107 protein-coding genes and 2 tRNA genes (1 of these 109 only partly in view) are annotated in these 114,501 nt (G+C 57.2%); 53 read left to right on the top strand and 56 right to left on the bottom strand.

The features are described from left to right. The 6 genes from ACFPM8_RS21215 to lpxC all read left to right on the top strand — a co-directional run. Nucleotides 1-773: the 3' portion of a D-alanine--D-alanine ligase gene (locus ACFPM8_RS21215; RefSeq protein ID WP_379000741.1), read on the top strand. Its footprint begins 199 nt before the window's first position; the window shows 773 of its 972 coding nt (coding positions 200-972); the start codon falls outside the window, past its left edge; the stop codon is at nt 771-773. An 88-nt stretch (nt 774-861) separates the two neighbouring features. Continuing rightward, nucleotides 862-1,629, top strand: a complete 768-nt coding sequence (locus ACFPM8_RS21210) for a cell division protein FtsQ/DivIB (protein WP_379000739.1) — start codon at nt 862-864, stop codon at nt 1,627-1,629. Nucleotides 1,630-1,639: 10 nt separating this feature from the next. Then, nucleotides 1,640-2,872, top strand: coding sequence for a cell division protein FtsA (gene ftsA / locus ACFPM8_RS21205; RefSeq protein ID WP_379000737.1), 1,233 nt, complete (start codon nt 1,640-1,642; stop codon nt 2,870-2,872). A 133-nt stretch (nt 2,873-3,005) separates the two neighbouring features. Further along, complete coding sequence (gene ftsZ / locus ACFPM8_RS21200; RefSeq protein ID WP_379000735.1) at nt 3,006-4,190, top strand: cell division protein FtsZ; 1,185 nt, start codon at nt 3,006-3,008, stop codon at nt 4,188-4,190. A 129-nt stretch (nt 4,191-4,319) separates the two neighbouring features. Beyond that, nucleotides 4,320-4,826 carry a peroxiredoxin gene (locus ACFPM8_RS21195; RefSeq protein WP_379000733.1) on the top strand — a complete coding sequence of 169 codons (507 nt, stop codon included), beginning with the start codon at nt 4,320-4,322 and terminating at the stop codon, nt 4,824-4,826. Between the two features lie 140 nt (nt 4,827-4,966). After that, the gene (lpxC, locus tag ACFPM8_RS21190) at nt 4,967-5,902 is read left to right on the top strand and encodes a UDP-3-O-acyl-N-acetylglucosamine deacetylase (RefSeq protein ID WP_379000731.1); all 936 of its coding nucleotides are present in this window, start codon (nt 4,967-4,969) and stop codon (nt 5,900-5,902) included. Here lpxC and ACFPM8_RS21185 read toward each other — a convergent pair. Further along, on the bottom strand, nt 5,899-6,300 hold the full coding sequence (locus tag ACFPM8_RS21185) for a DciA family protein (RefSeq protein ID WP_379000729.1): 402 nt from the start codon (nt 6,298-6,300) through the stop codon (nt 5,899-5,901). The genes lpxC and ACFPM8_RS21185 overlap by 4 nt on opposite strands. Before the next feature lie 159 nt (nt 6,301-6,459). On the opposite strand from ACFPM8_RS21185, the gene ACFPM8_RS21180 reads away from it, so the two are divergent. From ACFPM8_RS21180 to mutT, 5 genes are all read left to right on the top strand, one after another. Next, nucleotides 6,460-7,425 carry a M23 family metallopeptidase gene (locus tag ACFPM8_RS21180; protein WP_379000727.1) on the top strand — a complete coding sequence of 322 codons (966 nt, stop codon included), beginning with the start codon at nt 6,460-6,462 and terminating at the stop codon, nt 7,423-7,425. Between the two features lie 193 nt (nt 7,426-7,618). Next, a complete protein-coding gene (gene secA, locus ACFPM8_RS21175; protein WP_379000725.1) occupies nt 7,619-10,384 on the top strand; it encodes a preprotein translocase subunit SecA in 2,766 nt (921 codons plus the stop codon). 198 nt (nt 10,385-10,582) lie between these two features. Continuing rightward, nucleotides 10,583-11,821: a bifunctional glutamate N-acetyltransferase/amino-acid acetyltransferase ArgJ gene (gene argJ, locus ACFPM8_RS21170; protein WP_379000723.1), complete on the top strand. Its 1,239-nt coding sequence runs from the start codon at nt 10,583-10,585 to the stop codon at nt 11,819-11,821. A gap of 10 nt (nt 11,822-11,831) precedes the next feature. Further along, a complete protein-coding gene (locus tag ACFPM8_RS21165) occupies nt 11,832-12,713 on the top strand; it encodes an ATP-binding protein (RefSeq protein WP_379000721.1) in 882 nt (293 codons plus the stop codon). Nucleotides 12,714-12,765: 52 nt separating this feature from the next. Then, entirely contained in the window at nt 12,766-13,200 is a 435-nt protein-coding gene (mutT, locus tag ACFPM8_RS21160) for an 8-oxo-dGTP diphosphatase MutT (RefSeq protein WP_379000719.1), read from the top strand. 53 nt (nt 13,201-13,253) lie between these two features. Here mutT and yacG read toward each other — a convergent pair whose 3' ends face one another. The 21 genes from yacG to ACFPM8_RS21055 form a co-directional block, all read right to left on the bottom strand. Further along, entirely contained in the window at nt 13,254-13,439 is a 186-nt protein-coding gene (yacG, locus tag ACFPM8_RS21155) for a DNA gyrase inhibitor YacG (RefSeq protein ID WP_379000717.1), read from the bottom strand. Nucleotides 13,440-13,462: 23 nt separating this feature from the next. Beyond that, a complete protein-coding gene (gene zapD, locus ACFPM8_RS21150; RefSeq protein WP_379000715.1) occupies nt 13,463-14,218 on the bottom strand; it encodes a cell division protein ZapD in 756 nt (251 codons plus the stop codon). Between the two features lie 147 nt (nt 14,219-14,365). Beyond that, complete coding sequence (gene coaE / locus ACFPM8_RS21145; protein ID WP_379000713.1) at nt 14,366-15,007, bottom strand: dephospho-CoA kinase; 642 nt, start codon at nt 15,005-15,007, stop codon at nt 14,366-14,368. A gap of 6 nt (nt 15,008-15,013) precedes the next feature. Beyond that, a complete protein-coding gene (locus ACFPM8_RS21140) occupies nt 15,014-15,880 on the bottom strand; it encodes a prepilin peptidase (protein WP_379000711.1) in 867 nt (288 codons plus the stop codon). Continuing rightward, entirely contained in the window at nt 15,880-17,112 is a 1,233-nt protein-coding gene (locus tag ACFPM8_RS21135; RefSeq protein WP_379000709.1) for a type II secretion system F family protein, read from the bottom strand. Before ACFPM8_RS21135 ends, ACFPM8_RS21140 begins: the two co-directional genes overlap by 1 nt. Before the next feature lie 17 nt (nt 17,113-17,129). Continuing rightward, nucleotides 17,130-18,815, bottom strand: coding sequence for a type IV-A pilus assembly ATPase PilB (gene pilB / locus ACFPM8_RS21130; protein WP_379000706.1), 1,686 nt, complete (start codon nt 18,813-18,815; stop codon nt 17,130-17,132). Between the two features lie 163 nt (nt 18,816-18,978). Further along, on the bottom strand, nt 18,979-20,262 hold the full coding sequence (locus tag ACFPM8_RS21125) for an HlyC/CorC family transporter (RefSeq protein ID WP_379000704.1): 1,284 nt from the start codon (nt 20,260-20,262) through the stop codon (nt 18,979-18,981). A 59-nt stretch (nt 20,263-20,321) separates the two neighbouring features. Beyond that, nucleotides 20,322-20,398, bottom strand: a tRNA-Pro gene (locus tag ACFPM8_RS21120). 77 nt (nt 20,399-20,475) lie between these two features. Further along, nucleotides 20,476-21,426, bottom strand: coding sequence for an octaprenyl diphosphate synthase (gene ispB, locus ACFPM8_RS21115; protein WP_379000853.1), 951 nt, complete (start codon nt 21,424-21,426; stop codon nt 20,476-20,478). Nucleotides 21,427-21,841: 415 nt separating this feature from the next. Further along, a complete protein-coding gene (locus ACFPM8_RS21110) occupies nt 21,842-24,196 on the bottom strand; it encodes a Tex family protein (protein ID WP_379000702.1) in 2,355 nt (784 codons plus the stop codon). A gap of 158 nt (nt 24,197-24,354) precedes the next feature. Then, a complete protein-coding gene (gene prmC, locus ACFPM8_RS21105) occupies nt 24,355-25,230 on the bottom strand; it encodes a peptide chain release factor N(5)-glutamine methyltransferase (protein WP_379000700.1) in 876 nt (291 codons plus the stop codon). Continuing rightward, a complete protein-coding gene (locus tag ACFPM8_RS21100; protein ID WP_379000698.1) occupies nt 25,231-25,731 on the bottom strand; it encodes a disulfide bond formation protein B in 501 nt (166 codons plus the stop codon). A gap of 202 nt (nt 25,732-25,933) precedes the next feature. Beyond that, on the bottom strand, nt 25,934-27,016 hold the full coding sequence (gene prfA / locus ACFPM8_RS21095) for a peptide chain release factor 1 (RefSeq protein WP_379000696.1): 1,083 nt from the start codon (nt 27,014-27,016) through the stop codon (nt 25,934-25,936). 110 nt (nt 27,017-27,126) lie between these two features. Continuing rightward, nucleotides 27,127-28,416, bottom strand: coding sequence for a glutamyl-tRNA reductase (gene hemA / locus ACFPM8_RS21090; RefSeq protein ID WP_379000694.1), 1,290 nt, complete (start codon nt 28,414-28,416; stop codon nt 27,127-27,129). Between the two features lie 100 nt (nt 28,417-28,516). Beyond that, nucleotides 28,517-30,913, bottom strand: a complete 2,397-nt coding sequence (locus ACFPM8_RS21085) for a CHASE2 domain-containing protein (RefSeq protein WP_379000692.1) — start codon at nt 30,911-30,913, stop codon at nt 28,517-28,519. A gap of 151 nt (nt 30,914-31,064) precedes the next feature. Continuing rightward, entirely contained in the window at nt 31,065-32,738 is a 1,674-nt protein-coding gene (locus ACFPM8_RS21080) for a FecR domain-containing protein (RefSeq protein ID WP_379000690.1), read from the bottom strand. Nucleotides 32,739-32,764: 26 nt separating this feature from the next. After that, the gene (locus ACFPM8_RS21075; protein ID WP_379000688.1) at nt 32,765-33,454 is read right to left on the bottom strand and encodes a response regulator transcription factor; all 690 of its coding nucleotides are present in this window, start codon (nt 33,452-33,454) and stop codon (nt 32,765-32,767) included. A 542-nt stretch (nt 33,455-33,996) separates the two neighbouring features. Further along, nucleotides 33,997-34,260, bottom strand: a complete 264-nt coding sequence (minE, locus tag ACFPM8_RS21070; protein WP_379000686.1) for a cell division topological specificity factor MinE — start codon at nt 34,258-34,260, stop codon at nt 33,997-33,999. Between the two features lies 1 nt (nt 34,261). Further along, nucleotides 34,262-35,077, bottom strand: coding sequence for a septum site-determining protein MinD (gene minD, locus ACFPM8_RS21065; protein ID WP_379000684.1), 816 nt, complete (start codon nt 35,075-35,077; stop codon nt 34,262-34,264). Between the two features lie 39 nt (nt 35,078-35,116). After that, a complete protein-coding gene (minC, locus tag ACFPM8_RS21060; protein WP_379000682.1) occupies nt 35,117-35,869 on the bottom strand; it encodes a septum site-determining protein MinC in 753 nt (250 codons plus the stop codon). Nucleotides 35,870-36,117: 248 nt separating this feature from the next. Further along, nucleotides 36,118-36,193, bottom strand: a tRNA-Phe gene (locus tag ACFPM8_RS21055). 140 nt (nt 36,194-36,333) lie between these two features. Between ACFPM8_RS21055 and ACFPM8_RS21050 the strand changes: the two genes are divergently transcribed. The 6 genes from ACFPM8_RS21050 (at nt 36,334) to ACFPM8_RS21025 (ending at nt 41,992) form a co-directional block, all read left to right on the top strand. Continuing rightward, complete coding sequence (locus tag ACFPM8_RS21050; RefSeq protein ID WP_379000680.1) at nt 36,334-37,542, top strand: FAD-dependent monooxygenase; 1,209 nt, start codon at nt 36,334-36,336, stop codon at nt 37,540-37,542. A 12-nt stretch (nt 37,543-37,554) separates the two neighbouring features. Beyond that, nucleotides 37,555-38,277: a DsbC family protein gene (locus tag ACFPM8_RS21045; RefSeq protein ID WP_379000679.1), complete on the top strand. Its 723-nt coding sequence runs from the start codon at nt 37,555-37,557 to the stop codon at nt 38,275-38,277. Between the two features lie 213 nt (nt 38,278-38,490). Further along, complete coding sequence (locus ACFPM8_RS21040; protein ID WP_379000677.1) at nt 38,491-38,949, top strand: (2Fe-2S)-binding protein; 459 nt, start codon at nt 38,491-38,493, stop codon at nt 38,947-38,949. A gap of 38 nt (nt 38,950-38,987) precedes the next feature. Continuing rightward, complete coding sequence (locus ACFPM8_RS21035) at nt 38,988-39,581, top strand: nucleotidyltransferase family protein (protein WP_379000675.1); 594 nt, start codon at nt 38,988-38,990, stop codon at nt 39,579-39,581. Between the two features lie 49 nt (nt 39,582-39,630). Continuing rightward, nucleotides 39,631-40,137 (top strand): DUF3429 domain-containing protein, encoded by a 507-nt coding sequence (locus tag ACFPM8_RS21030; RefSeq protein ID WP_379000673.1) that lies wholly within the window; start codon nt 39,631-39,633, stop codon nt 40,135-40,137. A gap of 1 nt (nt 40,138) precedes the next feature. Then, nucleotides 40,139-41,992, top strand: a complete 1,854-nt coding sequence (locus ACFPM8_RS21025; RefSeq protein ID WP_379000671.1) for a M61 family metallopeptidase — start codon at nt 40,139-40,141, stop codon at nt 41,990-41,992. Between the two features lie 25 nt (nt 41,993-42,017). Here ACFPM8_RS21025 and ACFPM8_RS21020 read toward each other — a convergent pair whose 3' ends face one another. Next, nucleotides 42,018-42,635, bottom strand: a complete 618-nt coding sequence (locus ACFPM8_RS21020) for a UbiX family flavin prenyltransferase (protein WP_379000669.1) — start codon at nt 42,633-42,635, stop codon at nt 42,018-42,020. 8 nt (nt 42,636-42,643) lie between these two features. Beyond that, on the bottom strand, nt 42,644-42,955 hold the full coding sequence (gene grxD, locus ACFPM8_RS21015) for a Grx4 family monothiol glutaredoxin (RefSeq protein WP_379000667.1): 312 nt from the start codon (nt 42,953-42,955) through the stop codon (nt 42,644-42,646). A gap of 258 nt (nt 42,956-43,213) precedes the next feature. On the opposite strand from grxD, the gene rplU reads away from it, so the two are divergent. The 4 genes from rplU to proB all read left to right on the top strand — a co-directional run bounded on the left by rplU (nt 43,214) and on the right by proB (nt 46,340). Then, nucleotides 43,214-43,525 (top strand): 50S ribosomal protein L21, encoded by a 312-nt coding sequence (gene rplU / locus ACFPM8_RS21010; protein WP_379000665.1) that lies wholly within the window; start codon nt 43,214-43,216, stop codon nt 43,523-43,525. Nucleotides 43,526-43,576: 51 nt separating this feature from the next. Further along, nucleotides 43,577-43,834 carry a 50S ribosomal protein L27 gene (gene rpmA / locus ACFPM8_RS21005; protein ID WP_379000663.1) on the top strand — a complete coding sequence of 86 codons (258 nt, stop codon included), beginning with the start codon at nt 43,577-43,579 and terminating at the stop codon, nt 43,832-43,834. Between the two features lie 160 nt (nt 43,835-43,994). Continuing rightward, nucleotides 43,995-45,104, top strand: coding sequence for a GTPase ObgE (obgE, locus tag ACFPM8_RS21000; RefSeq protein ID WP_379000662.1), 1,110 nt, complete (start codon nt 43,995-43,997; stop codon nt 45,102-45,104). 117 nt (nt 45,105-45,221) lie between these two features. Then, nucleotides 45,222-46,340 (top strand): glutamate 5-kinase, encoded by a 1,119-nt coding sequence (gene proB, locus ACFPM8_RS20995; RefSeq protein ID WP_379000660.1) that lies wholly within the window; start codon nt 45,222-45,224, stop codon nt 46,338-46,340. Nucleotides 46,341-46,391: 51 nt separating this feature from the next. Here the strand turns inward: proB and ACFPM8_RS20990 are convergent, their stop codons facing one another. Continuing rightward, a complete protein-coding gene (locus tag ACFPM8_RS20990) occupies nt 46,392-46,970 on the bottom strand; it encodes a CNP1-like family protein (RefSeq protein WP_379000658.1) in 579 nt (192 codons plus the stop codon). Between the two features lie 8 nt (nt 46,971-46,978). Further along, nucleotides 46,979-47,548, bottom strand: a complete 570-nt coding sequence (locus ACFPM8_RS20985; protein WP_379000656.1) for an RNA pyrophosphohydrolase — start codon at nt 47,546-47,548, stop codon at nt 46,979-46,981. A gap of 201 nt (nt 47,549-47,749) precedes the next feature. Here ACFPM8_RS20985 and ACFPM8_RS20980 point away from each other — a divergent pair, with 201 nt between their 5' ends. Both ACFPM8_RS20980 and ACFPM8_RS20975 read left to right on the top strand, forming a co-directional pair. Then, nucleotides 47,750-49,489: a proline--tRNA ligase gene (locus ACFPM8_RS20980; protein ID WP_379000654.1), complete on the top strand. Its 1,740-nt coding sequence runs from the start codon at nt 47,750-47,752 to the stop codon at nt 49,487-49,489. Nucleotides 49,490-49,566: 77 nt separating this feature from the next. Further along, nucleotides 49,567-50,205: a lytic transglycosylase domain-containing protein gene (locus ACFPM8_RS20975; protein WP_379000652.1), complete on the top strand. Its 639-nt coding sequence runs from the start codon at nt 49,567-49,569 to the stop codon at nt 50,203-50,205. 136 nt (nt 50,206-50,341) lie between these two features. Here the strand turns inward: ACFPM8_RS20975 and ACFPM8_RS20970 are convergent, their stop codons facing one another. Further along, on the bottom strand, nt 50,342-50,707 hold the full coding sequence (locus tag ACFPM8_RS20970) for an SWIB/MDM2 domain-containing protein (RefSeq protein WP_379000650.1): 366 nt from the start codon (nt 50,705-50,707) through the stop codon (nt 50,342-50,344). 276 nt (nt 50,708-50,983) lie between these two features. After that, nucleotides 50,984-52,351 (bottom strand): signal recognition particle protein, encoded by a 1,368-nt coding sequence (ffh, locus tag ACFPM8_RS20965; RefSeq protein ID WP_379000649.1) that lies wholly within the window; start codon nt 52,349-52,351, stop codon nt 50,984-50,986. Between the two features lie 268 nt (nt 52,352-52,619). On the opposite strand from ffh, the gene ACFPM8_RS20960 reads away from it, so the two are divergent. The 10 genes from ACFPM8_RS20960 to ACFPM8_RS20915 all read left to right on the top strand — a co-directional run bounded on the left by ACFPM8_RS20960 (nt 52,620) and on the right by ACFPM8_RS20915 (nt 64,711). After that, nucleotides 52,620-53,429: a cytochrome C assembly family protein gene (locus ACFPM8_RS20960; protein WP_379000647.1), complete on the top strand. Its 810-nt coding sequence runs from the start codon at nt 52,620-52,622 to the stop codon at nt 53,427-53,429. Beyond that, nucleotides 53,426-53,695: a PP0621 family protein gene (locus ACFPM8_RS20955; RefSeq protein WP_379000645.1), complete on the top strand. Its 270-nt coding sequence runs from the start codon at nt 53,426-53,428 to the stop codon at nt 53,693-53,695. The genes ACFPM8_RS20960 and ACFPM8_RS20955 overlap by 4 nt, the downstream gene beginning before the upstream one ends. A 158-nt stretch (nt 53,696-53,853) precedes the next feature. Next, nucleotides 53,854-55,563, top strand: coding sequence for a sensor histidine kinase (locus ACFPM8_RS20950; RefSeq protein WP_379000643.1), 1,710 nt, complete (start codon nt 53,854-53,856; stop codon nt 55,561-55,563). Nucleotides 55,564-55,609: 46 nt separating this feature from the next. After that, complete coding sequence (locus ACFPM8_RS20945) at nt 55,610-57,076, top strand: sigma-54-dependent transcriptional regulator (protein ID WP_379000641.1); 1,467 nt, start codon at nt 55,610-55,612, stop codon at nt 57,074-57,076. A gap of 12 nt (nt 57,077-57,088) precedes the next feature. Beyond that, complete coding sequence (ampD, locus tag ACFPM8_RS20940) at nt 57,089-57,751, top strand: 1,6-anhydro-N-acetylmuramyl-L-alanine amidase AmpD (RefSeq protein WP_379000851.1); 663 nt, start codon at nt 57,089-57,091, stop codon at nt 57,749-57,751. A gap of 408 nt (nt 57,752-58,159) precedes the next feature. Then, entirely contained in the window at nt 58,160-61,078 is a 2,919-nt protein-coding gene (locus ACFPM8_RS20935) for a ribonucleoside-diphosphate reductase subunit alpha (protein ID WP_379000639.1), read from the top strand. Between the two features lie 115 nt (nt 61,079-61,193). Then, a complete protein-coding gene (locus tag ACFPM8_RS20930) occupies nt 61,194-62,351 on the top strand; it encodes a ribonucleotide-diphosphate reductase subunit beta (RefSeq protein WP_379000637.1) in 1,158 nt (385 codons plus the stop codon). Between the two features lie 493 nt (nt 62,352-62,844). After that, on the top strand, nt 62,845-63,612 hold the full coding sequence (locus tag ACFPM8_RS20925) for a histone (RefSeq protein ID WP_379000635.1): 768 nt from the start codon (nt 62,845-62,847) through the stop codon (nt 63,610-63,612). Nucleotides 63,613-63,830: 218 nt separating this feature from the next. Beyond that, a complete protein-coding gene (locus ACFPM8_RS20920; protein WP_379000633.1) occupies nt 63,831-64,373 on the top strand; it encodes a YggT family protein in 543 nt (180 codons plus the stop codon). Next, a complete protein-coding gene (locus ACFPM8_RS20915; protein WP_379000631.1) occupies nt 64,370-64,711 on the top strand; it encodes a DUF167 domain-containing protein in 342 nt (113 codons plus the stop codon). Before ACFPM8_RS20920 ends, ACFPM8_RS20915 begins: the two co-directional genes overlap by 4 nt. Nucleotides 64,712-64,918: 207 nt before the next feature. Here ACFPM8_RS20915 and bfr read toward each other — a convergent pair whose 3' ends face one another. From bfr to hemP, 6 genes are all read right to left on the bottom strand, one after another. Further along, on the bottom strand, nt 64,919-65,389 hold the full coding sequence (bfr, locus tag ACFPM8_RS20910; protein ID WP_379000629.1) for a bacterioferritin: 471 nt from the start codon (nt 65,387-65,389) through the stop codon (nt 64,919-64,921). Nucleotides 65,390-65,600: 211 nt separating this feature from the next. Continuing rightward, a complete protein-coding gene (locus ACFPM8_RS20905) occupies nt 65,601-66,284 on the bottom strand; it encodes a Fe2+-dependent dioxygenase (RefSeq protein WP_379000628.1) in 684 nt (227 codons plus the stop codon). A gap of 202 nt (nt 66,285-66,486) precedes the next feature. Beyond that, the gene (locus ACFPM8_RS20900; protein WP_379000626.1) at nt 66,487-67,185 is read right to left on the bottom strand and encodes an energy transducer TonB; all 699 of its coding nucleotides are present in this window, start codon (nt 67,183-67,185) and stop codon (nt 66,487-66,489) included. Nucleotides 67,186-67,205: 20 nt separating this feature from the next. After that, nucleotides 67,206-67,436: a (2Fe-2S)-binding protein gene (locus ACFPM8_RS20895; RefSeq protein ID WP_379000624.1), complete on the bottom strand. Its 231-nt coding sequence runs from the start codon at nt 67,434-67,436 to the stop codon at nt 67,206-67,208. Nucleotides 67,437-67,557: 121 nt separating this feature from the next. Further along, nucleotides 67,558-67,878 carry a hypothetical protein gene (locus ACFPM8_RS20890; RefSeq protein WP_379000622.1) on the bottom strand — a complete coding sequence of 107 codons (321 nt, stop codon included), beginning with the start codon at nt 67,876-67,878 and terminating at the stop codon, nt 67,558-67,560. Nucleotides 67,879-67,934: 56 nt separating this feature from the next. Continuing rightward, nucleotides 67,935-68,132: a hemin uptake protein HemP gene (hemP, locus tag ACFPM8_RS20885; RefSeq protein WP_379000620.1), complete on the bottom strand. Its 198-nt coding sequence runs from the start codon at nt 68,130-68,132 to the stop codon at nt 67,935-67,937. Nucleotides 68,133-68,667: 535 nt separating this feature from the next. On the opposite strand from hemP, the gene ACFPM8_RS20880 reads away from it, so the two are divergent. Further along, nucleotides 68,668-70,932, top strand: a complete 2,265-nt coding sequence (locus ACFPM8_RS20880) for a TonB-dependent receptor (RefSeq protein ID WP_379000618.1) — start codon at nt 68,668-68,670, stop codon at nt 70,930-70,932. Nucleotides 70,933-71,022: 90 nt separating this feature from the next. On the opposite strand, the gene ACFPM8_RS20875 is transcribed toward ACFPM8_RS20880, so the two are convergent. The 12 genes from ACFPM8_RS20875 to ACFPM8_RS20820 all read right to left on the bottom strand — a co-directional run bounded on the left by ACFPM8_RS20875 (nt 71,023) and on the right by ACFPM8_RS20820 (nt 84,087). After that, entirely contained in the window at nt 71,023-72,267 is a 1,245-nt protein-coding gene (locus ACFPM8_RS20875) for a THUMP domain-containing class I SAM-dependent RNA methyltransferase (protein WP_379000615.1), read from the bottom strand. A gap of 225 nt (nt 72,268-72,492) precedes the next feature. Next, nucleotides 72,493-73,095, bottom strand: coding sequence for a 2-hydroxychromene-2-carboxylate isomerase (locus tag ACFPM8_RS20870; RefSeq protein ID WP_379000613.1), 603 nt, complete (start codon nt 73,093-73,095; stop codon nt 72,493-72,495). Nucleotides 73,096-73,259: 164 nt separating this feature from the next. After that, nucleotides 73,260-73,682: a CopD family protein gene (locus ACFPM8_RS20865; RefSeq protein WP_379000611.1), complete on the bottom strand. Its 423-nt coding sequence runs from the start codon at nt 73,680-73,682 to the stop codon at nt 73,260-73,262. 50 nt (nt 73,683-73,732) lie between these two features. Further along, a complete protein-coding gene (locus ACFPM8_RS20860; protein ID WP_379000608.1) occupies nt 73,733-74,998 on the bottom strand; it encodes a glutamate-5-semialdehyde dehydrogenase in 1,266 nt (421 codons plus the stop codon). 8 nt (nt 74,999-75,006) lie between these two features. Then, nucleotides 75,007-76,023, bottom strand: a complete 1,017-nt coding sequence (gene holA, locus ACFPM8_RS20855) for a DNA polymerase III subunit delta (protein WP_379000606.1) — start codon at nt 76,021-76,023, stop codon at nt 75,007-75,009. 11 nt (nt 76,024-76,034) lie between these two features. Further along, complete coding sequence (locus tag ACFPM8_RS20850) at nt 76,035-76,595, bottom strand: LPS-assembly lipoprotein LptE (protein WP_379000605.1); 561 nt, start codon at nt 76,593-76,595, stop codon at nt 76,035-76,037. Between the two features lie 64 nt (nt 76,596-76,659). Continuing rightward, nucleotides 76,660-79,305, bottom strand: a complete 2,646-nt coding sequence (gene leuS, locus ACFPM8_RS20845) for a leucine--tRNA ligase (RefSeq protein ID WP_379000603.1) — start codon at nt 79,303-79,305, stop codon at nt 76,660-76,662. A gap of 147 nt (nt 79,306-79,452) precedes the next feature. Beyond that, nucleotides 79,453-80,958, bottom strand: a complete 1,506-nt coding sequence (locus tag ACFPM8_RS20840) for a DUF535 family protein (protein WP_379000601.1) — start codon at nt 80,956-80,958, stop codon at nt 79,453-79,455. Nucleotides 80,959-81,323: 365 nt separating this feature from the next. Further along, the gene (locus tag ACFPM8_RS20835) at nt 81,324-81,755 is read right to left on the bottom strand and encodes an ExbD/TolR family protein (RefSeq protein WP_379000599.1); all 432 of its coding nucleotides are present in this window, start codon (nt 81,753-81,755) and stop codon (nt 81,324-81,326) included. Nucleotides 81,756-81,860: 105 nt separating this feature from the next. Beyond that, the gene (locus tag ACFPM8_RS20830) at nt 81,861-82,553 is read right to left on the bottom strand and encodes a MotA/TolQ/ExbB proton channel family protein (protein ID WP_379000598.1); all 693 of its coding nucleotides are present in this window, start codon (nt 82,551-82,553) and stop codon (nt 81,861-81,863) included. 208 nt (nt 82,554-82,761) lie between these two features. Then, nucleotides 82,762-83,568, bottom strand: coding sequence for a 4-hydroxy-tetrahydrodipicolinate reductase (gene dapB / locus ACFPM8_RS20825; protein WP_379000597.1), 807 nt, complete (start codon nt 83,566-83,568; stop codon nt 82,762-82,764). Nucleotides 83,569-83,601: 33 nt separating this feature from the next. Beyond that, nucleotides 83,602-84,087 carry an outer membrane protein assembly factor BamE gene (locus tag ACFPM8_RS20820; protein ID WP_379000595.1) on the bottom strand — a complete coding sequence of 162 codons (486 nt, stop codon included), beginning with the start codon at nt 84,085-84,087 and terminating at the stop codon, nt 83,602-83,604. A 161-nt stretch (nt 84,088-84,248) separates the two neighbouring features. Here ACFPM8_RS20820 and fur point away from each other — a divergent pair, with 161 nt between their 5' ends. Beyond that, nucleotides 84,249-84,677, top strand: coding sequence for a ferric iron uptake transcriptional regulator (fur, locus tag ACFPM8_RS20815; RefSeq protein ID WP_379000593.1), 429 nt, complete (start codon nt 84,249-84,251; stop codon nt 84,675-84,677). A gap of 87 nt (nt 84,678-84,764) precedes the next feature. On the opposite strand, the gene hrcA is transcribed toward fur, so the two are convergent. Together hrcA and ACFPM8_RS20805 are read right to left on the bottom strand one after the other, a co-directional pair. After that, the gene (gene hrcA, locus ACFPM8_RS20810; protein WP_379000591.1) at nt 84,765-85,787 is read right to left on the bottom strand and encodes a heat-inducible transcriptional repressor HrcA; all 1,023 of its coding nucleotides are present in this window, start codon (nt 85,785-85,787) and stop codon (nt 84,765-84,767) included. Between the two features lie 52 nt (nt 85,788-85,839). Continuing rightward, complete coding sequence (locus ACFPM8_RS20805) at nt 85,840-86,613, bottom strand: HAD family hydrolase (protein ID WP_379000588.1); 774 nt, start codon at nt 86,611-86,613, stop codon at nt 85,840-85,842. Nucleotides 86,614-86,658: 45 nt separating this feature from the next. On the opposite strand from ACFPM8_RS20805, the gene ACFPM8_RS20800 reads away from it, so the two are divergent. The 3 genes from ACFPM8_RS20800 to hemH all read left to right on the top strand — a co-directional run bounded on the left by ACFPM8_RS20800 (nt 86,659) and on the right by hemH (nt 90,489). After that, nucleotides 86,659-87,588, top strand: coding sequence for an NAD kinase (locus ACFPM8_RS20800; protein WP_379000586.1), 930 nt, complete (start codon nt 86,659-86,661; stop codon nt 87,586-87,588). A gap of 100 nt (nt 87,589-87,688) precedes the next feature. After that, nucleotides 87,689-89,347 carry a DNA repair protein RecN gene (gene recN / locus ACFPM8_RS20795; protein WP_379000584.1) on the top strand — a complete coding sequence of 553 codons (1,659 nt, stop codon included), beginning with the start codon at nt 87,689-87,691 and terminating at the stop codon, nt 89,345-89,347. A gap of 35 nt (nt 89,348-89,382) precedes the next feature. Then, nucleotides 89,383-90,489, top strand: a complete 1,107-nt coding sequence (gene hemH, locus ACFPM8_RS20790; RefSeq protein ID WP_379000581.1) for a ferrochelatase — start codon at nt 89,383-89,385, stop codon at nt 90,487-90,489. A 135-nt stretch (nt 90,490-90,624) separates the two neighbouring features. Here the strand turns inward: hemH and ACFPM8_RS20785 are convergent, their stop codons facing one another. Continuing rightward, on the bottom strand, nt 90,625-90,843 hold the full coding sequence (locus ACFPM8_RS20785) for a hypothetical protein (RefSeq protein ID WP_379000579.1): 219 nt from the start codon (nt 90,841-90,843) through the stop codon (nt 90,625-90,627). 115 nt (nt 90,844-90,958) lie between these two features. Between ACFPM8_RS20785 and grpE the strand changes: the two genes are divergently transcribed. The 5 genes from grpE to can all read left to right on the top strand — a co-directional run bounded on the left by grpE (nt 90,959) and on the right by can (nt 96,528). After that, nucleotides 90,959-91,498, top strand: a complete 540-nt coding sequence (grpE, locus tag ACFPM8_RS20780) for a nucleotide exchange factor GrpE (RefSeq protein WP_379000577.1) — start codon at nt 90,959-90,961, stop codon at nt 91,496-91,498. A 96-nt stretch (nt 91,499-91,594) separates the two neighbouring features. Beyond that, nucleotides 91,595-93,529: a molecular chaperone DnaK gene (dnaK, locus tag ACFPM8_RS20775; RefSeq protein ID WP_379000575.1), complete on the top strand. Its 1,935-nt coding sequence runs from the start codon at nt 91,595-91,597 to the stop codon at nt 93,527-93,529. A 262-nt stretch (nt 93,530-93,791) separates the two neighbouring features. After that, nucleotides 93,792-94,916, top strand: a complete 1,125-nt coding sequence (dnaJ, locus tag ACFPM8_RS20770) for a molecular chaperone DnaJ (RefSeq protein ID WP_379000573.1) — start codon at nt 93,792-93,794, stop codon at nt 94,914-94,916. 211 nt (nt 94,917-95,127) lie between these two features. Next, nucleotides 95,128-95,730, top strand: a complete 603-nt coding sequence (locus tag ACFPM8_RS20765; RefSeq protein WP_379000571.1) for a chalcone isomerase family protein — start codon at nt 95,128-95,130, stop codon at nt 95,728-95,730. Between the two features lie 129 nt (nt 95,731-95,859). Continuing rightward, entirely contained in the window at nt 95,860-96,528 is a 669-nt protein-coding gene (gene can / locus ACFPM8_RS20760) for a carbonate dehydratase (protein WP_379000569.1), read from the top strand. 207 nt (nt 96,529-96,735) lie between these two features. On the opposite strand, the gene purM is transcribed toward can, so the two are convergent. Further along, entirely contained in the window at nt 96,736-97,779 is a 1,044-nt protein-coding gene (gene purM / locus ACFPM8_RS20755) for a phosphoribosylformylglycinamidine cyclo-ligase (protein ID WP_379000567.1), read from the bottom strand. A 186-nt stretch (nt 97,780-97,965) separates the two neighbouring features. On the opposite strand from purM, the gene ACFPM8_RS20750 reads away from it, so the two are divergent. From ACFPM8_RS20750 to panB, 6 genes are all read left to right on the top strand, one after another. Continuing rightward, entirely contained in the window at nt 97,966-99,048 is a 1,083-nt protein-coding gene (locus ACFPM8_RS20750; RefSeq protein WP_379000565.1) for an AI-2E family transporter, read from the top strand. 186 nt (nt 99,049-99,234) lie between these two features. After that, on the top strand, nt 99,235-99,933 hold the full coding sequence (gene hda / locus ACFPM8_RS20745; protein WP_379000563.1) for a DnaA regulatory inactivator Hda: 699 nt from the start codon (nt 99,235-99,237) through the stop codon (nt 99,931-99,933). After that, nucleotides 99,930-100,604: a histidinol-phosphatase gene (locus ACFPM8_RS20740; RefSeq protein ID WP_379000561.1), complete on the top strand. Its 675-nt coding sequence runs from the start codon at nt 99,930-99,932 to the stop codon at nt 100,602-100,604. Before hda ends, ACFPM8_RS20740 begins: the two co-directional genes overlap by 4 nt. After that, nucleotides 100,601-102,019 carry a polynucleotide adenylyltransferase PcnB gene (gene pcnB / locus ACFPM8_RS20735; protein ID WP_379000559.1) on the top strand — a complete coding sequence of 473 codons (1,419 nt, stop codon included), beginning with the start codon at nt 100,601-100,603 and terminating at the stop codon, nt 102,017-102,019. The genes ACFPM8_RS20740 and pcnB overlap by 4 nt, the downstream gene beginning before the upstream one ends. After that, on the top strand, nt 102,016-102,543 hold the full coding sequence (gene folK / locus ACFPM8_RS20730; RefSeq protein WP_379000556.1) for a 2-amino-4-hydroxy-6-hydroxymethyldihydropteridine diphosphokinase: 528 nt from the start codon (nt 102,016-102,018) through the stop codon (nt 102,541-102,543). The genes pcnB and folK overlap by 4 nt, the downstream gene beginning before the upstream one ends. A gap of 136 nt (nt 102,544-102,679) precedes the next feature. Next, on the top strand, nt 102,680-103,519 hold the full coding sequence (gene panB, locus ACFPM8_RS20725) for a 3-methyl-2-oxobutanoate hydroxymethyltransferase (RefSeq protein WP_379000555.1): 840 nt from the start codon (nt 102,680-102,682) through the stop codon (nt 103,517-103,519). 7 nt (nt 103,520-103,526) lie between these two features. Here panB and ACFPM8_RS20720 read toward each other — a convergent pair whose 3' ends face one another. The 5 genes from ACFPM8_RS20720 to ACFPM8_RS20700 all read right to left on the bottom strand — a co-directional run bounded on the left by ACFPM8_RS20720 (nt 103,527) and on the right by ACFPM8_RS20700 (nt 108,689). Continuing rightward, nucleotides 103,527-103,961: a cupin domain-containing protein gene (locus ACFPM8_RS20720; protein WP_379000554.1), complete on the bottom strand. Its 435-nt coding sequence runs from the start codon at nt 103,959-103,961 to the stop codon at nt 103,527-103,529. A gap of 130 nt (nt 103,962-104,091) precedes the next feature. Beyond that, nucleotides 104,092-106,128 carry a sodium:solute symporter family protein gene (locus ACFPM8_RS20715; RefSeq protein ID WP_379000552.1) on the bottom strand — a complete coding sequence of 679 codons (2,037 nt, stop codon included), beginning with the start codon at nt 106,126-106,128 and terminating at the stop codon, nt 104,092-104,094. Next, nucleotides 106,125-106,388 carry a DUF4212 domain-containing protein gene (locus ACFPM8_RS20710; RefSeq protein ID WP_379000550.1) on the bottom strand — a complete coding sequence of 88 codons (264 nt, stop codon included), beginning with the start codon at nt 106,386-106,388 and terminating at the stop codon, nt 106,125-106,127. Before ACFPM8_RS20710 ends, ACFPM8_RS20715 begins: the two co-directional genes overlap by 4 nt. A gap of 11 nt (nt 106,389-106,399) precedes the next feature. Further along, nucleotides 106,400-107,923 (bottom strand): sensor histidine kinase, encoded by a 1,524-nt coding sequence (locus tag ACFPM8_RS20705; protein ID WP_379000548.1) that lies wholly within the window; start codon nt 107,921-107,923, stop codon nt 106,400-106,402. 10 nt (nt 107,924-107,933) lie between these two features. Beyond that, nucleotides 107,934-108,689, bottom strand: a complete 756-nt coding sequence (locus tag ACFPM8_RS20700; protein ID WP_379000546.1) for a response regulator — start codon at nt 108,687-108,689, stop codon at nt 107,934-107,936. Between the two features lie 151 nt (nt 108,690-108,840). On the opposite strand from ACFPM8_RS20700, the gene ACFPM8_RS20695 reads away from it, so the two are divergent. From ACFPM8_RS20695 to trpS, 3 genes are all read left to right on the top strand, one after another. After that, nucleotides 108,841-109,179, top strand: coding sequence for a hypothetical protein (locus tag ACFPM8_RS20695; protein ID WP_379000544.1), 339 nt, complete (start codon nt 108,841-108,843; stop codon nt 109,177-109,179). Between the two features lie 153 nt (nt 109,180-109,332). Next, complete coding sequence (locus ACFPM8_RS20690) at nt 109,333-110,277, top strand: Tim44 domain-containing protein (RefSeq protein ID WP_379000542.1); 945 nt, start codon at nt 109,333-109,335, stop codon at nt 110,275-110,277. A gap of 392 nt (nt 110,278-110,669) precedes the next feature. After that, the gene (gene trpS / locus ACFPM8_RS20685; protein ID WP_379000540.1) at nt 110,670-111,692 is read left to right on the top strand and encodes a tryptophan--tRNA ligase; all 1,023 of its coding nucleotides are present in this window, start codon (nt 110,670-110,672) and stop codon (nt 111,690-111,692) included. A gap of 708 nt (nt 111,693-112,400) precedes the next feature. Here trpS and amaB read toward each other — a convergent pair. After that, nucleotides 112,401-113,921, bottom strand: coding sequence for an L-piperidine-6-carboxylate dehydrogenase (amaB, locus tag ACFPM8_RS20680; protein ID WP_379000538.1), 1,521 nt, complete (start codon nt 113,919-113,921; stop codon nt 112,401-112,403). A gap of 55 nt (nt 113,922-113,976) precedes the next feature. Here amaB and ACFPM8_RS20675 point away from each other — a divergent pair, with 55 nt between their 5' ends. After that, the gene (locus ACFPM8_RS20675) at nt 113,977-114,231 is read left to right on the top strand and encodes a hypothetical protein (protein ID WP_379000536.1); all 255 of its coding nucleotides are present in this window, start codon (nt 113,977-113,979) and stop codon (nt 114,229-114,231) included. Nucleotides 114,232-114,501 lie beyond the last annotated feature (270 nt).

Raw genomic sequence — 114,501 nt, 5'->3', positions numbered from 1 at the left:
GACGTTACGGCGAAGACGGCACCTTGCAAGGCGCATTGGAGCAGCTGGGCATTCCTTACACAGGTCCCGGCGTCATGGCGTCCGCGATTGCGATGGATAAGGTCATGACCAAGCGCATCTGGCAAAGCATGGGCTTGCCGACGCCGCGTTTTGCGGTGCTGGATTCGAAAACCACCTCGCCCGCAGAATTGCAGCAAGTGCCGGATGTGCTGGGCCTGCCGCTGATGCTGAAGGCGCCGCACGAAGGTTCCACCATCGGCATCAGCAAGGTGACGGATCGCGCCGGGATGGATGACGGTTTCGCGCTGTGCGCCAAATACGATGAAGTGGTGCTGGCGGAGGAATTCATCAGCGGCCGCGAGTTGACCGTGCCGGTGCTGGGCGCCGGACGCGACGCCCGCGCGTTGCCTATCGTCGAGATTCGTGCGCCGGAAGGCAACTACGACTATCAGCATAAATACTTTACCGACGACACCCAGTATCTCTGTCCGGCGCCGTTGGATGAGGCGTTGACGCAACGGATACAGGCGCTGGCGGTGCAGGCATTCAATGCGCTCGGATGCGTGGGCTGGTCGCGCGTGGACTTTATGCTGCGCGCTGCGGACAACGAGCCTTTCCTGCTGGAGATCAATACCTCGCCGGGCATGACCAGTCATTCGCTGGTGCCGATGTCGGCCAAGGCCGCCGGGGTCAGCTATGAAGATTTATGCGTCGAGATCTTGAGTTCGGCCGCACTCGATTTGACGCCTTCGAAAGACTGGGCGCCGATCTGAGCGTGGCGCGGAAAAAATAAACAAGCGGGTATTTACCTAAATTTACGTAATCGGCTCAATAAGTCAGAGATAAAGACGATAACCAACCATGTGGCAAGACATCAAAATGTTGAACGCAATCTCCAGCGCCTTGTTTGGCCTGGTGGCGCTCGCATTGCTGGCGTCGGGCATCTGGTGGCTGGCGCAGCGGCCGATGTTTACGTTGAAGGTGATTCGGGTGGAAGGCGCTGAACGTAGCGAGCTGCGACGGATCAATCCATTGACCATCCGCGCCAGCGCACTGCCTCGGATCAAGGGCAATTTCTTTACCGCTAACCTGGACACGGTGCGTACCGCGTTCGAATCCGTGCCTTGGGTGCGCAAGGCGGCGGTCCAGCGTGAATGGCCGAATAAATTGATCGTGACGCTGGAAGAGCATCAGGCGCTCGGCACCTGGGACGACGATGGCCGTTTGCTGTCGGTGCATGGCGATTTGTTTACGGCCAATCTGGACGAAGCGGAAGAAGACGGCGCCTTGTTGCGGTTCTCCGGTCCGGCCGGCAGCGAGAAGGACGTGGTGGCGCGGCTGGCGGATTTCCGGCAATGGTTTGAGCCGCTGGCGCTAAGCCCGGTCGAAGTGAATCTGTCGAGCCGCTATGCATGGGCGGTCAAGCTGAGTAATGGCATGGCGGTGGAATTGGGACGCGAACAGGACAAGAACACGCTGAAGGACCGGGTCGGTCGACTGGTCCAGATTTATCCGCAATTGCTGACGCGTCTGCAGAACCGGATTGAAAGCGTGGATATGCGGTATCCGAATGGTCTGGCGCTAAAGGCTAGTGGTTTGGCCTCCGGATTGGGAAGCAAGAAAAAATAAACGAAACACTATGACAAAAGACGCTAAAAATTTGATCGTCGGTCTGGACATCGGCACCGCCAAAGTGGTGGCGGTTGTGGCCGAGGTATTGCCCGACGGGCGGCATGAAGTCATTGGACTGGGCCAGGCCGAATCCAAGGGGCTGAAGAAAGGCGTGGTGGTCAATATCGAGGCCACGGTCGAGTCGATCCAGCGCGCGCTGGAAGAGGCCGAGCTGATGGCTGACTGCAAGATCCGCAATGTCTACACCGGCATCGCGGGCAGCCATATTCGCAGCTTCAATTCAAGCGGCATGGTGGCGATCAAGGACAAGGAAGTCAGCGCCGCCGACGTCTCGCGCGTTATAGAAACCGCCAAGGCCGTCAATATCCCGACCGATCAGCAATTGCTGCATACCGTACCGCAGGAATTCATCGTCGACAGTCAGGAAGACGTGCGCGAACCGATCGGCATGAGCGGCATCCGGCTTGAGGTCAAGGTGCATATCGTGACCGGCGCCGTGTCGGCGGTGCAAAACATCGTCAAGTGCGTGCGTCGTTGCGGTCTGGAAGTGTCCGACCTGATCCTGCAACCGATGGCGGCTGCCGATGCGGTGCTGACCTCGGATGAGAAAGAGCTGGGCGTGGTGCTGGTGGATATCGGCGGCGGCACCACCGACGTCGCAGTGTTTACCGAGGGCGCGATTCGGCATACCGCGGTGATTCCGATTGCCGGCGACCAGATTACCAACGACATCGCGATGGCATTGCGCACGCCGACCAGCGAGGCGGAAGAAATCAAATTGCGTTATGGCGTCGCCAAGCAGATTCTGGCGGACCCTAACGAAACGCTGGAAGTGCCGGGCTTGGGCGATCGCAATCCGCGCACTTTGTCGCGTCAGGCATTGGCCGCCGTGATCGAGCCGCGGGTGGAAGAGTTGTTCGCGCTGGTGCATCAGGTGGTGCGCGAGTCCGGATACGAAGAAGTCTTATCCAGCGGCATCGTGCTGACCGGCGGCTCGGCAATCATGCCTGGCATGATCGAACTGGCCGAAGATATTTTCCTGAAACCGGCGCGTCTCGGCACGCCGGAATACAGCGGCCAGCTGGCGGACGTCGTGCGCAGCCCGCGCTATTCGACCGTGCTGGGTTTGCTGCTGGAAGCGAAAAAACAATACCTGCGCGGTTACATCGTGACGCGTCAGGAAGGTTCTGCCAAAGCCATCTGGCAGCGCATGAAGGAATGGTTCTTGGGTAATTTTTAAGTGCTTTAACCTGCCGTAGGCATTGGTTTCAGTTGTCTTTAACGTTGTTTATGTAACGCGCAGTTGTCAGTTGCTAGGTCTCACAGCGTGTGATGCCTACTGACTGGATGCTGCAACTTTATAAGGAAATATCATGGAAATCGATATGCTTGACAATGCAACTCTGGGCACCGTGATTAAAGTCGTTGGCGTCGGTGGCGCGGGCGGCAATGCGGTCCAACATATGATTAACAAGGGCGTGTCCGGCGTTGAGTTCATCGCCGCCAATACTGATGCGCAGGCGCTCAAGCAATCGAAGGCGCACAACGTGATTCAAATCGGCGATACCGGCCTCGGCGCCGGCATGAAGCCGTCCGTCGGCCGCCAGCTGGCGGAAGAATCGCGCGGCCGCATCGAAGATGCCTTGCGCGGCGCGCACATGGTGTTTATTGCCGCCGGCATGGGCGGCGGCACCGGCACCGGCGCCGCACCGGTGGTAGCGCAGATCGCCAAGGAGCAAGGCGCGCTGACGGTAGCGGTGGTGTCGAAGCCGTTCTCGTATGAAGGCCAGAAGTGCATGGACGTCGCCGACGAAGGTCTGGAAGCGTTGTCCCAGCACGTTGATTCGCTGATCATCATCCTCAACGAAAAGCTCGAAGAGATTTATGAAGACGACAGCATGATGGAATGGCTGCAACACGCCGACGACGTGCTCAATAACGCCGTCGCCGGGATTGCCGAAATCATCAACGTCCCGGGCCACATCAACGTCGACTTCAACGACGTCAAGACCATCATGGGCGAACAAGGCAAGGCGATGATGGGAACCGCGACCGCATCCGGCGTGGATCGCGCGCGTCTGGCTGCGGAGCAGGCGGTCGCCTCGCCGCTGCTGGACGGCATCGACCTGTCAGGTGCTCGCGGCGTCCTGGTCAACGTTACTGCCAGCCGCAGCCTGAAGGGTAAGGAAATCAAGGAAGTGATGTCGACCGTGCGCGCGTTCGCGGCTCCGGATGCATCGATTGCACAAGGCATCGCTTACGACGAAAGCATGGGCGACGACATTCGCGTGACCGTGGTGGCCACTGGCTTGGGCCGGGCGCGCAAGGCGGTGCAACTGGTGCAAACGCCGATGCTGCGTACCGGTACTCACAATGAGCCAATGATGCAACACGGTCAGGCGACTGTCGGGGTGGGGCATGGCAGCACTTCGTTTGAAGGCATGAAGGCGCCGGCGGTATGGCGTCGCGAGTCGGCCTCCGACACGGTGCGCGCACTGGAAAAGAATGGCATGGAAACCTACGACATTCCGGCTTTTCTGCGCAAGCAAGCCGATTAAGCAAGCATGCCGAGCCCGGCATGAATTTGCAGAACAGGGCATACTGCGGGTTCCACGCCGCGTCGAAAGGCGCGGCGTTTTTCATTGGCAATGCCATAAATATATATAGACATAGACAAGGATTTGATTATGACCATCAAGATCGGCGATCGCCTGCCGGAAGGCAAATTAGCAGAATTCATCGAAACCGAGACAGAAGGCTGCGCGCTCGGACCCAATACATTTAATGTCAGCGACCTGGTCAAGGGCAAGAAGATTGCGCTGTTCGCAGTCCCTGGCGCATATACCCCGACCTGTTCGGCCAAGCACTTGCCGGGCTACATCCAGCATGCCGCAGAATTTAAGGCCAAAGGCGTTGATGAAATCTGGGCGGTGTCGGTCAATGACGCGTTCGTCATGGGCGCTTGGGGCCGCGACCAGAAAGCCACCGGCATCGTCCGTTTGCTGGCGGACGGCAACGCCGATTTCGTCAAGGCGCTGGGCCTGGATGCCGACTTCGGCAAGTTCGGAATGGGTGTTCGTTCCCAGCGTTTCTCGGCCTTGATCGACGATGGCGTGGTCAAGCAACTGAATGTCGAAGAAGGCGGCAAGTTTGAAGTCTCGAATGCCGAGACCTTGTTGGCGCAACTGGGATAAAAATTTATCCACGGCTGTTAAAAAACGGCGCTCCGAGCGCCGTTTTTGTTTTCCGTAGGTGAACGATAAAACGTTGTTTTTATCCAATAGCAGCTACACATCGTTACATCCATTTTTTTCGCAACACCTATAATTCCAATATGTTGAAACAACGTACCATCAAAAAAATTGTCAAGACGACAGGAATTGGCGTCCACTCCGGGACTAAAGTCGAATTGACATTGCGTCCGGCCGCAGCGGATACCGGGATTATCTTTCGCCGCATCGATCTGGATCCGGTAGTCGATTTTCCTGCCTATGCCACCGGTGTCGGCGATACCCGCATGGCCTCGGTGCTGGCGAAGGATGGCGCACGGGTGTCAACCGTCGAACATCTCATGTCCGCTTGCGCCGGCCTTGGCATAGACAATCTATATGTCGATGTGACGGCGGAAGAAATTCCGATCATGGATGGGTCTGCATCATCGTTCGTGTTCCTGCTGCAGCAGGCTGGCCTGGAAGAACAGAACGCCGCCAAAAAATTCGTCCGGATCAAAAAAGCCGTCGAAGTGCGTGAAGGCCAGGGCGACAAGGAAAAATGGGCGCGGCTGGAACCCTGTAATGGTTTCAAATTAAAGTTTTTTATTGAATTCAATCACCCGGCAATCGATGGCGCTGGTCAGACCGCTGAAGTCGATTTCAGCGTCGATTCCTATGTCAAGGAAATAGCGCGCGCGCGCACTTTCGGCTTCATGCAAGATGTCGAAACCATGCGCGGCTTGGGGCTGGCGCGCGGCGGTTCGCTGGAAAACGCGATCGTGATGGATGAGTACCGGATACTCAACAGCGACGGCTTGCGTTACGACAATGAGTTTGTCCGCCACAAGATCCTGGATGCCATCGGCGACTTGTATTTGATCGGTCACCCGCTGTTGGCAAGTTATACCGCGCACAAATCAGGGCATGGGCTGAACAACAAATTGCTGCTGGCCTTGCTGGCGCAACCCGATGCGTATGAAGTGGTCAGCTTCGACCAACTTGAGGCGGCGCCAAATGCGTATCAACGCCAGGTCGGCCAGGAATGGGCGTTGAACTAGGCTCCATCTTTGTAGCGCCTTACCAATGCCGTGAGCGCGTTTTTCAGCGCATCGTTGCGCGGCGAAGGTTCCAGTTCTCCTATCAGTGACGAGAATGCTGAAACTGCCTGAGGCGACATGTTGAGCTGCTTGACTGGCGCGGCTTTGTACTGATTTTGGCTAACTTGCACTTTGATTCGGATTGCATTAACCTGCCAATTTCCAGCTAGCAATTGATTTTGCAGCTTCGGCAGTTGCTGCTTCAATTTGGTGGCAAGCGCCGCATTGGGCGCCGACAGTACCAGTTGCCCAGCTTCAAACTGCAATACTTCGCAAGCGTTAAACATGGGCGGTAGTTCGGCGGCGCATTGCTTTTGCAAGGCTGCCATGCGTGTGACGGCGGGCAGCAACGATGCCATCCTGTCATTCCCCCGCAAAAAATCCGTGACGTCCCTGGATGTCTGAGTTACAGACTTGGAGCCTGTCGTCGCTTGCAAGTTAGAGAAATGTGAGAATCTACGCATGATCGTGAAACCTTATCACACCTGTGGCTCAATCAGCGCGCCACCGGAGCTGCAATGCAGGTAATTCTGCTGCACCCGCGTTTTAGTCGCGCAAAATCCATCACCTTAGGCGGCAAACATATTGCATTGATGGTTGGCGCTTTCCTTTTGTCGGTATTGCTGGCGACCGCGCTGCTGTATTTTTTGACTGTCCGTTATGCGGCCAGCATGCCGCTGTCGTTCCTCGGCAGTCCGTTGGCGCCGAGTGCAGGCGTCGGCGTGCAGGATAAAGATAAATACTTGAAAGAAAATCTGGCCGCGATGGCCGTCAAGCTGGGCGAGATGCAGGCCCAGTTGATGCGCCTGGACGCATTGGGCGAGCGGGTGCAGGGGCTGGCCGGGATCAAACCGGAAGAATTCAATTTCAAGAACCCGCCCGGACGCGGCGGCGCCGAGCCCAGCAGTGTCAAAGAGCGCAAGCCTGGCGACTTGAGCATGATCGACTTTCAGCATGCGCTGGATGCGTTGGCGCGCGACGTCGGTTATCGCGCCGATTATATGAACGTGGTGGAAACCGCGTTGATGAGCGACCGGATCAAATCCAAATTGTTGCCGACCAACCAGCCGGTCAACGTCAGTTATAACTCTTCCAGTTTCGGCTGGCGGGCCGATCCTTTCACCGGCCACAATGCCTTCCACGAAGGGCTGGATTTTCCAGCGTCGGTCGGGACCGCGATTGTCGCGGCGGCGGCTGGCGTCGTGATCGCAGCCGAATATCATCCGCAATACGGCAACATGCTCGACATCGATCATGGCAACGACATCATTACCCGTTATGCGCACGCGTCGCGACTGTTGGCCAAGGTTGGCGACATTGTGCAACGCGGCCAGCATATTGCCGATATCGGCACTACCGGCCGTTCGACCGGGCCGCACTTGCATTTCGAAGTGAGAATCAAGGGTGTAGCGCAGGATCCACGCAAATTTCTGAATGCCGGTACCGATTTCGCCAAAGTGGCGGCGCTGGCCGGGAAGAGGTGATGCGGATGCAAATCATGCATGGGAGTGCAAAGCCGGCGCAAATTGTAGCCCCAGCTATTGTTTCCTGGCGTATAACCCCAATGTGTCGGGGACTGCATGATAAAATTCCTCGTTTATTTAGCCACAGTCCGGTTTCGTGTCAATTCATCAGGTCGTCACGGAATTTCGCCGGCGCTTTTTTTAGAATCCAAGCATGTCATTACTGACCCAGATTTTCGGTAGCCGCAACCAGCGCCTGCTCAAGCAATACAAAAAAGCCGTCCGTCAAATCAACGCGCTCGAACCGGCAATGGAGATATTGTCGGATGCCGAACTGCAAGCCAAGACGCCGGAATTCAAACAGCGCATCGCCAATGGCGAAACGCTGGATGCGCTGCTGCCGGAAGCATTCGCAGTCTGCCGCGAAGCCGGCAAACGCGTCTTGAAAATGCGCCATTTCGACGTTCAGCTGATTGGCGGCATGACCCTGCATTACGGGAAAATTGCCGAAATGGGCACCGGCGAAGGCAAGACTCTGATGGCGACATTGCCGGCGTATCTGAATGCGTTGTCCGGCAAGGGCGTGCACGTGGTGACCGTCAATGATTATCTGGCGCAACGCGATGCTGAATGGATGGGGCGCCTGTATAGCTGGTTGGGCCTGACCACCGGCGTCAATCTGTCGATGGTCGAGCATGACGCCAAGCAGGTTGCCTACGCCGCCGACATTACTTACGGCACCAACAACGAATTCGGCTTCGACTTCCTGCGCGACAATATGGTGTACGACGCTGCCGACCGCGTCCAGCGCAGCTTGAATTTCGCGGTTGTCGATGAAGTTGACTCGATCCTGATCGACGAAGCGCGTACCCCGTTGATTATCTCCGGGCAAGCCGAGAACCATACCGACCTGTATTACAAGATCAATGAAGTGCCACCGCTGCTGACCAAGCAGATTGGCGAAGAAACGCCGGATGGCAAGGGCCAGGTGGAAGTCCCCGGCGATTACACCATTGATGAGAAGGCGCATCAGGTGTTGCTGACCGAAGCCGGGCATGAACGGTCCGAGCAGATTCTGACCCGAATGGGCTTGCTGGCCGAAGGCGCATCGCTGTATGACGCCGCCAATATCAGCCTGATTCACCATCTGTACGCCGCCTTGCGCGCGCACAGCCTGTATCACAAAGATCAGCATTACGTGGTGCAAAACGACGAAATCATCATTGTCGACGAGTTCACCGGTCGCCTGATGCAGGGGCGCCGTTGGTCGGACGGCTTGCATCAAGCGGTAGAGGCCAAGGAAAAGGTCAAGGTTCAGAACGAGAATCAGACCCTGGCCTCGGTCACGTTCCAGAACTATTTCCGCATGTACGGCAAGCTGGCCGGGATGACCGGCACTGCCGATACCGAAGCCTACGAATTCCAGGAAATCTACGGACTGGAAACCGTCGTGATTCCGCAAAATCGGCCGAATCAGCGTAAGGACCGGCAAGACCAGGTTTATAAGAGCGCGCAGGAAAAATACAACGCAATGCTGAAGGATATTCAGGATTGCTATGAGCGCGGGCAGCCGGTGCTGGTAGGCACCACTTCGATTGAAAATTCCGAATTGCTGTCGGGAATATTGAGCAATGCCAAGCTGCCGCACAATGTGCTGAACGCCAAGCAGCATGCACGTGAAGCGGAAATCATCGCCCAGGCAGGTCGTCCCAAAGCCATCACTATCGCGACCAATATGGCCGGTCGCGGTACCGATATCGTGCTGGGCGGGAACGTCGAGAAGCAGATCCAGTTCATCGAAGCCGATGCGGCGCTGAGCGAAACCGAAAAGCAATTGAAGTCGCAAAAACTCAGCGATGAATGGCAATCGCTGCATGAGCAAGTGGTCAATGCCGGCGGCTTGCATATCATCGGTACCGAACGTCACGAATCGCGCCGGGTCGACAACCAGTTGCGCGGCCGCGCTGCACGCCAGGGCGATCCAGGCTCGTCGCGCTTCTATCTGTCGCTGGACGACGCGCTGCTGCGTATTTTTGCCGGCGACCGCGTGCGCGCCATCATGGACCGGCTGAAGATGCCGGAAGGCGAACCGATCGAAGCCGGCATCGTGTCGCGTTCGATCGAATCGGCGCAGCGCAAGGTGGAAGCGCGCAACTTCGATATCCGCAAGCAATTGCTGGAATACGATGACGTCGCCAACGACCAACGTAAAGTCATTTATCAACAGCGTAATGAATTGCTGGAGGCGCAAGGCGTGTCCGAGGTAGTTACCTCGTTGCGTCATGGCGCGTTGACCGATACCTTCCGCATGCATGTGCCGGAAGAGTCGCTCGACGAGCAATGGGATATCCCGGGACTCGAAGCCGCGCTGGCCAATGAAGTGCATTTGACAGTGCCGCTGGGCGCGATTCTGAAGGCCGAGCCGAACCTGACCGATGAAGAGCTGCTGGAGCGTGTATTGGCGGCGGCAGATGAAGCGTATGCGGCCAAGGTCAACGTGGTCGGCCAGGAGTCGTTCGCCGGCTTCGAGCGTAGCGTCATGTTGCAAAGCGTCGACAGCCACTGGCGTGAACATTTGGCGGCGCTGGATCATTTGCGCCAAGGGATTCATTTGCGCGGTTATGCGCAGAAGAACCCGAAACAGGAATACAAGCGCGAGGCGTTCGAGCTATTTGGCCAGATGCTTGAGCTGATCAAGAATGACGTGGTCAAGGTGGTGATGACCGTGCGCATCGAAAGCCGCGAAGAAATTACGGCGGTCGAAGAAGAGTTGTCGCAATCGCATCTCGAAAACGTGCATTATCAACATGCCGATTTCAACCCTAACGCGGCGGCCGAAGAGTTGCTGGCGCCGACCGCACACGGTGACGAACATAATGTGCAACCGCAGGTCCACGCAGTGCCGAAAGTCGGACGCAACGATCCATGCCCATGCGGCAGCGGCAAGAAATACAAGCAGTGTCACGGCCAGTTGGCTTAATCAACATTAGGCCGTTGCAAGACAAGAAGGGCAGGGAAACCTGCCCTTTATCTTTGGTGGACACAGATCTCCCGATCAGCTTCGATCCGCTTTAGAATAACGACCTGAAATGTCCGACAGACTCCTAGCGCAAATCCGTGCTTGAGCCGGATTAATCAATATCTGCACACAAACATTTATATCTAGTTAAGGATTCCCATGGCTGTCAATTCCCCTATTCCTGTTGCTGCTGACCTGAAGCCCGTGGCCGGTATCGAGCTTGGTCACGCCGAGGCTGGCGTGCGCAAAGCGAATCGCAAGGATTTGCTGGTCATGAAGCTGGCGCCGACGGCGACCGTGGCGGGGGTTTTCACGACTAACCGCTTTTGTGCGGCGCCGGTCCAGGTAAGCAAGGCCCATCTGGAGGCCGCTGAAATTTCCGGCGAGCCTATTCGTGCGCTGGTGATCAATACCGGTAACGCTAACGCCGGTACCGGCGAAGCCGGATTGGCGGCGGCCAATGCGACTTGTGAAGCACTGGCCAATTTATTGGGATGTCATGCCGCGCAAATTCTGCCGTTCTCAACCGGCGTGATTCTCGAACAATTGCCGGTTGACCGCGTTACCGCCGGTTTGCCGCAGGCGCTCCGGAATCTGAATGAGGACAACTGGTTCAATGCGGCGGAAGCGATCATGACCACCGACACGCAGCCGAAAGCGGCATCGCGCAGCCTCACCATTGAAGGCAGAAGCGTGAACATGTCCGGCATCAGCAAGGGCGCCGGCATGATCAAGCCGAACATGGCGACCATGCTCGGCTTCCTCGCGATCGATGCGAAAGTCTCGCAATCGGCGCTGGAGCAAATGGTGAAGCAGGCCGCCGACCGCTCGTTCAATTGCATCACGATCGACGGCGATACCTCGACCAACGATTCGTTCATGCTGATCGCCACCGGCGCCGGGGAACTGGAAGTGACCAGTGTGGAGTCGCCGGAATACGCCGCGCTGGCAGCTGCAGTGACCGAGTTTTCGCAGCAGCTGGCGCAGATGATCATCCGCGATGGCGAGGGCGCGACCAAATTCATCACGGTGACGGTGGAAGAGGGCAAAGATGTGGCGGAATGCCGCAAGATTGCCTATTCGATTGCGCATTCGCCGCTGGTCAAAACAGCCTTCTTTGCTTCCGACCCGAATCTCGGACGGATTCTGTGCGCGATTGGTTATGCCGGGATTGACGATCTCGATGTCAGCACGCTGGATCTGTACCTGGACGACGTGCTGGTGGCTAAAAGCGGCGGGCGCAATCCTGAATACCAGGAAGCGGACGGCCAGCGCGTGATGAAGCAAAGTGAAATCACGGTGCGTGTAAAGCTGGCGCGCGGAACTGCCGATGCGACCATCTGGACTTGCGATTTGTCGCACGATTACGTGTCGATTAACGCCGATTATCGGTCCTGATTCGTCAGCCATGACCCAGCTAGACCAGTTCCTCATCCGCGCTGAAGCGCTGCTGGCGCGGATCGAATCGATTCTGCCGCAAGCCGACCCGGTGCCGGACTTGCAGGCCGCCAGCGCCTTCCGCTGGCGCCGCCATGCGGGCAAAGCCGGCCACGGCGGCGGCTACCTGCAAGCGGTTGCGCATATCTCCGCTATCGCCTTGTCGGATTTGCATAACATCGAACCGCAAAAACAGCAGATCGACCAGAACACGCGTCAGTTTGTCGATGGCAAGCCAGCCAATAATGTATTGCTGACCGGTGCCCGCGGCACCGGCAAGTCGTCGCTGATCAAAGCCTGCTTGAACCAATACGCATCGCAGGGTCTGCGTTTGATCGAAGTCGACAAGGACGATTTGGCTGATCTGCCGGATATTGTCGACCTGGTTGCAAATCGTCCCGAGCGCTTCATTATTTTTTGCGACGATCTCTCGTTTGAGGAGGGTGAAAGCGGATACAAGGCGCTCAAGGTGGCGCTGGACGGCAGTATTTCAGCGCAGTCGGACAACGTGTTGATTTACGCGACCTCCAACCGCCGCCATCTGCTGCCGGAACGGATGTCCGACAATGCCACGTACAAGCATACCGAGGACGGCGATCTGCACCCCGGCGAAACCGTCGAGGAAAGGATCTCACTGTCGGAGCGATTCGGCTTGTGGGTATCGTTCTATCCATTCAAGCAAGACGACTATCTGGATATTGTCGCTCATTGGCTCAGTCATTTCGGCTGCGATGCCGAGCAGATCGCAGAGGCTCGTGCCGATGCCTTGCGCTGGGCACTGCAACGAGCGTCCCGTTCCGGTCGGGTGGCATGGCAGTTCGCCAGGGATCATGCTGGTCGGATGGCAAAATAGTGCGCCCTTGCGGGCTTCCCTCCCACTCTTTAAGCATCGTCTCCATTCAAGTATGAGCACAACATCCAATTCCCCGATCGCCTCCCCGGTGAATGTCGCGGTCGGCATTCTGATGAAGCCGAACGGCGACGTGCTGCTTGGGCAGCGGCCTGCTGGCAAGCCGATGGCTGGGTATTGGGAGTTCCCCGGTGGTAAGGTCGAGCCGGGAGAATCGTTTTTCGACGCTTTAAAGCGCGAGTTGCTGGAAGAGTTGGGGGTCGAAATCGCTTCCGCCGAGCCCTGGTGCGGGATTGAGCATCAGTATGCGCATGCTCACGTGCGATTGCATATTTACATCTGTCGCGAATGGCGCGGCGAACCGCAGAGCCTGGAAGGGCAGGCTTTCGCCTGGCAAGGCAGTGTCGGCGTTGAGCCGCTATTGCCGGCGGCGATTCCTATGATTGAATGGCTGGATGAATTGCGTAGTGAAATCGGATTGGCGGCCTGATCCTATTGCATCCGAGCCGAGGCGAATCAGCGTCGCCCAATGTGAACGGGCTCTTACGGCACTTTGCTATCATCGTCAATATCGTCCGGCGGGTTGACTGCCGGGATCGTGTATTTCTCTTCAGCCCAGGCACCTAAATCAATCTGCTTGCATCGTTCCGAGCAAAACGGCCTGAACTTGTTGGCCGCAATCCATTCAACTTTTTTGCCGCAGGTCGGGCAATCGACAGTGGTAGTCATACAAAAATCATTCAAAAATCTGGTTAAAAATTACACAGGGTCAGCTCGAACGGCACATCGCCTTCGTATGCCTTCGGTTTGAGGTCGCCACCCTGCGAAGTGAAACGTACCCAAAGCATGTACTTATTGGCGGATATTTCCGGGATTGCCGCGAGTTGGTTGTCGATGATCAAGCGCAGCATCTGATATGACTTGCCTTGCAGCATTTGCTGGTAACTGCCGTTTTGCGCGTTTATTTTGACGGAATTGCCGGTTTCGCGTAACAGCCGCAGCACGATGCCGATCGCGTCGAATAATGGCGCCAGCGGTTCGAACCAGCCGACGATATCGGCATAACGTCGTTCCGCGGAGTGCTGTTGCCAGGCGTAATAGGATGGCAAGTCGAATTCGCAAGCGCCGCCCGGGATGATGGTGCGCCCGCGGATGCTCATCAACCATTCGTTTTCGCGGATGTTCTGGCCGGTCTTCCCTTGCGTCGCCATCAGCGCGGCGCTGATCCGGTCCAGCTCCTGAAGTATGGCGTCCAGCATTTCCGGCGCCACATTCGGATTGGATTTGAAGCCAAGCAGGGTTTGCCGTTGCCGTTCCAGTTCTTGCAGCAGGTCGGACTTCAAATCGGCGCGTCCGGCAACTTCCAGCATTTCGAAAATGGTGGACAGCGCGACATGGTGTTGGAGCGGGCTTTCCTGCTGCACAAAGAAAATGAATTTCTCGTGCAGGTCTTCCAGCCGCAACAAGGTGCGAATGCGCTCGTTGAAAGGATATTCGTAGACAATCAAAGTGACATCCCTTAATGATTTGAGCCAGACAAGCTGTGATTCTGAACCATGCGCAGGGAAATTACAAATGCCCCTTATGTTTAGGGCCTGTTGCCTTAGGCAGCGCGAACCGGTTTGCCGTCTTCAAGCAAGCTGTCGAGCTGTTCGTCAGGGCTGATTGAGTGACGCATATAGCGCGTGTAGTCGTTCCACTTGCGGCACCAGCGTCGCGGGATCGCTGTCATTGAGAATGATGTCATCGGCTGCCTGCAAGCGTTGCTGTCTTGAGGCCTGTGTCGCCATGATGGCGCGCACTTGCGGCTCGCTCAGGGCATTGCGTTGCATCACCCGGCGGATCTGGACCTGCTCATCGCAATCAACTACCAAGATGCGGTCCACGCGTTGTTTCCAGGTGCCGGACTCGACCAGTAGCGGTACCACGAATAGCAGATACAGGCCGCTAGCTTGTGCGGCTGCATGCATGGTTTCGGTCCGAATCAACGGATGTAAAATCGCTTCCAGGCGTTGCTTGGCGGTCGGGTCGGAAAATACGTGGGCGCGCATTTTGGCGCGATCCATGGCGCCGCTTGTGGTGATGAAAGCATCCCCGAATTCGGCCCGGATCGGGGCAATCGCGATACCGTCCGCAGCGGTTAATTGGTGGGCAATGGCGTCGGTGTCGATGACCGCCGCGCCGCGTTCGGCAAACATGTTAGCGACCGTGGTTTTCCCGCTGCCGATGCCGCCGGTCAGGCCGACTGAGAAGCGATGATTTGCTTGGCGTTGATGAGCGACATCGTGCGGGTTCATACAGGCTTATACAGCGAAGCTGAAATAAGTTTCCAGGATCGGTTTGCCATAAAGTAGGGCCAGCATGCCGGAGGCAGCCAGATAAGGACCAAATGGTATCGGTTTTTCGCGCCCACGGCGGGTGAAGACGATCAGTGCAATCCCAACCACTGCCCCTACCAGCGACGAGAACAGGATGATAATGGGGAGCATTTTCCAGCCCAGCCAGGCGCCCAGCGCTGCGAGCAGCTTGAAATCGCCGTAACCCATGCCTTCTTTGCCGGTCAGCAGCTTGAAGACCCAGTAAATCGACCACAACGCCAGGTAGCCGGCCGCTGCGCCGATCACGGCGTCGCTCAGCGGTACGAACAATCCGAATAAATTAAGCAGCAGGCCGCACCACAATAAGGGCAGCGTCAGGTCGTCCGGCAGCAATTGCGTATCGGCGTCGATAAAGGTCATCGCGATCAGCAGATAGGCGAATACCAGCGTCGCCAAGCCGGCCCAGCCGCTGCCAAAATGCCAGATCAAAAACGCCGACAGTACGCCTGTCAGCGTTTCAACGATGGGGTAGCGTGCCGAGATCGGCGTTTTGCAGGCGATGCATTTGCCGCGCAGGACCAGATAACTCAGTACCGGAATATTCTCCAGCGCGCCAATCTGGTGATGGCATTTCGGGCAGGCAGAACGGGGAACGACGAGATTGTAGCGATCGGTATGCGGCAATGGCTTGCCGCTTTCGTGGGCGACATAATTGTCGGATTCGCGCTGCATCATTTGCGGCAGCCGATGAATCACGACATTCAAAAAACTGCCGACCAATAAACCGAAAATACCAGCAATAACGGCGGGAAGCAGATTTCCCGCCGCCAGGAACAAAATCCCATCTTGCATCAGACCACCGAACCCAGTTTGAAGATTGGCAGGTACATTGCAACCACCAGGCCACCGATCAGCACACCCAGAATCACCATGATCATCGGCTCCATCAGACTCGACAGCGATGCCACCGCGTCATCGACTTCGGCTTCATAGAAGTCGGCGACCTTGCCCAGCATTTGATCCAGCGAGCCAGACTCTTCGCCGATCGAAACCATCTGCGTCACCATATTGGGGAACACGTTGGCGTTTTCCATCGCTGCCGTCAAGCTGGTGCCGGTGCTGACTTCGCCTTGAATTTTTTTGGTCGCATCCAGATAGACTGCATTGCCGGAAGCGCCGCCGACAGAATCCAGCGACTCGACCAGAGGCACACCGGCGGCAAACATGGTCGCCAGGGTACGGGTCCAGCGTGCAATCGTCGCCTTGCGGATGACTTCACCGAAGACTGGCACTTTCAACAGCAATTGGTCCATGAAGCGCTGCATTTTCAACGAGCGCTTCCAGGACTGGAAGAAGAAATACAAGGTAACAAACAGGCCGCCGAATATAATGTACCAGTTGGCCACGACAAAATCCGAGATATTCATGACGACTACCGTCGGCCCCGGCAAATCGGCGCCGAAGCTCTTGAAAACCTCCTTGAACGCCGGCACCACCCAGATCATGATGACCGCGGTGACGACAAACGCCACGGCCAGAATCGACACCGGATAGAACATGGCCGACTTGATCTTGCTCTTGATGGCGAGGGTTTTTTCCTTGTAGATGGCGAGCCGTTCCAGCAAGTCTTCGAGAATACCTGCCTGTTCGCCGGCGCCGACCAGATTGCAAAACAACGGGTCGAAATACAATGGGAATTTGCGGAACGCCTGGCTCAAGCTGGTACCGGTTTCAACATCGCCCCGGATGTCATTGACCAGCTTTGACACGGATGGATTGGCATGACCTTTGGCGACGATATCGAACGACTGCAATAGCGGTACGCCGGCCTTCATCATGGTCGCCAGCTGACGCGTAAACAGCGAGACGTCCTTCTCGGAAATCTTCTTGCCGCTTCGGAAAGTCTTCTTTTTGACCTTGGTGACCAGGATACCCTGGCGACGCATGGTGACGTTGACCACGGTCTCGCTGCCGGCCCGCAGCTCGCCGCGTACCACTTTACCCTTCTTGTCTTTACCTTCCCAGATATAGACGAACTCCTTGACTTGGCGTGCGCTGGTTAGATTGCGTGCGGCAGTTGCCATGAACTATTCCCCTGTTATTAGATGTTGGTGCAACCGAGCACTTCTTCGAGGCTGGTCAACCCTTGTTTAACTTTCTTCAGTCCCGACTCGCGCAAGGTGTTGACGCCTTCACGCTTTGCCTGGGCTTCAATTTCCAGCGCGGTGCCATGCGCCAGGATAATCCGTTCTATTTCTTCGGTAATCGGCATGATCTGATAGATACCGACCCGGCCCTTGTAGCCGTTGCCGTTGCAGCGTTCGCAGCCGACCGGCTTGTAAGGCATCCAGGTGCCGTCAAGATCGTCGTCGGTGAAGCCGGCCTCAAGCAATGCCTCTTCTTGAATCGAAATAGGTTGTTTGCAGCTGCACAGCCGGCGCGCCAGCCGCTGAGCGGTAATCAGCACCACCGACGAGGCGATATTGAAGGGCGCTACGCCCATGTTCATCAGGCGCGTAAGCGTCGACGGGGCATCGTTGGTGTGCAGCGTGGAAAACACCATATGCCCGGTTTGCGCCGCCTTGATTGCAATGTCGGCAGTTTCCAGGTCGCGAATTTCACCGACCATGATGATGTCGGGATCCTGCCGCAGGAAAGCTTTCAGCGCTACCGGGAAAGTCAGGCCGGCGCGGTCGTTGACATTGACCTGATTGACACCGGGTAAATTGATTTCGGCCGGATCTTCAGCGGTTGAAATATTGATGCCGGGCTGATTCAGGATGTTCAGGCAGGTATACAAGGACACGGTTTTACCGGAGCCGGTCGGGCCGGTTACCAGCACCATGCCGTACGGACGCTGGATTGCCTCCAGCAAAATCTCTTTTTGATCCTGGTCATAGCCGAGGGCGTCGATCCCCATTTGCGCCTGGCTTGGGTCCAGAATACGCATGACGATCTTTTCGCCAAACAAGGTCGGCAAGGTGCTGACCCGGAAGTCGATTGCGCGGGTCTTGGACACGGCCAGCCGCATCCGGCCGTCTTGCGGGATCCGCTTTTCGGAGATGTCGAGCTTCGAGATCACCTTGATGCGCGAGGCCAGCTTTTCCTTGATTGCCAGCGGCGGCTGCGCCATGTCTTTCAAGACGCCGTCAACCCGGAAGCGAATTCGGTAAAATTTTTCGAACGGTTCAAAGTGCAAGTCGGATGCGCCTTGATTGATCGCATCGGTCAGGATCTTTTGCAAAAAGCGGACTACCGGCGCATCGTCGACGTCATTGGCGGCGGGATCGTTGGCGAGAGCGACATCTTCTTCGACAAAGTTGATGTCCTCTTCGTCGCCGGCCAGTTCATTGAGGCTTTGCTCGGACGTTTTCGCCAGTTTCTGAATCTGTTTTAACAGGACCGGATGTTCGACAATCACCGGCTCGACCGTCAATTCGGTTTGAAACTTGATCTGATCCAGCGCCTGCGTATTGGTCGGGTCGGAAAAGGCGACATAAATCTTGTTGCCGCGCTTGGCCAGTGCCAGCACCGACTGGCTTTCCATCAACTTGATGTCGATTGCTTTTTCCGGCAGCGTGCTCAAATTGAGAACGCTCAGGTCGAGCTGTGGATAGCCGAAGGTCTCGGCGCAAAATACGGCGAGCGAGCGCGCATCAAGATGGCCACTGCTGAGCAAGGCGTCGATAAACGGCGTTTGCTCGGAACTGGATTTCTTGTTTAACGCCTCGATCTGCACGGCAGACACGCGACCTGCTTGCAACAATGCACGGGCCAGCCCTGACATCGGACTGCTGGGACTAGCGTTAGGGAAGACTGCAGCCATAAGGGATCAATGCCAAAAGATGTGCGGAACCATTCAAACCGTTAGATGATGCATCAGGAGAAACTCGTTTGTAAAGGATTTGTGGGAATTGTGTCTCAAAAATTGCCATATGGCAGCATAAAAATCACAATTGCCTGCCTGGCCTAAACAATTTGGCAACCTTGATCGCCTGATTCTGCACCTGTACGATTTCTATGATGCAGCCGGCGATTTTCAGGCTGACGCTGTTTTCGGGGATGTCTTGTAGCCATTCGAGCAACAAGCCATTCAGGGTTTTGGGGCCGTCCAACGGGAAATTCAGGCTGAGCCGTTTATTGATTTCCCGTAATGTGGTCGCACCTTCCAGCAGGCACTGGCCCTGTGCATCCCACACAAAACTGTCGGCGCGTGCCGCACCCGGTTTGGAAGTGGTGAATTCGCCGATCATTTCTTCAATGATGTCCTCCAGCGTCACCAGTCCTTGCACTTCGCCGTACTCGTCGACGATGATGCCGAGCCGTTCATGGTTCTCCTGGAAATATTGCAATTGCGTGAAAACGTCGGTGTCTTCCGGGATGAAGTACGGTGGGCTAAGCAATTCACGGAAATGCTCGATGGTGAGTTCGGCCTCCTGGTTCAGCAGCGCCATTGCTTTGCGGACGTGCAAAATACCGACGATCTGGTTGATTTCACCTTCATACACCGGCAATTTGTTGTGATAACAGGTGGTCAACTGATGTTTCACTTCATCCACAGACACCGATAGATTCAGCGCTTCCACCTGGGCCCGGGGCGTCATCACATCTTCCACCGAGATTTTTTCCAGGTCGAACAGATTCAGCAAAATACTTTTGTGCTTTTGCGGCATGAAGTTGCCGCCTTCCAGCACGATCGAGCGCAGTTCTTCCGGCGACACCCGTTGCTCATGCGCGTTCTGACCGGTTTTAATATGCAGGATCTTCAGGATCGCCGACACGAACAAATTGACGAACCAGATGACCGGCTTGGCCAGCGCCATCAATGGCTTCAAGACGAAACTGGTGGGCAGCGCGATCCGTTCCGGATAGGTGGCGCCAATCACCTTGGGTGTGATCTCGGCAAATACGATCAGCAGGAAAGCCACCGCTGCGGTCGCGATGGTGATCACTTCCTGGTGATTGCCGAACGCCGTGATGGCGAGTGCGGTCACCAGCGCGGTGGCCAAGGCATTCACCAAGGTATTGACGATCAGGATCAGCGATAGCAGCTTATCGGTACGCTCCAGCAGCCACAGGGTGGTGATGGCGGATTTGCTGCCGCGCTTGGCAAGATGGCGCAGGCGATGACGGTTGGCCGCGATCAGGGCGGTTTCCGCCATCGCAAAAAAAGCCGACAAAAAGATGAGTAAAGCTAGTGCAAGAATCTGCACCCATAGGGGCACGGCATCCAAAGGGTCACCGCAAAGAGAGAGTGGTTATAAGAATCAAAATCGCTGGAATCGTCCCGATGTGGTCGGGGTGAGAGGATTCGAACCTCCGGCCTCTACGTCCCGAACGTAGCGCTCTACCAGGCTAAGCTACACCCCGATCAAGCTGTCCAATATCTTAGGCGAGGATCAGTGATGCTGATTCGTCACGGATATTGAACAGATTCGATTAAATTCTCAGTGATTTCGATCTACTGCGAAGGCCGATAATTGTAGCAAAGAATCTTTAAACTGACTATTTGGCAGTCCTGCTATTGCCGCGGCCGCGCGTTGCGCGGATTTCTCGGCCTCGTGCCGGGTGTAGTCGAGAGCCCCGGAACTGGTGATGGCGGCCAGGATTTCATCGAAATGCTTTTCGTCGCCATTTTCGATGCAGCTGCGCACCAGTTCCCGTTGCTCGGCAGTGCCGTGCTCCATCAGGTAAATCAGCGGCAGGGTCGGTTTGCCTTCGCGCAGGTCGTCGCCGACGTTCTTGCCGATGTCGTTGGCATTGCCGGAGTAATCCAGGACGTCGTCGATCAACTGGAACGCGGTGCCGAGCGAGCGGCCGTATTCGCCCGCTGCTTCAATCGCGTGGTTGTCGGCGCCGGCGATCAAGGCGCCGAGCTGTGCCGCCGCTTCAAACAGTTTGGCGGTCTTGGAACGGATCACTTGCAGGTAATTTTCTTCGCTGACGTCCGGGTTGTGCATATTCAGCAATTGCAGCACTTCGCCTTCGGCGATGACGTTGGTGGCATCGGCCACGATGCGCATCACGCGCGCATTGTCGACCGTCACCATCATCTGGAACGCACGCGAATACAGGAAGTCGCCAACCAGTACCGAAGCCGCATTGCCGAACAGGGCGTTGGCAGTTTGCCGGCCGCGCCGTAGCGACGACTCGTCCACCACGTCGTCGTGCAGCAGAGTGGCGGTGTGAATGAATTCGATCACCGTCGCCAGCTCATGATGCTGCGTGCCCTGATAGCCGAAAGCTTGCGCCATCAACAACACCAGCACCGGACGCAGGCGTTTGCCGCCGGCGCTGATGATGTATTCGGCAATCTGGTTGACCAGTGGAACTTCCGAATGCAATTGCAGGCGAATCACCGCATTGACCGCTTCCATGTCGGCCGCGATCGGTTGCATCATGAATTTTTGGGGCGAAGTATTGGCAGCGGCGGACAAAATAAAACCTGTTTGAAATCGAAGGTGGCGTGATTATACGATGACAGGCTGCTAGCAGCCTGTCGGACTTAGGGAATCGAAGCGAAAAAATGGCTGGGCGAGGACAGATTTTGCCGATATTTTTTTTCCAATAGCGGGACTATTGGAAAAAATAGCGGTGAAATATGGACCGCTCAGGCGTTTTTGCAGCCGATTACTCCTAAGCCCGGCAGGCTGCTAGATAGGGCGCCGGCTGATATTGTCAGAGTTTGTAGGCAAATCGCTACTGATCGGCTGTCTTCTGCGGCGCGCCATTAATGTGCTTGCTCGGGCCAGTCTCATTTCGGTGATACAAACTGCGAAAATCGCTGGCCTGCTCAAGCTGCATTCCTTCTTGTTACCCCTTCAGCTTTGCAAAAGCGGCCGCCATGGCGCTATTGGCCGGCGCCGGTGCCGGCGCGGACTGGCGCTGCTGATGTTGCGATAAACGTTTGGCATCGTTGCGATCGCCGCGCTGTTCCGGCTTGGCGCCGGCTACCGGCGCGCTGTCGGCCAGGCGCATGGTGAGCGCAATGCGCTTGCGCTTCTCATCGACTTCCAGCACTTTCACTTTGACCACCTGGCCGGCCTTGACCACCGTGTGCGGGTCTTTGACGAAAGTGTTGGAGAGCGCCGAAATGTGGACCAGGCCATCCTGATGGACGCCGATATCGACAAACGCGCCGAACGCGGCGACGTTGGTCACCACGCCCTCCAGGATCATGTCCGGGCGCAGGTCGCGGATTTCCTCGACCCCTTCCTTGAAGGTCGCGGTGGTGAACTCGGGGCGTGGGTCGCGGCCCGGTTTTTCCAGTTCCTTGAGGATGTCGGTGATCGTCGGCACGCCGAATTTTTCATCCGCATACTTGGCCGGATTGAGCGATTTCAGCAGCTTGTCGTCGCCGATCACAGCCTTCACGTCCTTCTTCAGATCGGCCAGGATTTTTTCCACCAGCGGATAAGACTCCGGGTGAACCGCCGACCCATCCAGCGGGTTGGCGCCGCCCATCACGCGCAAGAAGCCGGCCGCCTGTTCGAAGGTCTTGTCGCCCAGGCGCGGCACTTCGCGCAATGAGGACCGGGAGGTAAACATGCCCTTCATGTCGCGATAGGTGACGATGCTCTGGGCCACGCTGCTGTTCAAACCGGAGACTCGCGCCAGCAACGGTGCCGACGCCGTGTTGACATCGACCCCGACCGCATTCACGCAGTCTTCGACCACCGCATCCAATGAGCGCGCCAATTGGGTCTGGCCGACGTCATGCTGATACTGGCCGACGCCGATCGACTTCGGATCGATCTTGACCAGTTCCGCCAGCGGGTCTTGCAGGCGGCGCGCAATCGACACCGCACCGCGCAGCGAGACATCCATGTCGGGCAGTTCGCGCGAGGCGAATTCGGAGGCCGAATACACCGAGGCGCCAGCTTCCGACACCACGATCTTGGTCAATTTCAGTTCCGGCCGCAGCTTGATCAGGTCCTGCGCCAGCTTGTCAGTTTCACGCGAGGCGGTACCGTTGCCGATCGAGATCAGCGATACCTTGTGCTTCTCGGCCAGTTGCGCCAGCGTGTGCAGCGAGCCTTCCCAATCGTTGCGCGGCTGGTGCGGGTAAATCGCGGTGGTGTCGACTACCTTGCCGGTGGCGTCGATCACCGCCACCTTGACGCCGGTGCGCAGGCCGGGGTCGAGCCCCATGGTGGCGCGCGGTCCGGCCGGCGCCGCCAGCAGCAGGGCTTTCAAATTGCGGGCGAATACATTGATCGCCTCGACTTCCGCGGTTTCGCGCAGCTTGGTCATCAGTTCGGTTTCCAGGTGCATGAACACCTTGACCCGCCAGCTCCAGCGCACCGTGTCGCTCAGCCATTTGTCGGCGCTGCGGCCCTTGTTGCTGATGCCGAAGCGGGCGGCGATACGGCCTTCGCACGGGTTGTGCGGCGCATCCCACTTTGGTTTTTCTTCTTCGCTGTCGAGGCGCAAGACGACATTCAGGATTTCTTCGCGGCGGCCGCGGAACAGGGCCAGCGCCCGGTGCGACGGGATCGTGCCTATGGTTTCGGAATAGTCGAAATAGTCAGCGAATTTTTCACCGGCATCCTGTTTGCCTTCGACCACTTTCGATTCGACCACGCCATGCTCGGTCAGGTATTCGCGCAGCGCTTGCAGCAGCGCGGCATCTTCGGCGAAGCGTTCCATCAGGATTTGACGGGCGCCGTCCAGCGCGGCCTTGGCATCGGCGACGCCGGGGTTGTCGCCGTTGTCGGTGCTGAACGCAGGCTTTAAATACTTTGCGGCTTCTTCGTCCGGGTTCAGGTCCGGGCTGGCCAGCAGCGCATCCGCCAGTTCGGTCAAGCCGGCTTCCGCCGCGATTTGCGCCTTGGTGCGACGCTTCGGTTTGTACGGCAGGTACAGATCTTCCAGGCGCGTTTTGTCTTCGGCCAGGGTGATCGCCTGCAGCAGCGCCGGCGTCATTTTTCCCTGTTCCTCGATCGAGGCCATGATCGCGCTGCGGCGCGCTTCCAGTTCGCGCAAATAGCGCAAGCGCTCTTCCAGCAGACGCAACTGGATGTCGTCCAGGCCGCCGGTGACTTCCTTGCGGTAACGGGCGATAAATGGCACGGTCGCACCTTCATCCAGCAGGGCGACGGCAGCCGCCACCTGGACCGGTTTGGCGGCGAGTTCAACAGCGAGACGTTGTTCGATCGAAGGCAGCATGAGAGGTCTTAAGAATGGAAATCAAGCGCTGAATCATACGCAATTCAGATAATTTCGCCAGTCTTGACAGCTTGAAAGGGGATAGCAGCGACAAGAAAAAGATGAGTGTTGCAAAAAGAAGTCATGCATTTGTTGGGCTGGGGCAAACCCGAGGGGCGCTATCCTAGTCTACCGCCGCTGACGCGCTCGATGGCGGCCAAATCTTGCCAGCTTTGCACGGCATTGAATTGTTGTGCTTGCAACAAGGCACGCACTTCCGCAGCTTGGTCGTAGCCATGTTCCATCAACAGCCAGCCGCCATCTTTCAAGTGCTGTGCCGCGCCGTTGACGATCATGCGCAACGCGGACAAGCCATCGGCATGATCGGTCAGCGCATCCTGCGGTTCGAAGCGCAGATCGCCTTGCGACAGATGCTGGTCGCCGGCAACGATATACGGCGGATTGGCGACGATGACATCGAAGCGCTGCGCGCCGAGCGCTGCGTACCAGTCGCTGTGCAGCAGATTGAACGGCGCATGTACTGCGCTCAAATGATGTGCTGCGTTGCGCCGTGCTATCGCCAGCGCCGCGGGGCTGGCATCCAGCGCCGTCACCGCAACGTCGGGGCGGCTGTGGGCGATGGCAATCGCGATGGCGCCGGAACCGGTGCCCAGATCCAGCACGCTGAGCGGCTGTTGGCCGGCTGGCGGCAAGTGCTGCAGCGCCAGGTCGACCAGCAATTCGGTCTCGGGGCGTGGAATCAGGACCGCCGGCGTCACTTCCAACTGCAAGCCATAAAACTCGCGCCGGCCGATCAGGTAGGCAATCGGCTCGCCCAATTGACGGCGCTGGAACAAGTCGGTCAGCAGTTGCGCTTGGCTGGCATCAATGGTGCGTTCATCTTGCGTGATCAGCTGAATGCGGGTCAGTTGCAGCGCATGCATCAGCAGCATGCGTGTTTCCAGCTGGTTGAGCGGGGCGCTCTTCAAGATAGCCGCGATGCTGCTGCCGGCTTCGATGACAAGCGCCGCTGGCGCGTCAGGCGTCACTTTCATTCAGTAACCGCCAGCGCGCGTGTTGTTGCGTTTGAACAGCGTGGCCACCAGCACGATGGTCAGCACCACAAACCACAGCAGCGACCATTGGGGAATCGACAGTCCGAGAATCGGATCGTAAGGAGTCGAGCAAAGTGCGTAAGCGTCGACCTTGAACACCGACGGTAGCAAGGCGGCCGGCGGCAGCGCGTTCATCGGCGCTTCCAGCGCATCCCGGCCGCAAGAGATGGACGGATGGGCAATGATCCACAGATGCCAGATGGCGGTGCCGGCGCCGCCGAGCGCGGCCAGAATCCCCAACCCGGCACCGGCCTTTTGGCCGCCGCTCGGCAATCCGGCGCAGATCAGGCAAATCAGTGCGACGGCGGCAAATGCATAACGCTGGATCACGCACAATGGGCAAGGCTGCATGCCCTGCACATGTTGCAGGTACAGCGCGGCGCCCAGTATGGCAAGTGCGATAAAGGCGACGCTGAGCAAAACGGATTTGGTGGTTTTCATTTTTGTTCGAGAGTGGCTGCCGACGGCATGGTTTTATTGGAAATGGAAAATACCTGGTTGGGACGCTTTAGGATGCCGATCGCCGCGCATGGTTCCGCGGACTTGCTAGCAGCCTGTCGGACTGAGGAGTAGTCCGACAGGCTGCTAGCTTATTCCATTTTCAAATAATTGCGCAATTTGTCGTTTCCACTTGCGCTCGCGATTAGATCGCATCCCCCAACGCCGCCAGCAATTCGGCTTGATGTTCCGCCGCCAGCGCATTGGTCAATTCTTCCAGGTCGCCATCCATGATGAAGTCGAGCTTGTACAAGGTCAGGTTGATCCGATGATCGGTCATCCGGCCTTGCGGAAAATTGTAGGTACGAATCCGTTCGCTGCGATCGCCGGAGCCGATCAATGATTTGCGGGTCGCGGCTTCTTTCGATTGCTGTTCGCGCAATTGACCGTCCTTGATGCGCGCCGCCAGCACCTTCAGGGCCGATGCCTTGTTCTTGTGCTGGCTGCGGTCGTCCTGGCATTCGACCACGATCCCGGTCGGCATGTGGGTGATGCGGACCGCCGAATCGGTCTTGTTGATGTGCTGGCCTCCGGCGCCCGACGCGCGGTAGGTGTCGATGCGGATATCGGCCGGATTGATCTCGACATCGCCGACTTCGTCGGCCTCCGGCATGATGGCGACGGTGCAGGCCGAGGTGTGAATGCGGCCCTGGGTTTCGGTGGCGGGAACGCGTTGCACGCGGTGGCCGCCGGATTCGAACTTGAGTCTGGAATACGCGCCAAAGCCGACCACGCGCACGATGACTTCCTTGTAGCCGCCGATTTCCGAGGCCGACTCGGACACCATTTCGATTTGCCAGCGATTGCGCTCGGCGAAGCGGGTGTACATCCGCAGCAGGTCGCCGGCGAACAGCGCCGACTCGTCGCCGCCGGTGCCGGCGCGGATTTCCAGGAAAATGTTGCGTTCGTCGTTGGGGTCTTTCGGCAGCAGCATTTTTTGCAGATCGCCTTCCAGTTGTTCCATGCGCGCTTTGGCGGACTGGATTTCATCCTGGGCGAACTCTTTCATGTCGGGATCGGATTGCATTTCCTGGGCTGCCTCGATATCGGCGTTGGCTTGCAGATAGGACTGATACAGCTCGACCAGTGGGCCCAGTTCGGCGTGTTCGCGCGACAGCTTGCGATAGCTGTCCATGCTGGCGGTCGCATCTTCCTGGTTCAGCAGGTCGTTGACTTCCGCCAGTCGATTGGAAAGTTGATCCAGCTTGGCGAGCATTGATGGTTTCATGGCGTGTTTCAGTCAGAAAAGAGCGGTAAAAAAAAAGAGAGGGAGGTTGGCGGCAATGCCAACCGTGGGCGCTGCCGCCGGTGGCGACAGTGCGCGGAGCGATGCCCGCGCTAACGTCGGGTGCGGAACAGTTGCGGCAGCAGCGCAGCCAGGCGCGCGCGTTCATCGCCCTGGGCGTTATGCAAGGCTTGTTGCGGGCCATGCAGGAATTTGGCGGCAATGCCTTTGGACAGCGCTTCCAGCACGGCGTCGATGTCTTCGCCTTTGGCCAGCATCTTGCGGGCGCGTTCCAACTCCAGCAGGCGCATGGCTTCGCTGGCTTCGTGCAAATCCTGGATCAGCGGCACCACGGCCCGGTTGTCGACCCAGTGCATGAACGACTGCACCCGGGTTTCGATGATGGCTTCCGCTTGCGCTACCGCGGCCTGGCGGTTTTCCATGCCGGTTTGCACCACCGAGCCGAGATCGTCGACGGTGTACAGGAAGACATCGTCGAGACGGCCGATTTCGTTCTCGATGTCGCGCGGCACGGCCAGGTCCAGCATGAACATCGGTTTGTGGCGGCGCGCCTTGACGGCGCGCTCGACCATGCCGAGGCCGATGATGGGAAGCGATGAGGCGGTACTGGAAACGATGATGTCGAACTTGCCCAATTGATTAGGCAAATCGGCCAGCCGGATCGCCTGGCCGTTGAAGCGATGCGCCAGCAGTTCGGCGCGTTCCAGGGTGCGGTTGGCGACCGTCAGGGATTTCGGATTTTGCGCGGCAAAGTGGGTGGCGCACAATTCGATCATTTCGCCGGCGCCGATAAACAGCACGTGCTGCCCGGCGACGCTATCGAAAATACGTTCCGACATGCGCACCGCGGCGGCGGCCATGGAGACGCTATGCGCGCCGATTTCGGTAGTGCTGCGCACTTCCTTGGCGACCGCGAAAGTGCGTTGGAACAGTTGATGCAAATAGGTGCCCAAGCCGCCGACCGCTTCTGCGTGGCGCACCGCATCCTTCATCTGGCCGAGGATTTGCGCCTCGCCGAGCACCATCGAGTCCAAGCCGGAGGCGACGCGGAAGGCATGACGCACGGCATTATCTTGCGGCAGCGTATACAAATGCGGGCGCAGATCGTCGTAAGAAAGCTTGTGGTAATGCGCGAGGAACTGGGCGGTCGAATCAATCGCGGCATCGACGCCGTTCGGCAAGTCGCTGGCCGCGTACAGCTCGGTTCGGTTGCAAGTCGATAGAATCGCCGCCTCATCCGAGCGGCTGGCCGCATTGCTGCTGCCGAACCAGGCGCGCGCCGCGGTCACCGCTTGCCCAATCTGATCGGCGGGGAAAGCCACCTTTTCGCGCAACGCAACAGGCGCGGTGGTGTGGTTGAGTCCGACAGTGAGCAGGTGCATTGCGGTCGCGGGAAAGGTGCTTGTTGGTAACTCGTAATTATACTCTTTGTCGCCGGCGATGAAATTCAAGGCAACTTGCGCTGCGAGTGTTGTTCCGCAGTCAGATTGCGATTGTCGGCAAGGTCACGCTGAAAGTCGTTCCCTGGCCGACCGTGCTGGCCAGCGTGATTTCGCCAAAATGGCGTTCTACAACAGTTTTGACGAACACCAGCCCCAGGCCGGTACCGTCCGAGTACGGCTGGCCGGGCGCACTGACGCGCTGGAAGCGCTGGAATAGCCGGTCCTGATCCTGCGCGGCAATCCCAAAGCCCTGATCGGCAATGCTGCAAACCAGCTGCGGCAATAAGCCCGCGTATTCCAGGCGCAAGCTGCAGCGGATGCGGGTCTCGGCAGGGCTGTAGTTGATCGCATTGGAGATCAGGTTGCAGAGCGCGCGCGCCATCAGCGAACGGTCGACGTTGGCCAGGAACTCGTGGCCGTCTATCTCTGTCGTCAACGCGATTTTCTTGTTGTGCGCGAGGGTCCACATGGCATCGACCGCGTCGTGCAGGACATCCTGGAAATCGACTTCTTCCAAGCGATATTCGGCGGATTCGGCGCGCGCCAGTTGTACAAAGTTGTCCGCCAGGCCCAGTGTTTTGCGGGCCGCCTGCTCCAGACGGGAGAAAAATTCCTTTTGCGGCAATGCCGACGCCGGATCAGTTTGCAGCTCAAGCAAAGCCAGAATCGAAGCTTGCGGAGCGCGCATGTCGTGCGACAGAAAGCGCAAGGTTTGATCGCGGCTGCGTTCCGCGGCGCGGATGCTGGTGATGTCGACAATGCTCACGATCCAGCCGGTAAGCGCCTGCCGAGCCGAGTGGCAGGGGCCGCTCTTGATCAGCAGATCGCGTCCTTGCCGATCCTGGACCGGGACCCCGTTGGCGAAGGCCGATGCGTGCTGCAGATCGATCAAATCCGACCAGCTGAATGTGTGTCCTGCCGCCGGCTTGCTTGCCGGCGGCAGGCTCATGCCGGCCAACAAATCAGGCAGCATCGCTCCGTCGACGCGGCCTATGCCGATGGCAGCGAAGTAGTCCCTGGCAAATTGATTCGCCACCAGCACGCGGCCGTCGGTGGTCGTGACCAGCGTCGCATCCGGCAGGCTGTGCAGGCTGTCGGAAATAAACTGGCGCAAGTCCCGCACTCTGCGGACCGCGGCCTGCATCGCGTTGATGCGTTGTTCGAGCAGGTCGCCGGCTCCTTGCGCTGTCCTGTTGGTGTTTGGCTCCGGCAGCAAATGCGGCTCCTGATCCAGTCGCACGAATTCCTGGCCAAGGTAGGAGATGGCCGATTCCAGTCGAATCCAGCTCCACAGCGGCGGCGCAATTGCCAGCGCAATCAGCGCCGCAGTGGGGGCGACCCAGATGCCTAGAGTCAAAAGGAAATAGCTGGCGACCATGGTCAACGCCATCAGCGCTGCCGTTATCAGCAACGAGATGCGCGGTGCCCACAGCAGATAAGCGATCAGCGCCAGCAACACGGGCAGCATGCTAAACAGCGCTGTGTATGGCGCTGGTGCTATGGCTATGGTTTTGTGATCGAGCAGGCCAGCCAGGATGTTGGCGTTGATTTCGATGCCGGGCATGACGCCCGAGGTGCCCGAAACCGGGGTCGGAAAAGCGTCTGCCATGCCGATCGCCGTGGCACCGATCAATACATATTTGCCGCTGAAAAACTGAGCGGGAACCTCGCCCTCAAGTACCGAGGCGTAGGGCACCGAGCGGAAATGTCCGCTGCCGCCGGCGTATGGAATCCCGACCTGATAGTCGCGCTGCCAGTTGCCGGTCTGGGCGGCGTTGCTGTCTGCCGGCGCCAGCTGCATGCGAGCGCCCGGCAAGGCGGCGTCGCGGCTGCCGATCTGGTGTTCTGCCACCTCCGCCAGCGCCACCGCAAAATGCGGCCACCAGGTAGCGTTCTGCCCTTCTTTTAAAAAGACGCTGCGGACCACGCCGTCGACATCCTGTTCCAGGCTGATATGGCCGATGTTGCGTGCGCTTTGGTGTAAATCCGGTGTCGGCAACAGGGCTTTGAGGCCGCTGTCGGTATTGGCAACGACCATCGGCAGCACAGTCAGCCGGCTGGCGGCGAGAGCCTGCGCCAACTCACGGTCATCGTGCCCGCCGGTCCCGGTGGACTGCGGTTCCGGCATGATGACATCGAGCCCAATTGCCAGCGGATGGGCGCGCATGACCTGAGTTAGAAGTTTCGCATGCAGCTTGCGGTCCCAAGGCCAGCGTCCGAGCTTAGAAATACTGTAATCGTCGATGGCGACGATGATGATGTCATCGCGCGCCGGCCGTGAATTGGCTCGCATGAACTGGTCGTACAGCGTGCGGTCCAGCCGGCCGAGGCCGTTCAGATAACCCATGCCGCCGGCCGCCAGCAGCATTAGCAGGGTGATGGCTAGCCATTGGCGTAGCGCTATTCTTTTGATGAGGGTGGTGACCGGTATGAGCATGAGGCGTGCATGGTAGGGGCTCTCAAACGTAGCCCGAAATTCTTTTCGTTGCAATTTACAGGCCGTATCTGATCAGTTGGGGACAGAGTAATTCGCCACGCTTCGGTGGCTTTTAAACTCTGTCCCGCAATTCGTTTGCTTCCACAATTATTTAAAACTCGGCTTGAGTCGAGCCGCCGGTATTCTGCAACGACGTACCATCGCTGGTGACCCAGTGGCTGCCGATAGTCACTTTCTGGGCTGCTGAAAACGGGCCGACGTAACCGTCCGCGTCGATGGCTTTGACGCGTATGAAATAGGTGCCGGACGGCGGGCGCGGGATGGTGATTTCCGGCGTCGCTGTTTGCTGCGTCAATAGCAGCGATGAAAACCCGGTATCGCGGCCGATTTCGACGACGAACTTCTGGTCCGCTTCTGCCGGCCATCGGAACGACAAGTCGCCATCAATGGCGTCGGCAATTTTGGGTAATTTGAGCGCCGGCAGCAAGCTGAACGCTTGCGGGTCGCTGTAAGGACCCTGATTGGGACCGGCCTGTTGCTTGATGATTGTCGCCACTCGCCAGAAGTAATTTCCTGGCGCCAGTTGGTCCGCAGTAAACTGCGGCGCCGCGAGCTCGGCCTGGTCAATCACGACGTTGCTGAAATCGGCGTCGGTGGCAACTTGCAGGTGATACGACTGCGCATTGGCCGCTTCGGTCCAGCCAAACAGCACATGCTCGCTGCGCGACTTGGTTTTCGGCTCGATGCTGAACGGCGGCTCGGGCCGCGCCTTCAGTTTGAATGCCGCGATATGCGGGATGCCTTGCAGTCCGAGTTGGTCGAGCGCCGTCACGCGCACAAAATAAGCGCCATCGTCCAGTCCGCTGACCTTGATGTCGGTGCTGTCGGAGTCGATCTCGCTCAGGATATTGCGCGCATCCATATCGGTCGCAATTTGCGCCCGGTAACGGCGGGCGCCGGCAACCGGTTCGACACTAAAGCGCAATATTGGCCGCTCCTGCAATTCCGGGTGGCCGGTGAAGCGGGGCGCCGCCAACAGCGCGACGGCCTTGCCGACCCCTTTCGCGTCGGTGACGTTGCCTTGGCCCGGATGCAGTGTCAGTGCGGCAGGTTGCTTGATCTTCGCCACTGCAACGCCGCCGCTCAGCACTTCAGTCATCACCCGGTCGCCAACCAGATCGACCCGGAAGTCGGTGCCGCGGACGCCGGCGACTGCCAATGGCGAGCGCACCTCGAAACGGCCCTTGTTTTTTTCCAGCGGCGATACTTTGGATTCGACCCGTCCGTTCATCAAGGTTATTTCAGTGCGCGGACTGTGTGTATAGCGGGCGGTGCGCAGCTTGCTCAGTTTGACCTGGCTGTTGGATGGCACAGCTATATGCGATGCATCCGGCAATGCCAGGCTGAGAAAGCTGTTGCTGCCGGTTTGAATCACCGCACCTTCGGCGAGCGCGGCGCCGAGCGCGACCGTCAGCGCCCGGCCATCGGCGTCGACGGCGTCGACACTACCGGACAAGGCGATGATCTGGGCGCTGGCAGGTTCGTCTGGCAACAGCGATACCGGGATCAGGATGGCGGTGCCAACCGGGATCGTGCGGTCATTTTGGATGTGGTTCAGTTTTGCCAGCTGCACCCAATTGTTTCGATTGGATGTCAATTGCTCGGCGATGGTGCTCAAGGTATCGCCAAGGTGCGCCGGGTAAGTGATGGTGGCAGGGCTGACTTGCAGTGAGCCGGGATTGATCGCGGGTGCGGCCGCTGAGGCGGGTAGCGCACCTTCGATCAATAACAGCAGGAGACTTATTTTGGTGAGTGTGCTGCGCATGTTTTTTCTCAGCGCAGGCCCGCGCTTTATCCTGATAGTTGTTCCAAGCGATAACCGTAGCTATAAACGGGGGCGAGTCGAAACCCGTTTTCCGGGCGCAATTGTAACTTACTGCGTACTCGCGACACGTGGGTGTCCATGGTGCGGGAGGGGATATCGATGTCGCGCGCCCAGACCGCTTCAAGAATGTAGGCGCGCGACAGAGGGCGGCCAAGATTGCGGAAAAATAACAAGGCCAGATCGAACTCCTTCTGTGTCAGCTCAATCTGCTTGCCCGCGAACGTCAATCGGCTGGAGCGCGTTTCGAATAAATAATCGCTGAATACAATTTGCTCGCTCGCACTTTGAATCGGATATGCGCGCCGCAGCAGCGCTTGCACGCGCGCCACCAGCTCGCTGCGCCGGATCGGTTTGATCATGTAGTCGTCGGCGCCGGCCGCCAGGCCTTCAACAATATCGTCTTCGCCGGAACGGCTGGTGATGAACAATACCGGGATTGCTTTAGCGAGCTTTTCCCGCACCCAGCGCAAGACTTCCGGGCCGCTGAAATCCGGAACCTGCCAGTCTAGAACCAGCATGTCGTAGCTTTCCCTGCGCAACTGGTTCAGCAGGTCTTTGCCGCTTTGAAACGGGTGGCAAGTATGACCGCTGGATGTGAGCACCTGGCAAACTAGATCGGTTTGGCTGGGATCGTCATCAAGGACAGCAATTCTCATGTTTTGACTATGTTATGTGAGCACCGTGGATAGGAAATGCAAATTCTATGGTGATTGCAAGATCATAAGATATATTAATCTTATTACCATGTTGCTACAAATAAATATTTTACCTTTTTCTAAATATTTTTACTGCCGACACCGATTTCGAGAAAACAAGCGGATTTGCGGGGGAGACGATTCTACGATGTTCCGGGCAAGTTTTGCCTGGCGCTGTCAGTGAGCTGGGAAAAATACGTGGTCGCCGCCCTGTAGTGTATAGCGGGATCGACAGAACTTTAGGGCACCTCGAAAAACCTACTGCGCAGCCCAATCTCGAGGCTGTGATGCTCGCTGTACCTCCGTACAGCTGCAGGTGTTGCAACTTCGTCGCCTCGACCTTGGGCTGCTCGCTACGGTTTTCGAGGTACCCTTCATTTTTGAAGCAAGTTCTTCAGGCGGCGGGGGGGGGGGGCGGGTGTTGCTGGCGTCGATTAAACGCTGGAACGTCGCACTGGAATGCGCTTCGTTCCATCTGGTTCAGCTTGGTTTCGCGTGGTTTTTTAAACGCCGACTTCGGCATCAGGCAACACCACGTTGACGTCCAGTACTTCAAGATTTCCCTGGCGATCCAGGGAAATCGTGATGTCGTCGGCATTCACCTTGGTGTATTTCGAAATAACCTGAATCAATTCCTTGTGCAGCGCGGGCAGGAAATCATGCCCCTGGCGACCATTGCGCTCACGGGCGATGATGATTTGCAGGCGCTCCTTGGCGGCGGAGGCGGTTTTCGGCTTGCTGTTAAATAAGAACGAGAGCAGGGCCATATTATTTTCCTCCAAAAATACGGGACAGGAAGCCAGGCTTTTCGTAAGAGGTAAAGCGTAGCGTGACATCCTCGCCCAGGAAACGCGACACCACATCTTCATAGGCCAGCGCCACATCGCTGCCCTTGATGTGGATCGCCGGATTGCCTTGATTGGATGCGTGCAAGACGGATTCGGACTCGGGAATGATGCCGATCAGCGGGATCCGCAGGATATCCTGGACGTCGCCGTGCGACAGCATTTCACCGGCATCGACTCTTTTCGGCGAGTAGCGGGTGATCAATAAATGTTCCTTGACCGGGTCGCCGCCATTCTGGGCGCGCCGCGACTTTGCCTGGATAATGCCGAGGATGCGATCCGAATCGCGCACCGAAGATACCTCCGGATTGGTGACGACGATCGCTTCGTCGGCAAACGTCAATGCCATCACTGCGCCGCGTTCGATGCCCGCCGGTGAATCGCAAATGATGTATTCAAAATCCATGCTCTTCAGGTCGTTGAGAACTCTCTCAACGCCTTCTTCAGTCAATGCATCTTTGTCGCGCGTTTGCGAGGCCGGCAGAATGAACAGATTGTCGCAATGCTTGTCTTTGATCAGCGCCTGGTTCAGCGTTGCTTCCTGGTTCACGACATTGATCAAATCGTATACCACGCGCCGCTCGCAGCCCATGATCAGATCGAGATTACGCAAACCGACATCGAAGTCGAGCACTGCGGTCTTGTGGCCGCGCATGGCCAGGCCCGATGCAAAACTGGCACTGGAGGTGGTCTTGCCGACGCCGCCCTTGCCAGACGTAACAACGATGATTTTTGCCACGAAGAGCTCCTTGTTGGAAATTCTAGATATTAAGTTCGATTAAGACCGGGATGCAGGGTTGAGCGATAGTACGTCAATCCGGTCGCCGCTCAGGCGGATTTGTGCCGGGCGACCTTTCTGCTCCTGCGGAAAACCGTTTTCAAAGGTGCGATAGACACCGGCGATCGATACCAGTTCCGGCTCCATGCTGGCGGCGAAAATGCGTGCCGACGTATCGCCGCTGGCACCGGCCAGCGCGCGTCCGCGCAATGGAGCATAAACATGGATGCTGCCGTCGGCGATGATTTCGGCGCCGTTGTTGACCATCGCGGTGATGATGAGATCGCTGCCGCGCGCATAAATCCGTTGTCCGGCACGTATTGGCGTGTCGATGATCATGCTCCCGGCAGCGGCTGTTGGTGCGGCTGCGACAGCGGCGGCGGGAGCTGTCGGAGTTGCCGGAGCCGGCTGGGCCGTTTCCTGGCGTGGCGCGCCGACATGCTCGATGCTCAAGCCGCTGGCAACGATATCGGCTTGCATCTCGGTCGGCGCATTGCGCACCGCAACCGCATTCAGATGGAATTTCTTGAGCAGAGCCATCAGTTTGAGCCAGTCGATGTTGCGCTGTTCCGGCTCCAATGCGCCAACATCGATGACTGCAAATTCATTGTCGAAGAAATCGGCGACACCGCCAGTCATTTCCTGCAAGGCCGCTTCTAGTGCCGCCGGATCGGATTCATGCAGAATGGCTGAAACGGCGACCACAGTTGCTATTTTTATTTCAATCGGGTTGCGAAGTTTGTTTTTGAGCATAAAACAGCGTCGTGAATAGGCAGGTCAGACAGCGGTTGAAGGCGATCGATGGATCGAGTATAGGACGTTGGGGTCGCAATTGATTCGTCAAATACGACCCAAAATATGCCTTAACCGTGGATCTTACCAAATACCGGCACGATCGCAAAAACTAGAGAGCGCTATTCTGATGATCGGGCGCGCAGCTGTAATAAATTGCAGCCACAAACGAAAAAAGGGCTTAGCCGAAGCTAAGCCCTTTTGATTCTTGGTGGCCCGGGGCGGAATCGAACCACCGACACAAGGATTTTCAATCCTCTGCTCTACCGACTGAGCTACCAGGCCAAGGAGCGGAATTATAGCAAGACATTTTCGATTCGCAAACCCCTTTGACGCAACTTCTTTAAAATTCTTTGAACTGCAATCGCTATAATGTCGCCATGAACGATATCGGATCAATTTCAAAGGGCGCTGACGGGGTATCGATGACTAAACATCAGAGCGATATTTGTATCGTCGGAAATGGCGCCATCGGAAAAGTCGCGGCACTTGGTTTGGCGCAGATCGGACTGCGGGTGACATTGTTGGGCGCGGCGCCCGGTCCGGCCCCGCTCGCCATGTCGGATGCCTGGGATACCCGCGTGTATGCGCTCAATCATGTGGCGCGTAATCTGCTGGCTACGGTCAAAGTGTGGGATGCACTGGATAGTGCGCGGATCGCGGCCGTCGAAGGCATGACCGTGAAGGGCGGGACTGCCGATGCCGCCGGCAATCTGATGTTCGATGCTTATAGCGCGCGGGTTGAGGCCTTGGCCTGGATCGTCGAAGACCGGAATCTCAACCAGGCACTGGACGCGGCACTGAGATTTGCATCGAATGTGCGGGTGGTCAGCGGCCGTGCAAAAACAATGCAGGTCGACGCTGCCGGCGCGTCATTGCAGCTGGAGTCTGGCGAGACCTTTGGCGCTGCTTTAATTATTGGCGCGGATGGTGCGCAATCGTGGGTTCGCAGTCAGTGTGAGATCGGGATTGACTACCGCTCTTATAAACAGCGTGCAGTGGTCGCCAATTTTGAATGCGAGCGGCTGCATCACGGCGTTGCCTATCAATGGTTCACCGAAACCGAGGGGATCGTCGCATTGCTGCCGTTGCCCGGCAAGCGTGTGTCCTTGGTCTGGTCGGCGCCGGATGCGCTGGCACAGACACTATTAGATGAGCCGTTGTCGCAGCTGGCCGCGCGCCTGTCGACATTGGTTGGAGATAAGTTGGGCCAATTGCACCCGCTGCAGCCGGAAGCCGCGCAGGCATTTCCGTTATCGTTGCTGCGCACGCATGCGCTGGTTGCGCCGAGTGTGGCATTGATCGGCGATGCTGCGCATGTTGTGCATCCACTGGCAGGGCAAGGCATGAATCTGGGGTTTGCTGATGTGGCCGCGCTGATCAAGGTGCTGGCCGAGCGCGGCACGCATAGAGATTGCGGCGATGCCGGCGTGTTGGCGCGTTACGCGCGCTTGCGCAAAGAAGAAACATTGTTAATGCAAATGACAACGGATGGGCTGGAACGTCTATTTGCTGTTGATTTCGAGCCGTTGCGCATGGTGCGTAATGTCGGGTTGAACTTGCTCGACAAATTGCCGGTCCTAAAGAGGCGCTTGATGACCCATGCGTTGGGTCGCACACTGGAAAAAGATTAACTGGGAAAAATGATGAAAAAAGTAAAAATAATGCTGGCGATGCTGTTTGGGCTATGGCTGACGGTTGCCGGCGCTGAAACTCCGCAGGAAACCGCAGTAAAGAAGAAGATTGAGCCGCAACTGGGCGACGGCGTCAAAGTGGATGCGGTGACCAAGACCCCCTATTCCGGTCTGTTCGAGGTGCGCGTCGGGAACGATATTTTCTACACCGATGCCAGTGCCAAGTATGTGTTCATCGGCCGCATCATGGATGCCCAGAGCAGCCGCGACTTCACCCGGGAACGTATTGACGCGTTGAATAAAGTCAAATTTTCCGATTTGCCGCTTGATTTGGCGGTGAAGAAGGTCAAAGGCAATGGCCAGCGCGTGATTGCGGTGTTTGAAGACCCCAATTGCGGCTATTGCAAGCGCCTCCATAAGACGACTTTGCAAGAAGTCGACAACGTCACTGTGTATACCTTCATGTACAACATCTTGGCGGAAGACTCGGCTGTCAAATCCAGGAACGTCTGGTGTAGCGCCGATAGCAATAAAGCCTGGACCGATCTGATGGTGGATGGCAAGGCTCCTGCCGCAGCACCTGCGGCCTGCCTATCGCCCAATGAAAAAGTCATGGCGCTTGGCCGACGCTTGAATGTGACCGGTACCCCGACCATCATCTTCACCGATGGCACCCGCACTCCGGGTTGGGTCGATGCCAAAACGCTTGAGGCCAAATTCACCTCCTTGCAATAACCTAGTGGACTGTAACAATGGATTCGATAGTGAAAGGCGCGTACCCGGCGCGCATGGCGGCGTTGCAAATGCTCGCGATAGCCCACTATCGCTGTGCTGTGCGTCTTGCCCTGCACGCCGGGTACGCGCCTTTCACTCCCGAATCCACTGTTACAGTCCACTAGTCGCTCAATTTGCGACTTTGACCTTCCTTAAACCGCTCCAGGCCCCAGCATGATCACACTCAATATTAATGGGCACGATGTCAATCTGGAACTGGATCCAGCCACGCCCATACTGTGGGCTTTGCGCGATCAGCTGCAAATGACCGGCACCAAATTCGGTTGTGGCGTGGCGCTGTGCGGTGCGTGCACGGTGCATTTGAATGGCGAGCCGATTCGTTCCTGCGTGACGCCGGTATCCGTCGCGGTGGGGCAGGCGCTGACCACAATCGAGGCGATCGAGGCCGATGCAATCGGCAAACAAGTGCAGGATGCCTGGATCCGCCACGATGTTCCGCAATGCGGCTATTGTCAGAGCGGTCAGGTGATGAGCGCGACCGCGCTGCTGAAAACCAAGCGCCATCCTTCCGATGCCGATATCGACGCGGCGATGAGCGGCAACATTTGCCGTTGCGGTACTTATCAGCGAATACGGGCGGCGATCAAGGACGTTGCCAGCTCGTTAAGCTGACGCTCTTATTTTCCCGGCGACCGGCCGAGTCCTCCCCCATGAGTAAACAATACGCAGGCCAAATAGTCGGAGTGCTGCTTGCAGCCGGTCGCGGTCGTCGCTTCGATCCAAGCGGCGCTCGCAGCAAACTGCTGCAGCAGTTGCCGCATGATGTCGGTGGCCTGACTGTATTGGCGAGAGCGGCCGGCAATCTCGCAGCCGCAGTGCCGATATGCGTGGTGTTGCGGCCCGATGCGCCTGAGCTGGCGGCGCAAGTCGCCGGCTACGATCAGATCCAGTGTGACAATGCGGACGACGGCATGGCGGCATCGTTGGTATGCGCCTTGCAACAGACAGAAACCGCATCAGGCTGGGTGATAGCGCTGGGCGATATGCCATACGTGCAAACCGCCACCGTTCAGGCGCTGGTGACAGCCTTGCGGCAGGGCGCCGACATTGCTGTGCCAATGTACGGCGGGCGGCGCGGGAATCCGGTCGCATTCAGCCGCCAGCATTTGCCGCAATTACTGCAATTGCAGGGCGACCAGGGGGCGCGCAGCTTGCTGCGCTCGTGCCTAGTGCGCGAGGTGGCGGTGCCGGATCCTGGTATTCATCAAGATATCGACACAGCCGCCGATATATTGCGCTCCTAAGCAGGCTTGATTGTTCCAATCCCGCTACACTATCGCTTTTTTGCGCAACATGATGGCGCCGCTGGGGTTGCCACCGGGCGCATATTATTTCCTGCCGATGAACCCACATTTCCTAAACAAACGTCTTATTCATTTGCTCGGCTATGCCGGCTTGATTCCGTTCGTGCTGCTGACTTTGGCTTGTTGGCTGGTCAGTACCGCCTGGCTGGGTGATTTTATTCGCGGCCAGTTGGCCTATGGCATAGCGGCACTGTCGTTCCTGGGCGGGATTCATTGGGGGGCGGTCGTGTTGCGTGCCGATCTGTCTGCCGATCACACCAAGAAGGCGCTGATCTGGGGGATCGCACCCACCATTATTGCCTGGTCTTCGACCATGTTTGGCGGCTTCGGGTTTGCCTTGTTGATGCTTGGTTTTATTGCTGCTTATCAGTTCGATAAGCGATTGTTCCCATGGTACGGCTTGCCTGCCTGGTTTATTGAGTTGCGCTTCAGGTTGACCTGTGTGGCGGTGGCCGCGCTGATGCTGACTGTGATTGCCGGTAATGTTCGAGGATAGTATGAAGAAAAACGTTTCTAATGTAGTCGTCAAGCCGGCCCGCGCCAGCCTGTCTTACAGCATCATCGCGGCGGATCCAGCCGCCCACCTGTTTGCTGTCACGTTGACCGTGGCGGAACCCGCTGCGGTAGGACAGATCGTGGCGCTGCCGGCCTGGATCCCCGGCAGTTACATGATGCGTGAGTTCGCCCGCAATATTGTGCAAATCCGCGCGGAATCGAACGGCAGAAAAATCGCCCTGAAGAAAATCGACAAGCACTCCTGGCAGGCCGCACCATGCGACGGGCCGCTGACGCTGCATTATCAGGTCTACGCGTGGGATCTGTCGGTACGCGCTGCGCATCTGGATCAGACGCATGGCTTCTTCAATGGCACCAGTGTGTTTTTGCGCGTAGTGGGGCAGGAAAATGCGCCGCACGAAGTTGATATCCAGCGCCCGCAAGGTGACGCGTATGAGGGCTGGCGGATCGCCACGGCATTGCCGACCTTGAAAGCCAAGCGCGGCGCCTTCGGCACTTATGTCGCGGCCAATTATGACGAGCTGATCGATCACCCGGTCGAAATGGGCACCTTCCAGCTGGCCAGTTTCAAGGCGCATGGCGTGCCGCACGAGATCGCTATTACCGGCAACGTGCCGAATCTGGATTTGCCGCGCTTGAGCGCCGACCTGAAAAAGATTTGCGAAACGCAGATTGCATTTTTCGAGCCGGCCGGCAGCAAGTTCGCCAAGCGTGCGCCGATGCAGCGCTATGTATTTCTGACGCTGGCGGTCGGCGACGGCTATGGCGGGTTGGAGCACCGCGCCTCGACCGCGTTGATTTGCGCGCGCGCCGATCTGCCGGTGAAAGGGCAGCCGGAAATGAGCGATGGCTATCGCACCTTCCTCGGCCTTTGCAGCCATGAATATTTTCATACCTGGAACGTCAAGCGCATCAAGCCGGCGACCTTCGCGCCATATGATTTGCAGGTCGAAAACTACACGCCGCTATTGTGGCTGTTCGAAGGCTTCACCAGCTATTACGACGATCTGATGCTGTTGCGCAGCGGCTTGATTGATCAAGCGGCATATTTCAAATTGGTCGAGAAAACGATTAATGGCGTATTGCTCGGCAGCGGCCGTCACAAGCAAAGCGTGGCCGAATCCAGCTTCGATGCCTGGGTCAAATATTATCGCCAGGATGAAAATTCGCCGAATGCGATCGTCAGCTATTACACCAAAGGGTCGCTGGTGGCGTTGGCGCTGGATCTGACCATTCGTGCCGAAACCAAGGGCCGCAAATCGCTGGACGATGTGATGCGCGCGCTATGGCAAAAATATGGCCGCGACTTTTATGCCGACAATGCGCAGAGCGGACGCGGCGTCACCGAGGCCGCAGTGGAGGCCTTGTTCGATGCCGTTACCGGCCTCAAGCTGAAACGATTCTTTGACCGCTATGTACGCGCTACCGATGATTTGCCATTGGCGAAATTGCTGGCGCCGACCGGTATCGTGCTGAATGACCGACGCAAGGCGGGCAAGCCTGCGCTTGGTGCGCGCACCGCAACTAGCGGCAACGACTGCAAATTGGCTAACGTGTATGAAGGTGGGGCTGCGCATCGTGCCGGGCTGTCTGCCGGCGATGTGTTGGTGGCGCTTGATGGGATTCGCGTGACGAACAATCTGGAATCGGTTCTGGCGCGGTATCGGGTCGGTGACAGTGTCGCCGTGCATGCGTTCCGGCGCGACGAGTTGATGACCTTCAGCGTTAAATTGCTGGCCGATACGGCCCCTCAGCTGGGTTTCAATGCCGAGGAAAAACCGGCTGCCGCGGTGACTATGCGGGCGGCGTGGTTGGCCGGACGTAGCGGCCGCTAATTTTTATAGTGGAATGAGGTGCCGATCAAGACTGATCGGCCTTCAGGCCGGCCCAGCGCGGTGTTAGCGCATGCTGGAACGCAAACAGATCCAGCACCCGGCCTAGTGTGTGATCGATCATCTCGCTAATGTTTTGCGGCCGATGGTAGAAGCCGGGCAGCGGCGGGAAAATAATTCCGCCCATCTCGGTAACGCTGGTCATATTGCGCAGATGCGCAAGATTGAACGGCGTTTCACGCACCATCAATACCAGCCGCCGCCGTTCTTTGAGGACTACATCGGCAGCGCGCGCGATCAGATTGTCGGATAAGCCGTTGGCCACCGACGCCAGGGTTTTCATCGAGCATGGCGCGATGATCATGCCGTCCGACTGGAATGAACCGCTGGCGATCGCCGCGCCGACGTCGCGCACGTTGTGTACGACATGCGCCAGCGTCTCGACCTGCTTGCGTCGCATGTCCAGTTCCTGATGCAGGTTCAGCACCCCGGCATCGGAAATCAATAGATGCGTTTCGATGCCGGGCATCTCGCGCAGCAGTTGCAACAGCCGCACGCCATAAATCGCACCGGTAGCGCCGGTGATGCCAATGATCAGGCGGCGCGGCAGCTGCGGGGCGTCGGGATGGCGGCTGGGTGCGACCACGTGCGGTCTCAGGCTTTCAGCAAAGCTTGCAGTTCACCGGATTCAAACATCTCGTTCATGATGTCGGAGCCGCCGATGAATTCGCCTTTGACATATAACTGCGGGATGGTTGGCCAGTTCGAGTAATCCTTGATGCCCTGACGCACGGCCGGGTCTTCCAGCACATTGACGGTAACAATGTTGTCGACACCGCTGGTTTTCAGCAGCTGAATAGCACGGCCGGAAAAACCGCATTGTGGAAATTGCGCAGTACCTTTCATGAACAAAACCACTGGGTTGTTGGTCACGGTTTCCTTGATCCACGCTTGTACATCGCTCATGGCAATACCTTTAAAAGTTCAGAATGCGGCCATTATATAGTTGAAAAAGACCGTCGCGCTGCTGCGGCGTCCGCGGCCGCCGGCAGGTGCGAGGTATTGCTTGGGGGAAGTGTGGTAAATTTTGCGCTTGTCAAGAGTTTTGACTAAAGTGTCCGACGCATGTACAATCCCAGGTTCTCCCGATTCCGCCCAGCACTTTATGGTGATATGGGGAAGAAAAAATTCTAATAGTCTTCAATCATTTCGATGAGGTTTCATATGTACGCGGTCATAAAAACCGGTGGCAAACAATATAAAGTTGTTGCCGGCGAAAAACTTAAAATAGAACAGATACCTGCAGACATTGGCACCGAACTCACTATTGATCAAGTGCTCGCAGTTGGCGCTGGTGACACCATTAAGTTTGGTGCACCGCTGGTCGAAGGTGCTACGGTGTCGGTTAAGGTATTGGCGCAAGGTCGTCACGATAAGGTCAAGATTTTCAAGATGCGTCGTCGTAAGCATTACCAGAAGCATCAAGGCCATCGCCAAAATTACACCGAAGTTCAAATCGTTTCGATCAACGCTTAATTTCAACAATTAATAGCGTCGATAGACCTAACCAGTTACCAGGAGTCTTAAATGGCACATAAAAAAGGCGGCGGCACTACGCGCAACGGCCGTGATTCAGAGTCGAAACGACTCGGCGTCAAGGTCTACGGTGGCCAGGCGATCAACGCTGGCGGCATCATTGTTCGTCAACGCGGCACCAAGACGCATCCAGGCGAAAATGTCGGCATGGGCAAGGATCACACCCTGTTCGCACTGATTAACGGCAAAGTACAATTCGTGACCAAAGGCGCTGAACAGCGTCAATACGTCACCGTCGTAGCAGCGTAAGTTTTACTTTTAGCTTCGACGTAAGGCGCAAGCCTTGCTGTAAAAGGCTCTGCCGCAGGTAGAGCCTTTTTATTTTTCCGGCCTTAAAAAGAGAGTCGGTATAGTAGGTAATTTAGTTGTCAAATCAGAATTTAACCTCCAACCTCATTAGGACCTTCGAATGAAGTTTATAGATGAAGCAAAAATCGAAGTCATTGCCGGCGATGGCGGCAATGGGGTTGCGAGTTTTTGTCGTGAAAAATTCCGCCCGTTCGGCGGCCCGGACGGTGGTGATGGCGGCGTAGGCGGCAGCATTTGGGCAGTCGCCGACCGCAACATCAACACGCTGGTCGATTATCGTTTTTCCAAGATGCACAGAGCCGGTCGCGGCGAAAATGGTCGCGGCTCGGATTGCTATGGCAAGGGCGCCGACGATATCAAGCTGCGGATGCCGGTTGGCACGCTGATCGTGGATGTCAATACTGGCGAGGCAATCGCCGACCTGACCGATCACGGTCAGGAAGTGTTGCTGGCCAAAGGCGGTGAAGGCGGCTGGGGCAACATCCATTTTAAATCCTCGACCAACCGTGCGCCGCGCCAAAAGAGCGATGGCAAGGAAGGCGAGCGCCGCGAATTGCGACTGGAGCTCAAGGTGCTGGCCGATGTCGGTCTGCTGGGACAGCCAAATGCCGGCAAGTCGACCTTTATCACTGCGGTTTCCAACGCGCGTCCGAAAATCGCCGATTACCCGTTTACCACATTGCATCCAAACCTGGGCGTGGTGCGGGTCAGTCATGAAAAGAGCTTCGTGATCGCCGATATTCCCGGCCTGATCGAAGGAGCGGCGGAGGGTGCTGGTCTCGGTATCCAGTTCCTTAAGCACTTGCAGCGTACCGGTCTGCTGCTACACATCGTCGATTTGGCGCCATTTGAGGACACTGTCGATCCGGTCAAGGAAGCCAAGGCCATCGTCAAGGAACTGAAGAAATACGATCAGTCGCTGTTCGATAAGCCGCGCTGGCTGGTTTTGAATAAAATTGACGTGATTCCTGAAGCTGAGCGCGTCAAGCGCGTCAAGGATTTCATTAAGCGCTTTGGCTGGAAAGGCCCGGTGTTTGAGATTTCCGCACTGAACCATGATGGCTGTCCCGAACTGGTGACTGAGATTTACGGTTATCTGGCCGAAAAGCGCCAGCAGGAACATCGTTCGGAAGAGACGCATATGGTGGCAGAAGCACAATCCATTTTGTCGATTGATCCCGACGATCCGCGCTTCAAGATCCTGGATTAACGAAGCACATATCGACCGATGCCGTTGGCGGGGAACGCCGCTTGCATCGGTTTTTATTTCTCGCCCGGCGACATCTGTTGAATAGTTTCTGCGGCGGTGGCAGCTACTGATGAAAATATGAATTCGGTCATTCAAAAAGCCCGGCGTCTCATCGTCAAAGTGGGTTCTTCGCTAGTCACCAATGACGGCAAAGGGCTCGATACGGTTGCGATTGCCAAATGGGCAACGCAGATCGCCGCGTTGCGTGCGATGGGCAAAGAGGTGGTGCTGGTGAGTTCTGGCGCGGTTGCCGAGGGCATGCAACGACTTGGGTTCGACAAGCGCCCAACCAGTATTGATGAATTGCAGGCTTGCGCCGCCGTCGGTCAGATGGGGCTTGCCCAGATTTACGAAAGCAGTTTTCGCGCACACGACTTGCGCACTGCGCAGGTATTGCTGACGCATGCTGACTTGGCTGACCGTGAGCGTTATCTGAACGCCCGTTCGACCTTGTTTACGTTGCTACGCTTTGGCGTGATACCGATAATCAATGAAAACGATACCGTGGTCACCGATGAAATCAAATTCGGTGATAACGATACATTGGGTGCGTTGGTCGCCAATTTGATTGAAGGCGACGCGCTGATTATCCTGACAGATCAAAAGGGCTTATTCACTGCCGATCCGCGTAAGGACCCCAACGCCGAGTTGGTCCATGTGGCGCAAGCTGGCGACCCCGCATTGGAAGTCATGGCGGGAGATGCCGGCACCAGTATCGGTCGCGGCGGCATGCTTACCAAGATTTTGGCGGCCAAGCGTGCCGCTACCTCGGGCGCTCATACCGTGATTGCCTGGGGTCGAGAGGATGGTGTCTTGACCCGGCTCGCCGCAGGCGAAGCAATCGGCACCCAATTGAACGCGCAAACCGCGCAACTTACTGCCCGCAAGCAATGGATGGCCGATCATCTGAAAACAGCTGGCAAGGTAATGCTGGATTCCGGTGCAGTGCAAAAGCTGACCAATGAGGGCAAATCCTTACTGCCGATCGGTGTCACTGCGGTATCCGGGGAGTTTGGCCGGGGCGACGTCATTACCTGTACCGATGTGGATGGGCGGGCAATTGCACGTGGCATCAGCAATTACACCAGCTCCGAAGCGCGTCGCATCATGCGACGTCCATCTGCTGAAATTCAGGCAATTCTAGGCTTTGTCGAGGAATCGGAGTTGATTCACCGGGATAATATGGTTCTGCTCTAAAGCCATGCCGAACGACACCTGAAATTCAGAATGTCGTTCGAGGATATCGTCTTAGCTACCCGGCTTGATGGGGCGATTTTCACGAATTCTGGCTCGCATTTCTTCTACCTTGCCCGCTGCCATGCCATCGTGGCAAAGATAGTCTTTTGCCAATGCCGCATGCTGGCGATTGGCCACCAGCTCGGTAATTGGCTGCCAGTTACTCAGGCGCGCACGCGACCAACTGCCATCTTTTTGACCAAATGCGTACAGCTTCTTTTCGTAAGTTTGGCAACGAATGCCTTCGTAGCTGATATTTTCTGCCCCGGCCTGACTTTTGCTGACCAGCGTATAACGCACTACGCCATCGGTGTCGGAGGAGATTGAATTGACGTCAATTGTGAAAGTCATGCTAGCTGTCGGGCCGACATAGAACTGGACCAGGTTTGCCGCTTGTGGCGCTGGCGGCAAATCTTTTTTGATTTCTTGCCATGACTTCCCGTCATCGTCAAAATCTTCGTCGAAAATGCCGGCATGGGCGGGGACATTGATTGCCAGTAACAGGAGGCCGGCGGTAAACAGTTGCGACAGTTTCATTGGCGGCAGCGCAGTTTTTCTGGGGGGCGAGGGTGAGGCAGGGGCAAAAAACATTGAAAAGCTCACTTTTTATCGGTGTCGGCCGCGGCTGGTTGATCAGACGTACGCGGCCCGTGGCCTGTACGTAGATGGCGGGCATGATGCGTTGTGCTTTGCATTGGGCGCGTCAAGAAGCGTGATAATTCTTGCAATGCCCGCTGGTAGACGTCGCGCTTGAATTCGATCACCACGTCCAGCGGCACCCAGTAATTGTGCCAACGCCATGCGTCGAATTCGGGGTGCTCGGTAAGACGTAAATTGACATCGCAATCGCGTCCGACCATGCGTAGTAAAAACCAGATTTGTTTTTGGCCGCGATAGTGCCCGCGTACATCGCGTTTAATGAAATGGTCCGGCACCTCATAGCGCAACCAGTCACGGGTACGGCCGATGATCTTGACATGCTCCGCTTTTAACCCGATTTCTTCCTCGAGTTCGCGAAACATCGCCTGCTCCGGCGTTTCACCGTACTTGATACCGCCTTGTGGAAATTGCCACGAGTGTTCGCGCACGCGCTTGCCCCACCAGACTTCATTCTGGGGGTTGAGCAAGATAATGCCGACGTTCGGGCGAAAGCCTTCACGGTCAAGCATGTTGTTACCTCAAAACTTTCTGCGGCCAGGCGATCCTCATGCCAATACGGATACGCGCCATATCAGCGCGCGACCTGTCTCAGCCAGTACCAATACCGGTAAGGACATCAATCAATTGTGCAAAGAGTAGGCGCATCAGCCAGCTAATCCTTTAAAATTGAGTTGATTATAACTCTCTCTTTTTAAAAAGAATTCATCGTTATGCGCGCCTCCCGTTTTTTTGTCTCTACCCTTAAAGAAGCTCCAGCTGACGCCGAAATCGTCAGCCATAAACTGATGATGCGAGCTGGCATGATCAAGCGACTCGGTTCAGGTATTTATACCTACATGCCGATGGGCCTGCGCGTGATCCGCAAAGTCGAGAATATCGTGCGCGAAGAGATGAACCGTTCGGGCGCGGTGGAATTGCTGATGCCTGTGGTGCAGCCGGCGGAGCTGTGGCAAGAAACCGGACGCTGGCAAAAGTACGGTGCCGAACTGATGCGGGTCAAGGATCGTCATGGTCGCGACTTCATCATTCAGCCGACGTCGGAGGAGGTGATTACCGACATCGCCCGCGGTGAGTTGCGCTCCTATCGCAAGCTGCCGGTGAATTTTTATCATATCCAAACCAAATTCCGCGACGAGCGCCGGCCACGCTTTGGCTTGATGCGCGGCCGCGAATTCACGATGAAGGATGCGTATTCTTTCGACCGCGATCTGGACGGGCTGAAACAGTCTTATCAGATCATGTACGACGCGTACATCCGTATCTTCAATCGCTTTGGCCTGCAATTCCGTCCGGTGGCGGCCGACAATGGTGCCATCGGCGGGACCGGATCGCATGAATTTCACGTCATCGCTGCCACCGGCGAAGATGCGATCGTGTATTGCCCAAGTTCGGATTACGCAGCGAATATGGAAGCCGCGGAGGCTTTGCCATTGAGCGCCGCGCGTGGTGCTGCAACTCAGGCGCTGACCAAGACCGCGACGCCGGGCAAAGCAAAATGCGAAGCGGTTGCAGAGTTCCTGCAGCTGCCGTTGACGCAAACCGTCAAGTCGATTGTGCTGACCGTCGAGAAAGAGGGCAGCGATACCGAAGCTGCCAGCAAGGACGTCTGGCTGCTGATGTTGCGTGGCGATCATGAGCTGAATGAAATCAAGGTCAGCAAAGTACCTGGCCTGGCTGGTTATCGCTTCGCGACAGAACAAGAGATCGTCGAGTGGTTCGGTACGCTGCCTGGCTATCTGGGGCCGGTCAATCCCAAGAAGCCGGTCAAAGTGGTAGTCGACGCCACTGTCGCCAACATGCATGATTTTGTATGCGGCGCCAACGAACTTGATTTTCACTATACCGGCGTCAACTGGGGCCGCGATGTGCCGGAGCCTCTGGTGGCAGACATACGCAACGTGGTCGAGGGCGATCCATCGCCAGACGGCAAGGGCGTGTTGGCGATCCAGCGCGGGATCGAAGTTGGTCACGTGTTCCAGCTCGGCACCGCATATTCGGAAGCGATGAACGCGACCTTTCTGGATGAGAACGGTAAGCCGCAGTTGCTGCAAATGGGATGCTACGGGATCGGCATTACGCGGATTCTGGGCGCAGCAATTGAGCAGAATTTCGATGACAAGGGCATTATCTGGCCGACTTCGATTGCCCCGTTTGAAGTGGTCCTGTGCCCAATGGGATACGACCGCAGCGAGGCCGTCAAAGCCGAGACCGACAAGTTGTACGATGCACTACTGGCGGCCGGAGTGGATGTGATTCTGGATGACCGGGGCGAGCGCCCGGGCGCGATGTTCGCCGACTGGGAGTTGATCGGCGTGCCGCATCGCATCGTGATCGGCGACCGCGGTTTGAAAGAAGGTCAGCTTGAATACCAAGGACGACGCGATACAGAAGCGACCACCGTGCCGCTGGCTGAAATGGCGACGTTTATCAAGGCCCGCTTGGCATCTTGAGAAAAACAAGGCGGCAATCCGCCTGTTTTTTTGTATACTCCTCAAAAAATGAATAACTTGATCTTGAGGAGTTTCGATTGCGTCAGACGGTCCGATTTTGCTTGCTGTTAGTACTGTTGCTGGCCGGTGGTTCGGCGTATGCCGGCAACCAGAAGGAAGAGGAGCTGGCGGATTCGGTACGTTTGGCATTGTCGCGTGCGATCCATGACGCTCGTCCGCCGAAGCCGCAATTCTCCGACATCGATCAACGCATCAAGTATTTGTACTGGCTGGGCGAGATGTCCGAGCGTCTGAAAAAGAAATTGCCCGATGCTCAGATGCGCATCGAATTCCTGGAAACCACCTGGTATGAATCGAAGCGCGCCGGCCTTGATCCAGCAATGGTGCTCGGCTTGATCCAGGTGGAATCGGCATTTCGTAAATACGCCTTGTCGAGCGTCAGCGCCCATGGCTACATGCAGGTAATGCCATTCTGGACCCGCGTGATTGGCGATGCCGATCGCAGCAAATTATTCAATATGCAGACCAATTTGCGCTACGGGTGTTCGATTTTGCGCATGTATCTGGATATGGAAAAAGGCAATCTTTACCTGACCCTGGGCCGATATAACGGCAGTCGCGGACGCCCTGAATATCCGAATGCGGTATTGGCCGCATGGAAGCATTGGGAGTACGCAGATGAAACGCCAATTCATGCTGCTTCTTCTACCCAATAACAGTACGGCCGCCAAAGTGATATCTGGATGCTGCACTGGGATCGACGATCCAATGCGATAAAAACAAAAACGCCCGCGCGATGCGGGCGTTTTTGTTTGGCACTCAGAGCGCTGTTGAGCAGCTAAGCCCCAAGCATTATTTCAAGTGATCAGAAATGAGTTTGGTCATTTCAAACATCGATACTTGTTTTTTGCCGCCAAAGACAGCTTTCAATTTTTCATCTGCGTCGATATTGCGCTTGTTCTCTGGGTTTTGCAGCTCGTGCTTCTTGATGTATTCCCAGACCTTCTTGGTGACTTCAGTGCGTGGCAACGGAGCTGCGCCGACCACGGCAGCCAGAACCGCAGATGGGGTCAATGGTTTCATGAACGCTGCGTTAGGTTTGCGCGCTGTTTTTGGTGCTGCTTCAGCTTTGACTGGGGCGGCTTTTTTTACGGCAGGTTTAGCTGCTGCTTTGACCGGAGCTGCTTTGGTCGCTGCTGGTTTTTTGACTGTGGCCATCTTTGAGCCTCCTTTACGGAATAATAGAAAATGCGTCAATCACGCATCGCTAATAGTGGTGCGGTTTTCCCGACGATGCAAGTGTTTTTTGTCAGTTTATGCGGGATTTGATACGGAACTAAATAGTGCGATGTTGCTATAGGAGATGCGGGATTGGCGCCGATCCGCGGTGCGCGCAGGATTGATGTTGCTGCACTGGCCGGAAAGTCTTGCAAGTCAATGACTTGCAAGACTTTCTGGAGAGCTGTCGCCGGAGCTTGCGACAGGCATTTTCAATTAGCGCATGCCAGGCATCATGCCTTTCATGCTGCGCATCATTTTCATCATGCCGCCGCCTTTGAGTTTTTTCATCATTGACTGCATTTGGTCGAATTGCGACAGCATCCGGTTGACTTCCTGTACCTGCACCCCGGCGCCAGTGGCGATGCGGCGTTTGCGCGATGCCTTGATCAAATCAGGTTTGGCGCGTTCTTGCGCGGTCATCGAGTTGATGATGCCTTCCATCCGGCGCACTTGTTTTTCGGCTTGGTCCATGTTGGCGCCGCCTGCCGCTTGCTGGAATTGCGCAGGCAATTTGTCCATCAAGTTGGACAGGCCGCCCATTTTCTTCATTTGACCAAGTTGCGCCTTGAAATCGTTCAGGTCGAATTTGCCGCCGCCCTTGATTTTTTCTGCCAGATCTTTGGCCGCGGCGACATCGACACCTTTTTGGGCCTCTTCGACTAGCGCCAGGATGTCGCCCATGCCGAGGATGCGGTTCGCCATCCGGGTTGGATCGAAGGCTTCGAGACCGTCCAGTTTTTCAGCGACACCGGCAAATTTGATCGGCTTGCCAGTGATGTGTCGCACCGACAGGGCGGCACCGCCGCGCGCGTCGCCGTCCAGCTTGGTTAATACGATGCCGGTCAGCGGCAGTGCTTCGTTGAAGGCTTTTGCAGTGTTAATGGCATCCTGACCGAGCATCGCGTCGACCACGAACAAGGTCTCAATCGGCTTCACGGCGGCGTGAACGGCGCTGATTTCCTGCATCATCGCTTCGTCAATGCCAAGGCGGCCTGCGGTGTCGATGATCAGGACATCGTGATAGTGACGCTTGGCGTAATCCAGCGCGGCCAGGGCGATGTCGACCGGCTTGTCGGTGGGCTGGGTCGGGAAAAAATCGGCGCCGACCTGTGCCGTCACGGTTTGCAACTGGCCGATCGCGGCCGGTCGATAGACGTCAGCGGAGACCGTCAGCACTTTTTTCTTCTTTTGTTCGCGCAGATACTTGGCGAGTTTGCCGACGGTGGTGGTTTTGCCGGCACCTTGCAAGCCGGCCATCAGGATGATTGCCGGCGGTTGCGTTGCAAAATTCAGTTGCGACGCTTCAGGGCCGAGATCCGCACCCATCAACGACGCCAGCTCACGTTGCACCACGCCGACCAAGGCCTGGCCGGGTGTCAACGAGGCAATAACTTCTTCGCCGAGCGCCTTTTGCTTGACGTTGGCGATAAATTCTCGCACCGCCGGCAGCGCGACGTCGGCTTCCAGCAAGGCCAGGCGCACCTCGCGTAGCATGTCGGCGGTGTTGGTTTCGGTAAGGCGCGCTTCGCCGCGCATGGTTTTGACGACTTTGGCGAGGCGTTGGGTAAGATTGTCGAGCATGGGTGACAGCGTTTCCAGAAGAGGTGCAATAGGTCAATGCAAACTAGTGATTCCAAGTTGTACTAAAGGCAATCACGACGCCGCATGTAATCAGACATTTTACCTGATGCCGAAGGAAATTCGCCGCATGCTTGGGCCTGGCTCTAAAAACCTGCGCCAGGATTTGACGAGCTCGGCCGATCTCGGGGCTGTGTCCGGATGTGCAAACGAGGCGGTATTCATTGTCGACGTCGCGCCGCAGCAGCGCCACATGTTGTAAACTTACAAGATGCAAACATATCTTTTCATTCTGGCGGCGCTACTCTATATAGCTTGTGCCATATTGCCATCGAGTCGGCGCCAGACTATTTCGATTTCCGTTGCGGTCGCGTGGCTGCTGCATGGCGGCGTGTTGTGGGCCGATGTCGTCGGACCGCAGGAGCTGCGAGTAGGGTTTTCGATGATGCTGTCGGCGACATTGTGGGTCTCGGTGGCTGCCTACTGGCTGGAAAATCGTAACTACCCGCTCGATGGTCTGCGGATATTGGTGTTGCCGATGGCGGCTGTGGCCGCGCTGCTGCCTGCCGTGTTCCCGGGGAATATGGTGCCGTTGATTGGCAAGTCTCCGGTCTTCTTATGGCATATCGTGATTTCCATCCTTGCTTACAGCACGCTGACCATCGCCGCGTTTCATGCGGTGCTGATGGTGCTGCAGGAATCGCGGTTGCATACGCGGCCGGGCGGTGCCAAAGGCGGCTGGTTTGGCGTTGCGCTAGATCGGTTGCCGGCGTTGTTGACGATGGAGAAATTGTTATTTCGGTTAATCGCGTTCGGGTTCATCTTGCTGACCCTGACGGTGCTGTCGGGTGTAGTGTTCTCCGAAGAGCTGTTTGGCAAGGCATTTAGATGGGATCACAAGACCATCTTCACCATGTTGTCATGGGCTCTATTTGGCCTGCTGCTGGCTGGTCGCAAATGGCAGGGATGGCGCGGTCGGACCGCGCTTGGTTTTACTTTGACCGGCTTTGCCATTTTGTTCCTGGCATACGTGGGGAGTCGTTTCGTGCTTGAAGTTGTGTTGCATCGGGTATTGGTATGAAATTTGTCATTTTGATCGTGATCGTGTTGGCCGTGATCGTCTGGTTCCAGCGCTTAACAAGAAACATCGGCCGCGATCATGCCTCGTCAGGCAATCCATCATTTTCCAATCGTGCGGCGTCTTCAGCGCCAACCGAACCGCCGCTGGCCGAAGCAATGGTGGCTTGTGCGCATTGCGGTATTCACTTCCCGGCATCCGAGGCCGTTATTGATTCCTCCGGCACCGTTTTTTGCGGAATCGAACATCGTCGCCTGCATTCTTCTTGAAGTCCTGTTCGGCCAACAATGCGATGCGTGACCAGATTGTTTGGTCGGCGGGCAAGGTCTTGCGCCGGGGGTAAGGTTAAAAGCCGGCTGAAAATGGCAGCTAAATAAGGGATTAGATGATTGGATTGCGAATTATTCTTGAGGCAGGACATTAAAACATGACGATATCCACGCCCATCCAGAATGACGACAAGCCAGAGACCTTTTGGCGAACGCTACAGACCTTTAATGTTACGCGGGTAGTTGTTGCAATGGTGCTGCTGACCTATTTCAGCGTCCATGGCAAAGGCGACAGCTGGTTTTCCGGGTTATTCGCGCAGCGGGGAACCGGTGTCCTCTACCTGATATGTGCCATCGCTTTCATCGTGGTGGCGGCATATTTCCGCCGCCATCATAGGTTGCAGATCCTGCTGCCAATCGCGATGGATATCACCGCGGTTTCGATACTTTATATCGATGCGGGCGGCGCCAGCGGCGGGTTGGCGATCTTGTATCTTTTCCCTCTTGCGGGTGCGGCGATTCTGGCGCCGCTGTTGCTGGCGTTGTTTTTCGTATCGATTACGACGTTGATATTGCTGGGGGAAAGCTGGTATCAGATCCTGAAATTCATTCCAGACGCTTCTACCTTGCGTGCAGGCTTATACGGCGGGGTATTCTTTTTTGCGGTGGTGATCATTAATCGCCTTGCCGACAAGTTGATCAGGCAAGAGGAGTTGGCCACCCAGCGCGGCAAAGACCTGCGGGTGCAAATGGATATCAACCGGATCGCGATCGCGGATATGGGCGATGGTCTGTTGGTGGTCGATCCCGACGGCTCGCTCATGATGTCCAATCCGGCAGCCGAGCATATGCTGGGGCTGTCGTTTTCGGTAGAAGAGCCGCGTTACAATTTGAACGATTTTGCCTTGCTGGCGCCGATTGCCGATGCCTTTTTTGCGTGGGCGGCCGGGAGCCGCAATTTGCCGGGAGTGAATTCGGCAATTGTTGACGAGCCGGTTTTTGTGACCATCAAACACACTGATGACGTCGATCGGGACGCGGTGGGCTGGAGTTGGGGGCGGCGGCGGGAATTGGCGGCGCATTTGAAATTGCGTTTTGCGGCGGTCAGGGCGCGTGAGCCGAATGAATACCGTACCGTCATCTTCTTGCAGGATGTCAGTGAAATTGAAAATCAGGCGCAGCAGCTAAAGTTGGCATCAATGGGGCGATTGACTGCCAGTATCGCCCACGAAGTACGCAATCCCTTGTCGTCGATTTCCTATGCTGCGACGCTGCTGTCGGAGGATGTTGCAAGTGTGGCGCAAATGCGTTTGTTGACGATTATTAACGACAATGTGGCGCGCTTGAACCGCATGATCGAAGATATTCTGAAGTTGTCGCGCAAGGCGCAGCGACAGGCAGAGCCGATATTGCTGGCACCGCTGTTGATGGACATCGTCGTCGAATTTCAGCAAACCCATGCGGTTGAGCCAGACAAGGTCGAGCTACAGGTTGACGCTGACGATCAGCATCGGGTCTGGTTTGATCCTTTGCACTTGCGTGAGGTGGTGACGAATCTGTTGTCGAATGCAGTACGTTACGCCAGCGGCCGTCCGGGCGGCATGCGCTTGCATATCATGTCGAACGTGGCCAATCGACTGGAATTGCACGTGCAGGACGATGGCGAGCCGATCTCGCCAGAGGTGCGCGCGCACCTGTTCGAGCCGTTTTATACAACCTCCAGCAAGGGCACCGGATTGGGACTTTTTCTGGCGCGGGAGTTGTGTTTGAATAACGGCGCGTTGCTGGATTATGAATACCGCCACGATAACCAAGGCGAGGCGACCGGCCGCTTCGTGATTGCATTTGCCGCTCAGGATTCACAGTGAAGAATCGCTTCGAAGTATTTGTGTTGTTTAAAAAAAGACCATTGCCATGACTTCACCCCGTATCCTGGTTGTCGATGACGAAGCTCATCTGCGCGAACTGCTGGAAATCACGCTGATTAAAATGGGGCTTGACGTCGATAGCGCCGACTCATTGGCTTCAGCGCGTACTTATTTGGCACAAAACGCCTACGCACTTGTGCTGACCGACATGCGCTTGCCGGATGGGCTCGGAATCGAATTGGTGCGCGAAGTCACCGCTAGCGGCAAGAACATCCCGATTGCGGTGATTACCGCTTATGGCAGCGCTGATAATGCCGTCGTGGCATTGAAGGCCGGTGCATTCGACTATTTGTCGAAGCCGGTTGCACTCGATCAACTGCGCCTGATGGTGCAATCCGCCCTGCGAGTCGGTAAGCCGGCAGACACTTCTGCGCCGCAGTCCGGTTCAGCGGTTCGCAGCGGTAATGCTCTGCGCCTGCTCGGTCAATCCGCCACGATGCAAGAGTTGCGCGCGCAGATTGTGCGATTGGCGCGCAGCATGGCCCCGGTGGCGATTACCGGTGAGTCGGGCAGCGGCAAGGAACTGGCAGCGCGAGATATTCATGCGCTCAGCCCGCGCGCAGACAAACCTTTCGTTGCAGTCAATTGCGGTGCGATCCCGGAAGCCTTGATGGAGGCCGAATTTTTCGGCTACCGAAAAGGAGCATTTACCGGTGCGGCGGAAGATCGCGAAGGTTTTTTCCAGGCCGCCAATGGCGGTACGCTGATGCTGGACGAGGTCGCTGACTTGCCGTTGCCGATGCAAGTCAAATTATTGCGGGCTATTCAAGAGCGTCGGGTGCGCAAAGTCGGCGCAACGATGGAGGAAGTGGTGGACGTGCGTCTGGTCAGCGCGACCCACCAGAATCTGGCGGAATGCGTGGAATCCGGTAGATTTCGTCAGGATCTGTACTATCGTTTGAATGTGATCGAGTTGAAATTGCCGCCTTTGCGCGAGCGGCTGGATGATATCGGCCAGTTGGTCGAGACGATTTTAGGTCGTCTGTCATCGTTCGGTTCGCACGCGGCGCCGGCGGTATTGACGCAAGCGGCCTTGGCAGCCTTGCGTACGTATTCATTCCCGGGAAATGTGCGGGAACTGGAGAATATCCTCGAACGAGCATTGGCCTTTGCCAACGACGGCGTGATCGAAGTTGCCGATCTCGGCTTGAAGGTGACCGGCCTGTCGCCTGTCGAAAAACCAATACTTCCCGAGCTTGGAGACGAGATTCAAGTAAGCACGGTGCCTATTGTCGCCGCGACGCCGGGCGTGGTCGGCGCCGAGATGGCGCTGAGCGCATCGGAATTGCCGTCTTCGTTACCCACTCATCTGGACGATATTGAGCGCAACATCATTCGGCAAGCATTGGCGCGCACCCATTTCAACCGGACCAAGGCAGCCGACTTGCTCGGCATTAGTTTTCGCCAGCTACGGTATCGGATGCAACGATTGTCGATTCATGAGCAGGATTAGCGAGTCGTGACGATGGTGCAGAAAGCAAAAGATGGGACGCCAACGGAAGCATTGGAGCCGTTGACGGCTTCCTTGGATTTTCAGGTCGGTGCGGACGGCTGGTGCCGGCCGGGCCAAGTGGAGCGCCTGGCGTCACCGAATTGCGATGCGCGGCCGGATGGTTGCGCGATCGATCTGCTGGTGATTCACAACATCAGTTTACCGCCGGGGCAGTTTGGCGGCTCTTATATTGCCGACTTATTTGGCAATCGTCTTGACTATGATGCGCACCCATACTTTGAGCAATTGCGGTCGCTAAGGGTTTCCTCTCATTTCCTGATACTGCGGGACGGTGCCGTCAAGCAGTTCGTTTCCGCCAACGATCGCGCTTGGCACGCCGGGGTGTCGTGTTTTGACGGGCGCCAGCGGTGCAATGATTTTTCGATCGGAATCGAGTTGGAAGGAACTGACTTCGAACCGTTTTCCGATGTGCAATATCAGGCGCTGACAACATTGACCCATGCCCTGCAGTTGCGTTACCCTCTCGGCGCGGTGGCCGGGCACGAACATATCGCGCCTGGCAGAAAGACCGACCCAGGACCATTTTTTGACTGGCTTCAATACCAACAAGCGTTAGCGGAGTATTCGCTGCGAGCGCTTACCAACCTGTCATTGCGCTTCCCTGCAATCGACTAAAAAAGTCAATCGCATTCTGCGTTTTGTTACACGAAAAAAGTGCTACGCAGCATCGGTTAGACATTGCATCCACGATTTCTGGCCACTACAATTAGTGCAGAATTCGTGTAAAATACTAGATCTAGTATTTTTTGTAATTTCCTCTTTTGGCTGCATCAATTTGTCTATCTGCTTAAATAAGTTTTTTCCTCATTCGAGTGCGCATGTTGGATGGGCCATGCGCAGTCCCAATTTTGTCATCGGTCGAATTTGCTGCAAGCCGCATTTAGCCCTCGCGTTTTGGCCTATGCAGTCTGTACATCGCTTGTAAAAACAATGTACATCAGTGAATCCTGAAAGATTCAACGGTTCTAATTAACAACAGCAGACGCAATAAGTTCGTCTGTTTTCACAGTCTCGGGAGGCTCAGTGCAATCTACTCAAGAAATTTCCGTCAAATCATCAGCCGAAGTCGCTGGTGTTTCGCCATCCGCCGGTAGCGGCTCTCCCGTCAATGCATCCAGCAGTTTCGGCGACTACAGAATCATTCGCCGGAATGGCGCCGTGGTTGGATTCGAGCCGTCCAAAATCTCTATTGCCGTCACCAAGGCCTTCCTGGCAGTCAACGGCGGTCAAGGCGCTGCCTCGGCTCGGGTGCGTGAATTGGTTGAGCAACTAACCTCCAATGTCGTCGCAGCGCTGGTACGCCGGCAACCGACCGGCGGCACGTTTCATATTGAAGATATCCAGGACCAGGTCGAGCTGTCCTTGATGCGTTCCGGCGAGCATGACGTTGCTCGCGCTTACGTGCTGTACCGCGCCAAACGCATGGAAGAGCGCTCCCAGCAGCAAGCCGGCGGCACGGCGCCCAGCCCTAGCGCCGAGCTGTACGTGACCGAAGACGGTCAGCGCCGCGTGCTTGACATGAACCAGGTGCGCGACTTGATTACCGCAGCCTGTATTGGTCTGGAAAAACATGTCGATGCGGAAGCCATCCTGTCGGAGACGGTCAAGAATCTGTACGATGGCGTGCCGGTCGAAGAGCTGCACAAGTCGGCGATTCTGGCCGCCCGCGCTTTGATGGAGAAGGACCCTGCGTACAGCCAAGTCACGGCCCGCCTGTTGATGCACACAATCCGCAAGGAAGTGTTTGGCAAGGAAGTGGCCCAGGCGGATGCGCCGACCGAGTACCTTCAGTATTTCCCGAAATTTATCAGGAAAGGGATTGAAGCCGACTTGTTGGACGCCAAGCTGGAACAATTCGACCTCAAGAAGCTGGCTGAAGCGTTGGCGCCGGAGCGCGATCTGCAATTCGGCTATCTCGGCCTGCAAACCCTGTACGACCGTTATTTCCTGCACGTGCGCGATATCCGCATCGAAATGCCGCAAGCGTTTTACATGCGGGTGGCGATGGGATTGGCGCTCAATGAAATCAACCGCGAAGCGCGCGCGATCGAGTTTTACAACTTGTTGTCCAGTTTCGACTTCATGAGTTCGACGCCGACGCTGTTCAATTCCGGCACCCAGCGCTCGCAACTCTCGTCTTGCTACCTGACGACGGTCTCCGATGATCTGGAAGGTATTTACGACGCCATCAAGGAAAACGCGCTGCTGGCCAAATATGCCGGCGGCCTGGGCAACGACTGGACGCCAGTGCGTTCGCTGGGCGCCCATATCAAGGGTACTAACGGCAAATCGCAAGGCGTCGTGCCATTCCTGAAGGTCGTCAATGACACTGCGGTAGCGGTCAATCAAGGCGGCAAGCGCAAGGGTGCGGTCTGCGCCTATCTGGAAACCTGGCACATGGATATCGAGGAATTCCTCGATCTGCGCAAGAACACCGGCGACGATCGCCGCCGTACGCATGACATGAACACCGCCAACTGGATTCCCGACCTGTTCATGAAGCGCGTGATGGAAAAGGGCGCGTGGACCCTGTTCTCGCCAAGCGATACCCCGGATCTGCACGATAAGGTCGGTAAGGCTTTTGAAGAGGCTTATACCGCCTATGAAGCCAAAGCTGCGCGCGGTGAATTGCGTGTGTCCAAGAAAATCGAAGCGCTCGATCTGTGGCGCAAGATGTTGTCGATGCTGTTTGAAACCGGCCATCCATGGATCACCTTCAAGGACCCATGCAATATCCGTTCACCGCAGCAGCACGTCGGCATGGTACACAGCTCCAATCTGTGCACCGAAATCACGTTGAATACCAACGAGTCGGAAATCGCCGTGTGTAATCTCGGTTCGGTTAACCTGCCTGCGCACATGAAAGACGGCCAGCTGGACCATGCCAAATTGCAGAGAACGATCAATACTGCAATGCGCATGCTGGATAATGTGATCGATATTAACTATTATGCAGTGAAGAAGGCGCGTGATTCCAACCTGCGCCACCGCCCGGTTGGTCTCGGTATCATGGGTTTCCAGGATTGCCTGCATATGATGCGTATTCCTTATGCGTCGAAAGAAGCGGTCGAATTTGCCGATCGTTCGATGGAGTCGGTCTGCTACCACGCGTACTGGGCTTCGACCGAACTGGCCGAAGAACGCGGTCGCTACAGCACCTACAAAGGCTCGTTGTGGGACCGTGGCATCCTGCCGCAGGATTCGCTGAAGCTGCTGGCTGAAGAGCGCGGCGGTTATCTCGAGGTAGATACGTCCGAATCGCTGGATTGGACTGGATTGCGTGCTCGCATCAAGGAGTTCGGCATGCGTAATTCAAATTGCGTAGCGATTGCACCGACCGCGACCATCTCCAACATTATTGGCGTATCGGCTTGCATCGAGCCGACCTATCAAAACCTGTACGTGAAGTCGAACCTGTCCGGCGAGTTCACTGAAATCAATGAATACCTGGTGCGCGACCTGAAGGCGCGCGGCTTGTGGGATGAAGTGATGATTTCCGACCTCAAGTATTTTGACGGCAGCCTGGCCAAGATCGACCGTGTGCCACAAGATCTGCGCGATATCTACGCGACCGCATTTGAAGTCGAGCCGTCCTGGCTGGTAGAGGCGGCATCGCGTCGTCAGAAGTGGATCGATCAGGCGCAATCGTTGAATATCTATATGGCTGGCGCATCCGGCAAGAAGCTCGATGAGACCTACAAGCTGGCATGGTTGCGCGGCCTGAAAACCACTTACTACCTACGTACCATCGGCGCCACACACACTGAAAAATCGACTTCCAGGACTGGTGCATTAAATGCGGTGTCGGTCGACGGCGGCGCCAGCGGCGGTGCAGTAGCGACTTACGCACCTGCAACGACGGCAACGCAGGAATTTGATGGGCCTGCATGCACGATGCGTCCGGGCGACCCGGGGTTCGAGGAGTGCGAAGCCTGCCAATAAGCGGACTCGCACAGTAACCCTGCAGGAAACACAGTGGCAATTGCCACTGGTAATGGATATGGCAGGCTTGGCGCAACCAGGCCTGCCAATCGAAGACAAAGTGAAGGAAGAAAGTATGCTCTCTTGGGATGAAGAAGTAAGTTCGGCACCCGCCCCTCGTACAGCGCCGATGCCGGCGCAGCCGCAAGTGCAAACAGCGCAGTCCGCAGCTTCGGCGCAGCCGCAAATGCCAGCCGCGCCCGGCGTGGATGCGACGAGTCGCGTCAATGCCGCCGACAAGCGCATTATCAACGGTCATACCGACGTCAACCAACTGGTGCCGTTCAAGTACAAATGGGCGTGGGATAAATATCTGGCAGGTTGCGCCAACCACTGGATGCCGCAGGAAATCAACATGCAGCGCGATATCGAGCTGTGGAAAAATCCGAACGGCCTGACCGATGACGAGCGTCGTCTGGTCAAGCGCAATCTGGGATTTTTCGTGACCGCCGACTCGCTTGCCGCGAACAATATCGTGCTGGGCACCTACCGTCACATCACTGCACCGGAATGCCGCCAATACTTGTTGCGCCAGGCTTTTGAAGAAGCGATTCACACCCACGCATATCAATATATTGTTGAATCGCTGGGTTTGGACGAAGCCGAAATTTTCAACGCCTATCATGAAGTCAAATCGATCCGCGACAAAGACGAGTTCCTGATTCCCTTCATCAATACGCTGACCGATCCTGAGTTCAAGACCGGCACGATTGAAAATGATCAGAAATTGCTGCGCTCGCTGATCGTGTTTGCCTGCATCATGGAAGGTCTGTTTTTCTATGTCGGCTTCACGCAGATCCTGGCGCTGGGTCGGCAAAACAAAATGATGGGCGCGGCCGAACAGTACCAATATATTCTGCGCGACGAATCGATGCACTGTAACTTCGGCATCGACCTGATCAACACCATCAAGATGGAAAATCCGCAGCTGTGGACGCCTGAATTCCGCGACGAAATTAAAGCGTTGTTTTTAAGCGCGGTGGAGTTGGAATATCGTTACGCAGAGGATACAATGCCGCGTGGAGTGCTCGGTTTGAATGCGCCGATGTTCAAAGGGTATTTGCGGTTCATCGCAAATCGCCGCGCGCAGCAAATCGGACTGGACCCGATGTTCCCTCAGGAAGAAAATCCCTTCCCCTGGATGAGTGAGATGATCGATCTGAAAAAAGAGCGCAACTTTTTTGAGACCCGCGTCATTGAATATCAAACCGGCGGTGCACTGAACTGGGAATGATGGGTTCGGATTTCCGACATGAATAACGAGGTGGATGGAGACATGCAGCGGTTAGTACATAAAAAAAGACTGCGCAACTGAAAGGTAATATCCAAATTTAATGAACAGTCAAAGACAGAAACGTTCTTATCTGTTGTCGCCGCTTACCCCGATTCAGTCGGGCATGGCGGCGTTTTCTTTGGAAAAACCGCTTCCTTTTTGTAACAGTATTCCGACGCTGGCGAAGCCGCCGGCGTTTTTCTAGGCTATAGGTCGCCGCCGATAGGTGCTGCGAATATTCTTTTCCCGATCAAGGCGTTGAGGGAAAGAACCTAGCCGACAATGGCTGAAGTGCTGCATCGATGAGGGGATGGAGCAGTTCAGCTGGTGCCGAATTCATTAGCGCAAGCAGAATTGATTGTGCCGATGAATAATCCGCCGCCCTCCTCGCGATGGGGGTGGCGGGTTTCCAACTTGGAGCTTGATTTTTTCCATCACGTGAAGGAGAAACAAAATGGCAACAGCAACAAAAAAAGCCGCAGCGAAGAAACCCGCTGCGAAGAAAGTAGCGCCGGCCAAAAAGCCAGTAGCTAAGGCCGCAGCAAAACCTGCAGTTAAAAAGCCAGCCGCTAAGGCCGCAGCTAAGCCTGCAGCCGCAAAGCCGGCAACCAAGGCAGCAGCAAAGCCTGCAGCCAAGAAGCCGGTAGCCAAGGCAGCAGCAAAACCTGCAGCCAAGAAGCCGGTAGCCAAGGCAGCAGCAAAACCTGCAGCCAAAAAGCCGGTAGCCAAGGCAACAGCAAAACCTGCAGCCAAAAAGCCGGTAGCCAAGGCAGCAGCAAAACCTGCAGTCAAGAAGCCGGTAGCCAAGGCAGCAGCAAAACCTGCAGCCAAAAAGCCGGTAGCTAAGGCCGCAGCAAAACCTGCAGTTAAAAAGCCGGTAGCCAAGGCAGCAGCAAAACCTGCAGCCAAAAAGCCGGTAGCTAAGGCCGCAGCAAAACCTGCAGTTAAAAAGCCGGTAGCCAAGGCAGCAGCAAAACCTGCAGCCAAGAAGCCGGTAGCCAAGGCAGCAGCAAAACCTGCAGCCAAAAAGCCGGTAGCTAAGGCAGCAGCAAAACCTGCGGCTAAACCCGTAGCTAAGCCAGCAGCCAAGCCCGTTGTTAAAAAGGCCGCAGCGAAACCTGCAGCCAAGAAGCCAGCGGCTAAACCAGCAGCTGAGCCGGCAGTTAAAACGGTGCTTAATCCGGCAGCGGCTTGGCCGTTCCCAACTGGCACGCGTCCGTAATTTCGCGTTTGTCAGGCAACCTGAATCGTTTCAGGTGCACCACCCGCTGTATGGCCTAGTGCTATCCAGCGGGTTTTTTGTTTGGGTGTAAAGCATTGTTTCGAGGTGCCCGATAGTTGTAGTGTGGGTGCCGGGACGGATGTAGAGGTGCTCCTGGGTGAGCGGATGATTTGGAAGTGGACCAATCGCATGTTTAATCTGGAAAAGGAAAACACTTCGTGCTGCAGAACATTTTTACCTTAATTATCGAAACTGTCGCCAGTGTTTTGGGCGGCGTATTGTTACTGCGATTCTGGATACAGGCGGTACGTGTGCGACCGCCGCAGCAATTGGCGCATTTCATCTTTACGCTGTCCGACTGGATGGTCCGGCCCATGCGGCGACTGTTGCCAGGGTTTAGCGGTTACGACTGGGCCAGCCTGCTCTGTGCGGCGCTGGTCGCGGTTCTATGCATACTGCTGGAACTCGGCGTCAGGTCGGCACTGAACGCATCGCTGATATTCAGTTTGTCGGCGCTACTGTTTTTTCAATGGATATTTTATGGGTTGATCGCGCTCTTGATCGTCGAGGCGATCTTTAGCTGGGTCAATCCGCAAGCGCCGCTGGCGCCATTCGTCCGGGCGCTGAATGAGCCCTTGTTGCGGCCGTTGCGACGGGTTATTCCGCTGATCGGCAACGTCGACCTGTCGCCGCTGGCTGCCCTGATCCTGTTGCGGATCGTGCATCAACTGGTGATTTATCTGATCATGTCGCTGGCATGACCAGAGAGACGGGCGGCGGATCCGGGCCAAGGCGCGGAATATGGTGCTCAGCAATTCCCGGCGGGATCCGGCTGGCATTGCAAGTTATGCCAAATGCCAAGAAGAGCCAGGTGATCGGGCCGTTTGATGATGTGCTGAAAGTGCGTTTGCAGGCGCAGCCGATAGAGGGCAAGGCGAATGAAGCGCTGATTCGCTATCTGGCGGAGTCGCTCGATGTGCCGCGTAGTGCGGTCAGCATCACTCATGGGCACACCAGCAAACGCAAGATGGTCGAAGTCCATGCGCCGCATTTGACCGCGGAGACGGTTCAACAGGTGCTGTTGGCGCTTGTCATATAAGGCCACCTCTAAAAACCTACTACGCGGCCCAATCTCGGGGCTGTGATGCTCGCCGTACAGTGGTTCGACTCCAAGTGTTACAACATCGTCGCCCCGACCTTGGGCCGCTCGCTACGGTTTTTAGGGGCGGCCAAAAACGCCGGACAACAAAAAACCGCCTTTTGAATGTAATCAAAAAGGCGGTTCGGATGTCGTGCTTATCCCAGCTTAAGCTTCCATCTGGCTTTGCAAATAGTTTTGCAGGCCGACTTTGTCGATCAGGTCGATTTGCGTTTCCAGCCAGTCGATGTGTTCTTCGGTGTCGTCGAGAATATCCTTGAACAGTTCACGCGATACATAGTCGCCGGCAGCTTCGCAGGCGGCAACGCCTTCCTTGACGGTTTTTTGCGCGGCTTGTTCAAGCTTCAGATCGCATTCCAGCATCTCAGGCGTCGATTCGCCGATCATCAGCTTATGCAACGCTTGCAGGTTCGGCAGGCCGTTCAGCATCAGGATGCGGTCAATCAACCTGTCCGCATGTTTCATCTCGCCGATCGATTCTTCGTATTCCTTCTTGCCGAGTTTGGCCAGGCCCCAGTGCTTATACATGCGGGCATGCAGGAAGTACTGGTTGATTGCCGTCAGTTCGTTGGTTAGCTGCGCATTGAGCAGCGTAATGATTTTTTTGTCGCCTTGCATGGGAACCTCTTGATGAAATGGGAAGGAGTGGGGCAGTCATACAACGTCGGATACGCCTGGCGTCTTCTATGTATGCTCTTTACTTGAGTGGCGTGCCTCAGCCGAAATCGCAGTCATGATAGCGCAGGCTCGCGCCTTTTTCATCATTCGTTAGCGCGAATCATTTTCATTGTGATTTGTGCATTTTTTCATCGCGGCAACGACGCCTTGATCACGTCTCGGCCCACATCCTGAGCAGATTGTGATAGCTCCCTGTCAATCGTACTGCCGGTTCAATTTCACCGTAGGTTTCGCGCAGCGACAGGATCGACATGTCGAGATTGAATAGCAAGCTGCGCTGGGCATCGTCCCGCACCATGCTTTCGATCCAGAAAAAAGCCGCGAGCCGCGCTCCTCGGGTGACGGCCTGGACCCGGTGCACGCTCGATGACGGGTAGAGGATCAGGTCGCCGGCCGGTAATTTGATCGACTGCGTGCCATAGGTATCTTCGATCACCAATTCACCGCCATCGTAGTCTTCCGGGTTGGACAAGAACAGCGTGGCTGACAGGTCGGTACGCACCCAAGTACCGGTCGCTGGCGAATGACGGATCGCATTATCGATATGGTTTCCGAACGCGTTGGCGTCACCGTCATAGCGATTGAATAGCGGCGGGAATATCTTTTTGGGTAATGCACCGGTCAGAAACATGGGGCTTTTGCTCAAGGCTGCGAGCACGATGGCGCGTGCTTCCTGCGCAGCTGGCGCGTTCTCGGGGAGTTGGCGGTTATTCTTTACCAGACCCGACTGCGAGCCGGCGGTAATGCGGCCGTCGGCCCATTCCGCGTTGTCTATGAGTTCCCGGCAACGCGCGAGATCGTCTGCCAATAGCGCTTGATGGATCTGTAACAGCATCGGGATGGACCTTTTTTCTTGGAGGGATAGCAGCGCGGCGTCGCCGATTGCTGGTGTCTTGAGTTGTTAATTCGCTGAAGATTTTTAAATATGTCGAAATCGACACGAGACAAGGAGCAAAGCACCGCTGGAGCCCAGCGCGAATTTGTGACGCCGTATCGGAGCGATTCTCGGCATATTTTCCCAACGAATTGAACGGCGATTAATTGGATAGCTGGAAATTGATCGGCACGATCGCAAACACAGGGATCGCTTTGCCGTCTTCCATATAGGGCTTGAAAAGTGCGCGCATCACCGCCTGTTTGGCGGCGTCATCGAGACGGCTGGAGCCGGAGGATTTTTGGACTTCGACCCGTTCGGCACGGCCTTTTTCGTTGATCAGCACGCGGATAAGCGCTTTGCCTTCTTCGCCCATGCGTTTGGCGACTGTGGGGTATTTGACGTCCGGCGCTTGTATATATTCGACCCCGGAAGTAATGGTGCGCGGTGGCGACGGTGTCGCGGCTTCCGGTGCGGCCGCAATCGGTGTTGCGGCCGGCTCTTCATGTTGAGCCGGCTGCGATGCCGGGGCCGGAACTGTAATTGCCTGTTCCGACGGCGTCTGGCTGACAACCGGGGTCGGCAGCGGCGGAGCGATGGTTTTCTTCACCACCGCTACTGTTTTCGGGATCGCCGGTTGTGGTTTCGCTGGCGCTGGTTGCGGAGCTCGCTCCGGTGTGATGAAGTAGGCGAACACTTCTTTCGGCGCGGATGTTGTTATCTGGTGAACCATGCCGCTTTGCAGTGCGATAAAAAACGCGGCGTGCAGCAAGATGATCGCCCCCAGCGGCCCGATGCGCCGGATTTGATGCCCGGCAAGCGCAGGCAGGTTAGGTGTCGATGACGATAATGTCGCGCTCATTGATGCACTTAATGATGCAATTAAGCTGCGAGTGCATTCGGTTGAAATATCAATGCTTGAATATGCTGATGCGCAGCAGGCGCGTTGTTGGCCAGGCATTCGCGCAATACGCTCTTGGCGCAGGTGTGGCATTTGCCGCAGCAGGTTGCGACACCCAGATTCTTGCGCAATTCGGACATGGTCGACATGCCTGAATCGACTGCCTGACGGATTTTTCGGTCGGAGATGTTATTGCAAACACAAACGATCATTTTGTACCTTGCTGCCAATGTAAAAAATTGGATAAATAAGCGGATTTAAAAAATGAGCTCAACAATTCGAGCTCACATTCAACCCTCAAAAAAGAGTGCCGGCTTGCCTGTCGATGCCGCATCAGCAGGCTCGTCCAGCGCCGACAAGTCTGGTCAACAGCGTATATTTTTCCGGGCGCGGCATGGTTCGCTCCACTACCATTGCCCACTGTTCCGATAACTGCTGGCACGTTGTACGCAGCACCGGCGCCAGATTGGGTAAATCAGCCAACGCTTTCAAATGGCGCTCAATCACCGATGCCAGTTTGACGCAGCTGCTGGCTTCCTGGTGATTCGCGGTGTAATGCGACATCAGATGCAATACTGCCGAGACCAGTAATTCCGGCTGCGCTGGCGCACTATTTGGTTCCACGAACGCCGGATTGATTTTCTCAGTGATCATCAAAACTCCTATGTCGGTGTCTGGCTGGCTGGATATCGGCGGGCTGGTTTTAAAAGTCAGGCTGTCAGGATCAATTTGTTCAAATGCGTTAGCCGCAGTTTGTAAATTCTGCCGCCATGATCGATTTCCAATTCACGCATTTGCTTGAACAGATCCTGGCTCTTGATGCGTGTGACTGCTGATGCGACCGACTGGGTGATGCTGGAGATTTGCTTTTTCTCTAGTTCTGCTTCACGTGGTATCGAGTGGCTCATGATAGTCCTTTATGTAAATGCGAACAATTCCTATTTGTATTATTCGTTATTTGGATTTGGATTGCAAGTGTTTTAAGCAGCTTGAGCATGCAGGTGTTGCCAGGTGATTTGCTTGCTGCAATATCGGCTCAGGCGGGCCGATTGATGTTCGGCGGAAGCCTTCAGACTCCATATTTATTCTTTAAATAAGAATCATTATCATGTATACTTTCGATCTTTGCGAACCGGTGCAGATCCACACAATGGATTTTTCGCCACCTTCGTTTGTGAGCAGGTCGTTAGAAATAGCGCATAACAACTGCACTAACTAACGGGCACCTCTAAAAACCTACTGCGCGCCCCAATCTCGAGGCCGTGATGCTCGCCGTACAAACGTACGACTCCGCTTCTCGCCCCGACCTTGGGCCGCTCGCTACGGTTTTTAGAGGTGTCCGAACGGCACTCGCGCCAGCCAAACGGTTCACAAATTTCCGTACTAGCCAGCATTTATACAAATATCCGGAAATCACCGGAATCTACAACTAGTGAGGAAGTAATGGATCGTCGACTCAATCCGATAGCGGCAACGCTGTTGGCTGCTTTTGCCATGCCCGTGGCGCTTCAACAATCGGCTTGCGCGCAGACCGCGCAAGCATCCGAAACAGCGCTGCCGGAAGTCACCGTGCGCGACAGCGCGGAAGCGCCATACAAGACCGAGAAAGCGGCCTCGCCGAAATTCACGGCGCCGCTGCTGGAAACACCGAAATCGATCACCGTGATCCCGGCCGAAGTGATTCAGCAGACCGGTGCGACTTCATTGGTGGAGGCATTGCGCACCACGCCCGGCATTACTTTCGGCGCCGGCGAAGGCGGCAATCCGATCGGCGATCGGCCTTTCATTCGAGGTTATGACGCCGGCGCCAATACCTTCGTCGATGGCGTGCGCGACACCGGATCGCAAACACGCGAGATCTTCGATATTGAAGCGGTCGAAGTGGTGAAGGGATCGGATGGCGCGTTCGGCGGACGCGGCGCGGCTGGCGGCAGCGTCAACCTGATTACCAAGGCGCCGAAGAAGGAGAACTTCAGCTCGGCCAATATCGGCGTCGGCACCGACAATTACAAACGTGCCGCCGTCGATGGCAATTATCTGCTGGGCGATAACGCCGCGATCCGCCTGAACGCGATGGTGCATGACGCCAATGTCCCCGGACGCGGGCAGGTCGACGTCAGTCGCTGGGGTTTCGCGCCGTCATTGAAACTTGGCTTGAACTCGCCGACCTCGGTGATTCTCAGTTATTACCACATGCAATCCGACGATCTGCCGGATTACAGCACGCCTTATAAGAATAGCGGTGCCGGCAGAACCAAGGCCAATCCCGATGCCCCGGTCAATGTCGGCCGCCAGTTTTACGGTCTGACTGGTCGCGACTTCCGCAAAACGCAGGCGGATATCGGCACAGTGCAGGTGCAGCATGACTTCGGCGATAGCCTGGTGTTCAGCAATACCACCCGTTACGGCCGTTCGACCAATAACTACATCGTGACCAATCCGGACGATAGTGCCGGCAATGTCGCCAACGGCAAGCTTTGGCGCAGTTCGAAAAATCGCGACGCCAGTACGGAAACCGCCACCAACCAGGCAAATTTGAGCGGCAAGTTTGCCACCGGCAGCGTCAAGCACAGTTTCTCGACCGGTCTAGAAATCAGCCGCGAGCAAACCAGTGTCGGCGGCTATGCGCTGTTGCCGGCTAGCGGTGTCAGCGGACGCCCGTGCAACACGGCAGCATTTGCCAGCGGCGATTGCACCAGCCTGAACAACCCGAATCCCAGCGATAAATGGAGCGGCACGATTCTGCGTTCGCCGACGGTGACGCAAACCACCACCAATACGCGCTCGGTCTATGCGTTCGATACGCTGGAATTGTCCAAGCAATGGCTGGCGAATCTGGGGTTGCGCTATGACAGTTATTCAACCACGGCAAGCACCCCTGCCTATATCAGAACAGTACCGAATGGTAACGGCCAGGGGGCCAACGCAGTCGGGGCCACGGTGCCGGGCGTGACCGTCAAGAACGATGCCAATTTCTGGAATTACCAGGCGGCTTTGATTTACAAACTGACGCCGGATGCCAGCGTATATGGTTCCTACAGCACCGCCTCGACGCCTTCTGGCGTCAGCACCGGCGATGGCAGCGACAACATCAGCGCCGCCAACCAGAATCTGGCGCCGGAACGTAGCCACACCTATGAGATCGGCACCAAGTGGGATGTGTTGCATAAGAAACTGTCGCTGACGGCCGCGGTGTTCCGCACCGAGAAGAACAATGCGCGGGTACCGATCGACGCCAATACGGTGGCCACCGCCGGCAAGCAGAAAGTCGATGGCCTGGAGCTGGGGATCGCGGGGAATCTGACTGACAAGTGGCAGGTGTTTGGCGGTTACACCTATCTCGATAGCGCATTGGTCGATAACGGCAGCTTCGGCACCAACGCTGCCAATAACGGCAACCAATTTCCCAATACGGCAAAGAATAGTTTCAGTTTGTGGAGCACCTACCAGGTCTTGCCGAAGCTGACGGTTGGCGGCGGGGCGTTCTATATGTCGCATGTATTCGGCAATGCCGCGAATACGCTATACGTGCCGTCTTACACTCGCTTCGATGCCATGGCGTCGTATGTGCTGAACCGGCATGTCACCTTGCAACTGAATGTGCAGAATCTGACCAACAAGCTTTATTACGACCAGGGCTATGCCGCGCACTATGCGCATCAGGCGCCGGCACGCTCGGCGGTATTGAGCGCAAACCTGGTGTTCTGATCGGCGTCACCGCACAATAAAAAAAGCGCAATCGAATTGATTGCGCTTTTTTTTCATCTGAGGAATGCGGAGCAGTCTCCGCCGCCGCGTTTACTCCTTGGGCTTGGCCGCTTCACGGCGGTTAAAGCCGGCCACCATGTCGAAGCGGAACAAGCGGCATTCCAGCGCGCCGTTGAAGAACGGGGTCTTACGCGCTTCTTTCAGGCGCAGCAGCTTTGGCAAGCTTAAGTCGGCCGAGAACAGGAACACGCTCCAGCCGGCAAAACGTTGTTTCAGCGTGGTCCCGAAGGCGCTGAAAAAGGCCGTGAACATTTCATCGGTCGGCAATGCGCTGTCGCCGCGCACGCCGATCCGCTCGCCGTAAGGCGGGTTGGTCAGCATGATGCCGCTGGCAGCGTCGAGCGGCGGCTTCACTTCCTGCGCTTCGATCTGCTTCAGCGGCACTTCAAACAAGATGCCGGCGTTGCGCAAATTGTTGGCTGCGATCGTCACCATGTCGCCCGAGATATCGCTGCCGAAAATGGTCGGCGCGGTCGGCAACGGATGGGGTTTGAAACTGCCCTTGATGGATAGCCACAGCTCGGCTTCGAAGTGGTTGAATTTCTCGAAAGCGAAGTGACGGCGTGCGCCGGCTGGAATCCCGGCGACGATTTGCGCCGCTTCGATCAGGATGGTGCCGGAGCCGCACATCGGATCGAACAGCACCACTCCCGGTTTCCAGCCGCTGGTGCGGAGCAGGCCGGCAGCAAGATTCTCGCGCAACGGCGCATCGCCGGTTTCGGCACGCCAGCCGCGCTTGAACAGTGCTTCGCCGGAGGTATCCAGATACAGCGTGAAATTGTGGGCGTCGAGAAAGCCGACGATGCGCATATCCGGGGTACGGGTATCGACCGATGGCCGCTCGTCGCACAAATCGCGGAATCGGTCGCAGATCGCATCCTTGATCTTCAGCGTGGTGAACTCCAGGCTGCGCAACGGCGACTTCACCGCGGTGACGTCGACCCGGATGGTGTGGTTGACGGAGAACCAGTTTTCCCATTCCTGTTCCAGCGTCATGTCGTAAATGTCGTTTTCGTTTTTATACGAACCGTGCGTCAGGCGCAGCAGCACCCGGCTGGCGATGCGGGAATGCAGATTGATGCGCCAGGCATCGCTCAGCAAGCCTGAGCAATGCACACCGCCGGGCACTTGCGTATGCACTTTGAGCGTGACTGCCGGGGCGCTCAGTTGCGCTATTTCATTCAATTCTTCCGCCAAAGCGGCTTCCAGCCCGCGCGGGCAAGGGCAGAAATAGGAATGCGTGCTGCTTGAATGGGTGTTGATTGGATGTGACATGGGGGACCTTTTATCCGTTGGTGAAACTTTATGGCGCCTCGAAAAACCTACTGCAGAGTTTGGCAAACCCGCCAATCTCGGGGCTGCGATGCTCACCGTACAACCGTACGGCTCTGCTTCTCGCCCCGACCTTGGGCCGCTCGCTACGTTTTTTCGAGGTGCCTTTCGATTTCTATTGAACTATTGATATGTTGTTGCGATATGGCTTTGACTGTTGATATAGACTCATTTGGCAAATGCGCGTTCGACAAAATCGAGCCTATCCTGACCCCAGAATCCTTCGCCGTCGACCACGTACCAGGGTACGCCGAATACATTGGCGGAAATGGCTTCGTCGGTAAACCGCTCGAACTCGCTCTGGATGCCGGCGGTTGCGGCGGATTTGAGCAAGGTCTTGCCGTCGTGACCGAGTTCCGTGGCGATGGCCGCCAGCGTGTCGGCGTCGGCAATATTCTTTTCCTCGGCCCACACCGCGCGCATGATGGCGCCGGTCAGTTCCAGCGCGGCCTCCGTTCCATGCGCCAGTTGCGCAGCGATGATCAGCTTGGCCGCGTCGTCGCTTGGCACCGGGAAATAAGCGGGTTGCAGATTCAACGGTACTTGCAGATGGCTGCTCCAGCGCCGCAATTCCTGCAGCCGGTAAGCCTGCCGTTGCGGCGCGCGCTTGGCCAGCGGCAAGCCGCCCGAGACGCTGAGTATCCTGGCCATGTCGCATGGCTTCAGCACAATTTTCACGCCATATTGTTTGGCCAGCGCCACCAGTCGCGCATGTCCCAGATAGGCAAATGGCGATTGGGGGGCGAAATAGTATTCACAGAGTTTGCTCATGTTGCTTCCTTAGTCGTGGCTTAGAGCCTGTTCAAAATCTGTAGCGAGCGCCCGTCAGCGGGGTGAAGAGCAGCGCAGGAACCGGAATTTACTTGAGTAAATGAGGATTCCGAGCAGCGCATGAGCCCCGATCACGGGCGCGCAGTAAGATTTTGAACAGGCTCTTAGAACGGTTTGACGACGACCAGCATCACGATTGCCAGCAGCAGCACGACCGGTACTTCATTAAACCAGCGGTACCATGTGTGGCTGCGCTTGTTGACGCCGAGTTCAAATTTTTTCAGCAGGCTGCCGCAGGCGTGGTGGTAGCCGATCAGCAAGATCACCAGGAAAAGTTTGGCGTGCAGCCAGCCGTTGCCGGGACCTTTGCCGATGCCGTAACCGAGCCACAGCCAGCCGCCAAACAGGATGGCGGGAATCGCCAGCAGCGACATGAAGCGATACAGCTTGCGTGCCATCAACAGTAAGCGCTGGGTCGCCAGCGTCTCGGTTTCTTGCGCCAGATTGACCAGAATCCGAGGCAGGTAAAACAGGCCGGCGAACCATGAGGTGATGAAGACGATGTGCAGCGCTTTGATCCAGGGCATGAGGAGAGTCCTTTTCTTAAATTGCCAATAAATGCGTTAAATGGAGTTGCCTATTCCCGCACTTCCCCATGCCCGAACACCACATATTTCAGCGAGGTCAATCCTTCCAGCCCGACCGGTCCGCGCGCATGCAATTTGTCGTTGGAAATGCCGATTTCCGCACCCAGGCCGAACTCGAAGCCATCCGCAAAGCGGGTCGAGGCATTGATCATCACCGATGCGGAATCGACTTCGCGCAGGAAACGCATCGAGCGCGAGTAGTTTTCGGTGACGATGCTGTCGGTATGCTGCGACGAATAGGTATTGATGTGGGCGATCGCCTCATCCATGTCGGCGACGATCTTGACGGCGAGGATGGCGTCCAGGTATTCAGTGCGCCAGTCGTCTTCGGTGGCGGCGCTCAAATGCGGATAACCCTGCAGGATCTGCTGTGCTTCATGGTCGGCGCGCAACGCGACTTGTTTGGTGCCGTACAACTTCGCCAGTTCGGGCAGCACTTGCGCGGCGATGGCGCGTGCCACCAGCAAGGTTTCCATCGTGTTGCAGGTGCCGTAACGGTGGCACTTGGCGTTGAAGGCGATTTTCAGCGCTTTATCGAGGTCGGCCTGGTCGTCGATATAGACGTGGCAAATGCCGTCGAGATGCTTGATCATCGGCACCGTCGACTCCTTGATCAGGCGTTCGATCAAGCCTTTGCCGCCGCGCGGGACAATCACGTCGACATATTGCGGCATCGTGATCAATGCGCCGACCGCGGCGCGATCGGTGGTGTCGACTACCTGTACCGCGTCTGCCGGCAGGCCGGCGCCGGCCAGTCCTTCCTTGACCAGTTTTGCCAACGCCTGATTGCAATGATGGGCTTCCGAGCCGCCGCGCAAAATGGTCGCGTTGCCGCTCTTGATGCACAAGCCGGCGGCATCCACGGTCACGTTCGGCCGCGCTTCGTAAATGATGCCGATGACGCCCAGCGGCACCCGCATTTGACCGACTTGAATTCCGCTCGGGCGGTGTTTCATGTTGGAGATCTCACCAATCGGATCCGGCAGGGCGACGATTTGCTCCAGCCCTGCAATCATGGTCGCGATTGCTTGCTCGGACAGCGCCAGCCGATCCAGCAGCGCCGGCGCCATGCCGTTGGCGCGTGCCGCATCGAGATCAAGTTGATTGGCGGCGCGCAACAATGCCGCATCGCGGCGAATGGCGGCGGCGATCAAGGTCAATGCACGGTTCTTGGCGGCGCTGTCGGCCCGCGCCATCGCTCGCGACGCCGCGCGCGCGCGTTGTCCGAGCTCGGTCATGTAGTGTTGGATATCCATATCAGCCTCTATTTCTGTGCAATCTTCAAGCCCAGCTGCAACAGCGCGTCCCAGGCATCGCCGGCAAAAGCTTTGGCACGCAGGCCTTTGACCATTTTGTCGATTTGCGCAGCCTCTTGCAGCGCCGCTTCCAGGGTCGACAGGCTGAGTCGCCGCAACGCCGGCTCCATCAATCTTTCGCGCGGCCCCCAGATCCGGTATTCCTTCATCAGGGCGGCCAGCGGACGGCCTTGTTCGACGCCGGATTTCAATCTCAGCAAAGTACGAATTTCTTCGGAAACCGCCCACAGCACCAGCGGCAACGCTTCGCCTTCGCCTTTCAAGCCGTCGATCATGCGCACCAAACGCACCGCATCGCCAGCCAGCATCGCTTCATTCAATTTGAATACGTCGTAGCGGGCGACGTTCAGCACCGCATCGTGGATCTGTTCGAAGCTGAGTTTGCCGGGCGGATGCAACAGGGCCAGCTTCTGGATTTCCTGGTGTGCCGCCAGCAAATTGCCTTCGACCCGATCGGCGATGAAGTCGAGCGATTGACGGTCTGCGCTCTGTTGCTGGGCCGCGAGCCGGATCCCGATCCAGTTCGGTAATTGCGCGCGTTCCACCAGTGGAATGTCGATGTACACCGCGGCCTGCTGCAGGCTGGCGACCCAGGCCGTCTTTTGTGTCGCCCAGTCCAGTTTTGGCAGGCTGATGATGGTGACGTTATCGGGGCTCAGGTCCGCCGCGTAATCCTGCAATGCCTGACCACCGTCCTTGCCTGGTTTGCCGGTGGGGATCCGCAGTTCTATCAGTTTTTTGTCGCCGAACAGCGATTGCGACTGATTGGCGGCCAGCAGCTGCCCCCATTTGAAAGTGCGGTCGACCACCAGCACCTCGCGCTCGGTACAGCCGTTGGCGCGCGCCTTTTTGCGAATTTTGTCGGATGCCTCCAGCGCCAGCAGATGCTCGTCGCTGGTAATTACATACAGTGGCGCCAGCGTTTTCGCCAAATGGCCGTCGAGCGCATCAATCCGCAATTGCATTGCCGTCCTTCTTACTTGGCTGGCTGCACGGACTGCTCCGGCACAGTTGGCTGAGTAGCCTGTGCAGTCTTGATCGCTGCCAGACGACGCAAGACCTGCTGCACCATATCCGTTTGCATGTCGCGATATAGCAGCACCTCTTCTGCCGATTTCGACAACTCTTGCGAGACGTTGTAGCTGATATCGCGCTTCAGCGTGATCATGGTCGGCGCCAGCAGTTCTTTTTGCTGGGCGTCTTTGACGCGGAAGGTCAGCTTGTAATACAGCATGTATTCACTGGCCCGGCCTTGACTATTGAGCGTCAGAATCACTTTTTCCTTGGTCTCGGCCAGCACTTCCAGGATCGCCTCGGCACCTTCTGCGCTTGGCATGATCGCGGTGTCGCCGCTATTTCGAATGTTGCGTTTCAATTCCGTGCCTAGTGGCGAGGTATCGGCAAACGTCAGGTAGATCGATTTGAACGGCAATTTAGCCGAGCCCCGCAGCTGGAAGCCGCAGGCGCACAGCATCGCCGTCATGATCAGGGTCAACGTCCAGCGCAAGCCGGAATTGGACAACATTCGAATAGACATTCAGGCTTTCCTTGTTTGAAGATTCAGGGGCGATACGCGACGCTTAATACGCACACGGTTCCAATCAAGCGACGATATTGATCAGTTTGCCCGGCACCACGATCACTTTCTTCGGCGCGCCTTCGAGGTATTTCTGCACGTTTTCGTTGGCTAGCGCAGCGGCCTCGATGGTGGCTTTGTCGGCATCTTTGGCGACGGTAATGCTGCCGCGCAGTTTGCCGTTCACCTGGATCATCATTTCGATTTCGCTTTGTTCCAGTGCCGCGCTATCCACCTGCGGCCAGCTGGCATCGAGGATATCGCCATGGATTTCGGCAAAACCGAGTTCCTGCCACAGCGTGTGCGTGATGTGCGGCGCGACCGGGTTCAGCACGCGCAGGAAAATCGACAAGCCTTCGGTCAGGACCGCGCTGCTGGCGGCCGACTGGTCGAGCTTGGCGGCTTCCAGCGTGTTGAGCATCTTCATGCAAGCCGAGACCACGGTGTTGTACTGGATCCGCTTCAGGTCGTGATCCGCTTGTTGCAAAATCTTGTGCACTTCGCGGCGCAGGGTTTTGTGGCTGTCCGCCAGTCCGGAAAAATCGGCGTTGGCGACCGGCGCGATGTTGGCGGCCCGGGCGTAGCTGAACGCCCAGACCCGGCGCAGGAAGCGATTCGCGCCTTCCACCCCGGCGCCCGACCATTCCAGCGTCTGCTCCGGCGGTGAGGCGAACATCGTGAACAGACGGGCGGTGTCGGCGCCGTATTGATCGATCTGCGCTTGCGGATCGATGCCGTTGTTTTTCGACTTCGACATCTTTTCGGTGCCGCCGATTTCGACCAGCGCGCCATCGGATTTCAGGATCGCCGACAATGGCCGTCCCTTGTCATCGAAAGTCAGTTCCACGTCTTCCGGGTTGTGCCAGGTCTTCTTGCCGCTGGCATCTTCGCGGTAATAGGTTTCGTTCAGCACCATGCCCTGTGTCAACAGGTTGGTGAACGGTTCGTCGAACTTGATCAGGCCGAAGTCGCGCATGACCTTGGTCCAGAAGCGCGCATACAGCAGATGCAGCACAGCGTGTTCGATGCCGCCGATGTACTGGTCCATCGGCATCCAGTAATCGTTGCGCGAGTCGACCATGGCCTCATTGCTCTTTGGCGAGCAATAGCGCATGTAGTACCAAGACGAGTCGACAAAAGTGTCCATCGTGTCGGTTTCACGGCGTCCGGGTTTGCCGCATTTCGGGCAATCCACGTGCAGGAATTTTTCGTGCTTGTTGAGCGGATTGCCGCTGCCGTCCGGCACGCAATCTTCCGGCAATACCACCGGCAGGTCTTTTTCCGGTACTGGGACGTCGCCGCAATCGTTGCAGTGAATGATAGGGATCGGGGTGCCCCAATAGCGCTGCCGGGAGATCCCCCAGTCGCGCAGACGGTATGTGACTTTCTTTTCGCCGAGGCCGCGCGCCGCAAGGTCGGCGGCGATCGCATCGACTGCCTGCTGATAGCTCAGGCCGTCGTATTTGCCGGAATTGACGCAGACGCCATTTTCCTTGTCGGCATACCATTCGTGCCAAATTTCGTCGGAATAGATTTTGCCTTCCACCGCGATTACCGGGCGGATCGGCAACACGTATTTTTGCGCAAACGCAAAGTCGCGCTCGTCATGCGCCGGTACGCCCATCACAGCGCCATCGCCATAGGTCATCAGCACGTAATTGCCGACCCAGACTTCGACTTGCTGGCCGGTCAGCGGATGCGATACGTGCAGGCCGGTTGGCATGCCTTTCTTTTCCATCGTCGCCATATCGGCTTCGATCACGCTGCCCTTTTTGCATTCGGCGATGAACTCAGCCAGCTCGTGGTCGGACTTGGCGGCGAAGGTGGCCAATGGGTGTTCCGGCGCCACGGCGCAAAAGGTGACGCCCTTGATGGTGTCGGCGCGGGTGGTGAAAACCCACAATTTGCCGTCGTTGATCAGGTGGCCGTTGTCTTCGATTTTGTGCGGGAAAGCAAAGCGGACGCCGGTCGATTTGCCGATCCAGTTGGCTTGCATCAGGCGCACGCGTTCCGGCCAGCCGGGCAATTTGGTTTCGACGTGCTCCAGCAGTTCTTCCGCGTAGTCGGTGATCTTGGCGTAGTACATCGGGATTTCGCGCTTCTCGATCAGCGCGCCGGAGCGCCAGCCGCGACCGTCGATGACTTGCTCGTTGGCCAGGACGGTTTGATCGATCGGATCCCAGTTCACGGTGCCGGTTTTTTTGTAGATGATGCCTTGCTCCAGCATCTTCAGGAACATCCACTGGTTCCACTTGTAATACTCGGGCGTGCAGGCGGTCATTTCGCGCGACCAGTCGATCGCCAGTCCCATCGCCTGCATCTGCTTTTTCATATGCGCGATGTTGGCGTAAGTCCATTGCGCCGGCGGCACGCCGTTGGCCATCGCCGCGTTTTCCGCCGGCATGCCGAACGCGTCCCAACCCATAGGCATCAGCACGTTGTAGCCGTTCATTCGCAGGTAGCGGTACATCACGTCATTGATCGTGTAGTTGCGCACATGGCCCATATGCAGCTTGCCGGATGGGTAGGGCAGCATCGAGCAGGCGTAAAACTTCTTCTTGTCTTGGCCGTTCTGGTCTTTGGCGTGTTCGACAGCCTTGTAGGCGTCGATCGCATGCCAGTGGTCTTGCGCCGATTTTTCGACGTCGGTTGGGCTGTATTTTTCTTGCATGACGGGATGGGGCTATTAGGTGAAAGTGAGAGTTTGCCGGACGAAATGGCTCTGAACCGGTGATTATACTGGTTCAGGTGTCGCTTTAGCGCATGCTCATACAGGCTCCTAGGGGAGCGTTGCCGGCTGCATCGCAGCCAGCCGGTTTCAGGCGCCGGCAAAAGTATTGCTGAAGCCGGCACGTGTAGCCTGCACGGCGCGTTGAATCAAGTCGATACGCTTTCTTGCTTCCGAGCGTTTGTGAGAAGGGATTTCCTGCAGGTCCGGCGCTGGAATAGCGCCGCACAGCAGTTGAAAGTCGCCGTCCGCCCGCCGCACGGCACCCAGCTCTTGCCAAAATTCATCGTAGTCGGCGAATACCTGCCCCTTGCGCATCTGATGCACCATCACGCGGTTGCGGTTGGCTACCAGGATCAGGTTTTTGCAGCCGTATGCCTGGCCGATTTCGCGTACCAGGCGCACCATCAAACTTTTGGGCCGCAATCCAAACATGTCGCGGGTTGCGCTGCGCACCCGTTCCTGCGCATCGCTGCCGCGCGGACCTTGCAGGCAACCGATACCGACGCATGGTTGCAGCTCGTTGCCGCAAAAGGTAAAAGCGACCGAAAACAGCCGCTGCTGATCGCAGCATAGATCCAGGGTCAGTTCACCTTCCCGATCCAAAGTGGCAATCGCCGACAGCCGGATTTCATAGGCGGCCCCGGATTTGCCGCTGAAGCTGCCCAAGACGACCGGGGAGCGTGTCGCAAGCAGCACTAACGGCCCCAGCCCCTGCTGTAATACGAAGTTGTAATGCGAGATCAGGATGTTCAATCGGTCCTGGCGGCGCAAGCGGATCGACTGATAAGGGCGGTAGATCTTTTGCAACAGCCTGGGCGTGGCTTTGGCCAAGGCGGCGTGCATCGGGGAGGTGTTCCAATATGCCAGCCAGCGTCGCGTCAGGTGATAGTGGGCAAATGTTCGCGCGGTCACTTTTACCTGCTTGGCAACGTAAGACAGGCCTGGCCGCGAGTGCGCCAGGCAGCTCCTCAGGGTCACGCGCGAGGCATTTTGGTGCGACAGTTCCGGCAGTAGCGCCAGATTCCGATAGCCATGATCAATCAGCCCGGTAATGCGTCGGCTGAATGCGGTGCCGAATTTTGAATTAACCGCCAACATCATCGCCAGCGAGACGATTCCGGTGCAAAAAATATCCAACGGGCAGTGCATGCCAAGAAAAACCCTGGCCCAGCCGACCACCAGCGACAGCGCCACCAGCAGCAAACCTAGCCATTTGGTCTTGATGGTTTTTGCAGTCCACAGCGACAGTCCGGCGGCAAGAATAATGGCGAATTTGACGCTAGGGGAAAGGTAATGTCCGGTCGTTGCGAGATCCAGATAGCTATCGCCGGTTTCTGCTGCCGGCTGGGACCAGTCCCAAAGCACTGCAATAGCCCTGCTTAGCAGCACCGCCCCAACCGCTGTCACCAATGCTTTGACCGAGGTAAGACGGATTGCTTTATTACCGCGGATCCATATGGCCGCGAGGCTGGTCGGCACCAGATAAATACTCCATTCGGCAAGCGCCAGTGCCAGCATCAACGGGATGCCGATAACATCGGTCGGGGCGCCGAACGACGACCATAGTGAGTGGTTGTAAGAGGACAAAATCATGTGCCGAAGCGAGAAATGAGGCGAAGGGGATGGCGGTATTGTTAGAAATAGCCGCGGATTGTTAGTGTTTCACCCAGGGAGTTGACGCATAGATACGTAAATTAACATATAAAGTTACTGATTGATACATCAAGATACATTTAGATTTGTCCTCCGGGCTCACTGGCGCGAGTAAATCTAGGGCAGATAGGTGGGGAGGGGACGGTAAAGCAGAAGGTTTACATGTCAGATCGACATATAAGTAGGCAGCTGTAAGATCGCCGATGCCGGAAGCATCGACGTTGTTATGCGGAATTTATTGCGTGTCAGCGTTTGGTAGTGAGGTGAAGCGCCATAAAGCAATGCGTGACGCAAGCAAAGCCGGATTATTTGGCAGCGGCGCTTGCCCCGGGTACGGTCACAAAGCCGATTTTGGTCAGGCCGTTGCCCTGAGCCAGCGACATGACCTGCGCCAGTACCTGATAGCGGGTATCTTTGTCCGCCCGCAATTGCAATTCCGGTTGCGGTTGACGTTGGGCGGCAGCGACTAGCCGCGTTTCCAGTTCATTTTCCTGGACTGGGTCGTTGTTCCAGAACATTTTCCCGTCGCTATTGATCGACAGCGCGATAGTCTCCGGCTTTTCCGGTGCCGGCGCCGCCTGTGCAGTCGGCAAGTCGACCTTGATCGCGTGTGTGAAGAGCGGCGCGGTGATGATGAAAATCACCAGCAGCACCAGCATGACGTCAACCATAGGCGTGATATTGATATCCGCCATTGGCGCTTGATTCTGATTGTCGTTAAATCCGCCGAATGCCATGTTGGCTCCCGAATTGATTGTTAACTATTTGCGGGACAGAGTTTAAGAGTCGCCAAGGTTTATCCTGCGGCGAATTACTCTGTCCCCAACTGACTGGTAAAGCGACTAATTGCCGACCCGGCTGCCGGTAGTCAGGTATGCATGTATGTCGTGCGCAAACGCATCGAGTTCGGCCAGCGTAATGCGATTGACGCGCGTAAATGCGTTATAGGCCAGCACTGCCGGGATCGCTACTACCAAGCCGAGCGCGGTCATGATCAGGGCCTCGCCGACCGGTCCGGCGACCTTGTCGATTTGTACCGTGCCGGTAGAGGAAACTGCCATCAGCGCATGATAAATACCCCATACCGTGCCGAACAAGCCAACGAACGGCGCGGTCGAGCCGACCGACGCCAGCAAGGTCAAGCCGCTTTCCAGCCGCGACGACACGCGATTGATTTCGCGCCGCAAAGTGCGGGTAATTAATTCACCGGGATCGGTCGCGGCGTTCAGCGATGCCGCCGGCGTTCCTGCTGCCGGTGGCTTGATGGCAGCCGCATCGGCTGCTTGCGCCGCCAGCGGGGTGTAGACGTTTTCGGTATCGCTCGACTTGATTGCCGCGATCGCATCGGCTAGCGTCGGCGCTTGCCAGAAACCATCCAGCGCCGCGGAACTCTTGCGGATGCGCCACGAACTCCAGGCTTTCGACAGGATGTAAAACCAGCTGACCACCGACATCAACAGCAACACGTAAGCAACCGAATGCGAAATGGCGTCGCTTTGTGACCAGTATTGAGCAAGTCCGAAGGTTTGATTCATGTCATGGATCCAAAAAAGTGAAAGCGCCAAACAAGCGGCTTTACAGCGTTATGTAATCAATTGCGGGACAAAGTTTAAGGACCACCGAAGGCGAATTACTCTGTCCTCAACTGTATTGCACACGTAAGCGAGAGCAGTTTCAGGAAGCGCTCCCGGTATTCAAGGCAGGATGCCGGGAGCTCATTCGTGCGCATGCGCTGGTGCAGATTTAGCGCAGGCCTAACACATCCTGCATGTCATACAAGCCGCTGGTCTTGTCGCTCAGGAAGCGCGCGGCGCGCAGGCTGCCATGCGCATATGTGATGCGGCTGGATGATTTGTGCGTGATCTCGATCCGTTCGCCGATGCCGGCAAATAGCACAGTGTGATCGCCGACGATATCGCCGCCGCGGATGGTGGCAAAACCGATCGACGAAGGATCGCGCTCGCCGGTAACGCCTTCGCGGGCGTAGACAGCGACGTCGTCCAGTTTGCGGCCAAGCGCATCGGCGATGACTTCACCCATCATCAGCGCGGTGCCGGATGGCGCGTCGACTTTGTGGCGGTGGTGGGCTTCTATGACTTCGATGTCGTAGCCATGCGAAAAACTCTTGGCTGCCAGTTCCAGCAATTTCATCGTGACGTTGACGCCGACGCTCATGTTGGGGGCAAAAACGATGGCTATCTTTTCTGCCGCCGCAGCAATCGCCGCTTTGCCGGCTTCATCAAAACCGGTGGTGCCGATAATCATCTTGATGCCGTGGGCGGCGCAATATTCAAGATGCTTCAGCGTGCCTTCCGGACGCGTGAAATCAATCAGGTAAGCAGCACTGGCCAAGCCCTTGGCAAGATCCGATTCGATAGCAACGCCGGCGGGTTTGCCCAGGAAGGCGGCTGCATCGGTACCTAACTCGGGCGCGCCAGGTACGCCCAAAGCGCCTGCCAGGATGGCGTCATCGGCGTTTTGAATGGCTTCGACCAGCATGCGTCCCATACGTCCTGAGGCGCCTGCAACGGCAATTTTCATTTGATTCATTTTTTTAATTCGACGATCTGAACAGTTGGCCTATTAGAATCCGGTGGGAGCAGATGGGGTAGGGGCAGTTGGCGTCGTCTCGACATTCTTGACTTCCTTTTTGGCTTCCGCCGCACCGCCTGAAATTCTCGACAGATACTCGCTTTCAGTCGGCAGGTCGCCGCCTTCGATGCGCACCAGGACATTGTCCTTGAAGAAGGTGCTGACGCGGCTGGTGGTTATTTCGCCATTGCCTTTTTGCAGGCGGAATACATAATCCCAGCGATCTTCGTGGAATAGATCTGTGACCAGCGGCGAGCCAAGGGCGAAGCGCACCTGATCGCGGGTCATGCCTTCTTTAACCTGGGCCAGCATTTCCTTCGAAACGAAATTTCCTTGCTGAATATCGATGCGATAGGGCGAAAAAATGCCAAGAAAGCGTTGCTGCTTGACGGTTTGAACACCGCTGGAGGCGCTTGCAGATGCCGGTGCGGCAGTCGCGGCGGTCGCGTTGGCAGTTGCGGGCGCTTCGTCAATCAATGGGTTTTTTGACGCACAACCGGCCAGAAAAATAGCGGCAAGTGTCAAAGCAGAGGTACGGGCAGGACGGGAGAGCAACATTCGCATAAGGATCTCAATTGATTGAGCAACTGTGCTAAAACGCTATATGATAAAGCAGATAATCCATTTTTGACCAAAACATGCCGAACAATCCATCCGAACTCAAAGCCAGCGGTCTCAAGGCGACCTTGCCGCGACTGAAAATCCTGGAAATTTTCCAGAACAGCGACGTGCGTCACCTGAGCGCTGAAGATGTTTATAAAATTCTGCTGAACGATAATCTCGATGTCGGTCTGGCTACCGTTTATCGCGTGTTGACGCAATTCGAACAAGCAGGGTTATTGCAGCGCAATCATTTTGAAACCGGCAAGGCCGTGTTTGAATTAAATGAGGGCTCGCACCACGATCATCTGGTGTGTCTGGATTGCGGTCTGGTCGAGGAGTTTTTCGACGAGGAAATTGAAAGACGCCAGAAGGATGTTGCTAAAGAGCACGATTTTGAGATTGCCGATCATGCACTGGCGCTCTATGGTCACTGCCGGGAGTGTCGTAAGAAAAAGGGCGGGTGATATTTAATCAGTTTTATCTGATTAGTTGGGGGCAGAGTAATTCGCCACGCTGTGGTGGCTCTTAAACTCTGTCCCGCAAATAGTTAGTCAGTTTTGACTTAATGCATTCGAAAGCAACTTCGCAGTGATATCCACAATCGGTATCACTCGCTCGTAAGCCATCCGCGTCGGGCCGATTACTCCAAGCGTGCCAACGATCTTGCCGTTGACCTCATACGGCGCGGTGACCACGCTCATCTCATCCATCGGCACCAGTTGCGACTCGCCGCCGATAAAAATCTGTACTCCGGTTGCTTTGCCCGAGATGTCGAGTAATTGCATCAGGCTGGTCTTGTGTTCGAACATGTCGAACAGCTTGCGCAGCGAATCCATGTTGGACGACAGGTCGGTGACGCTGAGCAGGTTGCGCTCGCCGGAAATCACGACCTCGTCGCTATTGTCGGTCATCGCATCGCTGCCGGCTTCGACCGCCGCCTGCATCAGCCACGTCATGTCATCGCGTAATTTGCGCAACTCGCTTTGCAAGCGCAGGCGGACATCGTCCAGGCTCAGCCCGCCGTAATGCTGGTTGATGTAATTGGCGGCTTGCACCAGCTTCGATGGGGTGTAATCGACATCGGTGAGCAGCAAGCGGTTCTGCACGTCGCCATTGGGACTGACGATGACCAGCAAAATGCGTTTTTCCGAAAGCCGCAGGAATTCGATTTGCTGGAAGATCGATTCGCGCCGGGGCGTCAGCACCACGCCGGCAAAGTGCGACAGCGACGACAGCACCTGGGCGGCGTTGGCAATGATTTTTTGCGGTGAATTGGGTTGCAGGCGCGCCTGCATTTTGGATTCGAGCGCGGTTTCGTCGATATGCTCGACCGTTAGCAAGGTATCCACAAACATGCGGTAGCCGCGCGGCGTCGGCACCCGTCCGGCCGAGGTGTGGGGGCTGGCGACGAAGCCCATTTCCTCCAGGTCGGCCATGATGTTGCGTATGGTTGCCGGCGATAATTCCAGTCCGGAAATCTTTGACAGCGCGCGCGAGCCGACCGGCTGACCGTCGGCGATGTACCGTTCGACCAGGGCTTTGAGTAGAGTTTGAGCGCGATTATCGAGTTGCATATGAGTATTTTAGCGAGCACAGGGTTGGCTTGCCAGCACCTTATGCATGCACTTATACACTGTTTTTGATGTCGCTTATTCCCAGATTTGCGGTTTGTCCCAGCCATGTTTCCAACTCATGCAAGGTGGTGCAGGTCGCGTGGGCGTTAATGCCGGCTGGCAGAACACGTTCGAAGCGATTGATCCAGACTGCCCGCAGGCCGGCTTGCTGAGCGCCGACCACGTCCAGCAGCGGGTCGTCGCCGACAAAGACGGCTTGTTCCGGCGTGACATTGAGGGCTGCGCAGGCGGCATGAAATATCGCCGGGTCCGGTTTGCCGCAGCCGAAGCTATGGGCTGCAATCGACGCGTGAAAATGCTGCGCCAGCCCGATTTTGTCGAGATCGGCAAAGCCGTTCGACACCGAGCCGAGCAAAACGCGCTGGCGCAGCCGCGTCAGCACCGGCTGCACATCCTCGAACGGCGTGACCGCGTGACGCGCCTCGGAGAATATCTCCATCGCCGCGTCGACTTTGCCGACATCTTCGCCAACGCTGCTGAAAGCCTCGCACAAGGCGGCGTGGCGCAGCTTCCATAAATCAAATTTGAATACGGGATTGCTTGCGCTTAATTCCAGGCGCTGCTGACGCAAGTCTTCAATCGTGAATTGCCGGGGCACTGCCGGCGCATGCTGTTGCAGCCAGTCATACAGCAATTGCTCGGCACGCTGAATCACCGGCACGATCGGCCACAGCGTATCGTCGAGGTCGAACAAGACGGCTTTGATCGTCGCTTGAGCGTCCGGCCGATCGGCTGGACCAAGGGCTGAAATATCTGTCAGGGTCATCGGGTATCCTTCAATGCAAGCCTAAATTATGGTCTAATCGCCAGCATGTGGCCCATAAAATTACCTTCCCAGGCGGTTCCGCCTAAGCTTATGCCGAGAACGATTGCCATCGTTGGCAAGTATTTTGCCGCCGGCATTTCCGAATCATTAACTGAAATCGTCGACTTTTTGCAAGAGCGCGGGCATCACGTCGTGTTTGAAGCCGAGACCGCCCAGAACGTCGCGCTGGAAGGGTTTCCGGCGATGACGCCGGCCCAGATCGGCGAGCAAGCCGACGCCGCGATTATTGTCGGCGGCGACGGCACCATGCTCGGTATCGCCCGCCAGCTGGCGCCCTATGACGTGCCGTTGATCGGGATTAATCAGGGGCGGCTCGGATTTATTACCGATATTTCGCTGGAACGGATGTTGCCGGTATTGGGCGAAATGTTGGATGGCAATGTCGAATCGGAGCGCCGCAGCCTGTTGCAAGGCTCGGTCGTGCGCGACGGTCAACAGATTTTCAGTGCGCTGGCGTTCAACGACGTGGTGGTGTCGCGCGGTGCGACTTCCGGCATGTGCGAACTGATGGTCGAGGTCGACGGCCGCTTCATGTACAACCAGCGTTCGGACGGCTTGATCGTGGCGACGCCGACCGGCTCCACCGCGTATGCCTTATCCGCCGGCGGCCCGTTGCTGCATCCTTCGCTGGGCGGCATCGTGCTGGTGCCGATCGCGCCGCATGCGTTGTCGAATCGGCCGATCGTGATCCCGGACAGCAGTGAAATCGTGATCGAAGTCGTCAACGGCCGCGATATCAGCGTCAACTTCGACATGCAATCGCTGGCCAGTTTGCAGCATGGCGATCGCATCCTGGTGCGCCGTTCGGAGCACACCATCACCTTTTTGCACCCGGGCGGCTGGAGCTATTACGACACGCTGCGGCAAAAACTGCACTGGAACGAATACCCGTCGGCGGAAGGGCGGTTGAAGTGAGCTGTCAATGTATGCAGCTATAGCCATGATTGCGCGGATGTAATGATCTGCGCTGCATCTCTCGTTTCCCTCACCACTTTTGAATCAACCTCAGACCCCCATGTTGCGCACACTTTCAATCCGCGATTTTGTCATCGTCGATGCCATCGAGCTTGAGTTCGCCGCCGGCTTCACCGTATTCACCGGAGAAACCGGCGCCGGCAAGTCCATCCTGATCGACGCGCTGGCGTTGGCGCTGGGCGGTCGCAGCGACGCCAGCGTGGTGCGCGAAGGCGCGGCCAAAGCCGACGTGACGGCCGAGTTCTCGATCCAGGACGATGCCGCCAACGGTATCGGCACGTGGCTGGCCGAAAACGAATTCGAGAGCGAAGAAGGCGGCGTGCTGCTGCGTCGCGTGATCGACAATGCCGGCCGTTCCAAAGCCTATATCAACGGTGTTGCGGCGACCGCGGCGCAATTGCGCGAACTGGGCGAAATGCTGGTCGATATACATGGCCAGCACGCGCACCAGTCCTTGCTGAAGAACGATGCCCAGCGCGTCCTGCTGGATGAGCAAGCGGGCTTGCAAGACGATCTGCAGGCGGTCGCCGCGGCGTTCAAAAGCTGGCGCTCGCTGGCCCGGCAGCGCGAAGAATTTGAAACCAATGCCAAGAATGTCTTGCTGGAACGCGAGCGGCTCGATTGGCAAGTCCGCGAGCTGGAAAAGCTGGCGGTCAAACCCGGCGAATGGGATGAAATCAGCAACGAACACAGTCGCCTGTCGCATGCCGCCAGCCTGATCGAAGGCGCGCAGGAAGCGCTGAATGCGATTTCCGAAGCCGAGCAGCCGATGCTGTCGCAATTGTCGGCGCTGAATCAAAAGATCGGCAAACTGGTCGCTGTCGATAGCAGCCTGAAGCCGGTGCTGGAAGCGCTGGAACCGGCGCGCATCCAGCTGCAAGAGGCGGTCTACGCGCTCAACGATTATCTGAGCCGGGTCGAGCTGGACCCGGCACGCCTGCATGAGGTCGAAGGCCGGCTGGAAGCCATCCATTCGACCGCGCGCAAGTTCCGTCTGGCGCCGGATGAGCTGCCGCAGGAACTGGAAACATTGTCGCAGCAACTGCGCCAACTGGCCGATGCCAGCGATCTCGACGCCCTGCGGGCGCAGGAAGACAAACTTAAATCGGCCTATCTGACATTAGCGCAAAAACTGTCCAAAGCGCGGGCCAAAGCCGCTACTGCACTCGGCACGGCGGTGACCGCCGCGATGCAGGATTTGAGCATGAACGGGGGCCGCTTTGCGGTGGCGCTGAATCCTTGCGAGCCTGCCAGTTACGGCGTCGAGCAGGTTGAGTTCCTGGTTGCCGGTCATGCCGGCGTGGCGCCGCGCGCGCTGGCCAAGGTTGCTTCCGGCGGCGAGCTGGCGCGGATTGCGCTGGCGATTTCGGTCATTACTTCAAGCGCCACAGCAACCCCGACTTTGATTTTCGACGAAGTCGACAGTGGTATCGGCGGCGCCGTGGCCGAAGTGGTTGGACGCCTGTTGAAGCGGCTGGGCCAGGATCGCCAGGTATTGTGCGTGACCCACCTGCCGCAGGTCGCCAGCCAAGCCAACCAGCACTTCCAGGTCAGCAAGCAAAGCCAGGATAACAAGACCGTGTCGGCGATCGACGGGCTGGATGCCAAGAACCGCGTCGAAGAAATCGCGCGCATGCTCGGCGGCCTGGAGATTACCGCAACCACGCGCAAACACGCGCGCGAACTGCTGGCATCGTAAGACGTTCGAGCGCCCTCATTCTCTGGAAAACCCACATGGCATTTCGTAAAGAACCAGTTTTTACCCATGGCAAAATTGCGAAGACTGCGGTGCTGCTGGTCAATCTGGGCACGCCGGATGCGCCGACCACTAAAGCGGTGCGACGTTATCTGAAACAATTTTTGTCCGATCCAAGAGTGGTGGAAATTCCGCGGGCGATCTGGTGGTGGATTTTGCATGGCGCGATTTTGCCGTTTCGCTCGGGCAAATCGGCGCAAAAATACGCATCGATCTGGAGCAAGGACGGCTCGCCGCTGAAGGTGCATACCGAAAAGCAGGCGAGCCTGTTGCGCGGCTACCTTGGCGAGCGCGGCCACCAAGTCCAGGTGGCTTATGCCATGCGCTATGGCAATCCGTCGCTGCCGGAGGTGCTTGAGCGGCTGAAAACCGACGGCTGCGAGCGGATCCTGATTTTGCCTGCGTATCCGCAATATTCCGGCACCACAACCGCCTCGATTTACGATGCGGTTTTTGAGCATTACGCCCAAGTGCGCAATGTGCCGGAATTGCGCTTCGTCAAGCATTATCACGATCATGAAGCGTATATCCAGGCCTTGAAAGAGTCAGTGCTGGCTCACTGGGAAATGAATGGCGTGTCAGAGAAACTGGTCATGAGCTTTCATGGCGTGCCGAAGCGCACCCTGAAGCTGGGCGATCCCTACCATTGCGAATGTCAAAAGACCGCACGCCTGCTGGCGCAACAACTTGGGCTGAGCCCTGAGCAATACCTGGTGACTTTCCAGTCGCGTTTTGGCAAGGCCGAATGGCTGCAGCCGTACACCGCGCCGACTTTGCAAAAACTGGCGAAGCAGGGAGTCCAGCGGGTTGACGTGATATGTCCGGGATTTACCAGCGATTGCCTGGAGACGCTGGAGGAAATCGGGATGGAGGCCAAGCAGGATTTCCTGACCGCCGGCGGCAAGGAGTTTCATTTCATCACTTGCCTGAATGAGTCGCCGACGTGGATTTCGGCAATGGCAGCGTTGGCGGAGGAAAACCTGATCGGGTGGCCGACCCATTTGTCGAGCAGCGAGCGGGAACAGGCAAAGCTGCAAGCGAAGGCCTCGCTACAGCAGGCGGAACGTTTGGGCGCCTCGCAGTAGGTCGATAAGCAGACTTTCCTGAAAGAATTTTAGACTTTTAGCGTCATCGCGCAGGATGACGCAACTATAATGGCGCCGAACTTCAAGTTCGGACGACCAAATGAGGATGTTTTAGTTCCGTAAGTTTCCCAGAGCTTATACAAAAGGCAGGTACAAAGGGATCAATTGCGAGTAGCTGATCCAGCTTGCTGCCAGCAGGATATACACAATAAGAAATGCGGAAATCAACGGCAATTTCATGATTTTCCCTTTCGTGAAATCATTTTCAGGGCGTTGTTGCATGCTTGGCTTGTGCAAACAGCTTAGTCTTTCTGTGGCAGTGCAGCAAACCCGGGCTGGTAAATCTTGTTTCAAATTGTTCCTGCACCCGAATCGCAAGTGCTTACACCTTTAACCCTTGAAAAAGTAGGGGCAAGCCTCATTTGGGCTTCTATGCATTACTAAGTCATTGATTGTGGGAGATTTTTGAATGGAATTTATGGAAAATCAGGGCGAACAAGCGCCAATCGACAAGAACGCAGCGGCAGAAGAAGCAGCGGTAGCCGCGGAGCCGACGCTGGAAATGCAGTTGGCCGAGGCGCAAGCCAAAATTGCAGAGATGCAAGATGCTTTCCTGCGCGCCAAGGCTGAAGCGGAAAACATCCGTCGCCGTGCCCAAGAGGACATTGCACGCGCGCACAAATTTGCGATTGAAGGATTTGCCGAGGCATTGGTGCCGGTCAAGGACAGCCTCGAAATCGCGTTGAAAATCGAGACCCCAACCCTCGAAGCGCTGAAAGAAGGCGTGGACATGACGCTGAAGCAGTTGTCTTCCGCGTTCGAACGGAATCGGTTGTTGGAGATTGCACCGCAAGCGGGCGACAAACTGGACCCGATGAAGCATCAGGCGGTGTCGATGGTGCCGGCGGAGCAGGAAGCCAACACCATAGTGACCGTGCTGCAAAAGGGTTACACCATTGCGGATCGCCTGTTGCGGCCGGCACTGGTCACCGTAGCGCAAGGCAAATAACAGAAAAGTCGCTCGGCGCATGCTTGAAAGCGACATTTTTCTCCCAATATTCAGACCATCCAAACAAACTTCAGATATTCAGTAAAGGAATAAAACATGGGTAAAATTATCGGCATTGACTTGGGTACCACCAACTCTTGCGTTTCCGTCATTGAGAACGGCCAGCCTAAAGTCATCGAAAACTCGGAAGGCGCGCGTACCACGCCGTCCATCATCGCTTATCAGGAAGATGGCGAAATCCTGGTTGGTGCACCTGCCAAGCGTCAGGCCGTAACTAATCCAAAGAACACGATTTACGCAGCGAAGCGTCTGATCGGCCGTAAATTCGACGAAAAAGAAGTGCAAAAAGACATCGCGCTGATGCCTTTCCAAATCGTTAAAGCCGATAACGGCGATGCCTGGATCGGCGTACGCGATCAAAAACTGGCTCCGCCGCAAATCTCCGCAGAAGTGCTGCGCAAGATGAAGAAAACCGCCGAAGACTATCTCGGCGAAGAAGTGACCGAAGCGGTCATTACCGTACCTGCTTATTTCAACGACGCGCAACGTCAGGCGACCAAGGATGCCGGCCGTATCGCCGGTCTGGACGTCAAGCGCATCATCAATGAACCGACTGCGGCAGCGCTGGCATTCGGCATGGACAAGGCGGAAAAGGGCGACCGCAAGATCGCCGTGTACGATTTGGGCGGCGGTACTTTCGACATTTCCATCATCGAAATCGCCGATGTCGACGGCGAAAAACAATTTGAAGTGCTGTCCACCAACGGCGACACCTTCCTCGGCGGTGAAGATTTCGACCAACGCATCATCGACTACATCCTGGACGAGTTCAAGAAGATCAACGGCATCGACCTGAGCAAGGATGCGATCGCGCTGCAACGCATCAAGGCTTCCGCAGAGCGCGCCAAGATCGAACTGTCGTCGTCGCAACAAACTGAAATCAACGAGCCTTACATCGCAATGGCGAACGGCGGCCCGGTCCACTTGAACCTGAAGATGACGCGCGCCAAGCTGGAATCGCTGGTCGAAGAACTGATCAGCAAGACCATCGAGCCTTGCCGCACCGCGATCAAGGATGCCGGCGTTAAAGTATCCGACATCGACGACATCATCCTGGTCGGCGGCATGACCCGTATGCCTAAGGTGCAGGAAAAGGTGAAGGAATTCTTCGGCAAGGAGCCACGCAAGGACGTCAATCCTGACGAAGCGGTAGCGGTTGGCGCTGCGATCCAGGGTTCGGTGTTGTCGGGTGACCGCAAGGACTTGCTGCTGCTGGACGTGACTCCGCTGTCGCTGGGCATCGAAACGCTGGGTGGCGTGATGACCAAGATGATTCAAAAGAACACCACCATCCCGACCAAGTTCAGCCAAGTGTTCTCGACCGCTGACGACAATCAGCCTGCGGTCACCATCAAGGTTTACCAGGGCGAGCGCGAAATGGCTGCCGGCAACAAGGGCCTGGGCGAATTCAACCTGGAAGGCATTCCACCGGCCGCACGCGGTACGCCGCAGATCGAAGTGACCTTCGACATCGACGCCAACGGCATTCTCCACGTCGGCGCCAAGGACAAGGCCACCGGCAAGGAAAACAAGATCACGATCAAGGCCAACTCCGGCTTGACCGAAGAAGAAATCCAGAAAATGGTGCGTGACGCCGAAGCCAACGCCGAAGAAGACAAGCGTCTGAAGGAAGTTGCCGAAGCTCACAACCAAGGCGACGCGCTGGTGCATTCGACCCGCAAATCCCTGACCGAATACGGCGACAAGCTGGACGCCGGCGAGAAGGAAAGCATCGAAGCCGCCATCAAGGAACTGGAAGAGGCGTTGAAGGGCAGCGACAAGGCCGCCATCGACGCCAAGACCTTGGCCCTGACCAACGCGGCGCAAAAGCTCGGCGAAAAGATGTATGCCGATATGCAGGCGCAGCAGGCAGCGGGCGGCGGTGCTGAAGGCGGCGCCGGTGCATCCGAAGCCAAGCCGAAAGAAGACGACGTCGTTGATGCCGACTTCAAAGAAGTCAAAGATAAGTAATATCTTCGTCGAGCGGTTGCTTTATTCCAGGCCAGCCTGGAATAAAGAATGGCACCTCGAAAAACCGTAGCGAGCGGCCCAAGGTCGGGGCGAGAAGCGCAGCTGTACGGAGGTACAGCGAGCATCACAGCCCCGAGATTGGCGGGTTTGCCAAGCTCTGCAGTAGGTTTTTAGAGGTGTCCACCGCAATGACGCGCCGGGCAGATGTCATCCATGCGATGCTCTGTTCGGCGTTTTCGCTTAAACGATAGGATGCCAAAAGATGGCGAAACGTGATTTTTACGAAATACTGGGTGTTGCGAAAAACGCTTCTGATGATGAAATCAAGAAGGCGTACCGCAAACTCGCGATGAAGCATCATCCCGACCGCAATCCGGATAGCAAGGGTGCGGAAGAGAAATTCAAGGAAGGCAAGGAAGCCTACGAGATGCTGTCGGATCCGCAAAAGCGCGAGGCGTACGACCGCTACGGCCATGCCGGCGTCGATCCCAATATGGGTGGCGGCGGTGGTGGCGGCGGCGGATTTGCCGATGCGTTCGGCGATATCTTCGGCGATATCTTCGGCGGTGGCGGCGCGCGCGGCGGCCGCGGCGGTCCGCAGGTGTATCGCGGAGCCGACTTGCGCTACAACCTGGACATCACGCTGGAACAGGCTGCACACGGTTTCGATACCACCATCCGGGTGCCGTCCTGGAGCGAGTGCGAGCCTTGCCACGGCAGCGGCGCCAAGCCGGGAACCGACCCGATCACTTGCCCGACTTGCGGCGGTCACGGCCAGGTGCGGATGCAACAGGGTTTCTTCAGCATTCAGCAGACTTGTCCCAAATGTCATGGCGCCGGCAAGATCATTCCCGAGCCATGCCCATCTTGCAGCGGCGCTGGCCGCATCAAGCGCAACAAGACGCTGGAAGTCAAAATCCCGGCAGGGATCGACGACGGCATGCGGATTCGTTCGTCGGGCAACGGCGAACCCGGCATGAACGGCGGTCCGACCGGCGACCTGTATGTCGAAATCCATATCAAACCGCATCCGGTATTCCAGCGCGATGGCGACGACCTGCATTGCGAAATGCCGATCTCGTTCGCCAAGGCGGCACTGGGCGGAGAAATCGAAGTGCCGACGCTGAACGGCAAAGCCACGTTCACGATCCCGGACGGTACGCAATCGGGTAAAACATTCCGTTTACGCAGCAAGGGTATCAAAGGCGTGCGTTCCGGTTATGCCGGCGACCTGTTCTGCCACGTCGTGGTTGAAACGCCGGTCAAGCTGAGCGATCGTCAGAAAGAATTGCTGCAAGAATTCGAACTGCTGACGGCCGAAGGCGGCGCCAAGCACAATCCGCAAACCAAGTCCTGGAAAGACAAGGTCAAAGAGTTCTTCGAGTAATTGCGGACTTGGTTGCTGGAAATTGCAGGATTAATTGCATTGCGTAAAAAGCCGCCGATCATTTTGATTGGCGGCTTTTTTTATGTGTCCCGGCTGTAACAATTTCTAGATTGCATTATGCGGCGCGGCTCTTTAAGCTGTAAGAATAATAATAAAACGATCGTACTTTTACACGCGATTAACACCATAAACAAAACCCCCAGGAGGAGACATGAAGGCATTAACTTATCTGAAGCGTACGTTGGCATGCGCTTGCGTATTATCGGCATTGACCTTGTCGCAAAGCGGCATGGCGCTCGATCTGGCCGGCGTCAAGATTGACGAAACGGCGCGCGTCGGCAACCAGGATCTCAAACTGAATGGCGCCGGGATCCGCTATAAGGCCGTTTTCAAGGTGTATACCGCGGCACTCTACTTAACTGAAAAGAAGACCACGGTGCCCGATGTGCTGGCTGTTCCAGGACCGCGCCGGGTCGAGCTGGTCATGCTGCGCGACGTCAGCAGCGAAGATTTCAGCCGCGCTTTCATCAAAGGGATTCACAACAATTCGGATAAAACGGAAAAAGCGAAAATTGCCAATCAGTTGCAGAAATTTGGCGAATTGTTCAGCAAGATTCTCGAACTGAAAAAGGGCGACGTGCTGATTACCGACTGGATTCCCGGAACCGGCACCCAGTTCAGCATCAACGGCAAGATGATGTCGGACGTGCTTCCCGACCTGGCTTTCTATAACGCCTTGCTGAAAATATGGTTGGGCGACAGTCCGGCCGATTTCAATTTAAAGTCGCAAATGCTGGGGCAGGCGGCGAGCTAGGAATCAGAGCGTCGTCGCCGAATCGGATCAAATCGGATGACATTCTCCAAGTTCTATAAAATGAGGGCCACGACGTCATGCATGCGTTGTAAAAAATACATGCGGATCAAACCTTATCCATAGAAAACGATGACAGCAAACAACAAGCAAACCCTGACCAGAGAACAACTTTTCCAGAGCAACCGCGAATGGGCAGCCGAAATTATTGCCCGCGAACCGGAGTTTTTCAAAACACTGGCAGCGCAACAGACGCCGGAGTATTTCTGGATCGGTTGTTCCGATAGTCGGGTGCCGGCAAACGAGTTGCTGGGTTTGCTGCCGGGCGAGTTATTCGTTCATCGCAACATCGCCAACGTGGTTGCGCATAGCGACTTGAACTGCCTGTCCGTGCTGCAATTCGCGGTCGACGTGCTGAAGGTGAAACACGTTTTCGTGGTCGGCCATTATGGTTGTTCCGGGGTCCATGCGGCGCTCACCAAGCGCCGGGTCGGACTGGCCGATAACTGGCTGCGCCACGTTGAGGACGTGCATCAGAAACATGAGCGCTATCTGGGCGAGGCATTACCGGAAAACGTCCGCCACGACCGCCTGTGCGAACTCAATTCAATGGAGCAGGTCGGGAATATCTGCCGCACCACCATCGTCCAGGATGCCTGGGAACGCGGCCAGCAATTGACGATTCATAGCTGGGTCTACGGCTTGCAGGATGGCTTGCTGCGGGACTTGGGTGTGACTGTCAGCTGCATGGAGGATCTGGCCAAGGGGATGGCGGACAGCTTGAAGCGGTACGAGGATTGATGTTTTAAATCTGAACCCTAAAAAAAAGACGGCCAAATATTTGGCCGTCTTTTTTTATCCCGCAAGTGAATTTCATTGCAATTTAAACGTCGCGTCTGATTAGAGACGTAGGGCGGAAAAGCGTAGCGCCTTCCGCCGTGTTGGATGCGTCAAGCGCAAGCGCCGCATCCGAAGCGGCGGATAACGCTGCGCTCATCCGCCCTACGATTAAATTACGATGGTCTGAGCTTCACCCTCAGCCCGCGCACGAATCTCGCCAATCTTCATCACGGTTTCGCCAGCGGCCTGCAATTGCGCCAGCGCCGCATCGGCGTTTTCTTTCGCCACGATGACAGTCATGCCGATACCGCAGTTGAACACGCGATGCATCTCTGCATCGGCGACGCCGCCGTGTTGTTGCAGCCAGGTGAACAGCGGCGGCATGGTCCAGGCGTCGCGGTGCAGGACGGCGGTCAGATTGTCCTGCAGCACGCGCGGGATGTTTTCCACCAAACCGCCGCCGGTGATGTGCACCATGCCTTTGACTTCCATCGATTGCATCAGCGCCAGCAAAGGCTTGACGTAAATCCGGGTCGGTTCCATCAACACATCGGCCAGTTTGCGGCCGTGGAAGTCGGCGTTGAGGTCAGGCTGGGCCACTTCGATGATCTTGCGTACCAGCGAATAACCGTTGGAATGCGCGCCCGATGAAGCCAGTCCCAGTACCACGTCGCCCGGCACGATCTTGCTGCCGTCGATCAGATTGGCTTTCTCGACTGCGCCGACGGCGAAGCCGGCCAAATCGTATTCGCCATCCGGATACATGCTCGGCATCTCGGCGGTTTCGCCGCCGATCAGCGCGCAGCCGGCTAGCTCACAGCCTTTGGCGATGCCCTTGATGACGTCGGTGGCGCTCGGTACGTCGAGTTTGCCGCAAGCGAAATAGTCGAGGAAGAACAGCGGTTCGGCGCCTTGCACCAGGATGTCGTTGACGCTCATCGCGACCAGGTCGATGCCCACCGTGTCGTGGCGTTTCAGCATGAAGGCCAGTTTCAGCTTGGTGCCGACGCCGTCGGTGCCGGAGACCAGCACCGGCTCCTTGAATTTCTTGCTGATCTCGAACAATGCGCCAAAACCGCCGATCCCCCCCATCACGCCTTCACGCATGGTGCGCTTGGCAAAAGGCTTGATGGCTTCGACCAGGGCATCGCCAGCGTCGATGTCGACGCCGGCATCACGATAAGAAAGGGAAACGTTTGAAGTGGAAGTCATGATGTGATTGGCGGCAGAGGCGGTAAAATAGAAAGATTCGGCCGCGCATCCTATATACATCCCTGTACACACAGTGCCAATGGATAAACTATTAACGAGCGATTTCGCTCGTAGTTCATTTTTGGCACGGTCGTTGCGCGGTAAAAGCGGTATTTTATCAAACTGATCCATCAATCCTTCGCATCCATGCCATTTTCTTTTACCTTCGAACAAAAACAATCCATGTTGTGGAGTGGGCTAGGGCTGTTGATCTTGGCATTGTTGGTGGCTCTGGGGCCGATTTTGACCCCGTTCATTGCGTCCGCGATCCTGGCTTATGCGCTCAATCCCGGAGTCGACTGGCTGGCGCGCCGCCGGATCGGACGCTTTCCGTTTCCGCGCGCGCTGGCGGTGCTGGTTGTCATGTTGCTGCTGGCGTTCGCGATATTGGCCGTGATCCTGATTGTGATTCCGGTGTTGCGCAAGGAATTTCCGCTGCTGCAAGACCAGATACCGAATTTCCTGACCAAGCTCAATACCGTCATCGGCCCTCATTTGCAGGATTTCGGCATCCAGATGCGGCTGGACGGCGCCGGCATCAAAGACTTGCTGAGCAAGCAGTTTGCCACCAGCGGCGATGAAATCTGGAGTTCGATCCTGGCCTCGGTCAAAGTCGGCGGCACCGCGGTGCTGGGCTGGCTGGCGACGGCCTTATTGGTGCCGGTCGTACTGTTTTACCTGTTGCAGGACTGGCATCTGATCATGACGCGGCTCGGCATGCTGGTGCCGCGCCGCTGGCAGGGCAAATCCACCGGCATTACAAGCGAAGTCGATGGCTTGCTGGCGCAATATTTGCGGGGACAGTTGCTGGTCATGTTGGTTTTGGCGATTTATTATTCGACCGGGCTGGCGATTGCCGGTTTCGATGTGGCGCTGCCGGTCGGCATCATTACCGGCTTGCTGGTGTTCATTCCCTATGTCGGCTTCGGCCTTGGGTTGGTATTGGCGCTGATCGCGGCGATGCTGCAATTCAACGGCCCGCACGGCTTGATTGCGGTCGCGGTCGTGTATGGCATCGGGCAAGTGCTGGAAGGATTTTTCCTGACTCCGCGCCTGGTCGGCGAGCGCATCGGCCTGCATCCGCTGGTGGTGATTTTTGCGTTGCTGGCATTTGGCCAGTTGTTCGGCTTTGTCGGCGTCTTGCTGGCATTGCCGGCCTCGGCGGTGATCTCGGTGATGGTCAAGCATGTCCGCGCACGTTACCTCGAAAGCAGTTTTTATAATCAGTAAGAGCCTGTTCAAAATCTGTAGCGAGCGCCCGTCAGCGGGGTGAAGAGCAGCGCAGGAACCGGAATTTACTTGAGTAAATGAGGATTCCGAGCAGCACATGAGCCCCGATCACGGGCGCGCAGTAAGATTTTGAACAGGCTCTAAGATCAACGGTAAGTAAGAGTAAGTCAGTATGAAGAACCAAGCATGAGACAGCTAACGCTGGACATTTCTGCGGATGAGCCGCAGAGCCTAGACACCTTCGTGGTCGGGCAGAATCAGGAAGCGTTGCAATACCTGCAGCGGCTGGTCGCGCCAGCCAGCGCCTCCATCACCGCGCCGGGCGATCGCTTTGTGTATCTATGGGGCGAGGCCGGCGCCGGCAAAAGCCATGTATTGCAAGCATTGGCCGGCATCACCGGAGCGCGGCTGATTCGCGGCACCCGGCATGAGGCCGGCGCACTCGATTTTTCGCCGCAAATCGGCGGCTACCTGATCGACGACTGCGACAAATTGTCGGCCGACGATCAGATCGCCGCCTTCACCCTGTTCAACCTGATCCGCGAGCATGGCGGCTGGCTGGTGACCAGCGGCGCGCTGCCGCCGGCCGAACTGACTGTGCGCGAAGATTTGCGCACCCGTCTCGGCTGGGGCTTGATCTATCAATTGCACGGCTTGAGCGACGAAGAAAAAATCGCCGCGCTGACGCATGCGGCCCAAGTTCGCGGCCTGAATCTGTCTAGCGGCGTGTTACCCTATCTGATTACGCATTTTCGGCGCGATATGCGCTCTTTATCGGCAATGCTGGACGCGCTGGATCGCTATTCGCTAGAGACGCAGCGCCCCATCACGCTGTCGTTATTGCGTAGCCTGTTACAACTCGAATCCGATGAAAAAAAACCATGAACCTGGCCTTATTCGACCTTGACCATACGCTGTTGCCGATCGACTCCGATTATGAATGGGGCCAGTTCCTGATCCGGATTGGCGCGGTGGACCCGGACGCTTTTGAAAAAAGCAACGCCGAATGGTTCGCCCAATACCAGGCCGGCACGCTCGATCCGGTCAAATACCTGGAATTTGCCTTCGGCACGCTGGCAAAATTCCCGCGCAAGCAGCTCGATACCTGGCACCAGCAGTTCATGCAGCAAGTAATCCTGCCTAGCATTACGCCGGCCGCGCGCGCGCTGCTGCAAAAGCACCAGGATGCCGGAGATCTGGTCGCCATCATCACCGCCACCAACAGCTTTGTGACCGAGCCGATCGCCAAGGCGCTGGGCGTCGATATCCTGATCGCGTCCGATCCGGAAACCACCGTCGACGGCGAAATCACCGGCAAGCTGGACGGCACGCCCACCTATGGCCCCGGCAAGGTGACCCACACCAAGGCTTGGCTGGCGACCATGGATCAAACCCTGGATAGCTTTCCGCGCAGTTTTTTCTATAGCGACTCGCACAACGATTTGCCGCTAATGATGCTGGTCACCGACCCGGTCGCCACCAATCCGAACGCCAAGCTGAAAGCGCATGCCGATGCGCACGGCTGGCCGATCCTGAATTTATTCGACGCACAATGATCAAGAAGCTGATTCGCTCCATCCTCGGAACCAAGAAAAAACCGGTCGACCCGACCCAGCCGACACTGCTTGGTCCGAAACAACACGGCATCGACCCGCAACTGGTCTCGTCCAACGCGGTACGAGTGACCAAGACCCTGCAGGATGCCGGCTTCAAGGCCTTCATCGTCGGCGGCGCGGTGCGCGACCTGCTGCTCGGCGTCAAGCCGAAGGATTTCGACGTCGCCACCAATGCCACGCCGGAGCAGGTCAAACGGCTGTTCCGGCGCGCTTTCATCATCGGCAAGCGATTCCAGATCGTGCACGTGATGTTCGGCCAGGAATTGATCGAAGTGACCACCTTCCGCGGTGCTTCCTCCAACGGTTCGCCGAAAGATGCGCACGGCCGCGTGCTGCGCGACAACACCTTCGGCGAGCAGCATGAAGACGCGGTGCGGCGCGATTTCACGATCAACGCCATGTACTACGATCCGGCCACCGAACAGGTGCTCGATTATCACGGCGGGATCGCCGATATCCGCGCCAAGACCTTGCGCATCATCGGCGTCCCGGAAGAGCGTTACCGCGAAGATCCGGTGCGCATGCTGCGCATCGTGCGTTTTGCCGCCAAGCTCAAATTCACGATTGATCCTGCGACCCGGGCCCCGATCCCGGTGATGGCGGCCTTGATCAACAACGTCCCGGCAGCGCGGGTGTTCGATGAAATGCTGAAACTGTTGATGAGCGGCCATGCGCTGGCTTGCCTGCAACAGCTGCGCAAGGAAGGTCTGCATCACGGCCTGTTGCCGCTGCTGGACGTGGTGCTGGAACAGCCGCTCGGCGAAAAATTCGTCACCCTGGCGCTGGCCAATACCGATCTGCGGATCCAGCAAGGCAAGCCGGTATCGCCGGGATTCCTGTTTGCCGCGCTGCTGTGGCATCAGGTGCTGGAAAAGTGGACCGCCTACAAAGCGGCCGGCGAGCTTCCAATTCCGGCGCTGCATCTGGCCGCCGACGATGTGCTGGACGCGCAAACCGACAAGCTGGCGCTGCAACGCAAGATCGGCTCCGACATGCGCGATATCTGGGCCATGCAGCCGCGTTTTGAACGGCGCACCGGCAAATCTCCTTACAAGCTGCTGGAGCATCTGCGACTGCGCGCCGGCTACGATTTCCTGTTGCTGCGTTGCGGCTCCGGCGAATGCGATAGCGAACTCGGCGAATGGTGGACCGCTTTCATCGCCGCCGATGGCTCCGGGCGCGAAGTGCTGCTGACGCAAAAACCAAAGAAAGCCGCGGCAGTTGCAAGTAAGGCTGCCCCCGCAGCCGCATTTGAAACGGCCGATCTCGATCCCGCGCCACCCAGGAAACGTCCGCGCCGGCGCGGAGCGCGCGCCCCCAAAACGGCGGTCGCAGGCGGTAAAGGTGAGGCATGAACGCGCCGAGCACCACGCCAATTGCACCTGAGGCGCCGGTCAATGCCGCCGCCGTCACCGCCTACATCGGCATCGGCGCCAACCTCGGCGATGCCCGTGCGCAAGTCCAGCGCGCCATACTGCAACTCGGAAAACTGCCGCACACCAGCCTGAGCGCGCAGTCGAGCCTGTTCCGCACGGCGCCGCTGGATGCCGACGGCGACGATTACATCAATGCGGTCGCCTGCATCAGCACCCGCCTGAGCGCCCATGCGCTGCTGCAGGCGCTGCAACAGGTCGAGCAGGATTTCGGCCGTCAGCGTCCGTATCCGAACGCCCCGCGCACGCTCGATCTGGACCTGCTGTTATACGGTCAGGCCAGCATCGCAGACAGCACGCTGACGGTGCCGCATCCGCGCATGCTGCAACGGGCTTTCGTCCTGATTCCGCTGTTGCAAATCGATCCCTTCATCAATATTCCGAAACACGGCCCGGCGCATCAATTCGCGCCGCAGGTCGCGGATCAAGCCATCCGTAAAGTGTAATCGGCAGGATTCTTGCGGCAGCGCTAAACTCGCGGCTTCTGCCCGTGAACCGCCGACGGCAGCGATGCGGATTTCAATCTATTGTTGACGCGCATCGACGGCATGCGCGGCAAATTTTTAATTGTGGAGAGTAACAATGGCAAGCTACCTGCAAGACAATCAAGCGGCAGCAGATAAAACACGCACCAAACCGGTCACGATTCCGGAGCTGCAAGCATTGCGCCAGCGCGGCGAAAAAATCACCATGCTGACTTGTTACGACGCCAGCTTTGCGGCGCTGATGGACCGCTGCGGAGTTGACACGCTGTTGATCGGCGATTCGCTCGGCATGGTGTGCCAAGGCCATCACTCGACGCTGCCGGTATCGGTGCAGGACATCGCGTATCACACCGCCAGCGTGGCGCGTGGCAACCGCACGGCGCTGATCCTGGCCGACTTGCCGTTCGGCGCCTACCCGACGCCGGAACGCACGTTTGAGAATGCGGTACCGGTGATCCAGGCCGGCGCCCAAATGATCAAGATCGAAGGCGGCGCCTGGCTGGCGCCGACTGTGCGTTTCCTGACCGAACGCGCGATCCCGGTCTGCGGCCATCTCGGCCTGACGCCGCAATCGGTACACCAGATGGGCGGCTACAAAGTGCAGGGCAAGAGCAATGAAGCGGCGGAACAGCTGAAAGCCGACGCGCTGGCGCTGCAAGCTGCCGGCGCCAGCCTGCTGGTGCTGGAAGCGATCCCCGCCGCCTTGGGCAAGGAAATCACCGACCTGCTAACCATCCCGACCATCGGCATCGGCGCCGGCCCGGACTGCTCCGGCCAAGTGCTGGTGATGCACGACCTGATGGGAGTTTTCCCCGGTCACAAGGCGCGCTTCGTCAAAGACTTCATGCAAGGCCAAACCAGCATCGACAACGCCGTGCGCGCGTACGTCAGCGCGGTCAAGGACAAGTCGTTTCCGGCGCCCGAGCATTGCTTCTGAACGTTCGCTAATCCCACGGCGTCGGCGGCGGCACTTCGCACGGCGCCGGCATCTCGACAGTGCCGAAAGCGGCCGGACTGATGATTTCCAGATACTCCATGTCCTTGGAGTAATCGAACAGGAAATGCACTATTCCCGGCCGCTGATGCACGCAGTCGCCGGCCTTGACCAGCGTTTCCCGCTCCTCATACATGAAGCGCGCCCAGCCCTTGAGCATGATCACGATATGGAAATTGGCCTCATGCCGGTGCCAGCCGGTGCCGGCCTCGGGCGGCATATTGGCCTTCACCAGTTGCACTCTGACCTGACCGCCGGTGGCGGCGGCGATGCCGAGATCGCGATATAGGAAAAAGTCGCGCAGGCCGCCTGATTGATAGGGGGTATCGCCTTCGCGGACATGGGAAAACTCCGTTTTCGGGGCAGCTTGAGTGGTTGTATTCATCGCTTCATCCTTTCACACGGGAAATCCGCACCAAGAAACAACGAAGGGCAGTCCCGGCGACGCTAGCGATCAGCGTTCACCGAATCCCGAACGCCGCCGGGCTGCGAACCGTGTTCTTGCACTCTATACCTCAAGGCGCCCGAATGTGATCCAGCAGCGCCAGCGTGCGTGCATCCGGCGCCGGCGTCAGCAGACTGACCGCAACCAGCGCCAGCAAGCCGGCCGGGACGCCGAACACGCCGGCCGACACCGGCGCGATGTGGAACCACTGGGCGCTGACCGAGCCGCCCAGCGCCGGGTGGGTGTGCAGCATGTAAACCACGCAGGTCGCGAAGCCGGCGATGATGCCGGCCATCGCCCCTTGCCAATTGGCGCGCTGCCAGAACACGCCCAGCACCAGCGCCGGGAACAGTGTCGATGCCGCCATCGAAAATGCCGCGGCCACCATCGACAGGATATCGCCCGGTTTCAGCGACGCCGTATAAGCCGCCAGCAGCGCCGCCACCAGCAACAGCAATTTGGAAACGGTCACCCGTTTTGCGGTCGACGCGTGGGGATTGATCATCTTGTAATAGACGTCGTGCGACAGGGCGTTGGAAATCGTCAGCAGCAAGCCGTCTGCTGTCGACAGCGCCGCCGCCAGCCCGCCCGCCGCGACCAGGCCGGAAATGAAGTAGGGCAGGCCGGCGATTTCCGGCGTCGCCAGCACGATGATGTCGCCGTCCAGCGCGATTTCGGCCAGCTGCACGACGCCGTCGTGGTTCATGTCGGCGATCGTCACCAGCGGGTTGGCGTGGTCGATGCCGGCCCAATACGATACCCAGTTCGGCAGCTGCAAATAGTCGGAACCGACCAGCGAAGTGTAGATGTCGTATTTCACCAGCACCGCCAGCGCCGGCACCGTGATATAGATCAGCAGGATGAAAAACAGGGTCCAGAACACCGACTTGCGGGTGGCGCGCACCGATGGCGTGGTGTAGTAGCGGGTCAGGATGTGCGGCAGCGCGGCGGTGCCCAGCATCAGGCAAAACGCCAGCGCCAGAAAATTATTGCGCTTGATGTTCGAGGCTTCCAGGTCCTTGCCGGGGAACGGCGCCGCCTGCGGGATAGTCGGCGCTGCATGCGCCAGATTGCTGGCTTGCGCCTCGCGCCATAGGCGCTCGGCTTGTTCCGGCGTTTTCGGGTAGCTATTCAGGGCCCGGCTGGCGGCCCGGATTTCGATCAGCGAGCGGTTGTTGCGCTTCAGTGCCTCCAGTTGACGCTGGGCCTGGAGCCGTCCCTGTTCCCACGATGCCGGCAAGTTTTTCAGGCGTGCCGCATAGTCGTCCGCGCGCGCCTGGAAGATCGCGCGCACCTGTTTTTCCTGCGGATCGTCATCCAGTTTTTTTTCGATGCCGGTGATCTGCGCAATCACCGATCCATACGCCATCTGCGGCACCGGATTATGCGTGTGTTTGGCCGCCAGCCAGATGACCGGGATCAGATAGGCCAACAGGATGATGATGTATTGCGCCACCTGGGTCCAGGTAATCGCCCGCATGCCGCCCAAAAACGAACACACCAGGATGCTGGCCAGCCCCAGAAAAATGCCGACCGAGAAATCGACTCCGGTAAAGCGCGAGGTGATCAGGCCGACGCCGTAAATCTGCGCCACCACATAGGTAAAAGAAATCAGCACCGTCGCCATCACCCCCAGCATCCGCACCGGGTTGCCGCCATGCCGGCCAGGGTAGCGCGCGGCCAGGAAATCCGGGATCGTGTATTGCCCGAACTTGCGCAGGTAAGGCGCGATGCACAGCGCCACCAGACAGTAGCCGCCGGTCCAGCCGATGATGTAGGCCAGGCCGTCGAATCCTTGCAGATACAGGCCGCCGGCCAGGCTGATGAAAGTGGCGGCGGAAATCCAGTCGGCCGCGGTCGCCATGCCGTTGAACAGCGCCGGCACCCGGCGTCCGGCGACGTAATACTCGGAGACCTCCGAAGTGCGGCTCATGAAGCCGATCCCCGCATACACAACGATGGTCGCAAACAAGAACATATAGCCGATCCAGGCACGCGGCATGCCTTCCGTTTCCAGGATCGCCAGGACGATCAGGAACATGATGAAGCCGCCGGTGTACCAGCTGTAATAACGCGTCAGCCGCCTGGAAAAGGACTTGTCGTTCATGGTTCGACGTCCGGCTGGCGTTGGTCTATCTTGCGCATTTGCCAGGTATAGACGGCGACGATCAGCAGGTAGATCAGCGCCAGGCCTTGCGCCGCCATGTAGAACGACAGCGGCCAGCCGAACAGCGTCAGCGTCGCCAGTTCGCGCGCAAAAAATATCACCCCGAACGTCGTCAGCAGCCAGGTCAGCAATAGCGCCAGAGTCAAGCGCCTGGTGCGCTGCCAGTGGCTGAAGTTTTTGGGGGCAGGTTGTTTGGCCATGGAGTGCAGTGTCAGTTGAAATCCGGCCCGGCCGCCAGCCGCAGCGCGACGCGGAACAAACTGCCCGGCAATGCCACATCGGTGCTGCGAGAATTGGCGGACACCGTGATCTCGGCGTCATGCTGTTGCGCGATCTCGCGCACGATCGCCAGACCCAGGCCGCTGCCGCTGCGATTGCTGTCGAGAATCCGGTAAAAACGCTGGAAGATATGCTCGCGTTCCGACGGTGCGATGCCCGGTCCGGTATCTTCGACCTCCAATATGGCCAGTCCCGCCGAACGCTCGCCGCGCACCCTGACGGTGACGCTGCCCTCGGCCGGGGTATAGCGCAGCGCATTGTCGATCAGGTTGTTCAGCAACTCGCCCAGCATCACCGGATTGCCGAGCACCGTCAGCGGTTGCGATGCCGGTTCGAAGCCGAGATCGATGCGCTGCGCAAACGAAGCCGGCACCCAGTCCTGTACCGTCTGCCGGGCCAACTCGGATAATTCGATAGGCACCAGCGGCGTGCTCTGCTGCGCCTGGTTTTCGGCGCTGGCCAGGGACAGCAATTGATTCACCAGCCGGGTCGCAGATTCGGAGCTTTTCGCCAGCTGTTCCAGCGAACGGTGAATGTCTTCGCGGTCGGTCTGGCGCAGCGCCAGTTCCGATTGCATGCGCATTCCCGCCAGCGGTGTTTTCATCTGGTGGGCGGCATCGGCCATGAAGCGTTTCTGGGTCTGGATCGTGTGCGAAAGCCGGGCCAGCATATCGTTGAGCGAATTCACCAGCGGCGAGATTTCTTCCGGCACCTGACCTGACTCGATCGGACTCAAATCGTCCGGCCGCCGGGCTCGAATCCGTTGCTGCAGTTCCGACAACGGCGACAATCCGCGCGCCAGCGCAAACCAGATCAGCGCCAGCGCGATCGGCAGGATCAGGAACTGCGGCAGGATCACGCCCTTGATGATTTCATTGGCAAGCTGAGCCCGCTTGTCGAGCGTCTCGCCGACCTGCACCAGGGCCATCCGCGGCGGCCCGCCCTTGCCGCTATTGGCGTCGCCGAGATTGCGCAGGTCGACATAGGTATAAGCGATGCGCACGTCGCGGCCATGCAAGGCGCTGTTCTGGAACTGCACCGCGCCCGGATGCGACGGTTCGTCCTCGGCGGCCGGCAGCGGCAGGTCGTGGTCGCCATCCACATATTCGCCGTGCGGTCCTGTAATCAGGAAATACACATTATCGACTTCGTCGGCCCGCAAAAAATCGCGCGCCGGTCCGTTCAGGCGGGTCACGACTTTGCCATGCGCTTCGCTGACCTGTTGCGACAGCAGCGTGACGCTGTCGTCCAGGGCCCGATCGAAAGGCTGGTTGGCGATCGACTTGGCCACCAGATAGGTGATTGCGATACTGATCGGCCACAGCAGCAGCAGCGGCACCAGCATCCAGTCCAGGATTTCGCCGAACAGCGAGCGCTGCACCCGCTGTTCGGCCTGGCTGGCTGGTTGTTCCGGAGGGCTGGATGAGTGCGCAGCCAAGGCCTGGGGGTCGCGCATGGCTTAACCGTCAGCGGCTGTTGGAAGAGTCGGTATCCGGGGCCGGGCGCATATTGGCAGCCTGGGCGGCCGGGGCGGCGGTCGCTGGCAGCGGCGGCTCGGCGATTTTTTCCAGGCAATAGCCGAGTCCGCGCACAGTGGCAATCCGGACCCCGCCGAATTCGATTTTTTTGCGCAGCCGATGCACATACACCTCGATCGCGTTATTGCTGACTTCCTCGCCCCATTCGCACAAATGGTCGACCAGCTGCTCCTTCGAGACCAGGCGGCCGGTGCGTTGCAGCAGCACTTCCAGCAAACCCAGTTCGCGCGCCGACAGATCCAGCATCTGCTGATTGATATAAGCGATGCGGCCGACCTGGTCATAGCTCAACGGGCCGTGTTTGATCACGGTCGGGCCGCCGCCTGCGCCGCGCCGGGTCAGCGCCCGCACCCGCGCTTCCAGCTCGGACAAGGCAAACGGCTTGGCCATGTAATCGTCGGCGCCCAGATCGAGTCCCTGGACCCGTTGTTCGACCGAATCGGCGGCGGTCAGGATCAACACCGGCAGCCGTGAATTCCTGGCTCGCAGGCGGCGCAATACTTCCAGGCCGGACATTTTAGGCAAGCCGAGATCCAAGATCAGCAAATCGAAATCCTGGGTCGATAACGCCGAGTCGGCCTCCAGCCCATTCAGCACGCAATCGGTGGCATAACCCGACTGCCGCAGCGAACGGGTCAAACCGTCGGCCAATACACTATCGTCTTCAGCAAGCAAAATGCGCATCGTGTCGGGAACCTTCAGTGAATTGTCGCGGTGGGGGGAGGTGATCGTAGTCTATGGCGTTTCATTCTTGACAGCAAGCATGGATAACGCGCCGGGCGGTTTGCTATAATCCGGCGCACACGACCAACTTGACCACCGCTTCGACCATTTGATGCAACGTTTCCTCATTCTTCTGCTGATATTTTTGCTGCCGATGCAAGTCTTTGCAGGCACGCTTGAGTCTCAAGCAGAGAAACGGTCGATGCCGGTGCAGACCCAGCAAGGCTTTGCTGGTCAGCTGCAGATGGCCGCCGACAGTGGCGCAGCCTGCGATGCCGACGATGAAGTCGCGGACGCGTCTGACATGCAGCTCGACCTCGGCGACGACTTCGTGCCTGCGATCCCCTTCCTTTTTGCCAGCGATTCGATTGCATCCACACTCGCGCCGAGCAGTGACCGGGCGCGTCAACCACCGTTCCTGCCCCTCGTCGCGCCGCCTCCGCGCGCTTAACCCTCCTTGTCGCCGCCAAGATGATTAATCCTGGCGACACGCAGTCCCCCACTGCCGGAGTGTTATCCGGAAATTCTTATTTCGCCGTTCAATACCGTGCCGATCCAAGTTCGATCGGCGGTATTGCAATGGCATCACATCTCAGGAAATCGTATGAAGAAAATATTAATTGCGCTGATCGTGGTCGCCATGACCTTATCGGCCGGCATCTCGAATGCCGAAGCCAAACGCATGGGCGGCGGCGGCTCGTTCGGCAAGCAGTCGCAAAGCATGAACCGCCAGGCGCAGCCGGCGCCGGCCAACAATTCGGCAGCCGCGGCAAAACCGGCCGCTGCCGCCGCACCGGCTGCCGCGGCCAAGCCTAGCATGTGGAAAGGCATGCTGGGCGGGGCGCTGCTGGGTCTGGGATTGGGCGCGCTGCTGTCCAGCATGGGTCTGGGCGGCGCCATGGCCAGCATGATCAGCACCATGCTGATGGTGGCCTTGTTCGCGGCTGCCGCGATGTTCATTTACAAAATGGTGCGTCGCAAGACCGGCACTGGTGGCAGCGCCATGCAGCCAGCTTACGCTGCGGCCTCGCCATCCGGCTTTACGCCGGAAATCGCCTCGCGGATTGAACCTCGCAGCGACTCCCCAATGCAGCGAACCGCGTTTGACGCCGCCCCGATAGCCAGCGGCGCAGGTGTGGCAAATGCGGCAAGTGCTGCATGGGGCGTGCCGGCGGATTTCGACACGGCAGGCTTTCTGCGGCATGCCAAAACCCACTTTCTCCGTTTGCAAGCGGCATGGGATAAAGCCGATATCAACGATATCCGCGAATTCACGACGCCGGAAATGTTTGCCGAACTGAGAATGCAATTGCAGGAGCGCGGTGCAACGGTCAACCATACCGACGTGGTGTCGCTGGACGCCGAGTTGCTCGGCATCGACACCATAGGCGCGGAATATCTGGCCAGCGTCAAATTCTCCGGCATGATCAAGGAAGACGAGCATGCACCTGCAGCGCCGGTGACCGAGATCTGGAATTTGTCCAAGCCGACGACAGGGCAGGAAGGGTGGATATTGGCAGGCATCGAGCAAGTACCAGGCGACCTTTAAAAACCTACTGCGCGGCCCAATCTCGGGGCTGCGATGCTCACCGTACAGTCGTACGGCTGCGCTTCTCGCCCCGACCTTGGGCCGCTCGCTACGGTTTTTAAAGGCGCCTAAAAACCACCAGTGAGAAACCACTGGCGGTTTTTTAACGACAATATTTTCCTCACAGCTTCAAGCTGCCTATGGGAATTGCTGCATTGCGCTTGACAAGCGATAGCCGAATTGCGAGCATCGCCCAATGTTATTTTTTTACACAAACCACATTCGCCACTTTTGGCCGCGCTGATTAGTCGGAGCGGCCGCATTGTCGTGATGTGATTTTTTATCAATGCCGCCACTGTTGGGCGGCATTTTTATTGGCCGCCGCCGCAGCGGCGAAAACCCAAGGAGTTTCCATGAATCTGCCAGCAACTTCCCCAGCGCCTGCCGTGATCCTGACCGGGGATCGTCCGACCGGCCCGCTGCATCTTGGGCATTTCGTCGGCAGCTTGCGCAATCGCGTGACCTATCAGCACGAGTATCGGCAATTCATCATGCTGGCCGATGCCCAAGCTCTGACCGACAACATGGACGACACCGACAAGGTGCATCGCAACGTGGTCGAAGTGGCGCTGGATTACCTGGCGGTCGGGATCGACCCCAAACTGTCGACGATCCTGATCCAATCGCAGATCCCGGAACTGGCCGAGTTGACCTTCTATTACCTGAACCTGGTCACGGTAGCCCGCCTGGAGCGCAATCCGACCGTCAAGGAAGAGATCCGGCTGCGCGGTTTCGAGCGCGACATCCCGGCTGGATTCCTGACCTATCCGGCCAGCCAGGCGGCTGACATTACCGCCTTCAAGGCGGCCCTGGTGCCGGTCGGCGAAGACCAGATTCCGATGATCGAACAAACCAATGAAATCGTGCGCCGCTTCAACCGCATCGCCGGCCGCGATATCTTGGTCGAGGCCAAAGCTCTGGTGCCGGAAATCGGCCGCCTGCCCGGCATCGACGGCAAGGCCAAGATGAGCAAATCGCTGGGCAACACGATCAACCTCGGCGCCAGCGCCGACGAGATCCGTGCCGCCGTCAAGAAAATCTATACCGATCCGTTGCATCTGCGGGTACAGGACCCCGGCCATCTGGAAGGCAATGTCGCCTTCCTCTACCTGGACGCCTTCGATCCCGACCAAGCCGGACTGGCCGCGCTGAAGGAGCACTACGTGCGTGGCGGCTTGGCCGACAGCCTGGTCAAGGCGCGGCTGGAGGTGTGTTTGCAGGAGCTGCTGGCGCCAATCCGCGCCCGCCGCGAAGAGCTGGCCAAGGACCGCGGCTACATCATGCAATTGCTGAAAGACGGCACAGCCAAGGCGCGCGAAGTGGCGGCGCAGACGGCTGATGAAGTGAAAGCGGCACTGGGCTTGAGTTACTTCTAAACGAGTTAATTGGGGACAGAGTTTAAGAGGCACCGTAGCGTGCCGAATTACTCTGTCCCCAATTAACGGACCACGGAACGGCGAGGGGTTGAAGTTGACGTTGTTTTTGACGTTGCAGTTGACGCTGAATTCCGCATTGGGACGCTGCCAAATGGGACGACTGTTAGTCGGGAATTGTGGGAAGACATGTTTGAGTCGAAGGCGAGTTTGTCTTCACACCCGACTGACAGTTGGCCCATTTGGGGACCCGACCGAAGGGAGGGCAGTGGCTTGCGGTCGCCTTCTTTTGGTTCCTTTTCTTGGCGAAGCAAGAAAAGGGACTGGCTGCCGGGCCACCCCCGGCTAGCATCCACGGAGTAGCGACCGTTTTAAATAACGACGAACGACAAACGAAGAACAAATGCAACCGTCCGCACTCCGTAGCCCGCTCAGCGGGGTCAGAGTAATTTACGCGATAACCCCGCGTAAAAAAACTCTGACCCCGGTGAGCTACTTCTGGCGGTCGCCGTCAGGGTGAAAAGCTGAGATTGCCAAGACCGACAACCGCAAAGGCAACTACAAAACCTCGGCACTCCGTGGCCCGTTAAAAAGGGTCAGAGTAATTTTCGTCAAACTGCCGACGAAAAAAACTCTGACCCCATTTAACTACGTCATCGCTGCATTCCAACCCCGGCGAGCCAAGCATCCGCTTCGCCCACCCGAAATACCTTAATCAATATCAAACTTGACGCCCTGCGCCAACGGCAAAGTGCGGCTGTAATTGATCGTGTTGGTCGCCCGCCGCATATAGTTTTTCCAGGCGTCGGAACCCGACTCGCGACCGCCGCCGGTGTCCTTTTCGCCGCCGAACGCGCCGCCGATTTCAGCGCCGCTGGTGCCGATGTTGACATTGGCCAGCCCGCAATCGCTGCCGGTGGCCGCCATGAAGGCTTCCGCTTCGCGCACGTCGTTGGTGAAAATTGCTGACGACAGACCCTGCGGCACCGCGTTGTTGAGACGAATCGCATCGTCGAACTGGTCGTAGCGCAGCACATACAGAATCGGCGCAAAGGTTTCGTGATGCACGATCGCGCTCTGCTGCGGCATGCGCACCAGCGCCGGACGCACATAGAAGGCGTTGCTGTCGCCGTTGACGCTGACCCGCTCGCCGCCGGTGACCGTGCCGCCTTCGGCCTTGGCCTGCGCCAGCGCGCTTTGCATCGCATCGAACGCGTGTTGATCGACCAACGGTCCGACCAGCGTGTCGGCATTCAGCGGATCGCCGACTTTGACGCTGGCGTAGACCCGCTCGATGCTGCTCACCACCTCGTCATAAATGCTGCTGTGGACGAACAGCCGGCGCAAGCTGGTGCAGCGTTGTCCGGCGGTGCCGACCGCGGAAAAGGTAATCGCGCGCAGCGCCAGGCTGAGGTCGGCGCTGGGGGCGATGATCATGCCGTTGTTGCCGCCCAGTTCCAGCAAGCTGCGGCCGAGGCGCTCCGCCACCACCGTAGCCACCTTGCGGCCCATGCGCACGCTGCCGGTGGCGCTCAGCAAAGCCACCTTGGGCGAGCGCGCCAGGGTCTCGCCGAGGTCGGCGCGGCCGATCAAGACCTGGGATAAATGCTTGGGCAGCAGATCCGGGCGTTGCTCGGAAAAACGCGCTGCCGCCTGCTCGAACAAGGCTTGCACCGCGAGCGCGGTAATCGGGGTTTTTTCCGACGGTTTCCACACCACCGCATTGCCGCAGACCAGCGCCAGCGCGGAATTCCAGCACCAAACCGCGACCGGGAAATTGAACGCCGAAATGACCCCGACCACGCCCAGCGGATGCCAGCTTTCCATCATCCGATGGCCGGCCCGTTCGGAAGCGATGGTCAAGCCGTACAGCTGGCGCGACAGGCCGACTGCGAAATCGCAGATGTCGATCATCTCCTGTACTTCGCCGATGCCCTCGGACAGGATCTTGCCGGATTCCAGCGTCACCAGCGTGCCCAGCTGCTCGCGATTTTCGCGCAGCACTTCGCCCAGCAGGCGCACCAGTTCGCCGCGCACCGGCGCCGGCACGCTGCGCCATTTTTCGAAAGCCTGATGCGCGTTTTGAATCGCGGTTTCGGCTTCCTGCACGGTATGCGTTTGCAAGGAAGCGATGGCCGCGCCGTCGCGCGGCGAGCGCACTTGCAGGTCGTCACCGGCCTGTGCTGCAAAATCAAGACCGAGCTTGGAAAAGAGAGTGGAAATATGCATCATCGTGTCCTTGGCGAAGTTTCAATCGGGTTTGGCGCTGAGTATAAGGAATAAGCAGGTGAATCTGAAAATCAAAAAATATCAGGACATCATTACCTTTGATCATGCACCCAAGCGGATGTGGCTGCTCGAAGAATGCCACAACGCTAAAGAAAGTCGTAGCTTGGGCTGGAAAGCCCAACGTTTGGTCATGATGAAAGAAATGTTGGGCTTCGCCTTCGGCTCAACGCCAACCTACCACCTATCTAAAAATAGCATGATGCTAATAATTGCCATCGCATCCGATAGCGTCTATAGTCGCTCCCGTCCCTGAGAGAAAAATCCTGGATGTGGTTGAGAAGCCACTATCAAAAGAGCACGGACCGCGGCTAGCGGATTTCTACGTGAACGACCTTTATCGCCCTCCACGGGCGGTGAGGTAGGGAGCCCCTTCGGGGGCTGCCGGGGTCGTTTAAATCTTTTGACCGGTCTTCTCATCCTGCCTTCGCCGCCGTGTGTCAAGAACGCAAAAGCCGAAGTATCGGCCGCTGCGATGCTTTATTGAAGATGAGGGTCGGCCCCTCGTGATCGGCGTGCAGGCGCA

Origin of the sequence: Paraherbaspirillum soli, assembly GCF_042654985.1 — a bacterium.
Lineage (GTDB): Bacteria > Pseudomonadota > Gammaproteobacteria > Burkholderiales > Burkholderiaceae_D > Paraherbaspirillum > Paraherbaspirillum soli.
The sequence above is the reverse complement of the archived record's forward strand: the minus strand, read 5'-3'. Positions and strand labels throughout refer to the sequence as shown.

What these genes read in the sequence shown, in the direction of transcription:
- dnaJ (WP_379000573.1), top strand. Translation starts at nt 93,792, where the DNA reads ATGGCGAAACGTGATTTTTACGAAATACTGGGTGTTGCGAAAAACGCT.
- ACFPM8_RS20865 (WP_379000611.1), bottom strand. Translation starts at nt 73,682, where the DNA reads ATGCCCTGGATCAAAGCGCTGCACATCGTCTTCATCACCTCATGGTTC.
- lpxC (WP_379000731.1), top strand. Translation starts at nt 4,967, where the DNA reads ATGTTGAAACAACGTACCATCAAAAAAATTGTCAAGACGACAGGAATT.
- folK (WP_379000556.1), top strand. Translation starts at nt 102,016, where the DNA reads ATGAACGCGCCGAGCACCACGCCAATTGCACCTGAGGCGCCGGTCAAT.
- ACFPM8_RS20830 (WP_379000598.1), bottom strand. Translation starts at nt 82,553, where the DNA reads ATGAATCAAACCTTCGGACTTGCTCAATACTGGTCACAAAGCGACGCC.
- dnaK (WP_379000575.1), top strand. Translation starts at nt 91,595, where the DNA reads ATGGGTAAAATTATCGGCATTGACTTGGGTACCACCAACTCTTGCGTT.
- amaB (WP_379000538.1), bottom strand. Translation starts at nt 113,921, where the DNA reads ATGATGCATATTTCCACTCTCTTTTCCAAGCTCGGTCTTGATTTTGCA.
- ACFPM8_RS20700 (WP_379000546.1), bottom strand. Translation starts at nt 108,689, where the DNA reads ATGCGCATTTTGCTTGCTGAAGACGATAGTGTATTGGCCGACGGTTTG.
- ACFPM8_RS21085 (WP_379000692.1), bottom strand. Translation starts at nt 30,913, where the DNA reads ATGCTCATACCGGTCACCACCCTCATCAAAAGAATAGCGCTACGCCAA.
- ACFPM8_RS21140 (WP_379000711.1), bottom strand. Translation starts at nt 15,880, where the DNA reads ATGCAAGATGGGATTTTGTTCCTGGCGGCGGGAAATCTGCTTCCCGCC.
- ACFPM8_RS20875 (WP_379000615.1), bottom strand. Translation starts at nt 72,267, where the DNA reads ATGTCACATCCAATCAACACCCATTCAAGCAGCACGCATTCCTATTTC.
- ACFPM8_RS20980 (WP_379000654.1), top strand. Translation starts at nt 47,750, where the DNA reads ATGCGCGCCTCCCGTTTTTTTGTCTCTACCCTTAAAGAAGCTCCAGCT.
- ACFPM8_RS20990 (WP_379000658.1), bottom strand. Translation starts at nt 46,970, where the DNA reads ATGTTTTTTGCCCCTGCCTCACCCTCGCCCCCCAGAAAAACTGCGCTG.
- grpE (WP_379000577.1), top strand. Translation starts at nt 90,959, where the DNA reads ATGGAATTTATGGAAAATCAGGGCGAACAAGCGCCAATCGACAAGAAC.
- ACFPM8_RS20690 (WP_379000542.1), top strand. Translation starts at nt 109,333, where the DNA reads ATGAAGAAAATATTAATTGCGCTGATCGTGGTCGCCATGACCTTATCG.
- yacG (WP_379000717.1), bottom strand. Translation starts at nt 13,439, where the DNA reads ATGACTACCACTGTCGATTGCCCGACCTGCGGCAAAAAAGTTGAATGG.
- coaE (WP_379000713.1), bottom strand. Translation starts at nt 15,007, where the DNA reads ATGAACCCGCACGATGTCGCTCATCAACGCCAAGCAAATCATCGCTTC.
- mutT (WP_379000719.1), top strand. Translation starts at nt 12,766, where the DNA reads ATGAGCACAACATCCAATTCCCCGATCGCCTCCCCGGTGAATGTCGCG.
- ACFPM8_RS20715 (WP_379000552.1), bottom strand. Translation starts at nt 106,128, where the DNA reads ATGAACGACAAGTCCTTTTCCAGGCGGCTGACGCGTTATTACAGCTGG.
- ACFPM8_RS20955 (WP_379000645.1), top strand. Translation starts at nt 53,426, where the DNA reads ATGAAATTTGTCATTTTGATCGTGATCGTGTTGGCCGTGATCGTCTGG.
- ACFPM8_RS21035 (WP_379000675.1), top strand. Translation starts at nt 38,988, where the DNA reads ATGAGTAAACAATACGCAGGCCAAATAGTCGGAGTGCTGCTTGCAGCC.
- ACFPM8_RS20800 (WP_379000586.1), top strand. Translation starts at nt 86,659, where the DNA reads ATGTGGCCCATAAAATTACCTTCCCAGGCGGTTCCGCCTAAGCTTATG.
- ACFPM8_RS21030 (WP_379000673.1), top strand. Translation starts at nt 39,631, where the DNA reads ATGATGGCGCCGCTGGGGTTGCCACCGGGCGCATATTATTTCCTGCCG.
- hemP (WP_379000620.1), bottom strand. Translation starts at nt 68,132, where the DNA reads ATGAGCCACTCGATACCACGTGAAGCAGAACTAGAGAAAAAGCAAATC.
- minC (WP_379000682.1), bottom strand. Translation starts at nt 35,869, where the DNA reads ATGCTCAAAAACAAACTTCGCAACCCGATTGAAATAAAAATAGCAACT.
- dapB (WP_379000597.1), bottom strand. Translation starts at nt 83,568, where the DNA reads ATGAATCAAATGAAAATTGCCGTTGCAGGCGCCTCAGGACGTATGGGA.
- ACFPM8_RS20970 (WP_379000650.1), bottom strand. Translation starts at nt 50,707, where the DNA reads ATGGCCACAGTCAAAAAACCAGCAGCGACCAAAGCAGCTCCGGTCAAA.
- ACFPM8_RS20890 (WP_379000622.1), bottom strand. Translation starts at nt 67,878, where the DNA reads ATGATCACTGAGAAAATCAATCCGGCGTTCGTGGAACCAAATAGTGCG.
- ACFPM8_RS21080 (WP_379000690.1), bottom strand. Translation starts at nt 32,738, where the DNA reads ATGCGCAGCACACTCACCAAAATAAGTCTCCTGCTGTTATTGATCGAA.
- ACFPM8_RS20850 (WP_379000605.1), bottom strand. Translation starts at nt 76,595, where the DNA reads ATGTCTATTCGAATGTTGTCCAATTCCGGCTTGCGCTGGACGTTGACC.
- hrcA (WP_379000591.1), bottom strand. Translation starts at nt 85,787, where the DNA reads ATGCAACTCGATAATCGCGCTCAAACTCTACTCAAAGCCCTGGTCGAA.
- ACFPM8_RS20880 (WP_379000618.1), top strand. Translation starts at nt 68,668, where the DNA reads ATGGATCGTCGACTCAATCCGATAGCGGCAACGCTGTTGGCTGCTTTT.
- ACFPM8_RS21135 (WP_379000709.1), bottom strand. Translation starts at nt 17,112, where the DNA reads ATGGCAACTGCCGCACGCAATCTAACCAGCGCACGCCAAGTCAAGGAG.
- ACFPM8_RS21180 (WP_379000727.1), top strand. Translation starts at nt 6,460, where the DNA reads ATGCAGGTAATTCTGCTGCACCCGCGTTTTAGTCGCGCAAAATCCATC.
- recN (WP_379000584.1), top strand. Translation starts at nt 87,689, where the DNA reads ATGTTGCGCACACTTTCAATCCGCGATTTTGTCATCGTCGATGCCATC.
- ampD (WP_379000851.1), top strand. Translation starts at nt 57,089, where the DNA reads ATGGTGCAGAAAGCAAAAGATGGGACGCCAACGGAAGCATTGGAGCCG.
- ACFPM8_RS20905 (WP_379000628.1), bottom strand. Translation starts at nt 66,284, where the DNA reads ATGCTGTTACAGATCCATCAAGCGCTATTGGCAGACGATCTCGCGCGT.
- ACFPM8_RS21195 (WP_379000733.1), top strand. Translation starts at nt 4,320, where the DNA reads ATGACCATCAAGATCGGCGATCGCCTGCCGGAAGGCAAATTAGCAGAA.
- ACFPM8_RS21165 (WP_379000721.1), top strand. Translation starts at nt 11,832, where the DNA reads ATGACCCAGCTAGACCAGTTCCTCATCCGCGCTGAAGCGCTGCTGGCG.
- ACFPM8_RS20915 (WP_379000631.1), top strand. Translation starts at nt 64,370, where the DNA reads ATGACCAGAGAGACGGGCGGCGGATCCGGGCCAAGGCGCGGAATATGG.
- proB (WP_379000660.1), top strand. Translation starts at nt 45,222, where the DNA reads ATGAATTCGGTCATTCAAAAAGCCCGGCGTCTCATCGTCAAAGTGGGT.
- ACFPM8_RS20835 (WP_379000599.1), bottom strand. Translation starts at nt 81,755, where the DNA reads ATGGCATTCGGCGGATTTAACGACAATCAGAATCAAGCGCCAATGGCG.
- hemH (WP_379000581.1), top strand. Translation starts at nt 89,383, where the DNA reads ATGGCATTTCGTAAAGAACCAGTTTTTACCCATGGCAAAATTGCGAAG.
- ACFPM8_RS20710 (WP_379000550.1), bottom strand. Translation starts at nt 106,388, where the DNA reads ATGGCCAAACAACCTGCCCCCAAAAACTTCAGCCACTGGCAGCGCACC.
- ACFPM8_RS20870 (WP_379000613.1), bottom strand. Translation starts at nt 73,095, where the DNA reads ATGAGCAAACTCTGTGAATACTATTTCGCCCCCCAATCGCCATTTGCC.
- ACFPM8_RS20925 (WP_379000635.1), top strand. Translation starts at nt 62,845, where the DNA reads ATGGCAACAGCAACAAAAAAAGCCGCAGCGAAGAAACCCGCTGCGAAG.
- argJ (WP_379000723.1), top strand. Translation starts at nt 10,583, where the DNA reads ATGGCTGTCAATTCCCCTATTCCTGTTGCTGCTGACCTGAAGCCCGTG.
- ACFPM8_RS20930 (WP_379000637.1), top strand. Translation starts at nt 61,194, where the DNA reads ATGCTCTCTTGGGATGAAGAAGTAAGTTCGGCACCCGCCCCTCGTACA.
- pilB (WP_379000706.1), bottom strand. Translation starts at nt 18,815, where the DNA reads ATGTCAGGGCTGGCCCGTGCATTGTTGCAAGCAGGTCGCGTGTCTGCC.
- grxD (WP_379000667.1), bottom strand. Translation starts at nt 42,955, where the DNA reads ATGAGCGATGTACAAGCGTGGATCAAGGAAACCGTGACCAACAACCCA.
- ACFPM8_RS20695 (WP_379000544.1), top strand. Translation starts at nt 108,841, where the DNA reads ATGCAACGTTTCCTCATTCTTCTGCTGATATTTTTGCTGCCGATGCAA.
- ACFPM8_RS20900 (WP_379000626.1), bottom strand. Translation starts at nt 67,185, where the DNA reads ATGAGCGCGACATTATCGTCATCGACACCTAACCTGCCTGCGCTTGCC.
- ACFPM8_RS20895 (WP_379000624.1), bottom strand. Translation starts at nt 67,436, where the DNA reads ATGATCGTTTGTGTTTGCAATAACATCTCCGACCGAAAAATCCGTCAG.
- ACFPM8_RS21185 (WP_379000729.1), bottom strand. Translation starts at nt 6,300, where the DNA reads ATGGCATCGTTGCTGCCCGCCGTCACACGCATGGCAGCCTTGCAAAAG.
- ACFPM8_RS20860 (WP_379000608.1), bottom strand. Translation starts at nt 74,998, where the DNA reads ATGGATATCCAACACTACATGACCGAGCTCGGACAACGCGCGCGCGCG.
- prfA (WP_379000696.1), bottom strand. Translation starts at nt 27,016, where the DNA reads ATGAAACCATCAATGCTCGCCAAGCTGGATCAACTTTCCAATCGACTG.
- holA (WP_379000606.1), bottom strand. Translation starts at nt 76,023, where the DNA reads ATGCAATTGCGGATTGATGCGCTCGACGGCCATTTGGCGAAAACGCTG.
- ACFPM8_RS20960 (WP_379000647.1), top strand. Translation starts at nt 52,620, where the DNA reads ATGCAAACATATCTTTTCATTCTGGCGGCGCTACTCTATATAGCTTGT.
- minE (WP_379000686.1), bottom strand. Translation starts at nt 34,260, where the DNA reads ATGGCCCTGCTCTCGTTCTTATTTAACAGCAAGCCGAAAACCGCCTCC.
- ACFPM8_RS21100 (WP_379000698.1), bottom strand. Translation starts at nt 25,731, where the DNA reads ATGAAAACCACCAAATCCGTTTTGCTCAGCGTCGCCTTTATCGCACTT.
- ACFPM8_RS21040 (WP_379000677.1), top strand. Translation starts at nt 38,491, where the DNA reads ATGATCACACTCAATATTAATGGGCACGATGTCAATCTGGAACTGGAT.
- ACFPM8_RS20765 (WP_379000571.1), top strand. Translation starts at nt 95,128, where the DNA reads ATGAAGGCATTAACTTATCTGAAGCGTACGTTGGCATGCGCTTGCGTA.
- ACFPM8_RS20705 (WP_379000548.1), bottom strand. Translation starts at nt 107,923, where the DNA reads ATGCGCGACCCCCAGGCCTTGGCTGCGCACTCATCCAGCCCTCCGGAA.
- ACFPM8_RS21075 (WP_379000688.1), bottom strand. Translation starts at nt 33,454, where the DNA reads ATGAGAATTGCTGTCCTTGATGACGATCCCAGCCAAACCGATCTAGTT.
- prmC (WP_379000700.1), bottom strand. Translation starts at nt 25,230, where the DNA reads ATGAAAGTGACGCCTGACGCGCCAGCGGCGCTTGTCATCGAAGCCGGC.
- hemA (WP_379000694.1), bottom strand. Translation starts at nt 28,416, where the DNA reads ATGCACCTGCTCACTGTCGGACTCAACCACACCACCGCGCCTGTTGCG.
- trpS (WP_379000540.1), top strand. Translation starts at nt 110,670, where the DNA reads ATGAATCTGCCAGCAACTTCCCCAGCGCCTGCCGTGATCCTGACCGGG.
- can (WP_379000569.1), top strand. Translation starts at nt 95,860, where the DNA reads ATGACAGCAAACAACAAGCAAACCCTGACCAGAGAACAACTTTTCCAG.
- ACFPM8_RS21210 (WP_379000739.1), top strand. Translation starts at nt 862, where the DNA reads ATGTGGCAAGACATCAAAATGTTGAACGCAATCTCCAGCGCCTTGTTT.
- ACFPM8_RS20840 (WP_379000601.1), bottom strand. Translation starts at nt 80,958, where the DNA reads ATGATTTTGTCCTCTTACAACCACTCACTATGGTCGTCGTTCGGCGCC.
- secA (WP_379000725.1), top strand. Translation starts at nt 7,619, where the DNA reads ATGTCATTACTGACCCAGATTTTCGGTAGCCGCAACCAGCGCCTGCTC.
- ffh (WP_379000649.1), bottom strand. Translation starts at nt 52,351, where the DNA reads ATGCTCGACAATCTTACCCAACGCCTCGCCAAAGTCGTCAAAACCATG.
- purM (WP_379000567.1), bottom strand. Translation starts at nt 97,779, where the DNA reads ATGACTTCCACTTCAAACGTTTCCCTTTCTTATCGTGATGCCGGCGTC.
- fur (WP_379000593.1), top strand. Translation starts at nt 84,249, where the DNA reads ATGCCGAACAATCCATCCGAACTCAAAGCCAGCGGTCTCAAGGCGACC.
- obgE (WP_379000662.1), top strand. Translation starts at nt 43,995, where the DNA reads ATGAAGTTTATAGATGAAGCAAAAATCGAAGTCATTGCCGGCGATGGC.
- ACFPM8_RS21050 (WP_379000680.1), top strand. Translation starts at nt 36,334, where the DNA reads ATGACTAAACATCAGAGCGATATTTGTATCGTCGGAAATGGCGCCATC.
- ftsZ (WP_379000735.1), top strand. Translation starts at nt 3,006, where the DNA reads ATGGAAATCGATATGCTTGACAATGCAACTCTGGGCACCGTGATTAAA.
- ACFPM8_RS20750 (WP_379000565.1), top strand. Translation starts at nt 97,966, where the DNA reads ATGCCATTTTCTTTTACCTTCGAACAAAAACAATCCATGTTGTGGAGT.
- ACFPM8_RS21025 (WP_379000671.1), top strand. Translation starts at nt 40,139, where the DNA reads ATGAAGAAAAACGTTTCTAATGTAGTCGTCAAGCCGGCCCGCGCCAGC.
- hda (WP_379000563.1), top strand. Translation starts at nt 99,235, where the DNA reads ATGAGACAGCTAACGCTGGACATTTCTGCGGATGAGCCGCAGAGCCTA.
- ACFPM8_RS20950 (WP_379000643.1), top strand. Translation starts at nt 53,854, where the DNA reads ATGACGATATCCACGCCCATCCAGAATGACGACAAGCCAGAGACCTTT.
- ACFPM8_RS20805 (WP_379000588.1), bottom strand. Translation starts at nt 86,613, where the DNA reads ATGACCCTGACAGATATTTCAGCCCTTGGTCCAGCCGATCGGCCGGAC.
- ACFPM8_RS21045 (WP_379000679.1), top strand. Translation starts at nt 37,555, where the DNA reads ATGAAAAAAGTAAAAATAATGCTGGCGATGCTGTTTGGGCTATGGCTG.
- ispB (WP_379000853.1), bottom strand. Translation starts at nt 21,426, where the DNA reads ATGCAACCGATCGCGGCCGACATGGAAGCGGTCAATGCGGTGATTCGC.
- bfr (WP_379000629.1), bottom strand. Translation starts at nt 65,389, where the DNA reads ATGCAAGGCGACAAAAAAATCATTACGCTGCTCAATGCGCAGCTAACC.
- ACFPM8_RS20740 (WP_379000561.1), top strand. Translation starts at nt 99,930, where the DNA reads ATGAACCTGGCCTTATTCGACCTTGACCATACGCTGTTGCCGATCGAC.
- ACFPM8_RS20985 (WP_379000656.1), bottom strand. Translation starts at nt 47,548, where the DNA reads ATGCTTGACCGTGAAGGCTTTCGCCCGAACGTCGGCATTATCTTGCTC.
- ACFPM8_RS20720 (WP_379000554.1), bottom strand. Translation starts at nt 103,961, where the DNA reads ATGAATACAACCACTCAAGCTGCCCCGAAAACGGAGTTTTCCCATGTC.
- ftsA (WP_379000737.1), top strand. Translation starts at nt 1,640, where the DNA reads ATGACAAAAGACGCTAAAAATTTGATCGTCGGTCTGGACATCGGCACC.
- rplU (WP_379000665.1), top strand. Translation starts at nt 43,214, where the DNA reads ATGTACGCGGTCATAAAAACCGGTGGCAAACAATATAAAGTTGTTGCC.
- ACFPM8_RS20945 (WP_379000641.1), top strand. Translation starts at nt 55,610, where the DNA reads ATGACTTCACCCCGTATCCTGGTTGTCGATGACGAAGCTCATCTGCGC.
- rpmA (WP_379000663.1), top strand. Translation starts at nt 43,577, where the DNA reads ATGGCACATAAAAAAGGCGGCGGCACTACGCGCAACGGCCGTGATTCA.
- panB (WP_379000555.1), top strand. Translation starts at nt 102,680, where the DNA reads ATGGCAAGCTACCTGCAAGACAATCAAGCGGCAGCAGATAAAACACGC.
- ACFPM8_RS21110 (WP_379000702.1), bottom strand. Translation starts at nt 24,196, where the DNA reads ATGCTGCCTTCGATCGAACAACGTCTCGCTGTTGAACTCGCCGCCAAA.
- leuS (WP_379000603.1), bottom strand. Translation starts at nt 79,305, where the DNA reads ATGCAAGAAAAATACAGCCCAACCGACGTCGAAAAATCGGCGCAAGAC.
- pcnB (WP_379000559.1), top strand. Translation starts at nt 100,601, where the DNA reads ATGATCAAGAAGCTGATTCGCTCCATCCTCGGAACCAAGAAAAAACCG.